97 protein-coding genes and 1 tRNA gene (2 of these 98 cut by a window edge) are annotated in these 115,343 nt (G+C 50.7%); 48 read left to right on the top strand and 50 right to left on the bottom strand.

The window, feature by feature from the left end; genetic code table 11:
• On the top strand, positions 1 to 64 hold the 3' end of the coding sequence (locus ACYVJM_RS19530; protein WP_461149902.1) for a hypothetical protein. Its footprint begins 374 nt before the window's first position; only the last 64 of its 438 coding nucleotides appear in the window; its start codon lies off the left edge, out of view; its stop codon occupies positions 62 to 64.
• Between the two features lie 96 nt (positions 65 to 160).
• On the opposite strand, the gene ACYVJM_RS19525 is transcribed toward ACYVJM_RS19530, so the two are convergent.
• The 3 genes from ACYVJM_RS19525 to ACYVJM_RS19515 all read right to left on the bottom strand — a co-directional run bounded on the left by ACYVJM_RS19525 (position 161) and on the right by ACYVJM_RS19515 (position 3,236).
• Positions 161 to 925: an SDR family oxidoreductase gene (locus ACYVJM_RS19525; protein WP_461149970.1), complete on the bottom strand. Its 765-nt coding sequence runs from the start codon at positions 923 to 925 to the stop codon at positions 161 to 163.
• A gap of 114 nt (positions 926 to 1,039) precedes the next feature.
• On the bottom strand, positions 1,040 to 1,963 hold the full coding sequence (locus ACYVJM_RS19520; RefSeq protein WP_461149901.1) for a helix-turn-helix domain-containing protein: 924 nt from the start codon (positions 1,961 to 1,963) through the stop codon (positions 1,040 to 1,042).
• Positions 1,964 to 2,096: 133 nt separating this feature from the next.
• Positions 2,097 to 3,236, bottom strand: a complete 1,140-nt coding sequence (locus ACYVJM_RS19515; RefSeq protein ID WP_461149900.1) for an acetamidase/formamidase family protein — start codon at positions 3,234 to 3,236, stop codon at positions 2,097 to 2,099.
• Positions 3,237 to 3,414: 178 nt separating this feature from the next.
• Between ACYVJM_RS19515 and ACYVJM_RS19510 the strand changes: the two genes are divergently transcribed.
• Complete coding sequence (locus ACYVJM_RS19510) at positions 3,415 to 4,833, top strand: MFS transporter (RefSeq protein ID WP_461149899.1); 1,419 nt, start codon at positions 3,415 to 3,417, stop codon at positions 4,831 to 4,833.
• Positions 4,834 to 4,938: 105 nt separating this feature from the next.
• On the opposite strand, the gene ACYVJM_RS19505 is transcribed toward ACYVJM_RS19510, so the two are convergent.
• A complete protein-coding gene (locus ACYVJM_RS19505; protein WP_461149898.1) occupies positions 4,939 to 5,340 on the bottom strand; it encodes a Dabb family protein in 402 nt (133 codons plus the stop codon).
• 262 nt (positions 5,341 to 5,602) lie between these two features.
• Between ACYVJM_RS19505 and ACYVJM_RS19500 the strand changes: the two genes are divergently transcribed.
• Both ACYVJM_RS19500 and ACYVJM_RS19495 read left to right on the top strand, forming a co-directional pair.
• Positions 5,603 to 6,376, top strand: coding sequence for a M48 family metallopeptidase (locus ACYVJM_RS19500; protein WP_461149897.1), 774 nt, complete (start codon positions 5,603 to 5,605; stop codon positions 6,374 to 6,376).
• 96 nt (positions 6,377 to 6,472) lie between these two features.
• Positions 6,473 to 8,548 carry a T9SS type A sorting domain-containing protein gene (locus tag ACYVJM_RS19495; protein ID WP_461149896.1) on the top strand — a complete coding sequence of 692 codons (2,076 nt, stop codon included), beginning with the start codon at positions 6,473 to 6,475 and terminating at the stop codon, positions 8,546 to 8,548.
• Positions 8,549 to 8,666: 118 nt separating this feature from the next.
• Here ACYVJM_RS19495 and clpB read toward each other — a convergent pair whose 3' ends face one another.
• The 3 genes from clpB to ACYVJM_RS19480 form a co-directional block, all read right to left on the bottom strand.
• Positions 8,667 to 11,291, bottom strand: a complete 2,625-nt coding sequence (gene clpB / locus ACYVJM_RS19490; RefSeq protein WP_461149895.1) for an ATP-dependent chaperone ClpB — start codon at positions 11,289 to 11,291, stop codon at positions 8,667 to 8,669.
• Between the two features lie 301 nt (positions 11,292 to 11,592).
• Positions 11,593 to 12,543: a TspO/MBR family protein gene (locus ACYVJM_RS19485; protein WP_461149894.1), complete on the bottom strand. Its 951-nt coding sequence runs from the start codon at positions 12,541 to 12,543 to the stop codon at positions 11,593 to 11,595.
• An 82-nt stretch (positions 12,544 to 12,625) separates the two neighbouring features.
• Positions 12,626 to 13,708, bottom strand: coding sequence for an SDR family NAD(P)-dependent oxidoreductase (locus tag ACYVJM_RS19480; protein ID WP_461149893.1), 1,083 nt, complete (start codon positions 13,706 to 13,708; stop codon positions 12,626 to 12,628).
• A gap of 158 nt (positions 13,709 to 13,866) precedes the next feature.
• Between ACYVJM_RS19480 and ACYVJM_RS19475 the strand changes: the two genes are divergently transcribed.
• The gene (locus ACYVJM_RS19475; protein WP_461149892.1) at positions 13,867 to 14,430 is read left to right on the top strand and encodes a DUF4136 domain-containing protein; all 564 of its coding nucleotides are present in this window, start codon (positions 13,867 to 13,869) and stop codon (positions 14,428 to 14,430) included.
• A gap of 60 nt (positions 14,431 to 14,490) precedes the next feature.
• Here ACYVJM_RS19475 and ACYVJM_RS19470 read toward each other — a convergent pair whose 3' ends face one another.
• From ACYVJM_RS19470 to pheS, 4 genes are all read right to left on the bottom strand, one after another.
• Positions 14,491 to 15,822 carry a DUF937 domain-containing protein gene (locus ACYVJM_RS19470; protein ID WP_461149891.1) on the bottom strand — a complete coding sequence of 444 codons (1,332 nt, stop codon included), beginning with the start codon at positions 15,820 to 15,822 and terminating at the stop codon, positions 14,491 to 14,493.
• 149 nt (positions 15,823 to 15,971) lie between these two features.
• Positions 15,972 to 16,160 (bottom strand): exodeoxyribonuclease VII small subunit, encoded by a 189-nt coding sequence (xseB, locus tag ACYVJM_RS19465; protein WP_097124217.1) that lies wholly within the window; start codon positions 16,158 to 16,160, stop codon positions 15,972 to 15,974.
• Positions 16,161 to 16,194: 34 nt separating this feature from the next.
• Positions 16,195 to 17,409, bottom strand: coding sequence for an exodeoxyribonuclease VII large subunit (locus ACYVJM_RS19460; protein ID WP_461149890.1), 1,215 nt, complete (start codon positions 17,407 to 17,409; stop codon positions 16,195 to 16,197).
• Positions 17,410 to 17,480: 71 nt separating this feature from the next.
• Complete coding sequence (gene pheS / locus ACYVJM_RS19455; RefSeq protein WP_461149889.1) at positions 17,481 to 18,521, bottom strand: phenylalanine--tRNA ligase subunit alpha; 1,041 nt, start codon at positions 18,519 to 18,521, stop codon at positions 17,481 to 17,483.
• Between the two features lie 354 nt (positions 18,522 to 18,875).
• Here pheS and ACYVJM_RS19450 point away from each other — a divergent pair, with 354 nt between their 5' ends.
• Together ACYVJM_RS19450 and ACYVJM_RS19445 are read left to right on the top strand one after the other, a co-directional pair.
• Positions 18,876 to 19,307, top strand: coding sequence for a LytR/AlgR family response regulator transcription factor (locus tag ACYVJM_RS19450; protein WP_461149888.1), 432 nt, complete (start codon positions 18,876 to 18,878; stop codon positions 19,305 to 19,307).
• A 251-nt stretch (positions 19,308 to 19,558) separates the two neighbouring features.
• A complete protein-coding gene (locus tag ACYVJM_RS19445; RefSeq protein ID WP_461149887.1) occupies positions 19,559 to 19,978 on the top strand; it encodes a LytR/AlgR family response regulator transcription factor in 420 nt (139 codons plus the stop codon).
• Positions 19,979 to 20,070: 92 nt separating this feature from the next.
• On the opposite strand, the gene ACYVJM_RS19440 is transcribed toward ACYVJM_RS19445, so the two are convergent.
• Complete coding sequence (locus ACYVJM_RS19440) at positions 20,071 to 20,745, bottom strand: outer membrane beta-barrel protein (protein ID WP_461149886.1); 675 nt, start codon at positions 20,743 to 20,745, stop codon at positions 20,071 to 20,073.
• A gap of 216 nt (positions 20,746 to 20,961) precedes the next feature.
• On the opposite strand from ACYVJM_RS19440, the gene radA reads away from it, so the two are divergent.
• Both radA and ACYVJM_RS19430 read left to right on the top strand, forming a co-directional pair.
• Positions 20,962 to 22,347 carry a DNA repair protein RadA gene (gene radA, locus ACYVJM_RS19435; protein WP_461149885.1) on the top strand — a complete coding sequence of 462 codons (1,386 nt, stop codon included), beginning with the start codon at positions 20,962 to 20,964 and terminating at the stop codon, positions 22,345 to 22,347.
• A 187-nt stretch (positions 22,348 to 22,534) separates the two neighbouring features.
• Positions 22,535 to 23,422 carry an alpha/beta fold hydrolase gene (locus tag ACYVJM_RS19430; RefSeq protein WP_461149884.1) on the top strand — a complete coding sequence of 296 codons (888 nt, stop codon included), beginning with the start codon at positions 22,535 to 22,537 and terminating at the stop codon, positions 23,420 to 23,422.
• Positions 23,423 to 23,551: 129 nt separating this feature from the next.
• Here ACYVJM_RS19430 and ACYVJM_RS19425 read toward each other — a convergent pair whose 3' ends face one another.
• The gene (locus ACYVJM_RS19425; protein WP_461149883.1) at positions 23,552 to 24,439 is read right to left on the bottom strand and encodes an AraC family transcriptional regulator; all 888 of its coding nucleotides are present in this window, start codon (positions 24,437 to 24,439) and stop codon (positions 23,552 to 23,554) included.
• Between the two features lie 135 nt (positions 24,440 to 24,574).
• Between ACYVJM_RS19425 and ACYVJM_RS19420 the strand changes: the two genes are divergently transcribed.
• The 3 genes from ACYVJM_RS19420 (at position 24,575) to ACYVJM_RS19410 (ending at position 30,484) form a co-directional block, all read left to right on the top strand.
• The gene (locus tag ACYVJM_RS19420; RefSeq protein WP_461149882.1) at positions 24,575 to 25,444 is read left to right on the top strand and encodes a sugar phosphate isomerase/epimerase family protein; all 870 of its coding nucleotides are present in this window, start codon (positions 24,575 to 24,577) and stop codon (positions 25,442 to 25,444) included.
• A 108-nt stretch (positions 25,445 to 25,552) separates the two neighbouring features.
• Positions 25,553 to 26,668: a Gfo/Idh/MocA family protein gene (locus tag ACYVJM_RS19415; RefSeq protein ID WP_461149881.1), complete on the top strand. Its 1,116-nt coding sequence runs from the start codon at positions 25,553 to 25,555 to the stop codon at positions 26,666 to 26,668.
• Positions 26,669 to 26,701: 33 nt separating this feature from the next.
• Positions 26,702 to 30,484 (top strand): PVC-type heme-binding CxxCH protein, encoded by a 3,783-nt coding sequence (locus ACYVJM_RS19410; RefSeq protein ID WP_461149880.1) that lies wholly within the window; start codon positions 26,702 to 26,704, stop codon positions 30,482 to 30,484.
• Between the two features lie 73 nt (positions 30,485 to 30,557).
• Here the strand turns inward: ACYVJM_RS19410 and ACYVJM_RS19405 are convergent, their stop codons facing one another.
• The 4 genes from ACYVJM_RS19405 to ACYVJM_RS19390 all read right to left on the bottom strand — a co-directional run bounded on the left by ACYVJM_RS19405 (position 30,558) and on the right by ACYVJM_RS19390 (position 33,286).
• Positions 30,558 to 31,469 carry a sensor histidine kinase gene (locus ACYVJM_RS19405; protein ID WP_461149879.1) on the bottom strand — a complete coding sequence of 304 codons (912 nt, stop codon included), beginning with the start codon at positions 31,467 to 31,469 and terminating at the stop codon, positions 30,558 to 30,560.
• Between the two features lie 162 nt (positions 31,470 to 31,631).
• Positions 31,632 to 32,099, bottom strand: coding sequence for a hypothetical protein (locus tag ACYVJM_RS19400; RefSeq protein WP_461149878.1), 468 nt, complete (start codon positions 32,097 to 32,099; stop codon positions 31,632 to 31,634).
• A 75-nt stretch (positions 32,100 to 32,174) separates the two neighbouring features.
• The gene (locus ACYVJM_RS19395; protein WP_461149877.1) at positions 32,175 to 32,705 is read right to left on the bottom strand and encodes an RNA methyltransferase; all 531 of its coding nucleotides are present in this window, start codon (positions 32,703 to 32,705) and stop codon (positions 32,175 to 32,177) included.
• 29 nt (positions 32,706 to 32,734) lie between these two features.
• Positions 32,735 to 33,286 (bottom strand): PH domain-containing protein, encoded by a 552-nt coding sequence (locus ACYVJM_RS19390; protein WP_461149876.1) that lies wholly within the window; start codon positions 33,284 to 33,286, stop codon positions 32,735 to 32,737.
• A gap of 106 nt (positions 33,287 to 33,392) precedes the next feature.
• On the opposite strand from ACYVJM_RS19390, the gene mutS reads away from it, so the two are divergent.
• Positions 33,393 to 36,038 (top strand): DNA mismatch repair protein MutS, encoded by a 2,646-nt coding sequence (mutS, locus tag ACYVJM_RS19385; protein ID WP_461149875.1) that lies wholly within the window; start codon positions 33,393 to 33,395, stop codon positions 36,036 to 36,038.
• A 27-nt stretch (positions 36,039 to 36,065) separates the two neighbouring features.
• Positions 36,066 to 36,569 carry a Rad52/Rad22 family DNA repair protein gene (locus ACYVJM_RS19380; protein ID WP_461149874.1) on the top strand — a complete coding sequence of 168 codons (504 nt, stop codon included), beginning with the start codon at positions 36,066 to 36,068 and terminating at the stop codon, positions 36,567 to 36,569.
• Positions 36,570 to 36,650: 81 nt separating this feature from the next.
• Here ACYVJM_RS19380 and ACYVJM_RS19375 read toward each other — a convergent pair whose 3' ends face one another.
• Complete coding sequence (locus ACYVJM_RS19375) at positions 36,651 to 38,855, bottom strand: M28 family peptidase (RefSeq protein WP_461149873.1); 2,205 nt, start codon at positions 38,853 to 38,855, stop codon at positions 36,651 to 36,653.
• Positions 38,856 to 38,986: 131 nt separating this feature from the next.
• Positions 38,987 to 39,706 carry a DUF4292 domain-containing protein gene (locus tag ACYVJM_RS19370; protein ID WP_097124237.1) on the bottom strand — a complete coding sequence of 240 codons (720 nt, stop codon included), beginning with the start codon at positions 39,704 to 39,706 and terminating at the stop codon, positions 38,987 to 38,989.
• 189 nt (positions 39,707 to 39,895) lie between these two features.
• Between ACYVJM_RS19370 and ACYVJM_RS19365 the strand changes: the two genes are divergently transcribed.
• From ACYVJM_RS19365 to ACYVJM_RS19355, 3 genes are all read left to right on the top strand, one after another.
• Positions 39,896 to 41,110 carry a nucleoside permease gene (locus ACYVJM_RS19365; protein ID WP_461149872.1) on the top strand — a complete coding sequence of 405 codons (1,215 nt, stop codon included), beginning with the start codon at positions 39,896 to 39,898 and terminating at the stop codon, positions 41,108 to 41,110.
• A gap of 108 nt (positions 41,111 to 41,218) precedes the next feature.
• Positions 41,219 to 41,983, top strand: a complete 765-nt coding sequence (locus ACYVJM_RS19360) for an exodeoxyribonuclease III (RefSeq protein ID WP_461149871.1) — start codon at positions 41,219 to 41,221, stop codon at positions 41,981 to 41,983.
• Positions 41,984 to 42,052: 69 nt separating this feature from the next.
• Positions 42,053 to 42,649, top strand: a complete 597-nt coding sequence (locus tag ACYVJM_RS19355) for a pseudouridine synthase (protein WP_461149870.1) — start codon at positions 42,053 to 42,055, stop codon at positions 42,647 to 42,649.
• A gap of 5 nt (positions 42,650 to 42,654) precedes the next feature.
• Here the strand turns inward: ACYVJM_RS19355 and radC are convergent, their stop codons facing one another.
• The 3 genes from radC to ACYVJM_RS19340 all read right to left on the bottom strand — a co-directional run bounded on the left by radC (position 42,655) and on the right by ACYVJM_RS19340 (position 44,272).
• Positions 42,655 to 43,350, bottom strand: a complete 696-nt coding sequence (gene radC, locus ACYVJM_RS19350; RefSeq protein WP_461149869.1) for a RadC family protein — start codon at positions 43,348 to 43,350, stop codon at positions 42,655 to 42,657.
• Between the two features lie 152 nt (positions 43,351 to 43,502).
• Entirely contained in the window at positions 43,503 to 43,769 is a 267-nt protein-coding gene (rpsT, locus tag ACYVJM_RS19345; RefSeq protein WP_461149868.1) for a 30S ribosomal protein S20, read from the bottom strand.
• Positions 43,770 to 43,873: 104 nt separating this feature from the next.
• Positions 43,874 to 44,272 (bottom strand): Dabb family protein, encoded by a 399-nt coding sequence (locus ACYVJM_RS19340; RefSeq protein WP_461149867.1) that lies wholly within the window; start codon positions 44,270 to 44,272, stop codon positions 43,874 to 43,876.
• 103 nt (positions 44,273 to 44,375) lie between these two features.
• Here ACYVJM_RS19340 and ACYVJM_RS19335 point away from each other — a divergent pair, with 103 nt between their 5' ends.
• On the top strand, positions 44,376 to 45,470 hold the full coding sequence (locus ACYVJM_RS19335) for a zinc dependent phospholipase C family protein (RefSeq protein WP_461149866.1): 1,095 nt from the start codon (positions 44,376 to 44,378) through the stop codon (positions 45,468 to 45,470).
• 199 nt (positions 45,471 to 45,669) lie between these two features.
• Here ACYVJM_RS19335 and ACYVJM_RS19330 read toward each other — a convergent pair whose 3' ends face one another.
• Complete coding sequence (locus ACYVJM_RS19330; RefSeq protein WP_461149865.1) at positions 45,670 to 46,539, bottom strand: sugar phosphate isomerase/epimerase family protein; 870 nt, start codon at positions 46,537 to 46,539, stop codon at positions 45,670 to 45,672.
• Positions 46,540 to 46,697: 158 nt separating this feature from the next.
• Between ACYVJM_RS19330 and ACYVJM_RS19325 the strand changes: the two genes are divergently transcribed.
• A complete protein-coding gene (locus ACYVJM_RS19325) occupies positions 46,698 to 47,894 on the top strand; it encodes a class I SAM-dependent rRNA methyltransferase (RefSeq protein ID WP_461149864.1) in 1,197 nt (398 codons plus the stop codon).
• A 217-nt stretch (positions 47,895 to 48,111) separates the two neighbouring features.
• Positions 48,112 to 49,863 carry a pyruvate dehydrogenase complex dihydrolipoamide acetyltransferase gene (locus ACYVJM_RS19320; protein ID WP_461149863.1) on the top strand — a complete coding sequence of 584 codons (1,752 nt, stop codon included), beginning with the start codon at positions 48,112 to 48,114 and terminating at the stop codon, positions 49,861 to 49,863.
• A gap of 78 nt (positions 49,864 to 49,941) precedes the next feature.
• Here the strand turns inward: ACYVJM_RS19320 and trxA are convergent, their stop codons facing one another.
• The gene (gene trxA, locus ACYVJM_RS19315) at positions 49,942 to 50,286 is read right to left on the bottom strand and encodes a thioredoxin (protein WP_012925146.1); all 345 of its coding nucleotides are present in this window, start codon (positions 50,284 to 50,286) and stop codon (positions 49,942 to 49,944) included.
• Positions 50,287 to 50,357: 71 nt separating this feature from the next.
• Positions 50,358 to 53,993 carry a DNA polymerase III subunit alpha gene (dnaE, locus tag ACYVJM_RS19310; protein WP_461149862.1) on the bottom strand — a complete coding sequence of 1,212 codons (3,636 nt, stop codon included), beginning with the start codon at positions 53,991 to 53,993 and terminating at the stop codon, positions 50,358 to 50,360.
• Positions 53,994 to 54,307: 314 nt separating this feature from the next.
• On the opposite strand from dnaE, the gene ACYVJM_RS19305 reads away from it, so the two are divergent.
• Positions 54,308 to 54,820 carry a pyridoxamine 5'-phosphate oxidase family protein gene (locus tag ACYVJM_RS19305; RefSeq protein ID WP_461149861.1) on the top strand — a complete coding sequence of 171 codons (513 nt, stop codon included), beginning with the start codon at positions 54,308 to 54,310 and terminating at the stop codon, positions 54,818 to 54,820.
• A gap of 196 nt (positions 54,821 to 55,016) precedes the next feature.
• Positions 55,017 to 55,820: an NIPSNAP family protein gene (locus tag ACYVJM_RS19300; protein WP_461149860.1), complete on the top strand. Its 804-nt coding sequence runs from the start codon at positions 55,017 to 55,019 to the stop codon at positions 55,818 to 55,820.
• Positions 55,821 to 55,913: 93 nt separating this feature from the next.
• Here the strand turns inward: ACYVJM_RS19300 and ACYVJM_RS19295 are convergent, their stop codons facing one another.
• Entirely contained in the window at positions 55,914 to 57,089 is a 1,176-nt protein-coding gene (locus ACYVJM_RS19295; RefSeq protein ID WP_461149859.1) for a glycoside hydrolase family 43 protein, read from the bottom strand.
• 418 nt (positions 57,090 to 57,507) lie between these two features.
• On the opposite strand from ACYVJM_RS19295, the gene ACYVJM_RS19290 reads away from it, so the two are divergent.
• Together ACYVJM_RS19290 and ACYVJM_RS19285 are read left to right on the top strand one after the other, a co-directional pair.
• Positions 57,508 to 57,990: a hypothetical protein gene (locus tag ACYVJM_RS19290; protein ID WP_461149858.1), complete on the top strand. Its 483-nt coding sequence runs from the start codon at positions 57,508 to 57,510 to the stop codon at positions 57,988 to 57,990.
• A 37-nt stretch (positions 57,991 to 58,027) separates the two neighbouring features.
• Positions 58,028 to 59,329 (top strand): serine hydrolase domain-containing protein, encoded by a 1,302-nt coding sequence (locus tag ACYVJM_RS19285; RefSeq protein WP_461149857.1) that lies wholly within the window; start codon positions 58,028 to 58,030, stop codon positions 59,327 to 59,329.
• A 117-nt stretch (positions 59,330 to 59,446) separates the two neighbouring features.
• Here ACYVJM_RS19285 and ACYVJM_RS19280 read toward each other — a convergent pair whose 3' ends face one another.
• Positions 59,447 to 59,962 carry an acyl-CoA thioesterase gene (locus tag ACYVJM_RS19280; RefSeq protein WP_461149856.1) on the bottom strand — a complete coding sequence of 172 codons (516 nt, stop codon included), beginning with the start codon at positions 59,960 to 59,962 and terminating at the stop codon, positions 59,447 to 59,449.
• Between the two features lie 207 nt (positions 59,963 to 60,169).
• Here ACYVJM_RS19280 and ACYVJM_RS19275 point away from each other — a divergent pair, with 207 nt between their 5' ends.
• Positions 60,170 to 61,030, top strand: a complete 861-nt coding sequence (locus ACYVJM_RS19275) for a sterol desaturase family protein (RefSeq protein WP_461149855.1) — start codon at positions 60,170 to 60,172, stop codon at positions 61,028 to 61,030.
• Here ACYVJM_RS19275 and ACYVJM_RS19270 read toward each other — a convergent pair whose 3' ends face one another.
• Complete coding sequence (locus ACYVJM_RS19270) at positions 61,031 to 61,495, bottom strand: hypothetical protein (protein WP_461149854.1); 465 nt, start codon at positions 61,493 to 61,495, stop codon at positions 61,031 to 61,033.
• A gap of 169 nt (positions 61,496 to 61,664) precedes the next feature.
• Between ACYVJM_RS19270 and ACYVJM_RS19265 the strand changes: the two genes are divergently transcribed.
• The 7 genes from ACYVJM_RS19265 (at position 61,665) to ACYVJM_RS19235 (ending at position 72,639) form a co-directional block, all read left to right on the top strand.
• The gene (locus ACYVJM_RS19265; RefSeq protein WP_461149853.1) at positions 61,665 to 62,657 is read left to right on the top strand and encodes a fasciclin domain-containing protein; all 993 of its coding nucleotides are present in this window, start codon (positions 61,665 to 61,667) and stop codon (positions 62,655 to 62,657) included.
• 257 nt (positions 62,658 to 62,914) lie between these two features.
• Positions 62,915 to 65,992, top strand: coding sequence for a DNA polymerase I (gene polA / locus ACYVJM_RS19260; protein WP_461149852.1), 3,078 nt, complete (start codon positions 62,915 to 62,917; stop codon positions 65,990 to 65,992).
• A 220-nt stretch (positions 65,993 to 66,212) separates the two neighbouring features.
• Positions 66,213 to 67,955: a serine hydrolase gene (locus tag ACYVJM_RS19255; protein WP_461149851.1), complete on the top strand. Its 1,743-nt coding sequence runs from the start codon at positions 66,213 to 66,215 to the stop codon at positions 67,953 to 67,955.
• 363 nt (positions 67,956 to 68,318) lie between these two features.
• A complete protein-coding gene (locus tag ACYVJM_RS19250) occupies positions 68,319 to 69,518 on the top strand; it encodes an MFS transporter (RefSeq protein WP_461149850.1) in 1,200 nt (399 codons plus the stop codon).
• A gap of 185 nt (positions 69,519 to 69,703) precedes the next feature.
• Complete coding sequence (locus ACYVJM_RS19245; RefSeq protein WP_461149849.1) at positions 69,704 to 70,669, top strand: SPFH domain-containing protein; 966 nt, start codon at positions 69,704 to 69,706, stop codon at positions 70,667 to 70,669.
• A gap of 76 nt (positions 70,670 to 70,745) precedes the next feature.
• Complete coding sequence (locus ACYVJM_RS19240; RefSeq protein WP_461149848.1) at positions 70,746 to 71,474, top strand: universal stress protein; 729 nt, start codon at positions 70,746 to 70,748, stop codon at positions 71,472 to 71,474.
• Between the two features lie 271 nt (positions 71,475 to 71,745).
• On the top strand, positions 71,746 to 72,639 hold the full coding sequence (locus ACYVJM_RS19235) for a hypothetical protein (RefSeq protein WP_461149847.1): 894 nt from the start codon (positions 71,746 to 71,748) through the stop codon (positions 72,637 to 72,639).
• A gap of 43 nt (positions 72,640 to 72,682) precedes the next feature.
• Here the strand turns inward: ACYVJM_RS19235 and ACYVJM_RS19230 are convergent, their stop codons facing one another.
• On the bottom strand, positions 72,683 to 73,306 hold the full coding sequence (locus tag ACYVJM_RS19230) for a pyridoxamine 5'-phosphate oxidase family protein (protein ID WP_461149846.1): 624 nt from the start codon (positions 73,304 to 73,306) through the stop codon (positions 72,683 to 72,685).
• Positions 73,307 to 73,392: 86 nt separating this feature from the next.
• On the opposite strand from ACYVJM_RS19230, the gene ACYVJM_RS19225 reads away from it, so the two are divergent.
• Entirely contained in the window at positions 73,393 to 74,967 is a 1,575-nt protein-coding gene (locus ACYVJM_RS19225; RefSeq protein ID WP_461149845.1) for an aminotransferase-like domain-containing protein, read from the top strand.
• On the opposite strand, the gene ACYVJM_RS19220 is transcribed toward ACYVJM_RS19225, so the two are convergent.
• From ACYVJM_RS19220 to ACYVJM_RS19210, 3 genes are all read right to left on the bottom strand, one after another.
• Entirely contained in the window at positions 74,895 to 75,650 is a 756-nt protein-coding gene (locus tag ACYVJM_RS19220; protein WP_461149844.1) for a hypothetical protein, read from the bottom strand. The two genes, ACYVJM_RS19225 and ACYVJM_RS19220, sit on opposite strands and share 73 nt — an antisense overlap.
• A gap of 77 nt (positions 75,651 to 75,727) precedes the next feature.
• Positions 75,728 to 75,991 carry an Ada metal-binding domain-containing protein gene (locus ACYVJM_RS19215; RefSeq protein WP_461149843.1) on the bottom strand — a complete coding sequence of 88 codons (264 nt, stop codon included), beginning with the start codon at positions 75,989 to 75,991 and terminating at the stop codon, positions 75,728 to 75,730.
• 32 nt (positions 75,992 to 76,023) lie between these two features.
• The gene (locus ACYVJM_RS19210) at positions 76,024 to 76,875 is read right to left on the bottom strand and encodes a methylated-DNA--[protein]-cysteine S-methyltransferase (RefSeq protein ID WP_461149842.1); all 852 of its coding nucleotides are present in this window, start codon (positions 76,873 to 76,875) and stop codon (positions 76,024 to 76,026) included.
• A gap of 205 nt (positions 76,876 to 77,080) precedes the next feature.
• On the opposite strand from ACYVJM_RS19210, the gene porU2 reads away from it, so the two are divergent.
• Complete coding sequence (porU2, locus tag ACYVJM_RS19205; protein WP_461149841.1) at positions 77,081 to 80,338, top strand: putative type IX secretion system sortase PorU2; 3,258 nt, start codon at positions 77,081 to 77,083, stop codon at positions 80,336 to 80,338.
• Here porU2 and ACYVJM_RS19200 read toward each other — a convergent pair.
• The gene (locus ACYVJM_RS19200; protein ID WP_461149840.1) at positions 80,335 to 81,036 is read right to left on the bottom strand and encodes a hypothetical protein; all 702 of its coding nucleotides are present in this window, start codon (positions 81,034 to 81,036) and stop codon (positions 80,335 to 80,337) included. The genes porU2 and ACYVJM_RS19200 overlap by 4 nt on opposite strands.
• 183 nt (positions 81,037 to 81,219) lie before the next feature.
• Here ACYVJM_RS19200 and ACYVJM_RS19195 point away from each other — a divergent pair, with 183 nt between their 5' ends.
• Positions 81,220 to 83,145 (top strand): asparagine synthase-related protein, encoded by a 1,926-nt coding sequence (locus ACYVJM_RS19195; protein WP_461149839.1) that lies wholly within the window; start codon positions 81,220 to 81,222, stop codon positions 83,143 to 83,145.
• A 6-nt stretch (positions 83,146 to 83,151) separates the two neighbouring features.
• On the opposite strand, the gene ACYVJM_RS19190 is transcribed toward ACYVJM_RS19195, so the two are convergent.
• The 5 genes from ACYVJM_RS19190 to ACYVJM_RS19170 all read right to left on the bottom strand — a co-directional run bounded on the left by ACYVJM_RS19190 (position 83,152) and on the right by ACYVJM_RS19170 (position 86,483).
• Positions 83,152 to 84,261, bottom strand: a complete 1,110-nt coding sequence (locus ACYVJM_RS19190; RefSeq protein ID WP_461149838.1) for a nucleotidyltransferase domain-containing protein — start codon at positions 84,259 to 84,261, stop codon at positions 83,152 to 83,154.
• An 88-nt stretch (positions 84,262 to 84,349) separates the two neighbouring features.
• Positions 84,350 to 84,805 (bottom strand): lasso peptide biosynthesis B2 protein, encoded by a 456-nt coding sequence (locus ACYVJM_RS19185; RefSeq protein ID WP_461149837.1) that lies wholly within the window; start codon positions 84,803 to 84,805, stop codon positions 84,350 to 84,352.
• Entirely contained in the window at positions 84,777 to 85,064 is a 288-nt protein-coding gene (locus ACYVJM_RS19180) for a PqqD family peptide modification chaperone (RefSeq protein ID WP_461149836.1), read from the bottom strand. The genes ACYVJM_RS19185 and ACYVJM_RS19180 overlap by 29 nt, the downstream gene beginning before the upstream one ends.
• A gap of 194 nt (positions 85,065 to 85,258) precedes the next feature.
• Complete coding sequence (locus tag ACYVJM_RS19175; protein WP_461149835.1) at positions 85,259 to 85,399, bottom strand: hypothetical protein; 141 nt, start codon at positions 85,397 to 85,399, stop codon at positions 85,259 to 85,261.
• Positions 85,400 to 85,439: 40 nt separating this feature from the next.
• Positions 85,440 to 86,483 (bottom strand): T9SS type A sorting domain-containing protein, encoded by a 1,044-nt coding sequence (locus tag ACYVJM_RS19170; protein WP_461149834.1) that lies wholly within the window; start codon positions 86,481 to 86,483, stop codon positions 85,440 to 85,442.
• 349 nt (positions 86,484 to 86,832) lie between these two features.
• Here ACYVJM_RS19170 and ACYVJM_RS19165 point away from each other — a divergent pair, with 349 nt between their 5' ends.
• The gene (locus ACYVJM_RS19165; protein ID WP_461149833.1) at positions 86,833 to 87,135 is read left to right on the top strand and encodes a hypothetical protein; all 303 of its coding nucleotides are present in this window, start codon (positions 86,833 to 86,835) and stop codon (positions 87,133 to 87,135) included.
• A 128-nt stretch (positions 87,136 to 87,263) separates the two neighbouring features.
• On the opposite strand, the gene ACYVJM_RS19160 is transcribed toward ACYVJM_RS19165, so the two are convergent.
• Both ACYVJM_RS19160 and ACYVJM_RS19155 read right to left on the bottom strand, forming a co-directional pair.
• Entirely contained in the window at positions 87,264 to 87,575 is a 312-nt protein-coding gene (locus ACYVJM_RS19160; protein ID WP_461149832.1) for a DUF3817 domain-containing protein, read from the bottom strand.
• 71 nt (positions 87,576 to 87,646) lie between these two features.
• Entirely contained in the window at positions 87,647 to 90,256 is a 2,610-nt protein-coding gene (locus ACYVJM_RS19155) for a M1 family aminopeptidase (RefSeq protein ID WP_461149831.1), read from the bottom strand.
• A gap of 51 nt (positions 90,257 to 90,307) precedes the next feature.
• Between ACYVJM_RS19155 and ACYVJM_RS19150 the strand changes: the two genes are divergently transcribed.
• The gene (locus tag ACYVJM_RS19150; protein WP_461149830.1) at positions 90,308 to 91,576 is read left to right on the top strand and encodes an asparagine synthetase B; all 1,269 of its coding nucleotides are present in this window, start codon (positions 90,308 to 90,310) and stop codon (positions 91,574 to 91,576) included.
• 36 nt (positions 91,577 to 91,612) lie between these two features.
• Here ACYVJM_RS19150 and ACYVJM_RS19145 read toward each other — a convergent pair whose 3' ends face one another.
• Together ACYVJM_RS19145 and ACYVJM_RS19140 are read right to left on the bottom strand one after the other, a co-directional pair.
• Positions 91,613 to 92,227: a 2,3-bisphosphoglycerate-dependent phosphoglycerate mutase gene (locus ACYVJM_RS19145; RefSeq protein ID WP_461149829.1), complete on the bottom strand. Its 615-nt coding sequence runs from the start codon at positions 92,225 to 92,227 to the stop codon at positions 91,613 to 91,615.
• A 108-nt stretch (positions 92,228 to 92,335) separates the two neighbouring features.
• Positions 92,336 to 92,698 carry a hypothetical protein gene (locus ACYVJM_RS19140; protein ID WP_461149828.1) on the bottom strand — a complete coding sequence of 121 codons (363 nt, stop codon included), beginning with the start codon at positions 92,696 to 92,698 and terminating at the stop codon, positions 92,336 to 92,338.
• 1,027 nt (positions 92,699 to 93,725) lie between these two features.
• On the opposite strand from ACYVJM_RS19140, the gene ACYVJM_RS19135 reads away from it, so the two are divergent.
• On the top strand, positions 93,726 to 94,268 hold the full coding sequence (locus ACYVJM_RS19135; protein WP_461149827.1) for a hypothetical protein: 543 nt from the start codon (positions 93,726 to 93,728) through the stop codon (positions 94,266 to 94,268).
• Positions 94,269 to 94,339: 71 nt separating this feature from the next.
• On the opposite strand, the gene ACYVJM_RS19130 is transcribed toward ACYVJM_RS19135, so the two are convergent.
• Positions 94,340 to 94,945: a hypothetical protein gene (locus ACYVJM_RS19130; RefSeq protein ID WP_461149826.1), complete on the bottom strand. Its 606-nt coding sequence runs from the start codon at positions 94,943 to 94,945 to the stop codon at positions 94,340 to 94,342.
• 277 nt (positions 94,946 to 95,222) lie between these two features.
• Between ACYVJM_RS19130 and ACYVJM_RS19125 the strand changes: the two genes are divergently transcribed.
• The gene (locus tag ACYVJM_RS19125; RefSeq protein WP_461149825.1) at positions 95,223 to 96,788 is read left to right on the top strand and encodes a sulfatase; all 1,566 of its coding nucleotides are present in this window, start codon (positions 95,223 to 95,225) and stop codon (positions 96,786 to 96,788) included.
• 39 nt (positions 96,789 to 96,827) lie between these two features.
• On the opposite strand, the gene ACYVJM_RS19120 is transcribed toward ACYVJM_RS19125, so the two are convergent.
• Together ACYVJM_RS19120 and ACYVJM_RS19115 are read right to left on the bottom strand one after the other, a co-directional pair.
• Complete coding sequence (locus ACYVJM_RS19120) at positions 96,828 to 97,007, bottom strand: hypothetical protein (RefSeq protein ID WP_461149824.1); 180 nt, start codon at positions 97,005 to 97,007, stop codon at positions 96,828 to 96,830.
• 240 nt (positions 97,008 to 97,247) lie between these two features.
• Positions 97,248 to 97,814 (bottom strand): N-acetylmuramidase family protein, encoded by a 567-nt coding sequence (locus ACYVJM_RS19115; protein ID WP_461149823.1) that lies wholly within the window; start codon positions 97,812 to 97,814, stop codon positions 97,248 to 97,250.
• Between the two features lie 264 nt (positions 97,815 to 98,078).
• On the opposite strand from ACYVJM_RS19115, the gene ACYVJM_RS19110 reads away from it, so the two are divergent.
• Positions 98,079 to 99,062: a ThuA domain-containing protein gene (locus ACYVJM_RS19110; protein ID WP_461149822.1), complete on the top strand. Its 984-nt coding sequence runs from the start codon at positions 98,079 to 98,081 to the stop codon at positions 99,060 to 99,062.
• 255 nt (positions 99,063 to 99,317) lie between these two features.
• Entirely contained in the window at positions 99,318 to 100,061 is a 744-nt protein-coding gene (locus ACYVJM_RS19105; RefSeq protein WP_461149821.1) for a M15 family metallopeptidase domain-containing protein, read from the top strand.
• A 23-nt stretch (positions 100,062 to 100,084) separates the two neighbouring features.
• Here the strand turns inward: ACYVJM_RS19105 and ACYVJM_RS19100 are convergent, their stop codons facing one another.
• The 5 genes from ACYVJM_RS19100 to rpoN all read right to left on the bottom strand — a co-directional run bounded on the left by ACYVJM_RS19100 (position 100,085) and on the right by rpoN (position 104,263).
• Positions 100,085 to 100,861, bottom strand: coding sequence for a glycoside hydrolase family 75 protein (locus tag ACYVJM_RS19100; protein WP_461149820.1), 777 nt, complete (start codon positions 100,859 to 100,861; stop codon positions 100,085 to 100,087).
• A 183-nt stretch (positions 100,862 to 101,044) separates the two neighbouring features.
• A tRNA-Arg gene (locus ACYVJM_RS19095) sits at positions 101,045 to 101,118 on the bottom strand.
• Between the two features lie 66 nt (positions 101,119 to 101,184).
• Entirely contained in the window at positions 101,185 to 101,982 is a 798-nt protein-coding gene (locus ACYVJM_RS19090; protein ID WP_461149819.1) for an enoyl-CoA hydratase/isomerase family protein, read from the bottom strand.
• A gap of 100 nt (positions 101,983 to 102,082) precedes the next feature.
• The gene (locus ACYVJM_RS19085) at positions 102,083 to 102,721 is read right to left on the bottom strand and encodes a hypothetical protein (protein WP_461149818.1); all 639 of its coding nucleotides are present in this window, start codon (positions 102,719 to 102,721) and stop codon (positions 102,083 to 102,085) included.
• Between the two features lie 90 nt (positions 102,722 to 102,811).
• Positions 102,812 to 104,263 carry an RNA polymerase factor sigma-54 gene (rpoN, locus tag ACYVJM_RS19080; RefSeq protein WP_461149817.1) on the bottom strand — a complete coding sequence of 484 codons (1,452 nt, stop codon included), beginning with the start codon at positions 104,261 to 104,263 and terminating at the stop codon, positions 102,812 to 102,814.
• A 152-nt stretch (positions 104,264 to 104,415) separates the two neighbouring features.
• On the opposite strand from rpoN, the gene ACYVJM_RS19075 reads away from it, so the two are divergent.
• The 7 genes from ACYVJM_RS19075 to ACYVJM_RS19045 all read left to right on the top strand — a co-directional run.
• On the top strand, positions 104,416 to 105,945 hold the full coding sequence (locus ACYVJM_RS19075) for a nicotinate phosphoribosyltransferase (RefSeq protein ID WP_461149816.1): 1,530 nt from the start codon (positions 104,416 to 104,418) through the stop codon (positions 105,943 to 105,945).
• Between the two features lie 89 nt (positions 105,946 to 106,034).
• Entirely contained in the window at positions 106,035 to 106,976 is a 942-nt protein-coding gene (locus ACYVJM_RS19070; protein ID WP_461149815.1) for a phosphatase domain-containing protein, read from the top strand.
• A gap of 306 nt (positions 106,977 to 107,282) precedes the next feature.
• Positions 107,283 to 107,663, top strand: a complete 381-nt coding sequence (locus ACYVJM_RS19065; RefSeq protein ID WP_461149814.1) for a T9SS type A sorting domain-containing protein — start codon at positions 107,283 to 107,285, stop codon at positions 107,661 to 107,663.
• Between the two features lie 333 nt (positions 107,664 to 107,996).
• Positions 107,997 to 110,486 (top strand): S9 family peptidase, encoded by a 2,490-nt coding sequence (locus ACYVJM_RS19060; protein WP_461149813.1) that lies wholly within the window; start codon positions 107,997 to 107,999, stop codon positions 110,484 to 110,486.
• A 218-nt stretch (positions 110,487 to 110,704) separates the two neighbouring features.
• Positions 110,705 to 113,905 (top strand): TonB-dependent receptor, encoded by a 3,201-nt coding sequence (locus ACYVJM_RS19055; protein ID WP_461149812.1) that lies wholly within the window; start codon positions 110,705 to 110,707, stop codon positions 113,903 to 113,905.
• A 97-nt stretch (positions 113,906 to 114,002) separates the two neighbouring features.
• Positions 114,003 to 114,866 (top strand): glycerophosphodiester phosphodiesterase, encoded by an 864-nt coding sequence (locus ACYVJM_RS19050; RefSeq protein WP_461149811.1) that lies wholly within the window; start codon positions 114,003 to 114,005, stop codon positions 114,864 to 114,866.
• A 130-nt stretch (positions 114,867 to 114,996) separates the two neighbouring features.
• Positions 114,997 to 115,343 carry the 5' portion of a 3-keto-disaccharide hydrolase gene (locus tag ACYVJM_RS19045; RefSeq protein WP_461149810.1) on the top strand. Its footprint extends 346 nt past the window's final position, so the window shows 347 of its 693 coding nt (coding positions 1-347); its start codon is at positions 114,997 to 114,999; the stop codon falls past the right edge of the window.

The following is a 115,343-nucleotide window of genomic DNA, read 5'->3' as shown; positions in this document are numbered from 1 at the left end:
CATGACGGCTTCCGGCAACGGGCAAACAATCCGAACCTATGTGGTGCAGGTAACGGCGAAGTGATCGCGGAACTGTTCTGACTCACTGTTATGTAGATTTGCCCCAACTCCTCGCTCGTACTTGCAAGCTGGCGTTGGGGCAAATCCGTTTTCTTATCTTCTATAAATTCATTCCACCCGAAACCTCAATACGCTGGGCATTTATCCAGCGGGCTTCATCCGTACAGAGAAAGGCCACCACACCGCCAATGTCATCAGGAAGGCCTACGCGGCCTAGCGCTGTAACGCCGGCAATGTGCTTGTTCAGGGCCGGATTGTCCCGAACGGTGCCCCCGCCAAAATCCGTCTCGATGGCTCCCGGTGCTACCGTGTTGACCGCAATACCCCGGCCCCCCAGTTCCTTCGCCAGATACATGGTGAGTGTTTCGATGCCCCCTTTCATCGTGGCATAGACAGCCGCACCAGGTGTTGTAAAGCGAGCCAGACCTGTAGAAATATTGATGATGCGCCCCCCGTCGTTGAGCCGCGGCAGTGACTTCTGCGTCAGGAAGAATACACCCTTCAGGTGAATGTTCATCAGATCGTCAAAATCCTCCTCCGTTGTTTCGACAATGGATGTGCGGCCTGCTGTTCCGGCATTGTTGATCAGGAAGTCGAAGTGGTCGGTGTCAAAAGTAGAAGCAAGTGTATGGGTCAATTGGCCCAGGAATGTATCGAAGGTCTTCACGTCGCCGGCATTCAGTTGAAGGGCAGCCGCTTTCTGTCCCATCTGTTCAATCTGGGCAACAACGGCCTTTGCTTCGTCCTGTTTGCTGTGATAGGTCAGGATGACATCGATTCCTTTTTTAGCCAGACTCAGGGCCATGTTCTTACCTAACCCCCGGCTTCCACCCGTAACCAGGGCAATTTTTGTGCGGGTTGACATTGCTATGTTTTCCATCAGTTGTTTATGTTTTTTGATGGAACAAAGGTCGGCTGGAAGGGGAGGAGTGTGTTTGCGAACATCAATCCGATCGTTGCAAAATTCAAATCAGGTGTCTTACGCCCGAAAGGCAACCGGCGAAAGAGACGTCTGCTTTCTAAAGAAATTTGAGAAGTGAGCCACCTCTTCGAACCCCAGGCTATAAGCTATCTCCGACACGTTCCAGTCGGTCTGTTTCAGCAAAATCTTGGCTTCCTGAACAATTCGGCTGCTGATGATGTCGGTAGTGGTTTTGCCCGTATTCTCCTTTAATACTTTGTTGAGGTGGTTCACATGGACGGCTAGCCGGTCGGCATAGTCCTTTGCCGTACGCAGACTTAGCTTTTGCTGTGGCGATTCAATGGGAAATTGCCGTTCCAGTAGTTCGATGAACAGGGAAGAAACGCGGGCCGAAGCCGTGTGCGTTGGATAGAGTGAGGTGGCTGGCTGGAGCTTTTGCCCGTAATGAATTAGTTCGAGAACATAGTTACGCAGCAAGTCGTATTTGTAGGCGTAATCGGATGCCATCTCCTTCTCCATCTTGCGGAATATATAGCCAATGTCGTCCGCATCCGTAAGCTGGAAAACGGGGTAGCCGCCCGGCTTGAAAATGGGCAGTTCATCGAGAACAACTCCGCTCTTACTTTGAATTAAAAACGCGTCGGTGAAGATGCAAAAGTGCCCGGTCGGGTTCGAATCCTGCGGCACATAATGGTAGGGGACTTTGGGTGTGGCAAACAGGAGCGCATTTTTCTCGATGTCGATCACCTTATCGGCATATTCTGCCCGATTTCGGCCGCTGATCAGGCTGATTTTGTAATACGCCCTCCGGTTGTAGGGCATAGCGGGATTTTTCTGAAGCCGTTTGGTTAGCTCCACCATGCTGAACACATTGAAGTGACCAATCTCCCGGTTGATTCCGTCGGGCAGAAGTTCCCGGACATCCTGGCCGATACCACTGGTAAGCTGCTGATAAAACTGGTCAACGGTTGTCGTGTTCATGGAGAGGGCGTTTGCGGAATTCAAATATAAGGGCTGAAAACTTTAGAAGAATAAACACAGAAACATACAGTACAGAGAACGTATTCTACCTTTCTATGTTCTTTATGTTTCTGTGTTTATTCACGTTGTTTGATTACGCCCAGAACGTAAATTTTTTCTTCGTGAAAATGGACTTTGGGATCATGGCATGTACCCCCAGCGTCTGATCAACCACCTGACTCACCTCAAAGTCGACGGCAGTGCTGGCAATGGACAGGGCTTCGTTGAACGTAAAACCCAGTTCATTCTGTATAAAGGCACAGGCTTCTGAAAGGGCATTTTTCATCGCTTTGTTCAGGTCCTTGTCTAGGCCAACGGCGATGAAGTGCGTGGGCGTTTCGGCGCGGGGCTGTTTCGAAGTTTTTCCTTTGTGAACGATAAATTTGACGGTCAGGTTGATGGCCGTCTCGATGGCCACGCCACTTACTTCGCCATTGCCTTGCGCTCCGTGTCCGTCGCCGGTGGTAAATAAGCCGCCGGGTACAGAAACAGGTAAGAACAGGGTTGTGCCCTTTGTTAGGTGTTTAATATCCAGATTGCCGCCAAAAAAATTAGGGGGTATCGAACTCTGGCGACCCATCTCGGCCGGTGGTGACAGCGCCATAACGCCCATAAAGGGCTTTAACGGAACCTCGACACCTTCTTTCAAAAGGGCTACTTTTCGTTTCGTGTCGTACCGATACACAAAGGTCTCTCGGGTTTTCACTTCATCGGGAATGCCGCCCCCACCGGGCCATACGCTGTTGACGCCAAAGGGAGCCGGAAAGGTTAAATCGAGAATACGGATTTCGAGCGTGTCGCCGGGCTGCGCTCCGTCGATGTAAACAGGTCCGGTCAACATATGCCCCCGAATACCCGATGGTTCGGGCTTCACGTTTTTCAGGATGGCGATCACCTCCTGTGCGTGCTGGTCGAGGGGGAGGTTATTTTTAGTGTAAAACTCTTCGGGGTTGGTCCGGCTTACCCCCGATGGGTTGACGGTTTGAATTTCGACCACATCGCCGTCTTTTACTTTATAAACTGGCGGCACATCGGCGCCAAAATAGCCCCAAACCATATTTTCGGGTAGAGACCTAACCACATGATCGGGCTTGATGGCGACAACCGTTTTTGCTGTTGGGGTTGTCGAGGGCGATAACGGGTCGAGCAATGTGGCGGTCAGGCCCCCTGTGGAAAGAAGAGCTAAACTGCTTTGGCTGCTCTTACGTAAAAAACTTCGTCGGGATGTTTTCATCAGTCGGTCCGCCGAAGCGGTTAGAGAATTATGATTAGCTTGAAGAATGAACGTAGTAAGATAAGAAATCGAAAACCATTTGCTTGCCGAATGGGCATTTTTACATTGAGTACCTTTGTTCTGTCCTGAACAACCGGCTTATTCTACCAGTTAGGTTTCCGAATTAACCCATTTCTCTGTGTCTGTACCACCCGTTTCTGCGACCACGTCATCGTTGCCCAACAAATGGATTATCCTGGGTACGGTCATGTTCGGCACGTTCATGTCTACCCTTGATAGCAGCATCGTGAATATTGCCCTGCCCACCATCCGTCGGGAGCTGAATGCGGGCGATAGTGTCGAATGGATTGTACTGTGCTATTTGCTCACCACAACCAGTACCCTGCTCATTATGGGGAAGCTGTCCGATTGGGTAGGACGTCGGCAGCTATACATTACCGGTTTTTGCGTATTTGTCTTCGGATCGTTGCTTTGCGGGCTGGCCTGGAATTTATGGTCGCTGGTGGGGTTTCGGGTGGTTCAGGGGCTGGGAGCATCCATGATTTATGCCATTGGACCGGCTATTATCAGCGATGCGTTCTCCTCGAAGGAGCGGGGTCAGGCCATGGGACTCATGGGTTCGGTCGTGGCTGCGGGCTCCAGCGCCGGCCCCGTTATTGGCGGTCTTTTACTGGGTAAGTTTGGCTGGGCGAGTATCTTTTTTGTAAACGTACCCATTGGTTTGCTCGCCATATGGCGAGCCTGGACTATTCTACCCGAAAGCCCTAAAGTGACCAATCAGCGTTTTGATCTGGTGGGAGCGGGGCTCTTTCTGGTGGGTGTAACGACGTTACTCACCGCTATTGAGTTTGGCCCGGAGCCTCGTTATGGCTGGGATAATCCACTCGTTATCGGGCTACTCTCCATTGGGGCTATGCTGCTGGTCGCGTTCCTTTTCTGGGAGATGCGGGTAAGCGACCCTATGCTGCGGCTAAGTCTGTTTCGGGTTCGGCCGTTCACGATGGCTATTCTGGCGGCTTTCTGCGGCTTTCTGGCGTCAGGCGGAAATCTGTTCGTTATTCCCTTCTTTCTCCAACAACTCCTCAAATTAACACCGGAACGGGCCGGGCTGGTGCTGTTGGCCGGGCCGCTGACGTTAAGTGTGGTTGCACCACTGGGCGGTTATTTGTCCAGTCGGGTCAGTACGCGCTGGTTGTCGAGCTTCGGATTGCTGATTACAGCCAGCGGCTATTTTGCTTTCTCCTTTCTGAATACGAGTTGGGATTGGCAGGATGTTGTCTGGCGGAGTGCATTGGTTAGCTTAGGGTTTGGCCTGTTTCAGTCGCCCAACAGCAGCAGCGCTCTTAATGCGGCTCCGCTGGATCAGCGCGGCATTGCCAGCAGCATGATTGCCTTTATGCGTAACCTGGGGTTTGTGGTCGGTATCGCCCTCGCAGCTGCCGTCTGGTACAGCACCCGGAACCGATATGCGCTGGCAAATGGTGTAACGCCCGAACAAACGAATGCCCAACTGCTGGGCATGCATTACGCTTATCTGGTCATGGCCGGACTGGTCCTTACCGGGGCAATCATCTCTTTCTCAAGGGGAAGAAATTAGTAGTATTAGGAGTGAGGAGTTAGGCGCCATCCGGCAGCAAAAACATGCCGGTCCGCCGGTGCGGTCATCCTCCTAACTTCTCGCTCCTAATATTATTACTGCCCCTTACCGCTTCGGTCCGATGGAATCGTAAATGACCACTTTCTCCCAGAGATGGGCATAATTGTTTCGGAAGTCGTCGTGGATAGGGTGCTTCTGATAGGCTTCTTCATCGGCGGCACTATCGAAAAAACACAGCCATGAATAGGTGTACTTGCGTTCGATAACATCGCGGGTTGTACCGGCGGGCGTACCAATGTGTACCATTTTGATTGTCGGGCATTTCGCCAATTTATTCAGCCCTTCCAGCAGCTTTGCCTTATCGGCTTCGTTGCCTGCGTTTTTCAGATAAAAGAAAACATGGTGAACGAACATCTCTTTCGGTGCGATTTCAACAGTTGGTAAGCTCGCAGTTAGTCCGGCGGCAACGGTATTTTTAACAAAGTTTCTTCTGGATTGCTCTTTCATGAGGTTGTTTGACGGTTGGTAGTTCAAGGAAGGGTTCCCTTCTGCCAGCAAAATTGTCAATGAAATTCCCATCCGGCAAATCCTGACCGAAATCTGCTTGTATGGTACTCGTTAAGCGGATAGGGTTTACCTATAAGCGTTCAGAAGTACCCTGTTCTTTGGCCCGTTTAGTTGTCTGATTAAACTTTTTAATCGAAAAAAAGTCAATAGAATGCATTCGCTGGCAGATGAACCTGCTGCGAATGGCTAAACCATTCAACGTATGAAATACATAACGAGTCTATTTTTGATGCTGACCCTGGCTTCGGGAGTAAGCCGGGCGCAGTCAGAGTCGAGCCCCAGCGTGATGCAGGCGCTCATGCAGGCCGCTACATCGGCTACTTTATCAGATGCCCAGGTCGTCGAACTGTCGCGGGAGTCGATCAAAGAGATGGATGCTAAAAATCCAGTCGCTGCCGCCAACGACCCCTATACCCTTCGGCTCAACAAAATTGTTAGTCGGCACAAAACTATAGGCGGACTACCACTTAATTATAAAGTGTATAAAGTGCCCGATGTGAATGCGTTTGCCACCGCCGATGGTAGCGTTCGGGTATTTAAAGGCCTCATGGATATCATGACCGATGAGGAGTTGTTAGCCATTATGGGACACGAAATTGGCCACGTGATCAACCACGACTCGCGCGATGCCATGAAAAGCTCTCTCAATCGGTCGGCCATCCGAAATCTCTTTGGATCAACATCGGGCGCAATAGGGAAATTGTCCCGTTCGCAACTGGGCGCTGCCGCCGATTACCTGCTGGGGGCGAAATTCAGTCGTAACCAGGAAACCGAAGCTGATGATTATAGCTACGACTTCCTGAAAAAGAATGGCTACAATGTTATGGCGCTGGCTACCTCGTTCGAGAAGCTCGCTAAACAGAGTGGTGGTGGGCAGGGCGGTAAAGTAGCCGCCATCGTCTCGACTCACCCCGACAGTGCGAGCCGGGCTCAACGTGTAAGGGATCGCGCAAAACGGGACGGGTTAGCGCGGTAGGAAAGGTCAATTGACGGACTGATAGCCGTCATGCAGGAAGTAGGGTGTGGGATTTATCTTGCCGTCTGATGGCCAATAAATCCCGCACCCTACTCTATGTATACATCTGTCTGTCGTTCACTGGCACTTGCTTTTAGTAGTGTTTTACTCGCTTCCGCAACGGCTCTTGCCCAGCCGGTATGGACCTTTAGACTGATCGTGGCCGTTGAAAAACAAACGGCAGCGTATTACGAGAAAACCTTATCGAAGCCAATAGGGGAGATTGTCAGGGAGCAGATAGCAACCGTCAACAAAAACTTCAACAGCTCGTCTGCGTTTAAGGGTATCTATGCCTTTCGGGCCGATTCAATCTATGTATTCAGTGGATCGGTGGGGGAGGTGGTTTTTAGATCACAGCCAGCGTATGATTACAGTATCGTTATTAATGGCTTTTCGGATAACCAGATTGGTGGAGGGTGGTATGGGGAATACCGGACCATCTACCACAGCTGGCCATGGAACTATTTCGACGGCCCGTTTGCCGGGACCGCTACTGACGGATTGACCCACGAGTTTGGACATGCACGGGGCGCTATTGACATATATGGGCTGCGGGTGGAGGGGAAAAATAATCCGGTCAATCTGGAAACGTTCGAGCCAGTGAACTCCATTATGAATTATCCCTATGGCAACATAACCTGGGACGAACACACGACGAATCTGTTGAACACTACGGGCGGACAGCCTGTAGAAGGCGAAAAATACATCACCGATGCCTTTCCGGATACAATGGGCATACAGGTGGTTGATGCACAGGGGCGACCCCTCAAGAATACGGTCCTGACGGTCTATCCCGTCAATTGGTTTTCCTATTCTGTTACAAACACGCCCATCCTGACAGCGAAAACGACGGATAACGGCAGGTTTCAGTTTTCATCAAACCCGTATCAGCCGGATACAAAAGACTACCCATGGCATATTCGCTACTGTAATTTCCTGGTTAAAGCTGTCCTCAATTCCGACACTGTTTATACGTGGATCCCGTTGTATGATGTACAGAACGCTTACTTCAAGAAGGGCAGCAAGGCCGCTTATAACGCTCAGGTTGTCTTTCCTGTTTCGCCAGCGGCCATAAAAATAGGCAGTCTCAGTGTCGGGACGGGCTTTTGTGCGGGGAGTGTACTGGTTGTACCTTTTGCCTCCAATGGGTCTTTTGAGAAAGACAATGTATTTACGCTTCAGTTGTCTGATGCAGCCGGGAGTTTTACGAACCCAACCACCCTCGGACGTGCCATCGGCGATACTGTATCGGCTGTTAGCGGGACCCTGCCGTTTGCCGCAGGCACCCGTTACCGGCTCAGAATCAGTAGTAGTAACCCGGTTGTTTTCAGTGGTGAAGTACCCGTAATTATCAAATCAGCTCCAGCGGCCCCGGAGGTGCAGTCGCTAACTGTCTGTCAGTATTCTGTTCCTCCTGCCTTGCAGGCTACCGGGTTCAACCTTCGTTGGTATACCGGTAGTCCGAACGGAGCCGGAACAACGGTGGCTCCAAGTGTCAATACTGAACGGGCTGGAAAAATAAACTACTTTGTTACTCAGACAGGTAATGGATGTGAAGGGCCCAGGGCAACGCTGGAAGTTGATGTTCGCCCGCTGGCAACAGCTACGATAACGGGTAGCCAGACGATTCTTCAGGGACAACCGGCCTCTCTGTTGGTCACTCTCTCCGGTGATGGTCCCTGGTCGTTTGCTTACCGGGATAGTACTGCGGCCGGGCCGGGTACCGTGCAGACGATTCAGACCAGCGTCTCCTCCTATACGCTATCGGTCAAACCAGTACAATCAACGGCCTATCACTTAACCCGCGTTAGCAATGGCTGTGGAGATGGTGTACTTGCCGGAAGTGCTGTTGTGGTGGCGGTTATACCGTTGCTGGCCATAGAGGAACCCCTGGAGGCTCTGGTCATTTATCCGGTTCCGACAGCGGCTACCCTGACGGTTCAGATACCGGGGCTCTCGCCGAAGAAGTCAGCAACGCTACGTCTAACTACCGAAACAGGGACACTAATGATGCAACGGGAAGCAACCAACGAATGCTTAACCATAAATATTGGTACATATCCTGCCGGTACGTATGTGCTGCATGTGTATGTTGGTAGTCGTGTAGTATCGAAACGGATTCTAAAGCTGTGAGGGGATAAGAGGTTATTTGGTGGCTAGTCCTCAAACCAGCCGCCATCAAACAACGCCAAAAACCAGAAAGCCCGGCCACTTCGCAGCGACCGGGCTTTCCTATCTATCTGTCAATTACTTACAATTCAATCTCAGCGTCCAGGTTGGTGAAGGCAATCTCGCCGTCGTGGTTCAACTCCATCAGCACAACGGAGTCTTTCTTAACCTCGCCCGAGAGGATACTCTTCGACAACTCGTTGAGGATTCGGCGCTGGAGAACCCGTTTCAGCGGGCGGGCACCAAACTGCGGGTCGAACCCTTCCTCGCCAAGTTTGTTGAGCGCTTCGTCGGTCGCATCGAGCTGGATGCCGTTCTCGGCCAGTCGCTGCTTGATCTGACGGAATTGAATGTCGACAATCTTGCGGATGTTGGCTTTGGTCAGCGGCTCGAACATCACAATTTCATCAATCCGGTTCAGGAACTCGGGGCGGATGGTTTGTTTCAGCAACTCCATCACCGCCGATTTGGCTTCTTCCAGCACCAGCGTGTGGTTCCAGCCTTCATCTTCAGCAAACTTCTCCTGAATCAGGTGGCTGCCGATGTTCGAGGTCATGATGATGATCGTGTTTTTGAAGTTAGCCACACGGCCTTTGTTGTCGGTCAGGCGGCCTTCGTCGAGCACTTGGAGCAGAATGTTCCAGACATCTGGGTGCGCTTTTTCAATCTCGTCGAGGAGCACCACCGAGTAGGGCTTCCGGCGAACGGCTTCGGTCAGCTGACCGCCTTCGTCATAACCTACATAGCCCGGAGGGGCACCAATCAGCCGACTGACGGCGTGGCGTTCCTGGTACTCCGACATATCGATACGGACCAGCGCGTTCTCATCGTTGAACAGGTATTCGGCCAGCGTCCGGGCTACTTCAGTCTTACCGACACCGGTTGTGCCGAGGAAGATAAACGAACCGATTGGCCGTTTGGGGTCCTGCATACCGGCCCGGCTCCGACGAACGGCATCGGCCACAACTTCAATGGCTTCTGCCTGTCCGGCTACGCGTTTGCCCAGTTCTTTTTCCAGATTGAGCAGTTTCTCGCGGTCGCTTTGGAGCATTTTTGATACGGGGATGCCGGTCCACTTGGCAACCACTTCAGCAATATCCTCGGCCGTCACTTCTTCCTGCATCATCCGGTCCGACGAATCGCTATCATGTCCTTCTTTCGAGAGCGAATTCAGCTTGTTCTCGATTTCGGGAATACGACCGTAGCGAATTTCGGCTACTTTGCCGTAGTCACCGGCGCGTTCGGCCTGTTCGGCTTCAAAGCGTAACTGATCGAGTTGCTCTTTCAGCGTCCGTCCTTCGTTGACCGATGCTTTCTCGGTTTCCCACCGGGCTTTCAGATCATTCCGTTGTTCACTCAGGTCCTCGATCTGCTTGTTGAGCACGGTTTCCTTTTCCTTGTCGTTTTCGCGACGGATAGCTTCCCGTTCAATCTCCAACTGCATGATCCGACGATTCAGCTCATCAAGTTCTTCGGGTACCGAATCCATTTCGAGACGGAGTTTGGCGGCTGCCTCGTCCATCAGGTCGATGGCTTTGTCGGGTAAAAAACGGTCGGTGATGTACCGGGTCGAGAGTTCAACGGCTGCAATGACGGCATCGTCTTTAATCCGAACACCGTGGTGGAGTTCGTATTTATCCTTGATCCCGCGAAGAATCGATATGGCATCGGCCATATCGGGTTCGTCAACGACAACGGCCTGGAAACGACGTTCAAGGGCTTTATCTTTCTCGATGTATTTCTGGTACTCCTTCAGCGTGGTGGCGCCAATGGTGTGCAGTTCGCCACGCGACAGGGCTGGTTTCAGCAGGTTGGCGGCATCCATAGCGCCTTCGCCACCGGCCCCTGCCCCAACGAGCGTGTGGATCTCGTCGATAAAGAGAATGATCTCGCCATCGGAATCTGTCACTTCTTTGATAACGGCTTTCAGACGTTCCTCGAACTCGCCTTTATACTTGGCACCCGCAATGAGCAGACCCATGTCGAGCGAGACGATGGTTTTGGATTTAAGGTTTTCCGGAACGTCGCCCGATACGATACGCTGAGCGAGTCCTTCTACAATGGCGGTTTTACCGACGCCCGGCTCACCGAGCAGGATCGGGTTATTTTTGGTACGGCGGCTCAGGATTTGCAGCACCCGGCGAATTTCTTCGTCGCGGCCAATTACGGGGTCGATCTTACCCGTCTGGGCGCGTTCATTCAGGTTAATGCTGTACCGCTCCAAAGATTGGTATTTTGCTTCTGCGTTCTGGTCTTTCACCGAATTTCCTTTTCTAAGTTCATTGATAGCCGCTTTCGTCTGTTTCTCATTGAAACCGGCATCTTTCAATAACGTTGCAATTTGGTCTTTACCACTCATTAGTCCCAGCAACATCAACTCGACGCTCACAAATTCGTCGCCGAATTCTTTAGTATAGCTGGTTGCTTTGGCAAAGGCAGCGGCTGTATCGTTGCTTAAATAGACACCATTCTGTTGTCCCCCCGACACTTTTGGATACGTGGTCAGAATAGCCTGTAAAGCTGCCGTCGTATTCTGTAAGTTAACGCCGGTCTTTTTAGCGATGAAACCGACAACGTTTTCATCTTCCGACAGAATCGCCTGGAGCAGGTGTCCTGTTTCAATGGCTTGCTGGCCGTTGCCGAGGGCAATCTCCGATGCCTTCTGCACGACCTCCTGTGCTTTTATGGTGTAATTCTTGAAGTCCATGAGGGTAGTTAGGTTGTTCGCTGTTGCGATTGGGTTATTGACTGTCTCACTAGCTAATAACAAATCACATACCGGGCTGGTTTTGCGGACAATTTGGCCGAAAAAAGGTTGATTCCAGCTTGTTCTGCGTCATTATGGCGTTTTTTTTAGCTTGACCAAAGACTAAAAGTGGTAATAATGGCGTAACGGTTCAATCGGCCGTTGCCCGTGTTCATCAGGGTAGTTCAAAAGACATCTCCGACACTTGGCTTTATGGAGTACACATGAAAAAGCCGCCCTGTTTTGCAGGACGGCTTCATAATTAATCGAGCCCTTCAGCTTCTATGGGCTTCATTCGCTCCCGGGCTATTTCTGCCTGATGAGGCTCCCAGGTTTCGACCTGCCCGCTTACTACTTCAGCTTCGGTGTCGTCAACAGCGTGGTGGTCATAGGCATGGAATTTACCTTTAGGAAGCCAGTACGCCAGTAGCCCAACGTAAGCAGCCGCCAGCATAGCCGCCGTCCAGCCAACAACAGGTTGCTTTTCCCACTGCCGTGTGGCAATACCGCCAAACCCGGCAACGAAAGGCACCATATACCAGGGGTCATTAAGCCGGTTGGCAATGAGGTAACCCGCCCCGGCGGTGGCACTCAGAATCCCTGCCGAAACAGGTTCATCGCGCTCTTCGTCGGGCTCCCAGGCGTTCAGCGTCAGGATGGTGTTCGGCGTACCAACAACTGTTGCTGCCGTTAGCCAGCCCGCATACAGACTAACCGGGATACGGAGGTATTTCTCTGGCCCCGACACCTCGGTTTTACCAATTTCCAGACTCTGATGCAGACCTATGGCGGCTGGCAAGTTGAACTTTGTAGTCAGATCGGAGATGATAATGCTTTGGGGGTCATTCTGAGAAAAGAATCGACCAAAAATGGCGTTGAGCGTCCAACTGGCAAGCCACCAGGGCAACGCCTTCTGGTAACGCGGGTTGTTTTCCTGTGAAGGCAGTGCCTGATGAACCATCAATGCCCCTAAGCCCGAATAGATTGTCGACCAGACCACCCCAAATGCCCAGCCAGCCGGTACGATCATGTTTTTCTCGAAGACCTCTTCGTATTCTACCGGTACATCGTATTCGTATTCTGATCCGCTTTGGTCGGCCTTGTGACGGGACTTGCTTTGTTGCCGCGACCGGCTGCTGGATGTGGTTGTGTAGATGATGCTGCCAACGGCGAACACGGCGGTGGCAATTCGCCAAAATGATGATTTTTTCATAAGATATCGAGTCTGAAATGAGGAGACCCAATAAGCTCGTATAGGCGCTTATTGGGTCAATTGATTCATGGGACCGGCTTACTTAGGCGGTTGCTTCTTCCAGCATTTCCTCTTCTTTCTGCGCGAATTTCTCCGCTTTGCCTTTCGTGGTCTGGTAGGCGTCTACGACGCTATGGGCCACTTTGTCGAACACCGACGACAGCGTGTTGGACAGGGCGTCGCCCGCCGATTTGGCTTTGTATTTATACCGTACCTTATCGTAAGGGCTGGCATTTTTGTAGCCAATGGTCAAAGCAATACCTGCAATGACAGCAAGCCCGATTCCAACGCCCCAGGCAAGTGAGATCATTGGTTCCTTTTCTTCAGGCTCCGGCTTCTGCGACATCTTATCGCGCATCAATGCCGCCAATGCCTCTTGTGGGGCTACATACGCCATCACTTCGTACGACTTGTTTTTCAGACCGCCCGGTACAATTTTCGGTTTACCCGCCATGAGGGCATCGTAACCTGCTTTCGCCACCATAACGGGGTCCTGCAGCTCGTCGGTTATTTTCGTGTTCTCGGCATTTGCCTTGTTAAAGAAATCAGTATCCGTAGCGTTTGGCAGCAGGGCCGTGATGCTTACGTTCGTGTCTTTCAACTCGTTTACCAACGACTGGGTGAAATTGTAAACGTACGCTTTCGTCCCGGCATAAACCGCCATCAATGGCGAAGGGGTAATGGAAAGGAGCGAAGCCAGATTCAGAATTTTACCCTCGTTACGAGTTAGCATGTCGTACAGGAACAGCTTGGTCATCTGCGTCAGCGACAGCACGTTGAGGTGTATCATCGACTTCTCCCGCTCCCAGTCCGTATCCGTTGCGAACAGGCCATAAAGACCCACTCCGGCATCGTTGACCAGCACATTAACGGTAATGCCTTTTGCTTTAACCTGGTTGTATACGTCCTGCGCGGCATCCTCCTGCGCAAGGTCTTTCGTTATGACGGTAACCTGGTCGGTACCGTAGTTGCTTTTGAAAACTTCGCCCAGCCGGTCGAGTTTTTCGTCGCTGCGGCCTACTAAAACCAAGTTATAGCCATCCTGTGCAAAGAGTTTAGCAAGTTCCTGACCAATGCCACTGGAGGCACCGGTAATCAGGGCAGTTTTTCCTGTTTCTGAATTCATGATCTAGTGTTGGTTAGTGAGTACACACTTCCCCTAAGGAACTGCAACCAGCGAAAGTTGTTTCGACCACTTCCTGTTTGTCTGCAAGCCACAGCCAAATTTTCCGGCACAAAACAGGTCTGGTTAACGTTCTATTTACACGTACAGATCACGATGTTATGAAAACGATACAAGGGTTTATTTTGCTGTTGATAATGGGCGTAACAGCCTGTTCGCCCTATCGCATTGTGCGAAACGAACGCGACAATGCTGCGCCCTGGACCACCTACCGAACCTTTGCGTTTGTGGATACGAGTCGGGTTGATCCTGCGCCGGGAACGATTGAGTTCCGCTCCACAATGGAGCAAGTCAAACGGGCTGTTACGACTGAGTTGACGAAGCGGGGGTACCGGCCTGTGGGTGACAATCGTGCCGCCGGGCAGCCGGATTTGCTGGTAAATATTGGCGGGGTGGTGAACGAAAAAACACAAACCCGCCCCACAACTATTTATGAAGCCCCCCGGTATATCGGCCAATACCGCTATCACTGGCAGAGTCAGGATGTGCCGGTGGGTACATACCGGGAAGGTACGCTTAGCATACACATTGTTGATGCGCGAAAAGAGAACCTTGTCTGGGATGCTGCGGTATCCAGTGTGCTCGGTAAAAAAGGCGTCACACCCGCTCAGATTGATGAAGCTGTCGGTAAGGTGTTTACGAAGTTTCCGGCAGAAAACTCCTAATAACAGGGCGGCCCACTCAGTAGGCCGCCCTGTTGTTTTTCGGTCGATTATAGAAGAGCATTATTTCACAACTACCCGCATGACAATTTTCCGCATGGATGGCTTGGGAACCCGCGATGTGTCATTCCGCATAACACCCGTTCCCCGCCCAATAGCATCAACGCGTTGAAAATTAATGCCCGATGTAACGAGCTGTTGCTTGATTAAATTGACGCGCTTGAAGGACAGCCCTTTGTTTGTTAAACCGCCCTGTGCATCATTCGCGTAACCAACTAATTGAATCTGTAGTTGAGGGTAGGTTTTTAACAGGGTCGATAACTCGTTGATAGACGCCTGCGACGTGGCTGTCATGGATAACGAACCTGGCTGAAAAGCAATACCCGGCAGCGCAAAAACCCGTCCCTTGGGTAAGGTTGGATTGGTAAGGTAAGGCGTCATTTCACTGGTTAAGCTCCCTGCTGTTGCGGATGCCGTAGCTGCAGGAGCTGCGACCGCCGTTGTCGCCGATTTTGGTGCTGATGCGGCTGTCTGCTCTTTAGGCACCGCCAGGGATCGGGTTACGGTATCGGCCTGAATCGTATCGCTGGTAACGGTACTGAGATCGGCAGTTTCGCCTTCTTTATCCGAGTACTTCTGGGTGTTCTGGTAGAGGTAATACCCCCCAAAAGCCAGTGCCAGGGCGATCAGTATGCCAACTCCCCATTTTGTCAGCTTTCCATTATCGCCATCCGAATCGTCTGCAACATCATAAGTTATGGCCGGACGGACAGGTGCTGTTGCAGCAACAGGCTTAGTGGGCGCTTCGGTTGGTGTGCGCCGGGCGGGTCCGGCTGCACCGGCAACTATTTGATGAAGCCCTACTTTATCGACCAGTTGAGGCATAAAGGACTCCGGTACGATATTAACAAACGACTCCCGCTCGGAAAAAAGGGTAGTTGCCAACCCATCGGCATCTAGTTTCTGTTCTTTTACCTGTTTGCCAAGAACCTGAAGAACAATGGTTGTTGTTAAACCCAGCAGCGAAATAGCCGACGAGTTACGAATGTTGGCATACCCTGAAATCATGCTGCCTATCGAACTCTTCATCGCAGGCAGTAGATGGCTGATCACATCGTTACCCTGCGTAATGAGCATGTTCGTGTGTGTGGGGTCACGGAGAACAGTTGACAGGTTATCAAGAGAAGCACCGTCGTAACGGCCTTTTTGAATATGGTTAAATAGCTGATTGACGCCAATTTCACTGGTTGTGCGTTTCATTAACCCCCCCACAATCGTATACACAAGGCCATCAACGGCTTTGCTTGTTTTTTCGATAGGCTCATCAATATAGACTGCTATACGAGACAGAACCTCCGAGTTTAAAACATTAGTCAGATTAGCAAATAAATTCATAGGACAACGACTCAATCAGGCAAAAAACAGTGCTTGTCAAGAAACACACAGCCAAAACAACACTAAGCACCTTGGGATTTTACCCTCGGGCTAAAATTAGGCAAGGTTTGGCAAAGGTTTCATATCAGGGGATTAATTAATTCCTTATCTCAACGCTTGGGTAACTTTTCTATAACGTCCTGATATTCCGTTTCAATGGCGCGCAGCCGTTCCTGACAAAATATAATCAATTCGCTTGCCAATCGAATTTTTCCGGGCAGCTCATCCAGCGGAACCTGCTCATTTTCAATTTCATCAACCAGCGTGGCCAGCTGATCATAGGCATCCTGATAAGTCATAGTTGGTCAAGGGTTGTCTGTCGATAGCAACGAATTACGAATCACTAACGACAACATTGATACTTCCGTCGTACATCTGTACCTGAAGTAATTCACTGGGTTGAATATCGGCGGTCTGGGTCAGTATTCGACCATTGCGAAGCAGGAGCGCATACCCACGACGCAGTACATTTGATGGGTCGAGGTGGCGCAGGGTAACCGCTTTCTCGGTAAGGTTCGTATGACAGGCTCTAAAGTAGGTCTGAGAAACAAACCGAAGCCGCTCCGTTTCCCGGTCAAGATCCTCACGGGCCGTTTGGAAGGCCTCGCGGGTAACAATGCCTAGCCGATCCCGCAGCAGCAGGCAGTTTTCTTCAAATTGCCGGTTATGTTCAACCAGGAAGACTGCCGCTTTCGTGGGTGTTTTTACACTTTGATGGCAAAGTAAGTCCGTAATGCTGACGTTGCGTTCGTGGCCAATGCCCGCCAGAACAGGAATTGGGAAACCAGCTACGGTATGCCCCATTAAAAACGTATCGAATGAGCCAAAATCCAACTGCGAGCCCCCGCCCCGTACAATAACAACGGCATCATACGGCAACTCGCTGGTTCTGATTCGCTCCAGCTGACTGCAAATGGCCCGTTCGGCTCCCTGCCCCTGTACCTGGGTCAGGTATTCATCGACGACAAAGTCATAACCGAAAGGATTCTGCGCCAGCTCATGACGAAAGTCGCGCAAGCCGTCTGAGTTGGGCGCTGTGATCAACGCCAGGCGTTGCATAACCGACGGACGGGGGAGGAGTTGGTTCGCGGTGATATACTGCCCGGCTTCGAGCCAGACCAACTCGGGGTGTTTTTGAACGAGCGTGTCGAGTACCTGCTGCCGTTCGCGTTCCAGATTGCCAAGGGTAAACGACGGGTCGATTTTAAGAATTTCGAGCCGTAACCCATATACTGGGCTGAAACTTACGGACACCAGCAGCAACAACTGAATGTTACGGGCAAAAGCCACCCCCGTTGCCCGCTCAAAATCGCCGATTGTGTGGTAGTTCTTTCGCCAGATACAGGCATCGAGCTTGGCCAGCGTATCCCGGCCAGACGTATTGCCGGTTGTATCCCGTTCAACCAGCGTCAGAAAACAGTACCCCCGGTCCGGGTAATTTTTAATATCGCTCGTTTCGGCCACTACCCACACGGATTTCTGCCCGAAGGCTTCGTCAATGACGGCTTCCAGAGTAAAGGCTAAATCGGAAAGGCGGATGGGAGACATAAATAAAGAGCGAAAGAGCGAAAGAGCGAAAGAGGATGAATTGATCGCTCTTTTGCTCTTTCGCCTTTACATTAAAGTCCTTCAAATTGACGCAGGAAACGCACATCGTTTTCGGTGTAAAGACGCAGGTCATTCACAACGTACTTCAACTGCGTGATGCGTTCGATGCCCATACCAAAAGCAAAGCCGGTGTATTCTTCGGGGTCGATACCGCAATTGGCAATAACCTGTGGGTCAACCATGCCCGAACCGGCAATTTCAACCCAGCCCGAATGTTTGCAGATGTTACAGCCTTTGCCGCCACAGATCTGACACGAAATGTCAATCTCGGCGCTTGGCTCTGTGAATGGGAAGTAAGAGGGCCGGAACCGGATCTGTGTACCCGGCTCAAACATCTCTTTCACGAAATGATACAGCGTATCCTTGAGGTCTTTGAATCCTACATTCCGGTCAATGTAAATACCTTCAACCTGGTGGAACATGCAGTGTGCCCGCGCCGAAATCGTTTCATTTCGGTACACGCGGCCTGGCATGATTGACCGGATCGGCGGCTTCTGCCGTTCCATCAACCGAATCTGTACATTCGATGTGTGGGTGCGAAGCAGCATATCTGACGGAGCGCCTTCGGTCATCTTCTCCACGAAGAATGTGTCCTGCATATCACGGGCCGGGTGATTGTCCGGGAAGTTCAGCGCACCGAAGTTATACCAGTCCGATTCGATTTCCGGGCCATCGGCAACGTTAAAGCCAATACGCTCAAAAATCTGAATGATCCGTTGCCGAACCAGGCTTAAGGGGTGCTGGGTACCCGTCAAGTTGGGGATGCTGGGCAGGGTAAGATCAGTAGGAGGGGCACTGCTGGTGGCTGTCCGCTGCTCTTCAACCAGTTGGTTGAACTGATCAAAGCGCTCCTGAGCAAAATTTTTCAGCCCGTTCAATTCCTGTCCAACCGCACGACGGTCAGCCTGAGGAACACTTTTGAGCCCCTCAAATAATTCTGTTATAACGCCTTTACGGCTGATAAATCGCATACGAAACTGTTCCAGTTGTTCCGGCGACTTGATATCGAATTGTTCAATCTCCTGGTGGATGTCTCTTACTTTATCCAGCATATACTATATGTTTCACTACTTATTAAGACAAAGGTACATAAAACTGTGGAGAGGATTCGAGGCTCTTATTGTTGGTTGGGGCTTTCGTTACTCAATTGGGCGGTGCGTACTTAAACAATATTGATGACTGGTTACTATATGTTTCATGATGCATTAGCCGAAAACTATTGATCTGTAATCAATTAAGCTAAAAACATACTCCTGTAAATGTATTTTCAGAACTAGGTCTGATTCTTGCACCTCTACTAAGTACAAGAGGGCGTTAAAATAGCTGTTTTTAGATACGAAAACAATTACTAATGTCCTGATTAACAGTTAGAAATCATCACTAAACAATCATCTCATAAAACGCTTATGAACGCATTCGCTAACGACTCTCTTTTTGATACTATGTCTAGGCCTTTCCACAAAAGTGTGGAAAAAATTGCCGACTCTACTTGTTTGCAAAAGCTTCTCATTCCGTTTTATGATCGCAAACGGACCGTTTCTGTAGATGAAATTGTCCGCCTGGAAGGTTGTGGTAATTACACCAACTTCTTTTTGAAAGACGGTACAAAAATGTTGGTATCCCGTACCCTAAAGGAATATGAAACACTCCTTGATGGACAGGCATTTGTTCGTGTGCATAAATCCTGCATTGTCAACCTCGTTTTTGTGCGCAAGTTTTTCATTAAAAAAGAAGGTGAACTCGAATTGACAGATGGTCAACAAGTGAAAATCTCACGCCGACGCGCACAGGTATTCATGGATCGTATTCGTGATTTCCAACCTGTAGCGGTTAGCTAATAATGGCTGCTTATTTTCCCAGTAAAAAGTAGGAAATATACAGTTCGCTCAACCACGTAGTTTTACGCATTGAGTTGGGTACATTCACCCGAAGAAAACAGGAGTGTAAGCTCTAATGGCCTGATTAGTAACTGGTTGGAAATTTTGCCAGCCCTTACTCATCAGGCCATCCCTTTTTGAAAAAGCGGGTATGCGGTAGTTTTGTTTCACCGGTCAGCAACTACGACTCTGAACATAAACTATTCTCTGCTATGGACTCCACAATTTTTTCTTCGACTCAGCCTCTTGCCGTTGTTCCTCAGTTTCCAACGTCTTACCAGCGGGGCTCGCAGCGTATTGCGCTGCCCTATCTAAACCGCACTATTTTCATCTCGGTTGATGACATACTATGTCTTCAGGGTGAGGGAAATTACACGTTTCTTCACACTCGGGATCGCAAACGATATCTGGTCTCCAAAACTCTTAAAGAGTTTGAAAAAACACTGGACAGCACGATTTTCCTGCGTATTCACAAATCATATATCGTTAACCTCGCCTACGTTCAGCGTAGTATCTTTAACCGCGAGCGCCAGGTTCGAATGGCCGACGGTCGTGAAGTAGCCATCTCACGTCGGCGGATGAAAGATATCTCACAACGCCTTGCCCAATACTGGCTGCGGTTGTTGAATTAGTTGAAACCAGTAGGGTACAAAACGGTAAGTGGCTGACACGAGAGCAATACTCCTGCATCAGCCACTTACCGTTTTGTACCCTACTGATTCTGTTAAAATAACTTATACGCCAGCGTAATCTGCCATGACTTCAGGCGCTGGCTGAATTTGCCCTGGCTATCTTCAATCTGGGCAATGTCCGAAAGATTGCCTTCATAGCGTACATCGATTCCAAGTGAACCCAGATCAAGTCCACCGCCCACCTGATAACCATAGTAAGCTTTGGACCAGGCATCGTTTAGGCTACCACTTGTATATTGAGTCAGTGCCTGCCCTAATTTCTGATTATCGTCAATTCGGAAAGAGACTACTGGCCCGGCCATTATCCGGATCGGCCCACCTTTAATGCCTAGCAGCAAGGGGACATCAAAACTCGTGGTCTTTACCGTAACGGTTTCTGTCTGCCCATTCCGAACAACCCCAAACTGGCCCGAACGCGTCGAGTAAAGCAGTTCAGGCTGAATAAACAGGTTTTTTCCAAAACGCGTGTAAATACCGAATGAGGTACCCGTTTTGCTGTCAAAACTATCGCTCAGGTTGTTTCGAAAGGTTTGTCCGTCGATATTCACTGTTGGCGCACCCGTTCCACTGGTTCCGGTTCTGATGAAATTCCCAAAGCTTAGTTTGGATAAATTCACACCCCCTTTGATACCAATCTGAAAGCCTCCCTGCGCAAATGACAGAGCCGGTAAGAAAACGAGTGAAGCGAAAAGCAGGATTTTTTTCATGTGTAGCTGTGTAAATAAGATACTGGTTGATAAACGAAAATTGGACTGGAACGGTACTTTACATCAACTTATTTCGATTGAACGGCGTTCTGTAAATGACCGGTGAAGCGTTCAAAATCCCTCGTTCCAGAGCTTTGATGCGGCATTGCTTTCGTAGTTTAACCGCTTCGGAAATAATTTTCCATTACCTACCCATAATTGCCTGCTACCTATAGAATGGCCAAATTAAAAACTACCTTTTTTTGTCAAAGTTGCGGTAACCAGTCTGCCAAATGGATGGGTCGTTGCCCGGCCTGTGGCGAATGGAATACCATTGTTGAAGAAGTTGTTCAGAAAGATGAACCCGAAAAAGGCGGCTGGCGAAGCCCATCGGCCGGACCGGGGGGACTGAAAATAGCCGCCAAACCCAAGGCTATTCATGCTATCAACTACGAAGAGCAACCCCGCGTGACAACCACCGACGGTGAGCTGAATCGGGTGTTGGGAGGTGGTATCGTGGCTGGCTCGCTCGTATTGATTGGAGGAGAACCGGGCATTGGTAAGTCGACCCTGCTGCTGCAAATTGCGTTGAGCCTGGCCGGATTGCGGGTATTGTATGTGTCGGGCGAGGAAAGCGAACAGCAGATAAAAATGCGGGCCGAACGTCTGGATGCCCCCACCAGCGATTGCCACGTGATGACTGAAACCTCAACGCAGAATATTTTCCGTGTAGTCGAACATTTTGAGCCGGAAGTGCTCATTATCGACTCCATTCAAACCATGCAGTCGGCGCTGGTGGAGTCGGGGGCGGGCAGTGTCTCGCAGGTGCGTGAATGCACGGCCGAGTTCATGAAATACGCTAAAGAGAGTGGCGTACCGGTGTTTATGATTGGCCACATCACCAAAGAAGGGTCGCTGGCCGGGCCGAAAGTGCTCGAACACATGGTCGATACAGTGCTGACCTTTGAAGGAGACCGCCACACCACCTATCGTATTCTCCGGACGACGAAAAACCGGTTTGGCAGTACCGATGAACTGGGGATTTACGAAATGCTCGGCTCCGGGCTCCGGCAGGTAACCAACCCATCCGAAATCCTGATTTCGCAGCGCGATGAAGCTCTGAGTGGCGTTACTATCGGGTCGATGCTGGAAGGAAACCGACCCCTCATGATTGAATCTCAAGCCTTAGTGAGCGTGGCCACCTACGGCACCCCCCAGCGAAGCAGCACCGGTTTCGACGCCAAACGGCTCAACATGCTGCTGGCTGTGCTGGAAAAGCGCGGAGGTTTCCGGCTGGGTCAGCAGGACGTATTCCTGAATATTGCGGGAGGACTTCGGGTAGAAGATCCGGCTATCGATTTGGCCGTTTGTGCTGCAATCGTGTCGAGTTACGAGGATATTGCCATTCCGCCCTCCGTAGCCTTTGCCGCCGAAATCGGCTTAGGGGGCGAGGTGCGGGCGGTGAGCCGGATCGAATCGCGTATTGCCGAAGCCGAAAAACTGGGTTTTAAGAAGATGTTCATCTCCAAATACAACCTGAAAGGACTCGATACGAAAAGTTATAAAATTGACATCCATCCCGTTTCCCGACTGGATGAAGTATTTCAGGGTGTGCTCATGTAACGAGTTATAAAATTGGTTGGTGGGCCAATCCGTTTCTAACCATTTGTCGTAGCTATAGTTGTAGATAGAGTACTCTCGCTTAGCGCCGTGCCACGGTTATCTTGTAAATTTTAGAGTAACCGTGGCACGGCGCTAAGCGAAGGTACGAAGACCATAAATCCAACAACTCGACAAATCTTTAAACGTTATGAGCTACATTAAAGCAGGAACCGATGCCTTTGGGAATGACATTAAACTCTTTTATCAGGATTTGGGTACCAGCACGGCCGGATCGACCGTCGTGCTGATTCACGGCTGGCCCTTGAGCCACGAAATGTGGGATTATCAACTGGCCGAGCTGCCCGCGCACGGCCTGCGTGTGGTTGCTTACGACCGCCGTGGTTTCGGGAAATCGAGCCAGCCCTGGGATGGGTATGATTATGATACTCTGGCCGATGATCTGAAAGCGGTGCTTGACGAACTGAATCTCCAGAACGTAACCCTGGTCGGTTTTTCGATGGGTGGGGGCGAAGTCGCCCGTTACATGAGCCGTCATGGGGGCGCTCGAGTAGCCAAAGTAGCTTTCGTTAGCGCAGTAACGCCTTATCTACTCAAAACGGAAGACAATCCGGACGGCGTTGATAAAGATGTTTTCGACGAGATCACTGAAAACATACAGAAAGACCGGGCGGCTTTTCTGCAAACATTTGGCAAGCAGTTCTATGGTGTAAACCTCATTAGCAAGCCTGTTAGTCAAGCACATCTGGACGGCGACTTTGCCCGTGCCTATGTAGCTTCTCATAAGGCGACGCTCGAATGCGCCAAGTCATTTGCCGAAACCGATTTCAGGGATGATCTGACCCAGATCCAGGTACCTGCGCTGGTCATTCATGGCGATTCTGACAAAACGGTACCTATAGAAGCCTCAGGTGAACGGACAGCCAATGCGTTGCCTAACGCGCAGTACATCGTCTACGACGGGGCTCCGCACGGTTTGTTCATTACCGAGAAAGATCGCCTAACGCAGGATTTGCTTTCGTTTATTCAGGAAGGTGTAGCCGTTCGGGAATCCGTTGGGACAACCACCCTGTATTAATTACCTCAATAAATCTGATTTTTGGCCTGGCAAGTCGTAGCTGTTTGTTCAGTAGCGACTGTGCTTTACAGGAAACCAAACGGCCCCCTTTCGCGAGAGAGGGGGCCGTTTGGTTGAGGAAGGCCAGTTTTACAGTCGCCGGTACGTTTTAACGTAGCCGGAGGGCGTCTGACCGGTAATGTCTTTAAACTGACGGTTAAAGTTCGATAAGGTTCTAAAGCCACTCTCAAAACTGATTTGAGTAATGTTGAGCTTCCCATTCATAAGCAGCTTACAGGCATGACCAATGCGAACCTCGGATACGAATTCCGAAAATGTCTTGTTGGCCCTGGCTTTAAAATACCGGCAAAAGGCCGGCGATGTCATACCCGCCAGATCAGCAACGGTATCCAGACTAAGATCGTCCGGAAAGTGCCCCAGTACATAGTCATGAACCAGTTGCATCCGGTCTGTTTCGGCGGGTTTGACCGTGTTCGTATAACCCGGACTGGTCAGGTAACGAAAGTCGGAGGCTAGTGTAAGATCGTTCAGAAGCGTTAGTAGACTGATAACGCGCTGAAATCCTACGGGTTGTTTTGATAAATTTTTCAAGGCTGTCGCGGTCTGTCCACGCGTCGGCCCCATCCATTCAAGCCCCTGCCGCGACTGATTCAACAACTGCCGCAAAGGAGCCATTTCCTGTTTTTCGAAGAACTCCGGACCCAGAAAATCCTCTGTGAAGTAAACGACGATACCCCGCGTAATCAGCTCGTCTGAAGCTGAAGCCGGTTGCCGATCAAAATACACCTGATCACTGCGCCAAAGGTGAGGTAAGTTCGGGCCCAGGAAAACCAGGTCGCCGGGACCAAAGGGTTTTATCGAATCGCCAATAAAGCGGGTTCCCGTACCTTTTTCTACCAGAAACAACTGGTAATGGGGGTGGAAGTGCCAGTTGGGGTCGAAATGAGGCTCCACCAATTCTTTTACGATGAATGAAGCCGCAACGGGTTCAAGGTCTTTGCGTAGAGGCTGTTTCACTCAATTGCTGATTTTTAACACAAATAACGTGTATTTTTTATAATACGTGTAAAAATAAAGTCGGTATTCGGCAAGAAAAGCCAAAATGCAAATTTAGCTACTATTTATATTTGTTTGATTTTTTATGGAACGAATATGAATAAGCTAGGAATGAATATGTTCGTCTGGACGATGTCTATGGACGAAGACCTATCCGATACATTTAATTTTCTGAAAGAGAGTGGCTTCGACTTTGTTGAATTGCCAATCAACGATATCAGTCTCGAAAAATGGCAGCGCATTGGTCAGCAACTGAGCGAGTTAGGCATGGGTGTACAAACGTGTACGATATGCGGCCCCGAACACAGTTTGATCAGCCCTGATCCAGCGGTGCGGCAGGCAAGCGTTGCCTATCTGAAGCAGGTCGTCGATTGTTCGCGGGCCGCCGGTTCGTCTATTCTGATGGGGCCGGTGTACGCGGGGTTCAAGGAGTTCACCGGTAAGCCTGCCACCGCCGAGGAGTGGAACTGGTCGGTTACGGGTATGCGCGAAGTGGCCGAGTACGCCCAAACCCAGGGTGTTACGCTGGCTATCGAGTATTTGAATCGCTTTGAAGTGTACCTGCTTACCTGCGCCGATGAAGTAGTACGCTATGTCGAAGCCATCAATCATCCCAATTGCCGGGTAGCCTTCGACACCTTTCATGCTAACATGGAGGAGAAAAACATAGGGACTGCCTTACGGAAATGTGCCCCTTATCTGGTTCACGTGCAGATTTCGGAGAATGACCGTTCCACACCGGGGCAGGGCCATATTAATTTTGAGGAAGTGTTTGCCGTCTTGCAGGAGGTTGGTTATGAAGGTCCGATTGCTATCGAAGCTTTCGGCCCAAATCCACCCGAACTGGCCTCGGCAACGCACATCTTCCGGCCTATGTTCGAGTCGCCGGAACAACTGGCGGTCGATGGTCTCGCGTTTATAAAAAGCCAGCTGGCACAGGTCGTTCCTGTTGGTAGTGACGAATAAACGAAACAAGCTGCCTGGCCCGTTTTAATACGTGCTGTAAACGGTTTCAGGCGACGATAAACTATACATCTTAAGCTTTACCGCCGACCCTACCGGTCGGTACAACTCATGAAACTAAACATCGCTATTGTTGGCCTCGGTTTCGGGGCAGAATTCATCCCCATCTACCAGCGGCATCCAAACACGAACATGTACGCGATTTGCCAGCGTAATGTCGAAAAGCTTAACGAAATAGGCGATGCCTATGGCATTGAAAAGCGGTATAGTAATTATGATGAATTGCTGGCCGACCCAAACGTCGATGCGGTACACATCAACTCACCAATTCCGAACCACGCTGAGCAGAGTCTGAAAGCCTTGCGCGCTGGTAAGCACGTGGCCTGTACCGTACCCATGGCAACGAGCGTTGAAGACTGTCTCGAAATCGTGAAAGCCTGTAAGGAGTCGGGTAAAAAGTATATGATGATGGAAACGGTGGTATATAGCCGCGAGTTTCTGTTCGTTAAAGAATTGTACGAAACGGGCGAACTGGGCAAGGTTCAGTTCCTGAAAGCCAGCCACCAGCAGGACATGGACGGATGGCCCGATTACTGGCCGGGTTTGCCGCCTATGCACTACGCAACCCACTGCGTAGGTCCCGTAGCCGGTTTACTCAAACTCGAAGCCGATTATGTGTCCTGCTTTGGTTCGGGAACGATTCGTGAGGAGTTGGCCAAGATTCATAACTCGCCGTTTGCGGTGGAATCGGCACATATTAAGTTCAAAGACAGTGATTTATCGGCCTATGTGTACCGGTCGCTGTTCGACGTAGCCCGGCAATACCGGGAGAGTTTTGAAGTGTATGGCGATAAAAAGTCGTTTGAGTGGCAGCTGATCGAGGACGAACAGCCTGTTCTTCATACCGCCAAAAAGCCAGAGCCGGAGATTCCTGAGAAAGTAACGGTACCCGATTATGCGCGGCTCTTACCAGCCGAAATTGCCGGGTTTACCACTAAAGGGGTGTACGATGCCGATGAGCAGCAACACCTGTCTTTTACGCAGGGGGGCGGCCACGGAGGCTCACACCCACACATGGTTCACGAGTTTGTTTCGGCCATTATTGAGGATCGTGAGCCCTTCCCGAACGCAGCCCAGTCGGCCAACTGGACAAGCGTTGGTATACTGGCGCATGAATCTGCTTTACAGGGTGGAAAGCTCATTAAGTTACCGGATTTTAACCTATAACGCCACCTGTCCGGGCGGCTATTGATATAGTCTATGAAAAAAATAATCACAGCAATTGGGGTAGTTGTGGCTCTCGCCCAATGTGCCCGACAATCGGCTCCCAACACGGCTGTCCGGCAGGAGTCGACGAAATCGAGCCAGTCGGCTCCCCGCCGAACAGAGATTCTGTTTCTGGGCGATAACGGCCACCACCGGCCCATCGAACGGGTGCCGGAAATTATGGCGGCACTGGGTGATAAAGGCATCAACATCACCTATACCGATAAGCTGGAAGATCTGAACGCCGATAATCTGAATAAGTATGACGGCCTGCTGATTTTTGCCAACTGGGATAGCATTGGAAAACCGCAGGAGAAAGCGCTGCTCGATTATGTATCGTCGGGCAAAGGGCTGATTCCGGTTCACTGTGCCTCTTATTGTTTCCGAAACTCATCTGAATACGTCGATAAAGTTGTGGGCGGTCAGTTCTGGCGGCATAAGATGGATACCATCCAGACGCGCTTTACCCAGCCGAACAACCCGATCGTAGCGGGTTTGCCATCGTTTAAAGCGTACGATGAAACGTATCTGCACAGCCACTTACAAGCCGACAATAACGTACTGGCCGTTCGGGACATTAAAGCGGCCCAGGCTACCGACAAGCCGGGGGTTAAAGAAGAACCGTATACCTGGACCCGGCAATACGGGAAAGGACGGGTGTTCTACACAGCCTATGGGCACGATGAGCGTACCTGGAGCCAGCCCGGATTTCAGCAGTTGCTGGAACGCGGTATCTTGTGGGCCGTAGGCGATAAGGTTAAAAAACTGCACGACGACCTGAAGCCACAGCCGTTTGCGTACCACGAAGCTAATCTGCCGAACTACGAAAAGCGCCCTGGGCCACAGTTGCAGCAGAAGCCGCTTTCGCCGGAAGAGTCGATGAAGCACATTCAGGTGCCGGTCGATTTCACCCTCGATCTGTTTGCCCACGAACCAAACGTGATGCACCCCATTGCGCTGACCTGGGACGAACGCGGACGGCTGTATGCGCTGATCACGAAAGACTATCCGAATGAGCGCAAACCCGAAGGTGGCTCGGATTACATCGTGATCTGTGAAGACACCGATAAAGATGGTAAAGCGGATAAGTTCACCAACTTCGCCGAAGGCTTGAGCATTCCAACCGGAATGACCTTTGGTAACGGTGGTCTATACGTATCTCAGGCACCACACATGCTGTTTTTGCAGGATACCAACGGCGATGATAAAGCCGATGTGAAGAAGATTGTCTTTACGGGTTTCGGTACTTATGACACTCACGCCGGACCAAGTAATCTGCACTATGGCTTTGATAACTGGATTTGGGGAAGCGTAGGTTACTCGGGCTTCAAAGGCAAAGTGGGTGCCGACAGTGTGAAGTTCTCACAGGGATTCTTCCGGTTTAAACCCGACGGCTCGCAGCTTGAATACGTAACCAGCACGTCGAATAACACCTGGGGCCTGGGCTTCACCGAAACGGGCGATATTTTCGGGTCGACGGCCAACAACTCGCACGGCTGGTACATGGCCATTCCGAATCGCTATTTCCACGGGGCTCCCCACATCCGGGAGAACGGCAGCCGCAGTACCGATACCCATAAGGACATGAAACCCATCACCGAAAAAGTACGTCAGGTAGACGTTTTCGGTGGGTTTACGGCAGCGGCCGGTCATAATTTCTACACGGCGCGGGCCTTCCCGAAAAAATACTGGAACAACATCGCGTTCGTTGCCGAGCCAACCGGCCATATTCTGCACCAGAACGTAATGCAGAAAAGCGGTACTAACTACGAAGATGCCGAAGGGTTTAACCTGATGGCTGGTGCCGACGAATGGTTTGCGCCCGTATTTGCCGAAGTAGGTCCCGATGGGGCCGTTTGGGTAGTTGACTGGTATAGCTTTATTATTCAGCACAACCCAACGCCTAAAGGGGCATCGAACGGGTCGGGTAACGCTTATGAAACGCCTTTGCGTGATTTTACCCACGGTCGGATCTACCGGGTTGGGTATAAAAACGCCCCGGCCTATACGCCACTGACTCTGAGCAAAAGCCGTCCGGAAGAATTAGTCGCTTCGTTGAAAAATACGAATATGTTCTGGCGGATGGCCGCGCAGCGTCTGTTGATCGAACGGAATAACAAAGATGTTGTGCCGCAGTTGATTGCCCTGGTGAACGATAAGTCGGTCGATGAAATTGGTATCAATCCAGCCGCCATTCATGCGCTTTGGACTTTGCACGGATTAGGTGCTCTGGACGGGTCGGATGCAACCGCAACCGCAGCTGTTAGCCAGGCTCTGAAACATCCGGTTGCCAGTGTACGGAAAACGGCTATTCAGGTGATGCCAGCTACTAGCCAGGCTGCCAGCGCGTTACTCGAAAACAACCTGCTGGACGACAAAGAGCCATTGGTTGTGTTAAATACCCTCCTGAAATTTACTGAAGTGCCGCAGAGTAAGACGGTACAACAGGCTATTCTGGCTCGTCTGGACAAAGCCAGCGAAACCAATGACCGCTGGTTGCCCGATGCGTTTGCCTGCGCCCTGACCGGCAATGACGGACAGTTGCTCAAAACGTACCTCAAGCAGGTGGCTGTAAACGCGCCTGCGCCAGCTAAACCGGCACATGACATGAGCACCCATGCCGACAAAGGACACGGTCCCAGTGCCCCAATGCCTAAAATGACATCCGCACCGAGTGGCAATCAGCCGGACCTGGTCGTAGCAGCCATCCGGACAACACCCGAATCGCCTTCGGTTCGGGAAGGCGCGCGGATTTTTGTTGATGTGACCAATGCCGGTGGGGTAGCTATTCCGGAAGGAACGCCCATTCCAATGGCCGTTCGTATCGAAGGGCCAAAAGGAGAGCAGGAAGGCGCTAAAATCAACTTCGTGAGTGTGACCCACAATACCGGTATCAAGCCCGGCGAAACCGTCACCATCAGCAAATCGAACAATGGTCCCTGGGTTGGTGATATGGGCGTACAGTTTGAGCGGGCGGGCGATTATACCATCTCGGTAATGCTCGATCGGGAAAACGCCATTGCCGAGAGCAATGAACAAAATAATAATGCTACACACACCCTGACCTACCGCGCTCCGCAAAGCCTGAGTGCTTACGCGCTGGAACGGGCTACGCGCAGCTATGCGTCGGTTGCGCCGGTCGATTCGGTAATTGCGTTACTGCGTCAGACCCAGAAGCTGGATGCAGCCCAAAGCGAAGCCATCGTGAAAGGTGTTTCGGAAGGCTGGAATATGAAACAGACAGCCCAGGTCCGGGATGCTGATAAATCATTCCTGGCCAGCCTGACCGGCAGCGTATCCGCCGATAACCGCACTCGTCTGGGACGGCTCTACGAAGCCTGGGGTCTGACGAAGAGCGAGCCTGTCGATCCAAACGTAGAAGTGATTCGAATGAAGACCGTACGGGAAGAGATGCGCTTCGACAAGAAAGAGTTTACCGTAACGGCAGGCAAGCAGGTGGAGATTGTGCTGGAGAATCCGGATGCCATGCAGCACAACCTGGTGATTGGTAAGCCGAAAAGCATGGAGATCATTGGCAGTGCCGCCGACAAGCTGATTACGGCAAAAGACGGGGCTGAGAAAAACTACGTGCCGTCCATTTCTCAGGTTATTGCCGCTACACCGCTGGTGAACCCCGATCAAACGTTCCGGCTCAAGTTTACCGCGCCGGCAACTCCCGGCGATTATCCGTTCGTTTGTACATTCCCCGGCCACTGGCGAATGATGAACGGCGTAATGAAAGTGACGAAAGCCAGCGTAGGGCTCAATGCTAAGTAAGGTTTAGCCTTATGTTTAAATGCGCAATGGCCCGCTACCAGATTGGTAGCGGGCCATTGCATTTTAAAAGGCTCTAGGCGGTATGCTTTGTCGTTACGGTGGAAACTGGAAACGGCAAAAGAGCTGAAGAGGGAATCTGTATGATAAACTCACTGCCTTTTTCTACCTCGCTTTTTACCCAGATTGTCCAGCTGTGGGAGTTTACAATTCGTTGTACATAGCTGAGTCCCAGTCCAAACCCCTTTACGCTAGGTTGATTGCGGTCATGGACGCGATAAAATGGTTGAAAAATCTGGGAAATTAAATTGGGCGGTATGCCCACCCCCCGGTCTTGAACCGTAATCGTCAGCCCATCGCTGGTTAGCTGGGTCTGGATCGTTATGACCGGCTCAGTCGAACTATACTTTATGGCGTTATCCAGCAGGTTATACAGCACATTAGTGAGGTGAATCCGGTCTGCCAGAATATAGGGCTCGCTATGAGGTAAATTGAGGGTCAGGTAGTCGCCATGACGTTCGGCCACTGAGTGAAGCAACTGGTGAAGCTGAATAGGTTCTGGATTAAGGATCAGCGTATTTCGGTCGGCCCGCGCCAGGGTAAGCATCGTTTCCACCTGATGTTGAAGCCGTTCAGTTTCTTCGAGAATAATCCGAATGTACTTGTCTGTGCGTTCCGGATGATTAAGGGCAATGGGTGAATTCAGAATGTCGGCAGCCATTCGGATTGCGGTTACCGGCGTCTGAAATTCGTGTACTATAGAGTGAAGCACTTCTGTTTCCATGGCTTGTTGCCGCTGACGAATCCCCCACCATAAACCATAGCCTATGAGCAGTTGCGCCATCAGTGCTATGCCAACCCATGTTAGAGAGTGCACTGACGGAGAGGCTCCGGGGAAAATCACGCCATTATCTAGCAGAATACCGGCCAGTATAATGAACAAAATAGCGAAAATCAAGAAGGGAACAACAGTGAAACGGTGGAACATAGCGCCGTTGTCAATTATAAAAGCCTGAATTCAAACAGCCGTAAAGTAGACGGTATCTGTTCCTAAATGTCACACGGTAACGTTTCTGAAGAACTATGCCCCATAAAAAAAGCCCGCTAACTGCGGGCTCTTTCGGTCAAACTTATATTGAGAAGCTTTATTTTACGAATTTTCCGTTGCTGCTTCTCCGGCCGGAGCTGGTGCGCTGGTGGCTGTAGATCGGGATGGACGGGCTGTTTTTGAAACAGGGAGCTTAGGGGCTGCAATCGGCTCGTTTGATGCGGTAGCAGGTGTAGTCGTTGCTGAGTCAACCGCTTCGGCTACTGTCGCTAAGCTAGCTGCTTTCTTGGCTGTGCGTTTGGCATTCTTCTCTGCTTTCTCCGCATTCTTCTTCGCCTTAGCAGCCTCTTTTTTTACTTTTTTGTCGACGGCTTTAACAGGCTTAGTCGCTTTTTTCTCCGCTTTCTGCATGAGTTTGGTCAGCTTCTTCGCTAGTTTCTCCGCCGATTTCTCGATGGATTTCTTTACCTTTTTACCAGCCGTACCTGCTTCAGCCAATTTGGTTTCTATCGAACTGACTATGTCTGCAGCCAGCGTTTTCTGCTTCGTTTTTGTGGTCTTATCTGCCATGGGAATTTTGAGTAAAAAATCTACAAAGGAATACGAAATTTCTGTGACAATCTAAAGCCCAATGTTAAATTTTTGTTATGTCTTCTGGAGAAAATCCCAACAAATAATACCAGCCGTTACGGCAATGTTGAGTGAATGCTTCGTCCCGAATTGAGGGATTTCAAGGACTAGATCAGCCGACTGAACAACCTCGTCACTGACACCCGTAACTTCATTACCCAACACAAATGCATAGGGTTTGTTTGGCTCGGGGCTGAAATCTGTCAGCGAAGTGCTGCCATCAGCCTGTTCGACCGCTGCAACCAGCCAGCCATCTGCCTGCAATTGCCTGACCAGCGCTGTTACATCCGTTACATGCTCCCAGGCAACGGATTCGGTAGCTCCCAGTGCCGTTTTCGTAATGTCGCGGTGGGGGGGCTGGCCCGTAATGCCACATAAATACAGTTTTTCTGCCCGAAATGCATCCGCCGTTCGGAACACCGATCCAACATTATTCAGGCTTCTGATGTCGTCTAGGATCAGGCAATATGGAAATTTGTCGGCCTCTTTAAAGTCGGCAACCGACAGGCGGTTAAGTTCGTCGAGGGAGAGTTTACGAGGGGGCATTATATGATTCGTTGGCTAATAAAATAGTTTTACGATTGGCTGCTATTCTGTTGGTTTTGCAACAACTGCTTAATGTCGTGCAGGGTATCTCGTATGTCAACCAGAATATCATGATCTGTAGTTGCAGATTGGTGATTCAGTTTGGCGGGCATCAGCTTTTGCCTCAGTTCAATGATGTGCGTCCGAAAAGCCTGCGCATCAATAATACCGATCAGTTCCATGTCGTTTGCCTGATTCTGGCTCTGCCCGGCCGTTTCGAACTTCAGGATGCAAAGATCAAAATGACGTAATATAGGACCGGCCACAAAGGTAACGTCCTGGATGTTTTCCAGCGGAATCGTTTTTTCAACCTGAACGAGAATCCCCTTTTTGAAGCGCAGTGAGCGGTCGGATAGTTCACACTCCAGATTTTTGAAATAATGATCACTCCACCACTGGCCAACGCCCAGAAGCCAGAAGGGGAGGAACAGAATGCCAATGACGGATACGAGCAAAAAGAAGGAAACATACCACAACAGATACGTTCGGATAATGGGGTTGAAACTTGCTTTTAGCGGGAGTGCCTGTTCGTCCGGGCTCATGATAAGCTGGTCTTTTGTTTGAGATTAGGGCCTGTAATAAGGCGAAAAACGGCCATTTTCTCGGTAAATTTTACTATTTTTGTTTACGACAATCCAACGAAAATCAGTGAAATCAACCACCGCAGCAAAGCCTCAGGTTAAGAAAAACGAAACGCCCCTCAACCGCCAATACAACCAGATTAAAGCCAAATACCCCGGTGCGTTGCTCCTCTTTCGTGTCGGTGATTTCTACGAAACCTTCGGTGAAGATGCCGTCCGGGCCAGCAAGATTCTGGGCATCACGCTTACCAAACGCAACAACGGTGGCGCCAATGAGGAGCTTGCCGGTTTTCCCCATCACTCGCTCGATACCCACCTGCCTAAACTCGTTCGGGCGGGCGAACGCGTGGCCATCTGCGACCAGTTGGAAGACCCTTCGGTAGCTAAAGGAATCGTGCGCAGGGGCGTTACGGAACTGGTGACGCCCGGTGTTTCATTCAACGATAACGTACTCGATACCCGGCGGAATAATTACCTGGCCGCTGTGCATTTCGGGAAGGCAGATGATACCTTCGGGATATCGTTTCTGGATATTTCGACGGGCGAGTTCCTGGCATCTCAGGGTAATTCGGCCTACGTCGATAAACTGTTACAGAGTTTCAATCCATCGGAAGTACTCTATTGCAAACGTAACCGGCAGGAGTTTGGCAGTTTGTTCGGCGATAAGTTTCATACCTACACCCTCGAAGACTGGGCGTTTACCTACGACTTCGGGTATAACTTTCTGAAACAGCATTTTCAGACCACCTCCCTCAAAGGATTTGGTATCGAAGGACTACCCGATGGCATCATTGCGGCCGGTGTCATTCTACATTACCTCAACGAAACCGAGCATAAAGACCTTCAGCATATCACGCGCGTTACCCGGCTCGAAGAAGACCGGTACGTGTGGCTCGACCGGTTCACCATCCGCAACCTCGAACTAACGGCTGCTCAGCAGGAGGGAGGAGTGCCGCTGATCCAGATTCTCGACCAGACGGTAACGCCGATGGGTGCGCGGCTTCTTCGGAAGTGGCTCAGCTTGCCTCTCAAAGAAAAAGCCCTGATCGATGAGCGGCTAAACATGGTTGAGTTGCTGGTTGACGACATTGATCTGGCCGATGCGCTGGTGAATCACCTGCGGCAGATTGGTGATCTGGAACGACTGGTGTCTAAAGTAGCCGTTCGGCGTATCAGCCCCCGGGAGTTGCTGCAATTGAAACGGTCGCTTCAGCACGTGCTGCCGATAAAAGAGTTGCTGATTACGGCCCTTAGCCAGAATGAGTCGGCGTCACTGAAGAAGTATGCCGACCAGCTCAATCCGGTAGCTTTCCTGCTCGACCGCATTGAGACGGAGCTCCGCGAAGATCCGCCGACGCTGTCCAATCAGGGCGGTATGATTAAGCCGGGTATCAACGCCGAGCTGGACGAACTGACGGCCATTGCGTATTCGGGAAAAGATTACCTGTTGCAGCTTCAGGAACGCGAAGTGCAGCGTACGGGCATTACGTCGCTCAAAATAGCGTATAACAAAGTGTTTGGCTATTATCTGGAAGTAACGCATGCACACAAAAACCGGGTGCCGGAAGACTGGATTCGGAAGCAGACGCTGGTGAATGCGGAGCGCTATATAACGCCCGAACTGAAGGAATACGAAGACAAGATCCTGAACGCCGAGGAACAGATTTTTCAGATCGAAGCCCGGATGTTCAATGAGCTGGTCATTGCCGCCGGCGAGTACGTTGGGGCTATTCAGCAGAATGCCCGCGTATTGTCGGTGCTCGACGTGCTGGCTTCGTTTGGTCGGGTGGCGGTCAAAAACAAATACGTTCGGCCTCAGATCAACGAAAGCAAAGTACTAAGCATCAAAGACGGGCGACATGCCGTCATTGAGCAGCAACTGCCCCCCGGCGAACCCTACATTCCCAACGATGTTTATCTGGACGATGAAACGCAGCAGATCATTATCATTACCGGGCCAAACATGGCGGGTAAGTCAGCGTTGCTGCGGCAAACGGCCCTGATTGTCCTGATGGCGCAGTCGGGGAGTTTCGTTCCGGCATCATCGGCCGAAATTGGTATTGTCGACAAGATATTTACCCGCGTTGGCGCCAGCGATAACCTGTCGCGGGGCGAAAGCACGTTCATGGTCGAGATGACCGAAACGGCCAGCATTCTCAATAACCTGAGCGAGCGAAGCCTGATTTTGATGGACGAAATTGGGCGGGGAACAAGTACGTACGATGGTGTTTCGATTGCCTGGTCCATTACCGAATACCTGCATAACAAAACAGACTGCCGCCCCAAAACGCTGTTTGCGACACACTACCACGAACTCAACGATCTGGCAACGGATAACCCACGCATCAAGAATTACAATGTGTCGGTGAAAGAGCTTGGCAATAAAGTCATCTTCCTGCGCAAGCTGAAAGAGGGTGGTTCGGAGCATAGTTTCGGGATTCACGTGGCGCAAATGGCGGGGATGCCCGCCCAGATCGTGAGCCGGGCCAACGAGATTCTCAAGCAACTGGAGTCGTCGCACAACCGCGAAACGAACAAAGAGAAAATTCGGGAGGCTGTACCTCAGGAACGGGAGCTGGCCCTCCGCATCATCGAATCCGGCGACCCCAAATCCGAAGCGATCAAAGAGAAACTACGATCCATCGACGTAAACCGGCTAACGCCCATTGAGGCCTTGTTAAAGCTGAATGAGTTGCTGAAAATGGCGGAGTGAATTCATGTAAACAACAACTAACAACTAATGGAACTGAACGTATTAACTGCCCCCCTCACGATTCACGAGATCGAGTGGCGGGTACAAAGCCAGACCAAAGACGGCCAGAAGATCGTCGTCGTGCCGTATATCACCAATCGGTGTGTTATGCAGCGGTTCGATGAGCAATTCGGCTGGGCGGGCTGGCAAAATGAGATCAAGGAAATTGAAGGCGGTTTCCTCTGTACGATCACCGCCGTTTTACCCGGTGGCGAAATCGTTCGTAAAACCGATGGTGCCAGTCGTACCAGCGTTGAACCTGTAAAAGGTGGTATCAGCGATGCCATGAAACGGTGTGCCGTGCAGTTCGGTCTGGGCCGCGCCCTCTACGACTTCCCGAAAGTACTGATCGAAACAACGGACAAGTATATCCCCAACTGGGCCACCCCCCTGTTGGATAAAATGGTCGAGAAGATCAACGCCGGTGGCACCGTGCGCGACGTGGTGGTTCTAAAACCCGAACACGCAAAACCAACAGCAAAAGCAGCTTAGATTGATTAGGATATAGGATGTATGATGTGTAGAAACGACATGGCACTACATATTATACATCCTATATCATACATCCTACATCTATTTTCCGCTTCCCATTGCTGCTGGGCCGGCCATGCCTTGCGATAAGACAAGCAGTTTATCGCTTAGAGTTTGAATGGCGTTTTTGTAACGCGCTTCCAGGTCCGGTAAATTCGCCGTCGATTTCAATGACGCTTCGTACAGGAGGCCGGGCAGCATCCACGAAGCATAGCCGCTGTTGGGGTCCGATGATGCGTAAAGCGATTTATACCAACCGCCAAACGCATTGCCTTTTGGGTCGATGAACGACCGTTCCAGCAGGCGTAATTCTTTGTTTAACTCCACCAGCTTATCCGTGCGGCCGTTTTTTAGATAACTCTGCCGGGCCAGTTCGCAGGCATCGGCATTCTTTTTTAAATCAGCCACTACGTTGAGTAAGGGGCTGATTGAATACGTTGGTGCATAGGCTTGAATGGCCCGTTCTGCGGCTTTCAGGTGAACGGCCAGATCGGTTGGGTAACGAGCCAGATCGTAGGGCACTAAATCGGCATTGGCCAGCCGCATGGTCATGGTGCCAACAACCTGTTCCATCATTGGTCCCATTTTGTACGTTGGATCAGCAAATTTGTCGTAGAAGTACAGATCGTCGTACTGCGAATGGTAGAGTGTTGGGCCTTCCATACCCGCACTGAGCGATGGTATACCAATATGCATGTAGGGAGCTATATGGTCGGAACCACCACCCAGGTTGCCAATAGTTGGCTCGCCTGCCATTACTGCCGGCGCTGAGGAACCCGTTACGCGCGTTGGATTACCAACCGCCGATTTGCCCATCCAGTGCTGGTAAACCGTTTTGTTCGAATCAGGGTACTGCACCGCCTGCGTAGCTTCAATAATGAGTTTCTTCATGGAAGGCGACGCACTTGCCCCAAACGTCCGGCCCGATACAGCTGCGTCGTAGTTCATGTAGGCAACGGCCTTCTGCGACAGTTCGTCCCGGAATTGTTCGCTCCACTCGGCTGAGCCAATTACGCCCGGCTCTTCGGCATCCCAATGGCAAACTTTAATGGTTCGACGCGGGCGCTGACCGGCTTTCGCCAGTTTGCCCATCGTTTCGGTCATACTCAGCAACATGGCTGTGCCCGAGTTTGGGTCGGTGGCGCCATACGACCAGGCGTCGTAATGGCAACCGGCAATGATCCATTCGTCAGGAAACTCGGCACCCGTCAGCGTGCCCACCACCTGATAAATGCGCTGGATGGTTTTTTCCTGCTTTACCATCAGCCGTACTTTCAGAGCGGGGCCGCCTTCCAGCCGATAGGTGTATGGCAGGCCACCCTGCCAACCTGACGGTACAGATCGCATACCCGTCATGCGTTTTAAGATTTCGGTGGCCGAACCGTAGGGCAGGGGTGTTACCGGGATTTTGTGCAGACCAACGGCATTCTGGTCGAGTCGTTTGGGCGTGTTCTTCGCGTCCATCGGTAAGGCCGCTTCGCCGGGCGTAAGCGGATCGCCGGTATAGGGCGTTGTGAGCAGCGAGCCGCGCTGAATAACGCTCTCACTATAATAGGGGCCTTCGGGAAAGGTCAGCCCGCGCATGTAGCCGCTGTCGGCGGGGTCGGTAAAGATAATAACACCAACGGCACCGTCTGCCTGGGCAAACTGCGCTTTATAGCCCCGGAAGTTTCCGCCATAGCGAGCCAGTACAATTTTACCTTTTACCGAAATACCCATCGCTTTCAGTTGCTCGAAATCTTCTTTTCTGCCGTAGTTGGCATACACCACTTCGGCGGTTACGTCGCCCGAACCCGACCAGGCATTGTAGCCGGGCGTCAGTCGTGGATCGCTGCTGTATTTGTCTTCCTTGAACAGAAATTCCCGGATGTTCAGCGGCTGGCGTATTGGTTCAACGACTTCCACGGCAATCTCGCCGGGGCCTTTGGGTAACAGTACATCATGCGGGTATATGTCTACCTGCCAACCCGCCTTGCGCATGGTTTCGGCAATGTAATCCCGTACTTGCTCATTCTCTTTTGAACCCGTCAGGTGCGGTACGCTGCTAAGCTTTTCGAGGTGGGCTTTGAAGGCCGCTGTTGATTGTTTCGCTTTAAACTCACTTTCAAGCTTAACCTGGGCGGCTTGCCTGGCGGGAATAAACCCGCTAAGGGTGGGTGCTGGGCTCGACTGAGCCTGGGCAGTTGCTACACCACATGCCAGAATAAGCATTCGGTAAGCGGTTTTAACAAGGAGAGTGTGCTGCATACGAATCAGATTGTCTAATTTTCAAATATCGGAATTGACTTTGGTATAAAGCACAAAAAGCCAGTGAATAGTTGGCTCATAAAAAAAGAGCCGTAGACGTTACGGCTCTTTTGATAGAAAATTAGTGTCGATTACTTAGGCATGGCAAAAATAGTCGAATCAATTTTAGGGTTGAAGACGATATTTGACACCGTCATGGTAATGGCACCGGGCATGGCCGGACTGTTGAGCTCAATGGTTGATGGCAGGGTTAATCCCTCAATCGTTTTGAAGTTGCCGTATTGTGATTTGATTTCACCACTTTGCCCCTGTACACTGATGGTGGCTTTGCTGCCTGCCAATTGATACGTTGCTGCATCGACAAAGTAATTGACAACGCCTTCGGGGCGCGTTACTTTCAGGTTGAATACATCCTTGTCATTCAGCTTTTCCTTGCCTACCAGTTCAACCGGGTATTTGTTGATCTTAGCGGTAGCCAGTTCAGTACCAATGATGTAGGTATTGGCTTTCTGTATTTTTACCTGATCGTCGGGAAGGGCCTGTGCACTGGAGCTACCCGCCATAGGGTTAATGGCCCAGCCTTTATCGCCATCAACCACCTGCGTCATTTGCTGACCCATGACGGAGATATCGTTGCGGGATGACTGGCCGATAACAGTTGATACTTTGCCCTTCATGTCCATGCCCATAACGCTCATGCTCTGCTCGAACTGAACCGTTTTTACCGCGGCTATTTTGTCGGCACCGCCTACAGCCGCAATGTTTTTATTAATTACTTCATCGGCTGTCTGCGCAAAGGATAAAGCCGGAATGGCCACAAGAGCCACAAGGGTAATGAGTTGCTTTTTCATGCAAAAGATTAGTCAGATAGTTCGTAAAGTTACTGAACCTGCTTTGTATAACGTACGGCAAGTAGCAGTATGGATAAAAAGATTAAAATTCATTTTTGCTCAGTCGGCAAGTTTCGGGGCTAATCGGCTTGCAGGGCTGACGGGTGTTACTTACCTTCATTGACTTAAACTTTAACTACCTATTCTACGATGCTGTCAACGACCCGCGTCAAGCTTTCCGTTATGATGTTTCTCCAGTTTTTTGTCTGGGGAGCCTGGTACGGTCAGATGAGTAAATACCTTCTTACACAACTTCATTCAACGGGCGATCAGGTTGGGAATGCCTATGCGGCTTTTTCACTGGCCATGATCATCGCTCCCTTTTTCGTCGGTATGATTGCCGACCGTTATTTTGCCGCTCAAAAAGTGCTGGGCGTCTTGAACCTGCTGGGTGCAGTCGTTCTGTATTTTATTACGCAGAATACCAACCCCGATAATTTCTTCTACCTCATTCTGGCGTACTGCCTGACATTTGCGCCAACATTGGCCCTTACGGCATCTATTGCGATGCAGCAGATGAGTGTCCCCGAAAAAGAGTTTCCGGGTATTCGGGTGCTGGGTACGGTGGCCTGGATTATTGTGACCAACATCGTAGGCTATTACGGTTTCGGCGATAAGGTGACCATCTTCCAACTCTCCATGTATTCGGCAGTTGTGCTGGGTATTTTTGCGTTCTTCCTGCCCAACACGCCCCCTAAAGCCACAACATCGACGTCGTTTTCCCAGATTCTGGGACTGGACGCCTTCAAACTGTTTAAAGACCGGTCCTTTGCTATTTTCTTCCTGTCGTCGGTACTGATTTGTATTCCCCTTTCCTTCTATTACGCCATGGCCAACCCGTCGCTGACCGATGGCGGTATGCAGAACGTGGAGAATAAAATGTCGCTGGGACAGGCATCGGAAGTGATTTTTATGCTCCTGATTCCCCTGGCTTATACGCGGCTTGGCGTTAAGAAAATGCTCATTGTGGGCCTGGTAGCCTGGATTGTCCGGTTTATCTGCTTCGGCTATGGCGACGGCGGTTCCGGTGAGTGGATGCTGTATCTGGCCATTGTGCTGCACGGGGTTTGCTACGATTTCTTCTTTGTAACGGGCCAGATTTATACCGACAACAAAGCGGGTGAGAAAATCAAATCATCGGCGCAGGGACTTATTTCTCTCGCTACCTATGGCATTGGTATGGGCATTGGTTCCAAACTGTCGGGTATCGTACTTGACATGTACACCCGCCCCGATGGCACCAAAGACTGGCTGGCAGTCTGGCTCGTTCCGGCCGCTATTGCCGCTGCGGTATTGATCATCTTTGTACTGTTGTTCTCTGACAAAAAGAAAGCTGTTCCCAACGAGGGTGAACTGGTATCGTAATTAAAAAAAACACAAAGTCGCAAGGCTAAGCGCAAAGAACGCAAGGGACGCAAAGTTTCACCCTTGCGTTCTTTGCGTTTACCTTTGCGACTTTGCGGTTAGACAACTATGCAGCTCATTTCTTACAACATAAATGGTATCCGGGCGGCTATCCGCAATGGATTGATCGACTGGCTAGCCCAACATCAGTTTGATATTCTTTGCTTTCAGGAAGTGAAAGCGACGACCGATGTGGTCGATCTATCCGTGTTCGAGCAATTAGGGTATCAGTATCACTGGCACGCGGCCGAAAAGAAAGGCTATTCGGGCGTAGCCACGTTCTCGAAAATAGCTCCCACCAATGTGGTGCTGGGTTGCGGATTGCCCGTTTATGACTGCGAAGGCCGCATCCTTCGGACCGACTTTGGCGATCTGACGCTGCTGAACTGCTATTTTCCATCGGGAACAACTGGCGAAGTTCGGCAGGGTGTGAAGATGGAGTTTCTGCGGGATTTCTATCAGTTTGTCCAGGAACTTCGAAAAGAACGGACAAGCGTTATTGTCGTGGGCGATTACAACATCGCGCATAATGCCATCGACATTCACGACCCTGTCCGAAATAAAAACACGACTGGTTTTCTACCCGAAGAACGGGCGTGGATGGATGACTGGTTTGGCAGCGGCATGATCGATGGCTTTCGCTACAAACATCCCACCGATGTAGCCTACAGTTGGTGGAGTTACCGCGCCGGTGCCCGCACCAACAACAAAGGCTGGCGTATTGACTACGCGTCCCTGACCGATAACCTCCGCGACCAGATCATTGATTGCACCATGCTACCCGACGCGGTTCATGCGGATCACTGTCCGGTGTATCTGAACCTGGATTTATAGGATTAACCTGATTGTCTTGACTTAAGAAGACCGCTTTAACTAGAAAATCAGCTAAATCAATTTAATCACATGAATCCTGGTTCTGATTATTTTCTCATCTACAAACCCTACCTCATGCTCTCTCAATTCAGCAAGGAGGGCGATAAGCCGACGCTGGCTGATCTTGATTTCGATTTTCCGAGTGACGTTTACCCCGTTGGGCGTCTCGATGCGGATAGCGAGGGATTATTGCTGTTGACTAATGATAAACAGCTTAATCACCGGTTGTTAAACCCAAAATTCCGGCATAACCGAACGTATTATGTGCAGGTAGACGGGGCGTTAACGAATGAGGCCTGCCAGCAATTGTCAGAAGGCGTCACAATTTCGGTCGATGGGAAAGCATATACTACGTTGCCCGGAAAGGCCGTCTATATTGAAGAGCCCGGTTTGCCGGAGCGGAATCCGCCTATTCGGTTTCGAGCCAGCATTCCGACATCCTGGCTGTCAATTTCACTGCATGAAGGTAAAAATCGGCAGGTGCGGAAAATGACTGCAGCCGTGGGATTTCCAACGCTGCGGCTGGTGCGCTGGGCAATCGAAAGCCTAACGGCCGAAGGAATGATGCCCGGCGATGTCCGTTTGCTTAGTCGGGCTGACGTAATACGGGGCCTGCGCCTCTCCTGATCGATTTATAAAATTCCTTCATCAGCGAAGCTATAATAGGCTTTGTCCGTAAAAATTAGGTGATCGAGTACGGGAATGTCCAGCAGACGTCCGGCTTCTTTCAGCTTGCGGGTTAAATCTTTATCCGCCTGAGAAGGTGTCAGGTTCCCCGATGGATGGTTATGAAACAGAATCATCGACGAGGCCAGATGCTCAATAGCCTGTTTGAAAATTAGCTTCGGGTCGGCAACAGTACCTGAAACACCGCCGGTACTAATTTGAACGGGGCGTAGAATTTCATTGGCGCGGTTCATCAGCAGAATCCAGAATTCTTCGTGAGGTTTGTCGATCAGGTGCGGAATCATCTCGTTATAGGCGTCTCGGGAGCAGGTAACGCGTGCCCGCTGTGGCCGGTCCTGTTCCTTCCGGCGACGTCCCAGTTCGAGAGCTGCGATAATGGTGATAGCCCGCGCTTCGCCAATTCCTCTGAACTTGGATAAATCTTTAATACTAAGCTTAGCCAGATCGTTGAGGTTATTATTAACGCTCTTTAGGATGATTTTGGCTACGTCCACGGCTGTCAGATCAACCGTACCAGAGTTGAGCAAAATGGCAATCAATTCGGCTTCAGACAGGGCGGCTTTACCCTTCAGCATGAGTTTTTCCCGCGGACGGTCTTCTTCGGCCCAGCTCTGTATGGTACCGGAGTTTTGATAAGGCATGAGTATAAGTCAATTACGGTGCTACTTTAGTTGACAAAGTGCACAAAAAAACCTTACCTACAAACAGGTAAGGTTTCGAATGACTAGTATCTGCCGGAATAGTTACCCGTTATTGGTTTAACAACGAATAACTCTATAACGACTGACTATAACTAAGCTTGAGCCGCTTTCAGACCGTTCACCAAACGAGCCAGTTTCGACTTGTTATTAGACGCTTTGTTCTTGTGAATGATATTACGCTTGGCGAGTTTGTCTAAAGCAGAAGAAACGGCTTTATACAGTTCAACGGCCATTGCGTGATCAGTTGTGGTACGGAGTTTTTTCACCATGTTCCGGGTCGTAACGTGCTGGTAGCGGTTCAAAAGGCGCTTCTTGGCACTCGACCGGATTGCTTTTTTTGATGACTTGTGATTTGCCATTGGTATATAAAATGAGATCGTTGTCGCGATATGAGGGCGCAAAAATAAGAATTTCGGTTGGAACAATCAATAGTTCCAACCGAAATTCTTTGATTTACCTGGTCTTACTGACGGATATCGGCGTTGACAGTCAACGTTTTTTCCCAGACAACCTCATTTTCTTTAACGAACTGTTTGTATGCCTCGCTGTTCTCAAACGTTTTTATATCGGCCTCCGATTGAAACGTAAGATAATGTACAACATCATACTCAGAAACGGCCTGATTTGGCAAAATTGTCTTGCCGGACGTATAACCGACGATCTGTGGAATTTCATGCTTTAGGGACGCAAAACCATTCATATGCTGCTCAACTGCTGCACTTTCGACCCCTTTTTTGAATTTTACACACACAATTTGCTGTTTTTGAGCTTTTCTGGCAGGTGAGTAAGCACCATAGATTGTTAAAGCAAAAGCACAGAGTAACACAACGATTAGGGTATATCCCTTTGATTTGGCATTCATGATATTCGAAGATTTGTTATTTTGACCAAATTTTGTTTTGAATTACATGGCGCATTAAGTGAATAGTTAAATATTTTACTTGTAAAGTACCATGTTTGAGCAAATGTACAAACGTTTTATTTGGTTACTAATTTCTGTCACTTTTTTTTTCGCTAACCGGGTTTGTGTCAGCCATGACATAGTGGAGAAAGCAGCTAATCAACTGCCGGTGAGTAGTGTTATTAGTCAGAAACAGGCCTGTTCAGAGAGCCTTATCTGGCAGTATCCAACTAAACGGTATCCACTGTGGGGCTTCTTTGCGCATCAGCAGATTAATCGGCTGGCGGTATTTACGCTGCCCGTTGATATGATGGCGTTTTTTAAGAAACACATCAACTTTTTAGCTGACAATGCAGTCAACCCCGACAAGCGCCGGTATGCGGTTGTGGGCGAGGCACCCCGGCATTTTATTGATCTCGATGCTTATCCAGATACGACAGCTGCCACCTTGCCACGGTATTACAGAGACGCTACGGATCGGTATGGTGAAGACTCGCTGGCGTTGCATGGATTGGTCCCCTGGCAAATACAACTCACAAAGTATCAGCTAACAGAAGCCTTCAAGCAGCGGGATGCAAGGCGAATTCTGCGCGTAGCCGCCGATTTGGGACATTACATTGCCGATGCTAATGTGCCCTTGCACACAACCCGCAATTACAATGGTCAACTGACTAATCAACAGGGTATTCATGGGTTTTGGGAATCGAGGCTTCCGGAGCTGTTCAGTACGAACTATGATTTCCTGACGGGCCAGGCGGAGTATCTTTACTCTCCGCAGAAAGCAGCCTGGCGGGCGGTATTCAATGCCAATGCTGCCTTAGACTCCGTATTGCATATTGAACGGCAGTTGACGGAGCAGGTAGGGGAGGCCCGTAAATATGGGTTTGAAGAACGAAACGGAATTACGGCTAAGGTCTATTCGTCGGATTTTTCGCGGCAGTACCACGAACGCTTACGAGGGCAGGTGGAGCGCCAGATGCGGGCGTCTGTAAAGATGGTCGGCGATTTCTGGTACACCTGCTGGGTCGATGCTGGTCAGCCGGATTTACGGGGTTTAGCAAAATACCAGCTTACCGATCAGGAACAGAAGGAGGAAGCACAAGAAAAGAATGGGTGGCTGAAGCGGCTGTTTAAAGTGAGGGAGGAATCCGAACCGTGATTTTAACAAGAGTTTAAAGATTAGACGAGTTAAGCAATTGACTAAAAAAAGAAAGGGGTAAACAGGATTGTACAATTGACCGAAACAGGAGGGAGTAACAGGATTGTACATTTAGCTAAAATAGAAAGGATTAAACAAGATGACTGCTATTTACTAGCAGTCATCTTGTTTAATCCTTTAAATCTGGTTAAAATCCCGGTTACACCGCTAGCTTTTTCATATAATCGGCGTCGTTCTTTAAACTCACCATCGGCGACTCGGCGTATTCTTCCTGTTCGACAAGGAAGTACTTGATGCCGCTGTCCATGGCAATACGAAGCGTTTTCTTGAAGTCTACGTTGCCTTTGCCCAGATCGTTTTGTACCGGCTTGCCGCCCTGTACCGTATAATCTTTAACGTGACACAACTCGTAGCGTTTACCGTATTTCTTGAGGTGGTCGGCCGTATTTACGCCTGCTACGTCAATCCAGCACAAATCCAGTTCGAACATTACGTTTTTAGGGTCGGTGTTGGCCAGCAGGAATTCCTGCGGAAGTTTGCCATCGAGGGGGCGGAATGAGTAATCGTGGTTGTGGTAACCGAATTTAAGTCCGGCCTTGCTCACTTCTTCTCCGGCCTTGTTGAACATATCCGCAATTTTCTTCCAGTCATCCCAGGTCTTTTGGGGTCCAATGTAAGGGCATAGAAGATAAGTTAAGCCGGCACCATGAGCCATGTCAATACTTTTCTTCAGGCCATCGGGCTTCTCCATATCACCCCGGAAGTTGAAGTGGGTGCTGACCATTTTTACACCCAGACCGTCGAGGAAGGATTTCATTTCTTTCGGCTCCATACCCCACAGGAATCCCTGTGCTCCGCTGAAGCTCTCAAATTGTTTGTAGCCCATTTTGGCTAACTCGGTCATGACACCCTTGGGATCTTTGGGCATCACATCGCGGGCGCTGTATAATTGAACGCCGAATGGGCTAATCAATTTAGCGGGTGCGTTGGCCAGAAGGTTCGTTTGGCTGAGGGTTAAGGCTCCGGCCGTTAACAGGCCAGACTGTTTTAGAAAACTGCGTCGTTGCATGTTTGGTAAAAGTTTGCAGGTTTAAAACGTAAAGATGGGCCGCTTCTACGCAAAATGGCCTAAAAATTTTAGACTGCTTAACTCTTTCCCGGTTTAATCAGGCCTTTAGGGAATGACAAAAAACAACAACGTATCTTTGCGATCTTTCTTAAAGATGAATGACGTTCTCAAAATTATATCTGCAGGCCGGACGCGATGAGGCCCTCCGGCGATTTCACCCCTGGGTGTTTTCACGAGCTATCAGCCGCTACGAGGGCAACCTGAACGACGGCGATGTGGTCGAGGTATTCGACAGCAAAAAGAACTACCTCGCCACCGGCCATTACCATGATGGCAGTATTGCGGTACGTATTTTCTCGTTCAACGCCACAGCAGGCGGACCCGTTACCCCCGACTTACCCTACTGGACCAAAAAGTTAGCCCATATCCGGTCTATTCGAAAAGTGATTGTAACGGGTGAAACAAATTGCTATCGGCTTGTTCACGGCGAGGGTGATGGCTGTACGGGTCTGATTCTGGACATGTACAACGGTGTCATCGTTCTACAGGCACATTCCATCGGGATGCACCGGGAGCGGGAAATCATTACCGATGCCCTGAAAGCGGTTTTTGGTGATGAACTCAAGGCTGTATATGACAAAAGTGCCGAAACGCTGCCCGATGAATACGGTGCTACCGTAACGAATGGATACTTGTATGGCCGTACACCCGTACCGCATCCGGTGCTGGAAAACGGTAATACGTTTATGATCGACTGGATTACCGGTCAGAAAACCGGCTTTTTCCTCGATCAGCGCGATAACCGGGCACTACTGGCGCAGTATGCCAAAGGGAAAAAGATATTGAACGCTTTTTGCTATTCGGGCGGGTTTTCAGTGTATGGACTCAAAGCGGGAGCTACACTGGTGCATTCGGTCGATGTGTCTCAAAAAGCAATCAACCTAACGGATCAGAACATAACTGCCAACTTTGGCGAAGGTGATGATCGGCACCAGGCTTTTGCCGAGGATGTGATGCATTACCTGAAAAATCACGATCAGCAATACGATGTCGTGGTGCTTGATCCACCGGCTTTTGCCAAAAGCCAGTCGGCGCGGCACCGGGCGGTGCAGGGTTACAAACGTTTGAATGCCGAAGGCTTCAAGCGGGTAGCCAAGGGCGGCCTGTTGTTTACATTCTCCTGCTCGCAGGTAGTAGATCGTGAATTGTTCTACAATACAATTGTGGCAGCGGCCATTGAGGCCGGTCGGCAGGTGCGGGTGCTGCATCACCTGAGCCAACCCGCCGATCACCCCGTTAGTTTATTTCACCCGGAGGGCGGTTATCTAAAAGGATTGGTCCTGTGGGTAGAGTAATTAACGGCTTATAAATAGTAGTAACTAGAGCGATAAGCCGGATGGTATTTAACGAAATACCCCTGTCAGTCGTTTATCTATAACAGCAATAAAGGTTATACTTTACTTGCTGTTATAGATATTGACTGGTTTCCGCTAATTTTGGGCCTCAACCGGCTCGCCACGCTGGCGACCCAGCAAGTCCTTTCGTATAACCCGATTACATACATAGCTTCTTATGGCTGAATTAATCCGAATGCCCAAAATGAGCGACACAATGACCGAAGGCGTCATTGCAGAGTGGCACAAAAAAGTGGGCGATAAAGTAAAGTCCGGCGACGTACTGGCCGAAGTTGAAACTGACAAAGCAACCATGGACCTCGAAGCATACGACGAGGGTACATTGCTGTACATCGGTGTTGAAAAAGGAGCGTCGGTGCCGGTAGATGGCGTTCTGGCCGTTATCGGAGCAGATGGTGAAGATTACAAAGCCGTACTCAACGGATCGAGCGGAGGAAGTCAGGAAGCAGCCCCGGCGGCTCCCAAGCAAGAACCAGCGCCAGCACCTGCCAACAGCGCAAGTAATGAAGCGACCTCCAAGTTACCCGATCAGAAGGCCGTATCGGCGGCTCCTGCCGAGAACGTCAATGCGTCGATTATCCGGATGCCCAAAATGAGCGATACCATGACGGAAGGAACCATCGTGGCGTGGCACAAAAAAGAAGGCGATACCGTGAAATCGGGCGATGTACTGGCTGAAGTCGAAACCGACAAAGCGACCATGGACCTCGAAGCCTACGAGGAAGGTACGTTGCTTTATATTGGTGTCAAAGAAGGTTCGTCGGTGGCGGTTGATGAAGTCATTGCTGTAGTCGGGGAGAAAGGGGCCAATTTCAAAGTACTGCTTGATGGTGGTACTGGTGCGCCCGCAGCGGGTCAGCAGGCGGCTACCGGCGAAGGTGGCAGCGCAACGGCTCAACAGAATCCTCAGGCTGATTTACCTGCCAATGCCGATACGGATTTGTCGTATGCCGGTGGGGAAGGTGATGCCGCCGAGTCGAATGGCCGCGTGAAAGCTTCTCCTCTGGCTAAGCGCATTGCCGAAGAAAAAGGCATCAATCTGGCACAGGTACAGGGCAGCGGCCCCGAAGGTCGTATTGTGAAAAGCGATGTGGAGTCGTTTGTTCCCGGTAAAGCAGCTCCGGCGGCTCAACCAGCGGCACCGGCACAACAACCCGTGGCTCAACCAGCGGCATCGGCTCCTGCTGCAACGCCAGCACCGGCACCAGCTCCCGCGCCAACCCCTGCCGGGGATTATGAGGATGTTCCGGTTACTCAGATGCGCAAAACCATTGCCCGTCGTCTGAGCGAGAGTCTGTTTACCGCTCCGCACTTCTATCTGACCATGGAAATCAACATGGACAAGGCAATGGATCTGCGCGGTACGGTGAATGGCCTTAGCCCGGTTAAAGTATCGTTCAATGATTTCGTGATCAAGGCAGCTGCCCTGGCACTGAAACAGCATCCTAACGTCAACTCGTCGTGGTTGGGTGATAAAATCCGGAAGTACAAGTACGTGAACATCGGTGTCGCCGTAGCGGTCGATGAAGGCTTGCTGGTACCCGTTGTCCGGAATGCCGATCAGAAAACCCTGTCGACTATTTCGGGCGAAGTGAAGGATCTGGCCGGAAAAGCCAAGGACAAGAAACTACAACCGAAAGACTGGGAAGGCAGCACGTTCTCGATTTCCAACCTCGGTATGTTTGGCATCGAAGAATTTACAGCGATCATCAACCCACCCGATTCGTGCATTCTGGCCGTTGGTGCTATCAAGCAGACAGTGAAGTTTGAAGGCGAGGTGGCTAAACCAACAAATGTAATGAAGGTAACCCTGTCCTGCGATCACCGCGTCGTGGATGGCGCAACAGGGTCGGCCTTCCTGCAAACGTTCAAGCAACTGCTCGAAGATCCAATGCGGATGTTGGTATAAAAAGAGGGTAAGTACACTGGCAACAAAAAAGGCTTTCCGATTAATCGGAAAGCCTTTTTTTGTTGAAAACCTAAAACCTTAAATCGTTGCGGGTTCCATAGCGCCCTGAAGTTTTTGCTCCAGTACGTTTTTGGGAACGGCGCCGATTACTTTATCAACTAACTGACCGTTTTTGAAGATCATCAGCGTCGGGATGCTGCGGATACCAAATTTAGCGGGCACCTGGGAGTTTTGATCAACGTCCATTTTCGCTACTACGGCTTTCCCTTCGTATTCACCGGCAAGTTGCTCTACAACTGGCCCGATCATTTTACAGGGACCGCACCATTCGGCCCAGAAATCTACTAAAACAGGTTTGTCAGAATTTATAAGATCGTTGAAGTTCGCGTCGGTTGCTTCTACGGCATGTGTTCCTGCTGCCATGACTGAAAGAGTTTATTTGTTGAACTTGTTTCATGAGCATAAACCGTTTTCACGCCGTTTAGTTCCGAGTTTTACGCCACCTTGCACGTCACACCGTCTATAGCTTCCAGCGACCGAAGCAATGAATTAGCGGGTGACACTTTCAACGATCTTGCCTGTAAGCTGACTTCGATGCGCTCGCTATGATCGACCACATTGAGCGACAGCGTACAACTGCCGGGGTGGGCATTTACTAACTCGTTGATTCTGGCTACGAGTTGAGCGTTCAAGGCGTCCAGAGCTAACGATACGCGTAGCTCTTTGCAGAATTTTTCGCGCATGTCGTTCAGCAAACGAATGCTGGTGGGCTTGAATTCCAGTTGTTCCGAACCCCATTTGTTCTGCGTCTTTCCCGTAATGTGGAGGAAGCGCCCTACCTCAATGTATTGCACCAGCCGAACATAGTCATCACCGAAAAGGGCCATTTCCAGTGAGGAGTTATAATCCTCAAACTTGAAGATACAGAACGGATTGCCGCTCTTGGTTACCCGCATTTGTACCGCCGATACAATACCCCCCACCTTAATTTCAGGTTGTTTGGTTTCGAAAATATTGGCCAGCGTACAGTTACAGAATCCCTCCATTTCGAGTTTAAACTCATCCAGTGGATGACCGGTGATGTAAAAGCCGACAACATCCTTCTCGAATTTCAACTTTTCTATCTGGTTCCATTCGGTTACGATAGGCGCTTTGGGACGGGAAAGCATCGGCTCACCATTCATCATCGCACCAAACAGCGACTGTTGGGCAGCTGCTTTCTCGGCGTGGTAGTTGTTGGCGTAGCGGATAATCTTGTCCAGAAATGGGGATGTGTCGCCCTCGGCCATCTCGAAATACTGCGCCCGATGGTACTCGTCGATGCTGTCGAATGCACCGGCATAGGCCAATGATTCCCAGGTTTTCTTGTTCACCGTGCGCAGGTTGACCCGAATGGCAAAATCGAATATGTCTTTGAATGGGCCACCCGCTTTTCGTTCCTCAATGATGGCTTCAACGGCCGCGTCGCCCGCGCCTTTGATACCCCCCAGGCCGAAACGAATCTCTCCTTTTTTGTTAACGCCAAAAAAGCGTTCGGATTCGTTTACATCCGGCCCCAGAACCGGAATGTTGATGTTCTTACATTCTTCCATGAAGAATGTAATCTTATCGATCGTGCCCAGGCAGCTCGTTAAAACGGCCGCCATGTACTCTGAACGATAGTGGGCTTTGAGGTAAGCCGTCTGGTACGCTACGAAGGCATAACAGGTTGAGTGCGATTTGTTAAAGGCGTAAGAGGCAAAGGCTTCCCAGTCGGTCCAGACTTTTTCGCATACTTTCAGCGGCAGATTATTGGAAGCGCAGCCATCCATAAACTTGCCTTTCATCTTATCCAGCGTGGCTTTGTCTTTCTTCCCCATCGCCTTCCGCAGTACGTCGGCGTCGCCTTTGGTGAAGTTGCCCAGCTTTTGCGACAGCAGCATTAACTGCTCCTGATACACGGTAATACCGTAGGTATCAGCCAAATACTCTTCCATTTCTGGCATGTCGTACTTGACTTCTTCACGGCCGTGTTTGCGGTTAATGTAGTTCGGGATGTACGCAATCGGACCCGGACGATAAAGGGCGTTCATGGCAATGAGGTCACCGAAACGGTCAGGTTTCAGGTCTTTCATGTGCTTTTTCATGCCGTCGGATTCAAACTGGAATACGGCATTGGTTTCGCCCCGCTGGAAGAGTTTGTAGGTTTCCTCATCGTCCAGCGGAATATCATCAATGTCGGTTTCTACCCCATTAATAAAGAATCCACCGTGATTTTGCCGGATAAGCCGCAAACATTCCTTGATGATGGTGAGGTTGCGCAACCCCAGAAAGTCCATCTTGATTACCCCTGCATCCTCAATAACCTTACCCTCATATTGGGTGATGATCAGGTTCGTATCTTTTGAGGTAGATACAGGAACAATGTCTGATAGGTCGCTGGGGGCGATGATGATACCGGCGGCATGAAGTCCCGTATTGCGTACCGTGCCTTCGAGTTTACGCGCCTGTTTGAGAACTGCCGATACCTTTTCGTAATCCACGATCCGCATGGCGGCTGCTGCACTCTTGTCGCCCGCTTCCAGCGCCCGCATCCGCTTCACGTTATCCAGTTCTTCGGGCTGAATCACGTTCGACAGGCCACCCGGCCCATCGAGCGGGTCCTCAAAAATACGTTTGAGGGTCATGTTGTAAGTCGGCTTGTCGGGCACGAGCTTCACTACGGCGTTGGCATCCTGCAAGGGTAAGTCCATGACCCGCGCTACGTCTTTGATGGACGATTTGGAGGCCATGGTACCGTAGGTCACGATCTGTGCCACCTGCGCTTTACCGTATTTCTGAACAACGTAGTCGATTACTTTCTGACGGCCTTCATCGTCGAAGTCCGTATCAATATCGGGCATTGACTTACGGTCGGGGTTCAGAAAACGCTCGAACAGCAGGTCGTACTTGATGGGGTCGATATTGGTGATGCCTGTGCAGTAAGCCACCGCACTACCGGCGGCCGAGCCACGTCCCGGCCCGATCATAACGCCCAGATCGCGCCCGGCTTTAATGAAGTCGGCCACGATGAGGAAGTACCCGGCAAATCCCATTGTCCGGATCGTGAACAGCTCAAAATCAAGACGTTCCTGAATGTGCGGCAGAATGTCGACGTATCGTTCTTTAGCCCCTTCATAAGTCAGGTGGCGCAGGTATTCCCACTGGTTCAGAACGTCGTCGGTATGCTGCTGGAACTCCTTCGGAATCGGGAAGTTGGGCAGCATGATGTCCCGCTTCAGCTTCAGTGTTTCAACCTTGCCCACGATCTCGTTGGTATTGTCGATGGCTTCGGGCAGGTCTTTAAACAGCGTCGTCATCTCCTGCGTGTTCTTGAAATAGAACTGGTCGCTGAAGAAGGCGAAGCGGGTATTTTTGGGCATCACATCGTCGTCGCTGAAATCTTTCATCGACGGGGTGCTTTGCTTTTCGTTGGTGTTTACGCACAGCAGAATGTCGTGGGCAACCCAGTCGTCCTGATCGACATAGTGCGAATCGTTGGAGGCAATGATCTTCACGTTGTACTTCCGGGCGAACTTGATCAAGACCTCGTTGGCTTTGATCTGGTCGGGAATTTCATGGCGTTGCAGTTCAACGTAATAATCCTCGCCGAAGCGGTCGAGCCACCATTTGAACTCGATCTCACCGGCTTCCTCGCCTTTTTTGAGAATGGTTTTGGGAACCGATGCGCCAATGCAGCAGGTGGAGGCAATGAGTCCCTCTTTATACTGGTCAATCAGTTCTTTTGTAACGCGGGGATATTTGCCATATAATCCCTCCATATAACCCAGCGAGCAGAGTTTCGCCAGGTTTTTGTAACCCTGTGCGTTCTTCGCCAGCAGCAACTGGTGGTAACGAACGTCCTTTTGCTCTTTGGTGAACTGCTTTTTGTGGTGGTCTTCAACGACATAGAATTCACAGCCAACAATAGGTTTGATGCCCTGCTTGCTGGCTTCGGCTACAAATTCAAATACCCCGAACATATTGCCGTGATCGGTGATGGCAACGGCCGGCATATTATCGGCTTTAGCCTTCTTAATCAGCTTCTTAATATCGGCCTGGCCATCGAGCAGCGAGTATTGAGTATGGCAGTGAAGATGTGAAAATTGCATATTGTCTGAACCTGGATTTTTATGATTTCACTGATTTACAGGATTTCATTCTCTGTAAAAATAGAACAAACTAGCCGGGAACGGGCAACGGGGAGGAGGGAATTTTAAAAGATTAAGGTAAAAGGCTGACTGTGAAATGACTGTCAAAAAGGGTAGACCAGCTCTTTAACAGCTTGTAAATTGTGCAGGTTTACTTCCCGACATTGATGCTTTTTTCAAAAGGCCATTCACTCAACTTTCCTGAATATTCTAAAATTATATAAACCCTATAGTGTAACATATGATTGTGCCTGAATAACAAACCTGATAATCTTATGCAAGCTCAACGCACCTTGAATCCAATCGAACTGGACAAGCTCAAAGACAAAATCAAGGATATTCGCATTGCCATGCTCACCACCCAGGAGTCGGACGGCGATTTTCACACCCGACCCATGGCAACGCACGAGATAGATCCCGACGGCACCATGTGGTTCTTTACGTACGAGAACTCAAATAAGGTCAAGGAAATTCGCCAGAACGAGCGCATTGCGCTGGGTTTTGCGGACCCCGACTCCGAGGTGTATGTATCCACTTCCGGCTATGCCGAAATAGTGAAAGATAAAGCCAAGATCGACCAGTTGTGGAGCGATTTTCTGAAAACTTGGTTTCCAAATGGGAAAGATGATCCGGAGGTTACGCTGCTTAAAGTGACAACCCATGCCGGTGAATACTGGGATCGGCCGGGGGGGAAAATGGTGAAACTGTTCGAGATGGCGAAAGGCGCTATCACCGGCGATACGGATAAAACGGGCCGCAACGAGAAGTTCGGCGATGAGCCCCAATAAGGGTAAGTAAACAACCCAACGAACAGTGCTGGCAGATGTGACCTCAGGTCGTTCTGCCAGCACTGTTTGGTTTAGGAAGAATACGATTTGCCGAAAAATGTTGTTGGCTGCGGTATGGTAGAACGAACGATTTGCCTCCTTTGACGAATGATTAAAAGTTAATTTCTACCGGATACATACCGAAAAAGCATTGTTTATGAAAAGACGTCAGTTCGTGAAAGCCTCTCTTCTTACTACTTCCGTGGCGGGTGTTTTATCGCCAATTAACCAGGCGACTGCCGCTACAGATATTCAGCAGAACGCTTCCCCGGAGTTTTATGAACTGAGAACATACACGTTAAAAAATGGTCGGCAACTTAAGCTAGTCCAGAATTACTTTCAACAAGCCGCTATTCCTGCCTACAATCGACTGGGAAGCAAGAATGTGGGTGTTTTTACCGAATACCTTTCTCAGGGATTTACCAAACTGTTTGTGCTGATCCCCTTTACGTCTTTAGACGCCTACCTGAAGATCTCTGATCAATTAGCCAACGATAGCGCCTACCAGCAAGCCGGTGCCGAATACCTGAACGCCGAGGCCACTGCGCCCGCTTACGAGCGCATTGAGAGTTCGCTGTTGAAAGCCTTTTCGAACATGCCCCGGCTGGAATTACCCGAAAAGAAAACGCGTATTTTTGAGTTGCGTCGGTATGAAAGTCCTAATGAAACAGCCGGGAAAAAGAAGATAGAGATGTTCAATCAGGCGGGTGAGATCGCCATTTTCAAGCGAGTAGGGCTTACTCCGGTGTTTTTTGGAGAAACGCTCATCGGGCCAATGCGTCCCAACCTCACGTATATGCTGACGTTCGATGATATGAATGAACATGACCAGAACTGGAAAACCTTCGGCGGTGACCCCGAGTGGAAGAAAATCAGCTCCATGCCTGAGTATGCCGATGCCAAGATCATATCGAATATTCACCGGACTTTTCTCATTCCTACTGCTTTTTCGCAGATTTAATCGGCTCCGGTTTGCAGGACGGGCGAGGGTTTTTAAACGCCATCTCTTGAAGAAATGGCGTTTGAAAACCCTCGCCCGTCCTATTCTAATAGACTACCTACCGCTAGACTGCCCACCCGACGTTGCTACAGCCGAAGGGAGCTTTTGCGGTGTAGTGGTGGGGCCTGAAATCGTAATGATTCCGTTTTTAACCTGCATGCGGTCAATACAAACAACCCGTTCGTCGCCGGTTTTGGCAGTTCTGGCGTGATAGACGCAGAACATTTCTTTCCCGTCCGGTGAGTACGTTACGCTGTTGTGACCCGTACCGGTTACCGAGCCGCCCTTGTCGGTATTTTTCTGCAGAACCGGATTGTTAGCCGCTTTTCTGAACGGACCCAAAGGCGAGTTCGCTGTAGCGTATCCGATGGCATAGTTCTGTCCACCGAAATGATTGGCCGAATACATGATATAATACAGGTTGTCCTTTTTGAAGGTAACCGAGCCCTCCGTCCACCGGCGGTTGACTTCGCGGGCGGTTACGGATCGGCTCTCCCATTCGGCCTGTTTGTCGCTCAGACGAACGGGTGGTCGTAGTACCAGAACCGGTTGGCCGACGATGCCGGAAAAGTCAGGTTTGATTTCAACACCGTATACCCAGCTTTCCTCGATCTCGTTATACCAGCCGTTCTTTTTGGCAAGATCGGCTACTTCACTCTTAACCGGATGTTTGTAGCAGCAACGCGAGAAATACAAGTAGGCTTTTCCGTTAGTATCAAAAAACACGTTCGCATCGATAACAGGATAGCCCGGATCAAAAACTGGTTTGTTGGTCAGGTCAACGAACGGGCCCGTAGGTTTGTCGGACACGGCTACACCAATCCGGAAGTTTTCCAGTTCTTTGGTTGGGTTTACTTTCCATTGAGCGCTGTAAAACAGGTAGAACTTTCCCTTTACTTCATACACTTCCGGTGCCCAGTAGGCACCGCCCCAATTGGCTTTTGGGTCGCTCCAGCCGTTTTTGTTGTCGTGAAAATAAACCTGCCCTTCTGACTTCCAGGTCACCATGTCTTTAGACGAGTAAGCCGAAAACCCTTTATCTGCTCCTCCTCCGGTGCCGTACATATAATACATTCCCTTCGTATGTAAAATGTATGGGTCGCCAAACTGTATTGGCAGGGGGTTAGAAAAAGTGGTCTTGGCCTTACCCTCGCGTTGTGTGGTTTGTGCCGTAGCATGATGCAAAAAGAGGGTAGTAACTACGAAAAATAGGAGCAGTGATTTTTTCATGTTCATGATTGATTGCCTGTGCGCAGACCTTCGGCAAGCGGCTTCCAGCAGGAAACAAACTTATATATATTTATCTTCATACACGCTGTCGATGGACGCTTCTTATAAAAGTCGATACCCGCCTGGCTGTTACCATAGTATCGGTAAAATAAAAACGAAAAATAAAGAGCAATCTGTTTCAGACTACACAATAAACACCTGCAGACAGCGTTTTTAGTCTGTTACGTTTCGTCAAAAGCCCCGGTAATCTATTTGCCGGGGCTTTTTTGCTGCATCGTCTTTGGACCGGCCGGTTGACTGGTGTTAACTAAACCTGTTACATTTGGCTTCTTGAGCTACTATATATACGCTCGAAACACGGCATGGCGTTTGATAGATAACGCTTGAACACAACCCATAACACAACTTATACAAACTCATGGCTACTTCTTATGCCGTTCGATCTTTTCGAAATAGTATTCTTGCTTTAGCCTTTTTGGGCTTACTTACCACAGCCTGTAAAAAGTCAGGAGGGGTCGATGACGTTGACCCCCGCGATCAATACATCGGTACGTATGAGGGAGGTTACCAGAGCGTCATTCGGTTTGGTGGTGCCGAACTGAAACCTGAAACAGGTACAACGACCGTAACCGTTACCAAGAGTTCGAATGCCAAAGAAATTTACATCGATATAAAGGGCAATCGCCCTTATCAGGTAACCGCAGAACTAAACGGGGCCAGCTTTAATGTAATTGACCGAACACAGGATCAAATATACGTTCAGGGCACAACCTTCACTGGCAATTATAGCGCTACAGGGGTATTCGATAAAAATCAGTTTGCCATGTCTACCACAACGGAAACGCTTCAGGGGGGAACCGTGATCAGCCGGGCTGAATCGATAATGGGTGTAAAAAAATAACTACATTCGCCCTGATTCCTAACAACTTCCGGTTTGTATGAAACTAGTTAATTTGACCGGCCTGATGGCCGGTCTTTTTGTTACTGCCACCGTGCAGATATCTATTGCGCAGACAGGTTTGTCGGGGCCTGTTCTCAAAGAAGCCGCAGCTGAAACAGTTGGCATGAGTACTATCCGGCTTCAGCGCATGGATGCGGTAATCAACGATTACATTGCCAAAGGTCGACAGGCGGGTGTTGGGGTGCTGGTTTCCCGAAATGGCCGAATTGTTTACCATAAAGCCTACGGCTTCGACAACATTCAGACGAAGGCGCCACTAAAACGGGATGCCATTTTTCGGATTGCCTCACAAACGAAAGCCATTACCAGCATTGGACTGATGATGCTGTTTGAAGAAGGGAAATTTCTACTCGACGACCCTATCTCGAAGTACATTCCGGCCTTCAAAAACCTAAAAGTGCTGGATAAATTCAACGAGAAAGATTCGTCGTTTACTACCGTTCCGGCAAAACGCGAAATCACGATCCGTCAGCTACTGACGCATACATCAGGCATTAGCTACCCCGGTATTGGCACAAAAGAAGCGGTTGCGATGTATGCCAAGAATAAAATACCCAGTGGCATTGGCACGCCTACCGGCACACTAGCTGACGCCATGACCCGGCTGGGAGCTTTACCGCTGCTGCATCAGCCCGGCGAAAAATGGACGTATGGTCTTAGTGTCGATGTGGTTGGTTACCTGATCGAAGTGCTGTCGGGTCAATCGCTCGACCAGTTTCTCCGCGCCCGCTTGTTTGACCCGCTGGGCATGAACGACACGTTTTTTTATCTGCCAGCGGCCAAGCAAAATCGCCTGACGATGGTCTTTACCGAGGATTCGGTAAAATCTGTAAAGCCATTGCCTTCGCTAAATGGTCTATCGGGCGATTACCCAAAGCAGCCGGGAACCTACTATTCGGGGGGAGCCGGTTTATCGTCAACGATGTATGATTACGCTATTTTCCTGCAAATGATGCTGAATGGGGGTGAATATGGCGGTAAGCGTTTTCTCAGCCCAACAACGGTTCGGCTCATTACGACCAATCAGATCGGAGATCTCAATCAGGGACTCAACAAATTTGGGCTGGGCTTCTCGATAACGTCGGAAAAAAGTGCAGCCCGGCTACCAGTTTCCGAAGGCACCTACGACTGGGGAGGCTTCTTTGGAACAACGTACTGGGTCGATCCTAAAGAAGGCATTATCGCGCAGATTTACACCCAGAAAGTGCCCAACAGCTACGGTGATCTGACGGATAAATTTAAGGTACTTGTGTATCAGGCTATAACGCAGATGAAGTAATCATAACCGGGATTTTAGCCAGATTTAAAGGATTAGACAAGATTGTTGACAGACAATTCAATGGTTTGGCTCTTCAGTAATCTTGTTTAATTCTTCCAATCTTCTTAAAATCTCGGTTCAGACTTGCAAAAACTCCCTCAGCTCTGTAGCATCGTGGGCGTTCATGCGTCCGGCCAGGACAAGGCGTAGCTGTCGCCGGCGCAGGGCACTCGCGTACCGATCCTTTTCGTCGTCGGTTTCGGGGATAACGGCGGGCACTTCAATGGGTCTGCCACTTTGGTCAACGGCTACAAATGTATAATAGGCGCTGTTTGTGCTGACCCGTATACCGGCGGGGATATCTTCAGCCCATACTTCAATAAACACTTCCATCGAGGAACTGAACGCGCGGGTTACCTGAGCTTTCATGGTAACGATATTACCTAGGCGGATGGGCTCAGAAAACGAGACATTATCGACTGAGGCCGTCACAACTATGCGGTTTGAGTGTTTCTGAGCGGCAATGGCTGCGGCAATGTCCATGAAATGAAGCAGTCGCCCACCCATCAGGTTATTGAGGGTATTGGTATCATTGGGAAGCACCATTTCGGTCATCACCGTTATGGAGTCGCGGGCGTGTTTGGGTTGAGGCATTCGTTGGGTGTAGTCTTGTCAATGAGTTGTGTTTCCGTAATGGCAAGCTTATCTACGGCCGGTTACGATTCACAAACCAACGACCGAAAAGGCAGACTGGCAAACAAAGCACTAAGTTTGGTGATTTTTTGACGCATACACCCGCTGCTAAATCGTATTATTTCGTTGTAGATTTGTATAATATCGACAAATAATTAGACACTGATTATGGAGGGGTTAGTTGGTTATTTCGAACATATTCCATCGGCGCATCGGGCGCTGATCCTGGTTGGGGGGATTGCTGTCTTCTGGATCATTGAAAGTGCCTTGCCTTTGTTTCGATTCCCTTATCGGAAAGTGCAGCACGCGGGCATCAACCTGTTCTTTACGGTAACTACCATTGTTGTCAACTTTGTGCTGGCTTTTGTTCTGCTCAAAACCAGCGATTGGGCGGTTAGTAATCAGGTCGGGCTGTTGCAATGGGTTCATTGGCCGCTTTGGGCCGAAGTTATCGTCGGGTTACTGGTTCTGGATCTGGTGGGAGCCTGGCTGGCGCACTGGACCGAACATAAAGTTGCCGCTCTGTGGCGTTTCCATCTCATTCATCATACAGACACTTACGTCGATACCACTACGGCCAACCGCCATCACCCCGGCGAGAGTGTCATTCGGTTTGCCTTTACCACCCTGGCAGTGCTCATTACAGGAGCACCTATGTGGCTGGTTTTCTTATATCAGGCTTTGTCTGTCGTTCTTTCGCAGTTTAACCATGCCAACATCGAGTTGCCCCGCTGGGCCGATCGGTTGTTGGGGCTGGTGATCGTAACGCCCAACATGCACCATGTTCACCATCATTATGTGTTGCCGGTTACGAATACGAACTACGGCAACATTTTCCCCTACTGGGACCGGCTCTTCGGTACCTATCACGAAATGCCGGGCAAAGCCATTCACTACGGAATCGATACGCATACCGAACCGCATGAACATTCCCACATCGGCAATCTGCTGAAAATACCTTTCCAGAAATACCGTCCGCCAGTAGGGGAGAAGTTGACCGAAACCCAAAAAACGCTGTCAGATGTTTGATTACGGGCAAGTGGTTTTTACCAGTACGTACCGGTAGCCACTTTTGGGCTCTTTTAATACCCATTTCCCGGCTTTCTCCACGCGTTCTCCTTCGTACCAGGAAATGGTGTCGCCGTTCATGGTTAAGTCGAGCGGGTAGATTTGCGTGGTGCCTTCGCCCGAACGCTGCCAATCGGCCCGGATTGTCTTGCCGCTGACCGATCCCTGAAAACTACCCCGTGCCCTGTCTTTTTCAAACGGCTTGTTGTCCAGGTAGCCCGTGGCCAGAATGTCGTTGATAACCAATTGTAGTCTGGTGGTATCGCGGCTCATGACCTGTTGATAACAAAGCGTGTCGGGGGCAGTAGTGGTCGCTTGCTGCTCGTCGGGCCGAGTTTGAGCTGATTCGTTGGCCGATTTGTCTGAAGGGCGGCTTTGACAGCTTGCCAGAAGAAGCAGGGTACTGAGAGTCAGATAGGTAGTCATGATGGAGAATAATTATTTTTAGATTAACCCATCGGCTATTCAATAGTTTTAGCGGTAACTTTTTAAGCGAAAGGAACGATCAGTAAATATTGATGAACATTAGCATCATATTGTTGTTGTTTGCACAGCGGACAACCCGTTCCACTCAAATCCCCATCTTTAATCACTCATGTTAGCTAATCATAATCCGTTCGCAGGACGGAAATCATCGTTGCTTGTAGCCTTGCTGGTCTGGTTGACAGTTTCTTTTTCAGCATGTAATGAAGTAGATAATAACACGCCCACTTTCCCAACCATTGGCGAGATTGTCAATACAGGCAGTCGGTTTACCTTGTTGAAAGCGGCCCTGGTTCGGGCTGGGCTGGACGGAGTGATGGCTCAGCCGGGCACTTACACGGTATTCGCCCCTACGGACGATGCATTCAAGGCATTTGGCTATGTGGATGCTGCCGCGATTAACGCAGCTCCCGTCGAGTTACTGAAAACGGTATTGCAGTACCACGTTCTCGGCGCTCGGGTTGCCGCAGCGGATATACCGACGGCTATTAATACTGCCCAGCCAACGCTGTCGGGTTTGCCCGTGTACATATCGAAAGTTGCATCGGGCACCGGTACCGCAACGGCCGTATCAATCAACGGGGCCCGCGTACTACAGGCCGACGGACAGGCTAGTAATGGCGTTGTTCACGCGATTGACCGGGTGCTGTTGCCACCTGTATTTGGCAATGTAGCCGCTACGATTCAGGGCATTCCAACGCTTCTGCCAACCGCTTCGTTCAAGCTCCTGACGGCGGCCGTGACGAAAGCAGGTATTGGGGGAGCACTGACGGGGCCAGGCCCGCTAACTGTATTTGCACCGACCGATGCAGCGTTTAAAGCGGTGGGTATCGACTCTGCCGTTATTGCCAATACATCGTCAACGGCCTTAACCGGCATCCTTACGTATCACGTACTGAACAGCCGTACGTACAGCCCGCTCATTACGAACGGTGCCAGCCTGTCTACGCTCCAGGGAGGAACGATCACGGCAGGTGTCAGCACAACGGGTGTTACCGTTTCGGGTAAAGGAAATGCGGGTGTTGCTTCGAATGTTACTGGCCCGGACATTACGGCTACGAATGGTGTCGTGCACATCATCGACCGTGTGTTACTGCCTCAATAAGGTAATCCATTAATAACACCAACGGCAAGAGGTGCGCTGGTGGCGAAGGAGACAATGACTGTCTCTTTGCCACCAGCGCACCTTTTTTAATAAAAACCGCCTGGTAAGCTATCGGTTCAACAGGAATCAAAACCCTTGGTGAACTGTTCTGTTTACGTAAAGCTTTATGCATACTTCTTCATAATTTGTCAGGGTCGATGCGCGTGATTGTCCGCAATACTGTCGACCTTTGGACTATTGACAGCTACTAGTATCGAATGGCCAAACCAACAAAAAAACTGTTTTTATTAGACGCGCTGGCGCTTATTTACCGCGCTCATTTTGCCTTTAGTAAATCGCCCCGTATCTCATCGAGGGGTATCAATACATCGGCCGTGTTCGGGTTCATGAACGCCATGATTGAGGTGTTGACGAAAGAAAAACCCACCCACATTGGCGTAGCCTTCGACTCTGCGAAAAAGACATTCCGGCATGAGTCATTTCCGATGTATAAGGCCAACCGGCAGTCGCAGCCCGAAGATATCAGCGTAGCTATGCCCTATATCAAGCAGATTGTGGAGGCCATGCACATTCCCATGCTGATTTTAGATGGCTACGAGGCCGACGACATCATTGGGACCATCGCCAAAAAAGCGGCTCTGGCCGATTTTGAAGTGTACATGATGACGCCCGATAAAGATTACGGGCAGTTGGTGGAAGAACACATTCATATTTACAAGCCCGCGTTTATGGGTAAACCCGCTGAAAAGCTGGGCGTAACGGAAGTGCTCGAACGCTGGCAGATTGAGCGGATCGAGCAGGTAACGGATATGCTTGGTTTGATGGGCGATTCGGTCGATAACATTCCGGGTATTCCGGGTATCGGCGAGAAAACGGCGCAGAAACTCATCGCCGACTTCGGGTCGGTTGAAAACCTCATTGCCCGTGCCGATGAACTGAAAGGGAAACTCAAGGAAAACGTTGTCAATTTTGCCCAGCAGGGCCTGATGTCAAAAGAACTGGCCACCATTCATCTGGATGTGCCAGTGCCGTTTGATGAAGAGCACCTGCGCCACACCGAATACGATAAGCCCCGGTTAGCCGCCTTGCTGGACGAACTCGAGTTCCGCCAGATGAAGACCCGGTTGCTGGGGGGCAATTACGACGAAAAACCGTTGCCAACTGCGTTTCAGACAGGTGGGGCAGGTCAGATGAACCTGTTCGACTCGCCCGGCGGAGATGCTCCGGCTTTTTTGCCCTTTCCGAATATGGGAGCGTCCAATCCCTCGGGGGCGAATGACCTGCCATTCGATTTTGGCGCCGAGTCGACACCCGCAGCGGCACCTGCCGAGAAGCCCAAAGGTAAGCGCACCGCCGTTAAAGTGCCGGTGGCGTCGGGCTCAGAAGCGACCCCGACGGGCGTGACCGATACGGTTACCACAGATGATAAGCCGGGTACAGAGGTGAGCGAAACAAACGGAACGCCTGCTTACCTGGACGTTTATCCTGATTACGAAATCGATGAAAATCAGCCCGAACGACGCAAGACCATTCTGTCGGTCAAGCACGATTATCGGCTGGTCGATACGCCCGAACTGCGAGCCAGTCTGGTGCATTACTTAAGTCAGCAGGAGAGTTTGTGCTTCGACTCTGAAACGACCGCCATCGACCCCGTTGAGGCCGATTTGGTTGGGTTGTCCTTCGCGTATCGTGCGGGCGAAGCCTTCTACGTGCCCGTTCCCGCCGACCGGGCCGAAGCGCAGGCGATTGTCGATCAGTTCAAACCTGTTTTCGAGAATCCGGCCATTGAGAAGATCGGACAGAACCTGAAGTACGACCTGCTGATGCTGAAAAAGTACGGCGTGGAAGTACAGGGAAAGCTGTTCGATACCATGATTGCCCATTACCTGATTGAGCCCGAAATGCGCCACAACATGGACATGATGGCTATGACCTATCTGAATTACAGCCCCGTCGAGATTGAAGCGTTGATTGGCAAGAAAGGAAAGGGCCAGTTGACCATGCGCGATGTGGATATTCAGAAAGTGGTGGACTATGCGGGCGAGGATGCCGACATTACCCTGCAACTGAAACACGCTTTTGCCCCCCGGCTCGAAAAAGATAACCTGCATAAACTCTTCGATCAGGTCGAAATGCCGCTTGTTCAGGTGCTCACGGATCTGGAGTTGGAAGGCATTAAAATAGATACCAACGCACTGGCTGAACTCTCAGCCACGCTGGAGGTCGATATGCGGCAGGTGCAGCAGGAGATTTTCGAAATTGCCGGTGAGTCGTTCAACATTGGCTCGCCGAAGCAGTTGGGTGAAGTGCTGTTCGATAAACTCAAGCTTGATAAGAACGCTAAAAAGACCAAAACCGGGCAGTACGCCACGGGCGAGGAAATCCTGTCAAAGCTCGAAGCCGAGCACGAAATAGCCCGTAAAATTCTTGATTACCGCGAGTTGATCAAACTCAAGAACACCTATGTCGATGCGCTGCCGCTGCTGATCAGCAAGCGCACCGGACGGATTCATACGTCGTTCAATCAGGCGGTAGCGGCCACCGGACGATTGTCGTCCACAAACCCGAACCTGCAAAACATCCCGATTCGGACCCCACGCGGACAGGAGATTCGTAAAGCGTTTGTGCCGCGCGGGCCGGAATTCGTGATCATGTCGGCCGACTATTCGCAAATCGAACTGCGGATCATGGCGGCTTTCAGTGGTGATCAGACGATGCTCGAAGCCTTCAATAACGGCGTCGACATTCACACCCAAACGGCCAGCAAAGTATTCCACGTGGGACTCGACGAAGTGACCAGCGACATGCGCCGGAAGGCTAAAACCATCAACTTCGGTATCATTTATGGTATCTCATCATTCGGCCTGGCGCAGCGGCTTAAGATTCCACGCAAGGAAGCAGGACAGATCATCGAAGAGTATTTCGCGGGTTTCCCGGCGGTGAAAGATTACATCGATCAGTGCATCGAAAAGGCCAGAGGATTTGGCTATGCCGAAACCATTCTGGGTCGTCGCCGATACCTGCGCGACATCAATTCCCGCAACCAGACCGACCGGATGTTTGCCGAGCGCAACGCCGTAAACGCCCCCATTCAGGGTAGTGCCGCCGACATGCTCAAGATTGCTATGATCCAGATTCACGAGTTCATGCAGGCCGAGCGGTTGAAGTCTAAAATGATCCTGACCGTACACGACGAACTCGTCTTCGACGCCCACCGCGACGAAATCGACCTGCTCCGTGTGCGTGTCGATGAGATCATGAAAAACGCCATCCCGATGGGCGTGAAGATGGAAACCGGTATCGGTACGGGTGCGAACTGGCTGCTGGCGCACTAAGGATTTTGGTGCGCGCTGGCTGGCGGGGGCATTCGTCCGTGCCTTTACATACAGGCGAGCATTTGCCCGCTAATCATCTAGTAACCCCATCCTGAAAATTAGTCAGGATGGGGTTTTTATTGCCATTTATCCGGGCTATCAACCGACAACTCATTTTTCATGAAGCTGAGGAACAGAAAATAGTAATCTTGATGAACGATCAACTTTCCCATCTCCTCTTATGAAAAATGTAAGTGTACTTCACCGGATCAGCCTGTCGGCGGTCGTTTTGCTGCTCATGGCAGGGGCTGCTTTTGCCCAAACCAAGTCTGCTAAAATTGATGCCCTTGTTCAGCAGTATGTCGCCAACCGACAGTTCAATGGTGCCGTACTGGTGGCCGATAAAGGACAGGTTATTTTCAAGAAAGGCTATGGTATGGCCAACATGGAATGGAACATCCCGAACGCGCCCGACACCAAATTCCGGTTGGGCTCCATCACCAAGCAGTTTACGGCCATGCTCATCATGCAGTTGGTCGAGAAAGGGAAGCTGAAGCCAACCGGTAAAATCACGGATTACCTGCCCGATTACCCCAAAGCTACCGGCGACAAGATCACGATTCATCATCTGCTCACGCATACCTCGGGCATACCGAACTACACAAGTTTTCCGAAGTTTTTCGAAACCCTGAGTCGGGAGCCGGTTACGCCGGAAGGCTTCACAAAGCAGTTTGCCGATAAACCACTCGATTTCGAACCGGGCACCAAATTCTCCTACAGCAATTCGGGCTATTTCCTCCTCGGTGTTATCATCGAAAAGGTAACCGGGAAGCCATATGCCGAAGTGCTGAACGAAAGCATCCTTGTTCCGGCGCAGATGGCGAATACCGGCTACGATTTGTTTGGCCCGATTATACCCAAACGGGCAACGGGCTATGAAAAGAAAGGCAACACCTATGTAAACTCGCCTTATCTCGACATGTCGATTCCGTATGCGGCCGGGTCGATGTATTCGACTGTCGAGGATTTATACCGTTGGGACCAGATTCTGTATACGGACAAACTCCTGTCGGCGAGCGGAAAAGCGAGCCTGTATACCCCGTTTTTAGATGGGTATGCCTACGGCTGGGGTGTTGGTAAAGTGAAAATTGGGCAGGTAAAAGATAGCCTGCTGCTGATTGAGCACTCCGGAGGCATCAACGGCTTCAACACCATCATCAGTCGATTGCCCAAAGACAAACAATTGGTCGTTTTGCTGAACAATACGGGCGGGGCACCGCTCGGCGATATTCGCAAAAACATCCTGCGTATCCTGTACGACCAGCCGGTGGAAGCACCCAAAAAGCCCATTACTGACCTGCTCCGCCAATCTGTACTAAGTGATCCGCTGGATAAAACGAAACAAAAGTTTAGTGCCTGGAAGGCCGATAAAGCCTATGCCGTGAGCGAAAACGAGATCAACGCGCTGGGTTATGAATTGATGCGGGAAGGCAAGGAGAAGGAAGCCCTGAGGGTGTTCGACCTGAACGCCGATGCGTTTCCGGAATCGTATAATGTTTATGACAGTCGCGGAGAACTCTACATGAAAATGGCTAATAAAGCAGCCGCCATCCAGGATTATAAGCGGTCGGTGGCCCTCAACCCGCGCAACACCAATGGATTTTTGATGTTGAAAGAGTTGGGCGAGTCTGTTGAAGTGCCTAAGCAGGAAGGCGTTGTGGTTGATAAAGCTACCCTGGAATCTTACGTCGGCAATTACCAGTTAGCACCTAGTTTCTCCATTGTTATCACGCGTGAAGGCGACAAGCTTTACGGTCAGGCTACCGGACAAAACCGTTTTGAACTCTTTCCTGAATCGAAAACTAAATTTTACCTGAAAGTCGTTGATGCACAAGTTACCTTCTCCAGCAATGATAAAGGCGAAGTAGAGCAGCTGACACTTCACCAGAATGGGCAGAATATGCCGGGTAAGCGTCTGCGTTAGGTGTTTGATAAATTGAATATTTCTAAGGTAATAGCGGGCAACATTCAATGAGAATGTTGCCCGCTATTATTTTTAGTTGGTCATTGTGAGTGAAGTGCTTCTGAGCAAACGTGTGAATCCTCGTTTTTAGTTAAGATAATTTAAACGTTTAAACAGGGTACCGGGCCAGTGAGTCTATCTCTGTGCCTTTGATGCAGACGGTAATTGTACCGACTGGCTAATAAATTAGAACATTTGTAGAATAGGGAACATTTTTGCACTTTTTTTATTTGCGTGATAAAGTAAGGTACTCTAGCGAGTGCCTTACGGTGAGCTTTCTCTGTTGAAAGAACTCACAGGCTGTCAGTAAATAGTACGCTGCAAATGAAGAAAAGTCTGTTACCACTTGCCATTGGGGGCTTCGGTATAGGTATGACCGAGTTCGTCATCATGGGTATTCTGCCCGATGTGGCCAGTTCCCTCCAAATTTCCATTCCCGTTGCCGGTCACCTGATTTCGTCCTATGCATTGGGTGTTGTGCTGGGTGCCCCGCTGCTGGTGGGCATTGCCGGGAATTACCCCCCTAAGAAGATCCTGCTGGGCCTGATGGCTCTGTTTACGTTTTGTAATGCCCTGTCATCCTTTGCGCCAAACTATGAAATCATGATGATTACCCGTCTGTTGTCGGGTTTGCCGCATGGTGCGTTCTTTGGCGTTGGGGCCGTAGTAGCCAGCCGGTTGGCGGGTAAAGGAAAAGAGGCACAGGCTATTTCAATGATGTTTGCCGGGCTTACCGTGGCCAACATCATCGGCGTACCGTTGGGTACCTATATTGGCCACACCATGAGCTGGCGCATAACGTTTATTATTATCGCTGCCGTGGGTCTGGCGACCATGTTCTGCATTCAGAAATTGCTGCCGGTGATGCCCGTAGTAGGGGAGTCCAGTCTGCGCAAAGACCTGAAACTGTTCACAAGAGTGGAGCCCTGGCTGATTCTGGGCATTACGGCCATCGGCACGGGCGGTTTGTTTGCGTGGTTCAGCTACATCGCCCCCCTGCTGACCGAAGTTGCTCATTTTGGCAGCAGCCAGATCACCTGGATACTCATTCTGGCGGGTCTGGGCATGGCAACCGGCAACCTGATTTCCGGCCGCACCGCCGATTTGATCTCACCCAGCAAAGCAACGGCCTTGTTTTTGCTGCTGATGACCTGTAGCCTGATCGGCGTGTATTTCGTGGCTCAGTATCAAATACCGTTGCTGATCATGACCTTCATTACCGGAGCCATTGCGTTTTCGTTGGGTGCGCCCATCCAGATCCTGATGATTCGGGCCGCCAATGGTTCAGAAATGCTGGCTTCGTCGGTTAGTCAGGCCGGGTTTAACATGGGCAACGCACTGGGTGCTTACCTGGGTGGCTTGCCCATTGCTGCTGGTCTGGGCTATGCTTCGCCCGAGTGGGTGGGCGCTGCGCTGGCATTTGCCGGGTTTATCCTGGCGATGGTTGTTTATTTCCGGCAGAAAGAAAAAGGCGTCGAAGAAACCGAAGACGTATCCAGCTACGAACTGGTGGCCGGTCATTAGTGGGGTTTTGTACTGGTTGATTTATGGAGTAGGTAAAATGACCTTACTTTACCATTTCACTTACTCCACGAGCCAACCACTACAAAACCCCACCACCTTACCACTTTAACAAATTATTGCCGACTTCATAAACGGATTCCGTACTTTACACGGAATCCGTTTTTTGTTTCTAACCAATTGACCTCATGAATCTTTTACTGATCGTTTTTATTCTGGCACTGGTCGTTATTTACCTTTCTGTTGTCATAGTGCAACAGGGGACTGTTGCCGTCATCACTGTATTTGGCAAGTATGCCCGTGTTCTCCGGCCGGGGCTTAACTTTAAGATTCCGTTTATTGAAGTCATCTACCGCCGTATCTCAATTCAGAACCGCTCCGTCGAGCTGGCGTTCCAGGCCATCACCGCCGATCAGGCCAATGTCAATTTCAAAGCCATGCTGGTGTATTCGGTACTGAATCAGGAAGAAGAAACCGTTAAAAATGTGGCCTTCAAGTTCATCGACGAAGCCTCCTTTATGCAGGCCCTGATTCGAACCATCGAAGGCTCTATCCGGAGTTTTGTGGCCACCAAACGACAGTCCGAAATTCTGGCCCTGCGGTCAGAAATCATCGAACACGTCAAATCACAACTCGATACACTGCTCGAAAGCTGGGGGTATCACCTCACCGATTTACAGCTCAACGACATTGCCTTCGATGAGGTCATTATGCGGTCGATGGCGCAGGTAGTGGCGTCGTCAAACCTGAAAGCCGCTGCCGAAAATGAAGGCCAAGCCTTACTGATCACTAAAACCAAAGCAGCTGAAGCCGAAGGAAATGCCATTCAGATTTCGGCTGAGGCCGAGAAAAAAGCCTCGCAGTTGCGCGGGCAGGGGGTGGCTTTGTTCCGGGAGGAAGTGGCCAAAGGGATGGCTGAATCGGCGAAAGTAATGACCGAAGCCAAGCTGGATGCTTCGCTGATTCTGTTCTCCATCTGGACGGAGGCCATCAAGCACTTCGCCGAAAATGGACGGGGCAACGTTATTTTTCTGGATGGCTCAACCGATGGAATGGAGAAAACAATGAAACAGTTACTGGCTGTTCAAACCATGAACAGTGGTATCGAATCGAGCGGAATCATTACACCACCACCAATATCGGGTAGACAGTAAGCTGATAAAATTCGGAAAATATTGGGAACGTTACGCCTTTCATTTGTTGATTCTAACAAAACTGATTCACGCACAAATGACAAACCTGCTTTTTCCTACCGATTTTTCGAATCATACATCAGCTGCCCTGGACTGGGTTCGCCTGTTTGCCCGCAAAACGGGGGCTACCGTCACGCTGCTGCATATGTACCAGCCCATGTTGCCCGATACTACGCTGCCTACTGTTGGCGATCCGGGTTTGGGCGTCATGGCATCCATGGAAATTGAGGACATCAGCCGGAAGCGGCTTGAAGAACTGGCAACCCAGCTTCAGGCCGAGGGTTTATCCGTAACGGTTGAATGGCGTATTGGTGCAGTCGACGATGGCATACTCGACGTGGCCCGCGAGCACTCTGCCGATTTGATTATCATGGGGCGCAGCGACCTGAGCACCTTCTTCGACCGCCTGGCGGGTAGTGCCGTGACGGATGTTGCCGATGAGGCCGTTTGTCCGGTGCTGATCGTGCCCACCACGCCTGAGGGTCAGTCCATTCGCCCGGCACAGGTGCATACCATCGCTTATGCGATGCAGGCTCAAACAACGCAGTCTATCGTGGCGGCCCAGACCGATTCGCTGGTCGATGCGTTCCACGCGAAGCTGGAAGTGCTGACGGAAGACAAGCTAGAACACACGCACGCCGACTTGATCGTAATGCAGCTATCGCCTAAGGCCGGTTTCCTGGATAATCTGTTTCACCCGAACCACACAACGGCGCTGATTAAGAAATCCGATGTGCCCGTGCTGGTGTACCACGAGAAAAAGTAGCCCCGGATTTTATAGCCGGGAAAGCTAATTTCATGATTATCAAAACTGAACCCGACGCCTATGTGTCGGGTTCAGTTTTGATAATCGTTGCTGATACGTTAGTCTGGAGAGGAACGGACTTTGTCAACCACCGGAAAAGAATATGGCGGTAACACGGTGATACTACCGTTTTATAAATTCAGTATGCATTAGTATTCTTTTTTTATAAAAAAATATAATTTTGTCAATACGTTCATGCTTGCCTCGGCAATCGAATTTAATCATAATGCCTATGATCCCCTCTCGTCTATACACAGGATTTATTAGTCTGCTGCTGGTCGTTGAGTTGGTTGGTTGCAAGGATAACTCAACAGTAGTAACACCCGATACGGATCGGTTACGCATGAAGACCATTACCCGGCAAATAACCAGCAGTGCCAGTGTAAGTTCCGTTAGCGCCTTTTCTTATGACGGACAGGGCCGATTGAGTTCCATTATGGCTTATCAGCTGCCTGACAGCCTGGTCGCACCCGTTGAAAAAACGCTTTATCAGTACGATACTCAAAATCGCCTGGTACAGGTGCAGCACGCGGTGGTTCGGCGTGGATCGAACTCAGAGACGTATACCCTGACGTATAATGCCGCGGGTCAGTTGACGCAAATGGCCAACTCGCCGTCTACCTTCACCATAACTCCTCAATACAACTCCGCTAATCAGGTATCAGGATACAGCCGGGGAATCGGTGTTGGAGGGCTTCGGTCCAGCGGAGGTGGCTCGTTTACCTTCACCGGAAATAACCTGACGGGCGCCACGGAGGACTTTAAAGTGTTCCGTTCCGGGGAGTCACCGTCGGCCCCTCCGGTCTACAGCCGACTCACAAGCATGACGTATACATACGATGATAAACTAAATCCGTTTTATGGCGTATTCATCATTCCTGCGCCGGGCGTGTTTCTTCCGTTTGCCAGTTCACCCGGAGCGTTAAGTCCGTTCTACATGTTGTACGGTGGCCTTGATAATACACTTAATCTAAGCCAGAATAACGTACTGTCTGCCGTGGACGGCAACGCAACAACCACCCGGTATAGTTATACATACAACGCAGCTAACCTGCCAACCAGCCGAACGACGACGACAAATAGCACCGTAACTGAAGTCCTGCGCTTTGACTATGAGTCGTATTGAGTAAGTAGTCATAAATGTTCGGCGGCTGTCAGGTCAACGAGTTTCATACCAGATAAGCCGGTAACGGGATATGTTTATCGCCTTCTTTGGGTATAGGTGTCAGCCGAACTGTTTGCAGTGGAATGACCCCTGCCCAGGTAGGTAAGTGCTCATCTTCGGGGTCGTCGCCGGGGCCGCCGGTTCGTACTTTGGCCGAGGCTTCGGCCAGCGAGAAAGCCAGCACGGTTGTTTTCCGCATTTCGCTGTCTGTTGTCGGACGCAGGTCATCCCAGCGGTTGGGTATAAGGTGATCGGTAATCAGGGCCAGCGCTTCCATTCGTTCGCCATCATCGGTTACTTTTTCGGCCGAGGCAAATATGACGACCGAGCGATAATTGACGGAGTGGTGAAACGCCGACTTTGCCAGCACCAGTCCATCGGCCAGCATCACCGAGATACAGACCGGATTCCCCTGTTCGATAGACCGGATAAAATGGCTGCCCACCGACCCGTGAATGTAGAGTTTATCGCCCTTTCGGGCAAAAGCGGTTGGAATAGCCATTGGCTGCCCGTCCATAACATAACTAACTGTACAGAAGAGGGCTTCATCCAGAATTGGGTGGATGGTTTCGGCGTCGTAATGGGCACGTTTGGCTAAACGACTGGGAGTAGTGCGGTTGGTTTGCATTGAGTCACTTGCTTTTGATGCACCAAATGTCTTGTTTTATCGGTCTATGCAAATCGTCCGGTTTGGATAAATCAGCTAGTCCGGTTATGGTTCCCTTCAAATCATTGATTCAACTCGACAAGGCGTCGTCAACGCCCGTTTTTGTTCAGCTCAGCAACCAGCTTGGCCACCTGATCCGGCAGGGAACACTTGCTCCGGGGCAACGGCTTCCCGGCACCCGCCAGCTTGCTGAGCTGTTGCAGTTAAATCGACAAACCATCGTGGCGGCCTACGAGGAAGGGCTGGCGCAGGGTTGGCTCGAAAGTCGGTTGGGTAGTGGAACCTACGTGGCCGCTCATTTCCCGGATATAAAGCCGCAGAGCTTGGCGATAACACCCAATGAGTCGTCTATAATGACCAGCGAGGTCTCCGGGAGCCGGCTCGTTAATGAGCAACCGGGCTACGCCTTTGAGCCCGTGGATTTCCTGGTTCGGCCGGTACTGACCAATCAGGCCGGGTTGCGCCTGGATGATGGATTTCCGGATATTCGACTGGCTCCGATGGAGGAACTGAGTCGGGCCTATCGGTCGTATTTTCGGTGGGGTAACCCGCAGCAGCATTTTGGGTATAGCGACACCAAAGGACATCCGTTACTCCGGGAGCAGCTGTCGATTTACCTGAATGAAACCCGTGGGCTGCAAACCCGACCGGAAAACGTGCTGATTACCCGGGGGAGTATTATGGGGCTTCATCTGTCAAGTCAGGTTCTTTTACGGCCGGGCGACGTCGTAGCGGTGGGCGAAACAACCTGGTCGGGGGCGACCATGAACTTTAGAAAAGCGGGAGCTACGGTGCTGACCATACCCGTCGACCAGTATGGGTTGGATGTGGATGCGCTGGAAACAAGCTGCCAGACGCAGCGAATCCGAATGGTATTCGTAACGCCCCACCACCATTACCCCACCACCGTAACCCTCCGCGCCGACCGCCGTATCAGACTGTTGCAACTGGCTGAACAGCGTGGTTTTGCTATCCTGGAAGACGACTACGACTATGATTTTCACTACCTCAGTCGTCCCATCCTTCCCCTCGCCAGCGCCGACCGGCGGGGTATGGTCGTTTATGTTGGGTCGCTAACGAAATCCGTGGCACCCGCGTTTCGGGTGGGATACGTGGTGGCGCCTGCAGCCCTGATCGATGAACTGGCGCGGCACCGGCGCATCATCGACCGGCAGGGCGACCCCATGCTCGAATTTGCCATCGGGCAGCTGTTCAAAACGGGGGATATGAAACGCCATTTTCGCAAGACGCTGCGGGCCTACCACGCCCGGCGCGATTACTTCTGCGACCTGCTGGCAAATGCCTTGCCGGGTGTTGTTCAATTCAACAAGCCTGATGGCGGACTGGCGGTCTGGGCCTCTTTCGATCCGGCTATTGATATGGAGTTGCTGGCTCAACAGGCGGAACATAATGGGCTGTATCTGTCAAATGGGTTGTTTCATAACCCACCCGGGCAGCGACTGAACAGCACCCGACTGGGCTTTGCATCGAGTTCGGAAGCAGAGTTGGGACGGAGCGTAGGGGTGCTGAAGAAGGCCGTACAACAGGCTTATCTGGCTAGCCCGCCCAGTAAGGCAGAAACGACCCAGAAACCGAGTAACAGCAGCAGCGAACGTAAATAGACCCGACCCCGTTCACGCCGGGTCATTAGTTTCCAGGGCTTGATAACCTTATCGAAAGCGCGGCTCAACAGCACGAAGCTGCCAAGGAAAATTCCACCTCCCAAAAGGCCAGCCAGGAACGCCAGCGCTCCGTTACCGGCGCAAGCCAGACTACAGGCCAGTGCAACCGCGTAAGAACTTAGCAGAATGCCCAGCAGGAACAGTAGGACAAACCCAATCCGCTTTCCGGTCTGATCTTTAACAGGTTGTTCCTGTACCGGAACGGGTGCTTCATAAAAGGCCGGATTAGTGGCTTTCAGGTTCGGCGATGGCACGAGGGTATCCGGTCGAACCGCTATTTGCCGATTGCCCCAGGCTGGTTGGCTAAACGTTGGCTGTTGTGTGTTGGTGGCCCAAAATCCGCCTAGCGAGATGAACAGGAGATAGTTGATGATAAACGCTCCGAAAAGCCACCGTCTGCCGACCCAGTAAGGTTTATTGGTGATGCGCACCGATTGTGTTTGCACGAATAAAGCCCCCGCTAAAAGGCCTGAAATCAGCAACAGTAAATAGCCTGCGGGCCAACTCTCCAGCAGATTCATACCCAGTAGCAGTCCATTGGCTGCGTTGCTTGTTTCGCATAGAATAAGTAATGCAATGGCTATTCGGCTGTGTTGGCTGGCCCAGCGGGAGAGGTGTTTCATAAGTCTTTGGTGGGATAAGACGGATAGTCATCCGTTCATCCTGCCAAGTTTACCTAAAAAAATGAAAGTAGCAACTACTATTGATTTACCTCTTTCCAAATCTTGTATTCGCCTGGCATACAACGGGCGCAGGGTCGATACCCGTTGGCTATCGCTTCTGTTTCATCGCTGAAAAAGACCCGGCTTTCGACCTTCATTCGTTTGCCGGCCCGGCAGCTAAGATACCCGTAAATTTTGCCGGGGCGGTTTCCACCCAGCGTTACTTCGCTGTGCTTAATTAAGATGAACAGTGCCCTGCGTCGGGCAAACGGAGTTTCTCCCAGGTTGGTGTGGCGAATCATACGGCATCATGGAAAATCATTTTGACCAGCTTCTACCTATCCACTCGGGCGGCTTCCCAGCCCAGCATGGCTTGTTTGCGCTCAACACCCCAGCGATACCCGCCAAACAGCCCTGTCTTTTTAATGACCCGGTGGCAGGGAATCAGGTACCCAACGGGGTTTGACCCAATGGCGGTACCAACGGCCCGGGAGGCTGTGGGCTGGCCGATGGCACTGGCGATCTGGTCGTAACTCGCCAGATGACCTTCGGGTATCTTTAACAGCGCTTCCCATACTTTGAGCTGAAAAGCAGAGCCGCGCATCAGTACCGACAGGCCGGGTTTAGTGCCAGTTTGTTCGACTGCCGAGGGACTAAAAATCTGATCGGCCAGCGGTCGCAGGGCGATGGCATCATGCTGAAATGAGGCCTCGGGCCAGGCGGAAGTCAGAATGGTTTCGGCAACATCCCCCTCATTCAGAAAGTGCAGCAGGGCAATTTTACCGTTTATAGCCCCTAATAAATAGTGCCCGAACGGACTGGTGAAAATGCCGTAAGTGAGTTCTAAGCCCGAACCCGCTTGTTTGAATTGCCCCGGTGTGATGCCTTCGATGTTGACAAATAGATCGTGCAGCCGACCGGTACCGGACAAGCCCGCATCGTAAGCAGCATCGGCCAGGGGGGCACCGTTTCGCAGTCTGGATTTGGCATGTTCGAGGGTCAGGTACTGGCTGAATTTTTTGGGACTTACCCCTGCCCACTCCGTAAAAAGTCGCTGAAAGTGAAACTCGCTCAGGTTAACCTTAGCAGCCAGTTCGCCCAATGACGGCTGTTCCCGGTAATGGGTGGTCAGGTGCTCAATGGCGCGGGCAATTTGCTGGTAGGTATATGTGCTGTCCGTTGTCATAGTCTTTGCCGTTCTGGTTTGAATGCTAATGCTTCGATGTAGTTACCGATACAAAGGTCGCTCGAAAAGCAGGCTTGATAAACCCGATTCTTGCGGAGTTTTAGGGACCAGGCCTACTATCGGTTAATCCCGGGATTCGGTATCTTTGGTGAAAATTGACAATTCGCTGCCCGATCGGTTACCATCGGCAGATCTGCATCTAGGTATGAAAAAAGGGTTACTGCTCAGCTTGTTTCTGGTCAATACATTCGTTCTGTACGCGCAAAGTCGGTTCGGGAACGAATGGATACGGTCGGGTCAGAAATACCTCAAGCTCACCGTGAATCAGGCAGGCATGTACCGGGTCGGGTATGATGATATCAAGGCGGCTGATGCGTCTTTTCTGCAAACCAACCCTACCAGCTGGCAACTATTTTTCAGGGGGCAAGAGGTTGCCATTCGGGTGGTGGGGCAACAGGACGGCGCTTTCGATGCCCAGGATTATGTTGAGTTCTATGGTATCGGAAACGATGGCGCGTCGGATTCACTGGTCTACCGTCCGCAACAGCGACTGCATCCTTACCAGACGCTATTCTCCGACAAAACGGCTTTCTTTCTGATCAGTAACCCGACGCTGACCGGCAAACGAATGCCCGAACTTAAGCTGTCGGTGCAGGGGTTGACACCCGAGCCATTTCATGTAGAGGAAACCGTTCAGGCTTTCACGAGCGAGTATACGTTCAATAATTTAAAAGGCCTGGAACCGTTCCTGCAACAAAGCTATTTTGAGCCGGGTGAGGGCTGGTCCGGACGCCAGCTAACCGCCGATTCCGTTGGGTTAGTTCAACTGAAACTGCCGGGCCGAACGTCGGCAAATTGGCCCGTTACACTGGAAGGAATGGTCAACGGGCGAGATAATTCGTACCACCAGCTCCAGCTTCAGCTCGACGCCACCACCAATGCCCCGCTGGCTGTAGCGCCTTTTGGTGGCTTTTCAAGCCAAATATTCCGGGCTACGGTTACACCGGCAACGATTCAGAATGAGCAGCTTACCCTGCGCTTTCGAATCGAAAAAAATGGCTTTACCAACAACTATTCGATCACCTACGTCAAAGTAATGTATCCGCAGGCATTGGATATGTTCGGGCAGAATAGTAAAGAGTTTCGCATTCCCGCCAACACCCGTCCGGCCACTCTGCTGGCTATTAAAAACGTGCCTGCCGCATCGCTGGCATACGATATTACCGACAGAACCAACGTTCGGCTACTGGCTATCCAACCCACCGTCGACCAGGCGCAGCTTGTGGTAAACGAGACTACACAGGGCCGGGCCGTGTTCGTTACCAGCAAGATCAACAAACCGCTTGCCATCCAGTCGGTCCGCTTTCAGACGGAGGTGCCTAAAACGACCGACTACGTTATTGTTACGCACGCATCGCTCCGGCAATCGGCTGCTGCGTATGCCGGTTACCGGTCGTCGGCAGCAGGTGGAAGTTATAAGCCGTTTATTGTTGAAGCCGACTCCCTCTACGACCAGTTTAATTACGGCGAGAAAAGTCCGCTGGCACTTCGGCGTTTTGCCGATTATCTGGTAGCTAATACAGCCGTTAAAAACCTGCTGCTTCTGGGCCGGGCAAACAGCTATCCGTATGCCATTAAAACGGCTACTGATGACCTGGTTCCCACAATGGGCTATCCCGGTTCCGATATCTTACTGTCGGCCGGACTGGCTGGTTTTCCGCCCAACACCCCGGCCATTCCGACCGGACGCATCAACGCGACCTCCAACGATCAGGTGCTTGCCTACCTAGACAAAGTGAAGCAGATGGAGGGAGCGGGCTACAACGGTCTTTGGCGAAAACACATCGTCCACATCAGCGGGGGGAAATCGGCGGGTGAAGTTTCCAGCTTGCGGGAAGCCCTTAATGGCGTCGGCCGTATTTATACCAACGGCCTTCTGGGTGGGCAGGTGACGACCTTTAGTAAAAATAGCACCGCCGAAGTTGAGCAGATTAATATTGCCCCGCTGGTCAACGACGGCATTGGTCTGGTTACGTTTTTCGGCCACGCCGGCCCCACCATTACCGACATGAATTTTGGGTTTGCCTCTCCGCCCGAAAACGGGTTCCGCAATCAATATTATCCGTTCATGATTTTCAATGGTTGCGGGGTAGGTGAAATTTTTTCCAGCTTCAAAACCCTGTCGACAGATTGGCTTTTGGCTCCGCAAAAGGGTGCGGGCCTGGTGCTGGCGCACTCGTATTACAGCTATGAACTACCCACAACGCGGTTTCTAACCCGGCTTTACACCAGCTTATATGCCGATGCCAGCACACTGGGTTTGCCTTTCGGTAAGGTACAGCAGCAGGTTAACCTGGCCCTTGAAAAAGAAGGTGTGGATGGATACGACATTTCCGTGATTCTGCAGATGCTCTTGCAGGGCGATCCCGCTTTGAGTCTGTACCCCCTGCCAAATCCTGACTTTTCCGTCGAGGCAAAGGGTATGTACATTCAGGGGAAGGTAGCGGGTAGCTCGCTTCAGAACAGCGACTCGCTGCGGGTCGTCGTGCCCATAGCGAACCTTGGTAAGTTTGTAGCCGGCCAGTCGGTTGCGGTAGCATTGACAAAAACGGGCAACGGCAGTGCCAAAACTACGGTCCTGTTTCCGGCTTTTCGGTACCGCGACACGCTGGTGTACACGTTCGCCAAAGACGACAGGCTACAGAAACTGGAGGTAACGATCGATCCCGAAAATCAGCTTGTTGAGCTGAGTAAATCAAACAACAAAGCCAGTCTGGACATCGACTGGGCGCAGGCGAAGACGGGAACCAGTTATCCTCCCAACCGGTTTCCTGACCGGGTTGGCCCGGAAATCAACGTGTTTCTGGATGGGAAAGTCAGGGAAAACAAGGCCATCGTTGGCGTAAATACACGACTGGAAGTGTATATTCTCGACGAGAACCCGCTTTCGACAAACGACACAAGCGCCGTTGAAGTCTATCTGAAAAGCTGCGCCAGTTGTTCACTTAAAAAACTGCCATCCGCTCAGTTCACGGTATCATCGGTTTCGGCCAATCAGCTTCGAGTGGCTGCCAATGTAGCGCTTCAGGCGGGGGGGAGCTATCAGCTTATTGTTTTTGGAAAAGATGCCGCCGGGAATCGTACGCAGCCGCCCTATGTACTCGATATCAGCGTCGTGGCCAACGATGAGCCGGTTATGGTTGTGGCCTACCCAAATCCGGCGACGACCTACGTGAAGTTCGACTTTACCCTGAACCTGACGGAACTGCCTACCGAATCGCGGCTGCTTATCTATAACCAGTCGGGTGTGTTGGTGCACGATGAGGCCGTTTCGGTAACGACCGGCAAAAAGACCTGGTTGTGGCAGGGAACCGCAGCGGGCGTTTACCCGTATTCGTTCCGGCTAACGTACAAGGATGGTCGCACCGAAATCCATACCGGCAAGGTGGTCTGGCAACGTTAAGGCAGCCGATTGCTGGAAAGCAACGTCCATTTCTGGCGGCTTCCCGATGTGATAATCCCTTTGCCGATACAGTCGGGAGTGGCCTGACAGTAGGCGAGGGCGGTATTTTCGCGGTATACCAGGCCCACGTTTGGGGCATATATCCGAATGTATTTGTTCAGGCCAATCAGCGTCGAGTCGTTCGAGCCCACCACAGAAATGACGTTGTCGAACGATCGTTTGTTCAGCGTAATGGATTGACCACTGTTCTGATACCGGAGTAGGGTATCGGGGCGGGCGTTGTAGGTATTTACATTCCAGCTGGTAGCCGCCGAAATCGGAAACGTCAGACTCACCGTCGGAACATTGTTTTCCTGACTGACGACTTCCGAAAGCGTTTTGTAAACGGTTCGGATGGCGTTTACCTGCCAGTTGGACTGGTCCGAATTTCTGGCCGATTCTTCGACTTGATAGACCAGTTGCCCATTGCGGCTAAATGAACTGCCAATTTTCTGCTGAATCTGAAACACCCGCGTTGTGGCCGGGCTCGTGAGCGAATACGTTTCCTGCGTAACCTGGTAAATCCAGTAGTCGCCCGTTTGCAGCGGGAAATAGACCGAATCGTCGGGGCGAAGGTCCGTTGCTGGCTGACACCCCGCCAGTAGAGTAAGTAATGTCAGGAAAACAAGGGCAGTAGATCGTCGGCTATTTTTCAGCATGTTAAAACGGCGGAGAAGGCATATGGCAGGCTGAATTATCGGAAAACCAGCTCGGCCAGATGCGATTGCGAATGTACAAAAGATACGTGTGAAAAGGCCTCTTGTTCATAAATTGGGTAGTTTTGGCGACTACAGACAATGTAACCACTGTGTTTATTCAGGCGTATGGGCGGAATTGCGGGAATGATTCGATTTGATGGGCAAAACGTAACCGATACGGACCGAAGCCGCATAACTGAGTTGCTCAGACACCGGGGCCGCGTGGAAAGTCGGTTGGTTAAGGGGGGATTCCTGCTGGCTTTCGGCGGCCTGATGGATGCCACCGATTCGACCTGCATCCTGGCCGATACAGATGCACACCCCGACTCATTCTGCTCCGCCTGTCTGGAATCGTATAGTTATTCCGGTTCCCGTTCATTCAACGATCAAACGGCCGATTTCGCCTTGGCTCTGTGGGACCAGGCCCGGGAAACACTCGTCTGTGCCCGCGATATCATGGGGGTAAAACCGTTGTATTACGTGCACCAGTCCGGTCGTTTCGTGGCGTTTGCATCAGAAATAAAAGCGCTGCTGGCGCTAAAGGAACTACCGATCCGACCTAACGAGCACAAATTTCGGGAGTACCTGACCTGGTCAACTGACTACGTACCTTATAGCACCGAAACTTTCTACGAGGGCGTTTTCAGCATCTTGCCGGGTCATTATGCAGAACTGAACGCGCAGGGTGTCGATGTTCGCCCTTATTGGCAGATTGACTTAAGCGGGTATGCGGGTTTATCGAGCCCCGACGACTATTCTACTTTATTTGAATCCACTTTTACCGAGGCCGTTAGCCGCCGGATGGCCGGCAAAAAGCTCGTTGGCGCGCATTTGAGTGGAGGCCTCGACTCGTCGTCGGTGAGTTGCGTGGCGCAGGCCTTGTTGCGGCAACAGCAGCGCCCGACCCTGCATACCTTCAACATTGACACGCAACAACCCGCTGCCGATGAGCAGGCATTTGTACAGGCAGTCGTTGACAAGTGGCATCCTCATCACCACACGGTTCATCCCGTACCCGATGTGCTGGAGTCTGTGCAGAAAATCAGCCAGCTATTCGACCGGCCGGAGCATTTTATCATCCCGTCAAGCTTTCACCTGAGTGTGTCGCTGGCTACGCAACAGGTTGGCTGCGATAGCCTGCTGACCGGGCACGACGGCGATAGCGTTGCAACAATGGGTTTCGATTTTCTGGATCAACTGGTGGATGCCACCGATTGGGTGAATTTGGAAACGGCCTGTCGTCAGGTTACGGGTTTGTCGGGCCGTAACCTGACTCAGGTTGATGAAAATTGGACGAGCTTGTCCGGGCAGGAAAAATTTGAGCGATACGCGCTGACGGTCATTGGAGGCAACCTGAAAAGACAGTTTCGGGAGCAGTCGATTCCCGGATTTCTAACCACGTTTCGGGCGCAGAAGGCCGCGCTGGGGCTGTCGTCATCAGCCTTTGTTAGTTACTTGTCGAAGCGACTGCTAAGCCGGCTAAAAGCATCGGTGCCCCTGTCGAGCCCACTAAGTGATGCATTCAATGAGCGGGTGCCGGTTCGGGCGCAGCAAACGGCGAGTGGGCTGACGTCCGTGCCGGTAGCGGGCCAGCAGATGCCCCTCAACCAGATTGTCAACACGACCAACATTGTTTGTAATGAGCAGATGAACCACATTGGCGAATACTACGGACACAGCTATTCGTTTCCTTTCTTCGACAAAAACGTCCTTGAGTTATGCCTGGCAACTCCGCTTTCGGTTCATTTCGATCAGGGCCGGGGGAGGGGGCTCATTCGGAATGGCTTAGCAACTGTGATGCCATCGACCGTTGCTAACCGACTCACCAAAGCCAATTTTGTGGAGTACAGTACGCTCTCAGCGCAACAACTTTATCAGAATACGCACATGCTCTTCTCGTCGCCTAACCATGCCATCTGGGCGGTGGTCTCTTCGGAGAAGTTTGCCCGGCTTGTGAAAACAGTCTTCGACCCGCAGCTGCCGGTGAGCCGGAAAACCCGTTTCAACTGGATGCTCTGTCGGGTTATTTACCTTGCTCTCTGGCTGGATACCTTGCCAAAAACGTGCTGAAGCCGACTAGCGACGCGTGGGCAGAAAACGCGTTAGGGACTGACTTGCACGGATAAGCAAAGTTATTGGACCCAATTCTTTAGGGAGGTAAACAAACCGGTTTCCAACCTTGAAAACGCTGTACCTGAAAAGGCGGCTGCTTAAGAATGTACGGCAAACGGTGAGCTTTTTTCCAATCTGTGCCTGAGCGTTCAGAAGCAGGATCGCCTGTTTAATAATCAACTTGCTGTACTTGCTGGATTCGTCAGTTTCCCAGTTTGCAGCGTACCGATTGGCTAACGAGCGAAGCCGGGAAGAATTTACCAGCGGCTCAACGGCCTTCGGAAGGGGTAACTCCCAGATGTAAACGCACCAGTACAGGCCCGCCAGAAAAACCTCCTCAATGCCGTATCGACGCAGTTCCTGAAGTAGCCAGGGCCAGTTAATGTCCCGGTCATGAAGGGAGAAGTATAAATCGTTTACGTAGTAAAGTTGCTGCCAGACATTGTTGATGCCATGATGAACGACCAGAAGGATAATCTCCCGCTCGGCAGAAACCTCAGGTTGTGCACGAATATAATCCAAGTCGAAGCGGGCATAATGCCGGTTAAAACACAGGATTTGCCAGTGCAGGTCAATGTCGAAATGGCTGTTGTTGAAGAACGGCTTGAACAAACTGACTTCGTATAAATCGTTCAGGATCAGTTTTTCACCCTGCTGCCAGTGAAGCTGTTGCTGGTTGTTCAATTGGTAGTCATTGGCCTGTAGCAGCCGAATGGCTTTAAACGCATCATCCCGGCGAACCAGTATATCGATATCGCCAGAAATGCGAAGACTACTGTCCGGGTAGCCATGTTCGGCCAGATACACGCCCTTGAGGGGCCGATGATCGATGTCGTTTTCTGCCAGAAGGGCCGCTAACTGGTGGTAGTGGTGCAGTTTCAGCAGATTATCCGTGGCGGCTGTTCGGCAGTCTTGTTGAAGCGTATGGATAAATGACTCCGGAACGGCCGGGATTTGGTAAAGCGAACGGTATAAAAAAGGCGTGAGCCGATGCCGAGCGGCCAGGGTATACACGCGATTCCAATTGACGGCATGCTGATCTAGAAAGTCAGTCAGCCGTCGCTGCTTTTCCACTGACAGAGAAACGGAGCAAGCCATCAACAACAACCTAACTTCGGGCGAAAAACTAACCATCGTGCAGAAACGGAAGGGCTGTTGCCCCTTAATTCCAGTTTAAAATAGGCTTGAATACCTGATTAGGCTGTTCGCCCAAAACAGTTTTGTCCTTGTAGACGATCCAGGCATGGGCAGCAAACACTTGATTTCCTGTCTTTTGAACACCAATGTAGATACGGATAGCCGGATGGTTATGGAGCAGCCATTTGGCGCTAAGCGCCTGAACAAGGCAGGTGAACCCCAGCGGCAACCGGCTGCTGAGAACTTGAATAGCCCAGATTACCCGGCGAAGTTTTTCCTCCAAATGTGTTGTAGGGGCCGAACGTGCTTCCACCGCCTTATCCTCACTTTGAGCCCTTAGGAACGTGCGGAACGGTAGAACCAGCAGCAAGCATTTATACGCGAACAGTACTGCAAAAACCTGTACTAAAAGCCAACGTTCCGACCAGCTTAACTCCCTGAGCTTCGCCAGACTAGACTTTTGTCTCGATGAGCTTTTCACGCGATAGGGTAGCTAGAAACAACATTAACTCTTCCTGACAAACAGCCGGTTCTACGTCAAATTCGGCCAGGAGCTCATCCTGAATAGTTTGAACCAGCATCGTCTTTTTCTCCTGCAAGAGGGCCCAGATAAACCCGCCAACCTCATTCAGTTCGTAATAATTACCTGCTTTGTAATCGAGGAGAATAGTTTCATTCCCAATAACCGATGACGATTGATTGGGAACCAGTTCGATGCGTGTGTTAAGCGTAATGGCCATGAACAAAGGTAAAAATAGACTGGAAGGTACTAAAAAGAGCTTGATTCACCAACGTAGTATGCATGAACCGGATCGCTGATCTTACGACGGGCGTATAATAAAACTAGCTGCAATAAACACAAAAACCTGCTTTGCTCCTGGTGAGCAAAGCAGGTTTTTGTGTTTATTGGACGCGGCCACCTGAAGGTTTGGGATCAACCGAACGAACCAAAACCATCGACGCTCGAGCCGGTTTTTAAGGTTAATTTTTTGACGTTACCCAGCGGTTTTAATTTCGGTGCGTGGTACGCTTTTTTACGTAGTGGAGTCGATATATCTTTTTTGGTCGATTTCATTGGTCCAGGTAATTAACGAGTTGAATAGTTTAAACGAGGGTTATTCGACAACTACACGATGCGTACGTGTCTGAGCGCGTTCTTTAACGGTAATGATATAGATACCGGTTGTAAGTTTACGGGATGCCTTAAGCATAAGAAGACCCTCATCGGTGCCTGTCTTCTGAATCGGGATTAACCGACCGTCCGAGCTATATAAGGCCACATCGGCTGTTTGGGGCTCATCCAGACGTAACACAAACTTGTTATCGGTAACGGGGTTTGGGAATATGCCGTATGAATCGCTGCGCAATACCACCGACTCAGTCCGAAGTAAAGAACTTGTACCATCCAGGTCGGTCTGCTTCAGGCGGTAGTAGCTGGTGCCAAAATAGGGATTTTCATCGATAAGGCTATACGTATTGCCCTGGGTGCCTTCCTTTGCTTTCAAGCGCCCAACGGTCTCGAATTGAATCAGGTCTTTGCTGCGTTCAACAACAAAGAAATCGTTATCACGCTCCAGCGATGTAGCCCAGTTGAGCTGCACTGCTTTACCATTAACAGCCTTTGCCGTAAACGATGTCAAACTTACCGGCAATAGACCGCATGCAGTACCTGCATAGAACTCATACAATTGCCGTGTTTGGGTAGTCTGTGTATTTATATTGGTATACGTTACCTTAACACTCGTTATCTGAATCGTGGATGAAACTTCAAAGAAGCTAAAGCCGTAACCAGTCTTTGTTGCGATTGTAACGTTAGGCGCTGTAATCAGCGTTGGCCCGTTATATACTGCAATCGTTACACCGGCAAGATCATTGGCCTTCAAATACAGCAACGTATTTGCCGGAATTGTCTCGTTCAATTCCGTTGTAATGGCGACCGTGACAGACTGCCCGGTGGTAAGGGTGGATGTTATAGTGGCCGGAGTATTAATGTCACCGTCAATGATGTTGTTGGCATTGCTCAATTGATTTGCGCCATCGCCGGTCGTATTAACGGCTGTACTGGCCGAGGTATAGTATTTTGTAGGGCACTGCGCAAAGCTACTTTGATGTAACAGAAAGGCCAGGCAGGGAATTAAGCCACGTAAAAATTTCTTCATGTGTTTAATGGGTTAGTATATAAAATAAATCGGTAATAAAAATGGGATTGAAATAACTATAATCGTAAATACGATTCCTAAATTACTGATTATAGGTTCATCTTGGTGGTAAATGTAAACAAGGTATGTATATGTTGGAATTGTCAATAAATATGAATTCTTTTTTTTGTTACTGAATGGTGTAAAATGGGGTAATATTTAGTGAATGGTAGTGGATTGCGTGAATTAGATTGAATTAGCGAAGTAGTGTTTCCGAAAATCGGCTAACAGAACGCTGCTTCAACCTTAAATTCTAAACCATTTACCGGGTCGAGCGTTTAGAAGGTAGTACTCAACATAAATAGAGCGCATGGATAAGTTGCAGAAGTTTGAGCTGATGAATAAAATCGTTCGTGAACTCGAAGATTTACAGAATAGTCAAACGGCCTTGATCGCTAAGATTGGCAAGATTGAAGTTGATAACATGAATGGTCTGAACGATGTTTATCTGGAGCAGAATCTGGGAACCATGCATGAAAAAATCGCTGAAAATGTGGATTCGATCACCGAGATTTTCGCCCACTTTGAAACGCAGCGCGATGAATATGCCGAGAAAAATGGTGCTGATATCGCAGCCGCTGAGGCAGCCGCAGCCCTGGAAGCGCTGAAGTAATCCGTTGAAGATAATAGGCTGACATAGAAAGAGCCGGACGATCGATCGTCCGGCTCTTTCTATGTCAGCCGTGACGTGGTGTCGGATCTAGGGACCCGACACCACCAAATTAGTTGCCAAACATAGCACTAGTCCGGGTTTGCTGCTAAGTGCCGGAAGAACGTATGATCGGCGTAGAAGGTGCCGCCGGGCAGGATGGAGGCCACCAATGCCATGCCCAGTTTACTCATCGACCAGCCATACTCGATCTTGGACTGAATCACGATCAGTACGTACAGAATAAAGAGCAGCCCGTGAATCGGGCCGAGTATCTGTACCGCTTCCGGAAACCCACCCAGCCGTTTCAGCGGAACCGCAATGAATAAAAGGAGTAAATAGGAAACTCCTTCGGCCAGGCCAATCACACGTAGTCGGGTTTTAAGTGAATTGAAAAAAGGCATGTCAGATAAGTTTAATTCAGGTAAAAAACAGATGTAACACCGACAATAACGGTGGGAGCAATGGCAAAGCTTTAGTATAGCAGCTTACTGGCCCGAAACGGACCATCGGCGGCCTGTAACAGCTTAGCCCGCAATCGGGCATTATAACTCGGTCGGTCGGCCAGAAACTTACGAACCAGTTGGGCCGTCTCGGGTGTCTGGTAGTTGGATAATGCCGACCGAAGCCACGACTCAGGAAAGAAAATGTCGCCGGTGCGCTGGATTTCTTCCAGCAGCTCCAGGCTTTTGGGGAGATACTTGGCTGAGGTTTCGGCCCGTAACGGATGGTGCAGGTACCCCAGCGCCGAGGTTACCCACGCTTCGTGCTCCCGGTTGTTTGCAGACGCCAGCGAGGCAAAAAAAGCGTCGCGCTCGGCTACATTCGGAGCGAGGGCAGGCATCATAAATTCCAGACGATTCCGGCGGTCCGGGTTTTTGATCCGGGTCAGTTGCCGGGTCAGAATACCGTCGACCGGATAATCCCGAACGGCCAGCGCGAGGGCCAGTGAGGTATAATCATCTTCGGTAAGGGTAACGCCCGCCGGAGCTTTCTGCTCATTCCAGATGCTGTAAAGCCGGTTACGGGCTTCTGGGCTGAGGGCAATACTTTGATAAAGCCTGAACAGGAGTTTCTTTTTGCCGGGCGCTTTCTCAGTCTCCATAGCCCGCCAGGCGTCCTGCTCTACCGAAGCCGCCAAAGTTGCCCGCTGATCGGGCCGGGTCAATGTCCAGATAATATCCGACAACTGACTCGTCAACAACCGCAGATTCAGTTCTTCTGGCTCGTTGCTGAGTAGCGTCTGGTAGGTGGCGGCCAGTTGCGCCGGGCTTATAGCCTCTCCCGCCAGCATGTTCTCGTAGAGATTAATGTAAGCTGCGGCCCGCGTTACCGGGTTTTTGAGCCTGGCCAACTGCGAAATCATGGCTTTGTCGACCGGAAATAGCCCGTATCCCTGTCCCGACGAGTTGAAAACCACATACAGGGGTACTGCTTTTCCAACGGCTGCCGCTAGGTTAACATCCGATTTAGTCATGTCGACGGGGAGTTCCTCAACATGGTCGGCGTAAACCAGCGCGATCGTAAATCGTTGCGGCCACAAGCGGTTTGTGCCGTCTTCGCCCTGTTGCGAGAGAGTCAGGCGACGGATGGTACCGTTTTGCTGATCGAGCTGGTAGGTGAATTTTGGGCGTCCCGTTTCGGTCACCCAAACGCGGTTCCAGGCTTGCAGATCGGCGGGGGTGTGGGTATCCAGAATGGCAATCAGGTCTCGCCAGCTGGCATTGGCGGAGGAGTATTTTTTCAGGTATTCCCGCAGGCCATCGCGCAGGGCGTCTTTTCCCATTAGCTGCTCCAGTTGCCGCATCATGATGGGTGCTTTATGGTAGATAATGCCCCCGTACAGCGACCCGGCTTCCTGCAAATTAGTCAGTGGCTGGCCGATTGGATTGGCCCCTTCCGTACGGTCTACGCCGTAAGCCGCCGGGTAGTGATCGACCACGAATTGAAGGTCGTAGTTGGCGTCGGGCGTGGAGACTTCCATGATTTTATCGGCAATAAAGTTGGCGAAAACTTCTTTCAGCCACACATCGTCGAACCAGCGCATGGTCACGAGGTCGCCAAACCACATGTGCGCCGTCTCGTGGGCAATCACATGGGCGCGGGAGAGACGCTGGTCGCGGGTGGCGCCATTATCCAGAAACAAGGCCGAAGAGCGGTAATCAATGGCCCCTACATGCTCCATGCCGCCATACTGGAAATCGGGCACGGCCACGAAGTCAAACTTCTGAAACGGATACCTGATCTGAGTAAAGTCCTCCAGAAACGTCAGGGCATCGGCATGGAGTGAAAACAGCAGGTCTGTACTAAGCCGGAGTTTGGTGGAGTCCGTTTCGCGGTGGAGCAGCGTCATCGGGCGGCCCTTTATGGTACGCGTAACGGGCGTGAACTTTCCGGCCACAAAGGAAAACAAATACGTGGGGATGAGGTTCGACGTTCGGAAACGAACGGTCTTGCGATCACCCGCCGTGGTTAAATGCTCCACAGGCGAATTGGTCATGGCCTCCCAACCGGCCGGAACGGTCAGCGACACCTGAAAGGTAGCCTTTAAATCGGGCTGGTCGAAGCAGGGAAAAACCGTTCGGGTGCGGTCTGGGACGAGCAAAGTATACAGGTAGTCATCGTTCCGGTTTAGAGACAGGTTTCCGGCCGTAAATGCAATGGAAATTACATTGTTTTTAGGCTTCAGCAGAGCAGTAGAAATTAACAGATGTTCGCTCTCAAAGACAACCGGTACCTGCCTGCCGTTGACCGAAACTGTCTGCAAATGAGTCCGTTCTTCTTTGAAGTCGAGCGGGAGCTGACGAGCCGACGCGTCTTTGGGCCAGCGGGCGGCAGACCAGTCGAACGTAATTGTCTCAGTAGATAAAATTGACTGGTTTTTTTGCCCCGGAATATCGAACTTTAATGCATACGCCAGTTGACTGATTGCCTGCTTTCTGGCCCTGGCCAGGGTTTGCGATACGCCCGGTTCCAGCATAGCAGCATGAGTGGATAAAGCCTGGCTGTTCATTGACAGGACAAGTACGAATGAAGTAACCAGCGTGGTGCCGTAACGAGTAATTTTTGGGAAGTTCCAGACCATAGGTCGGTTTGGGAATGGGTTTGCAACAGTGGGTCAAAAATAACGCTCTCTATGAAACAGCGCCTATGTTTTCTGTTATTACTGGCAATTAGTAGCTGGGCTTTACCGGGTCGGGCCAATTCGATCCTGATTCCGATGGACAATCAGCAGGCCAATCACCTAAAGGCGTACGGCATTGCTTACAAAGCGTTGAAAGATGATCTGGATGTGGATTGGCTGCTCAACTACCGGGGCGGCAGCTTTATGCTCAAGCAGGTTCCATCCATTGAAGCGGAATGCCGTATCCGGGGCGTTTCGGTAGAAGTTATTTCCGATGCCAAAGCCGCTTCCATCCGGCAGCAACTTTCCGATCCCGATGTGAACATGAATGTGGTGACGCTTCAGAAAGCAGCCAAAATCATCGTGTATTCACCTATCAAGGTAAGTCCCGCCGAGTTCGAAAATACCGATGCGGTCCTGTTGGTGCTCACCTATGCCGAAATTCCTTACGAAGTCGTTTACGATGAGGAAGTGCTGAAGGGCGATCTACCCAAATATGACTGGCTCCACCTGCACCATGAAGATTTTACGGGGCAGTATGGCCGTAACATGCACCGGCAGTCCATGACCGATATTAAGGTGCAGGAAGACATAGCGCGCAAATACGGCTTCGCAAAAGTATCGCAGATGAAACTCGCGGTGGCCAAAGGGATCAAAGCGTTTTGTGCGGGTGGCGGCTACCTATTTGCCATGTGCTCGGCCGCAGAAACCCTCGATATTGCCCTGGCTGCCGATGGTGTGGATATTGTAGGGAGCAGCTACGACGGCGACGACGTAGACCCCAATGCACAGTCGAAACTTGATTTCAGCAAAACTTTCGCATTTGGCAACTTTACCCTCGAAGGGGATAATGGCTACCGGGGCTTCTCTACGTTTTCGGATATTAACTCGGCCGGGGGACGCGGCTTCGATCAGGCGAGTGGCTTTTTCGAGCTGTTCAATTTTTCGGCCAAGTGGGATGTGATTCCGGCCATGCTAACCCAGAACCATGAATCCATCATCAAAGAATTTTTCGGACAAACGACTGCGTTTCGGAAAGGGGCCGTCAAGCCCAGCTCACTGGTGATGGGAGAGGGGAAAACCTCTGACCGGTACATCTATGGTGAGTCGGGAAAAGGACAGTGGACCTTCTACGGAGGGCACGATCCCGAAGGGCTGCGTGGTGGTGGGGGATTCAGAAACCCCACCGATCTGAATCTGCATCCGCATTCGCCGGGCTACCGGCTGATCCTGAACAACGTTCTGTTTCCATCTGCCCGCAAGAAGAAGCGGAAGACGTAGTTAGGTGGCAGGCGTCTTACCGGTAGCCGCTACGGCCTATGCGGGTAACAGGTGAAATAGACCCGTTGCCGGGTCATAGTCGTACTGGCGCGGAATGCCGGTTGCCAGTTCGACTTTCTCAATGTTTTCGGGGCTGATGTGTTCCAGATCCATCAGCAAAGCCCGAAGGCTATTCCCGTGTGCAACTACCAGTACCGGCTCGCCGGCCTGCAAGTGAGGCAGAATGGATTGGTTAAAATAGGGCATTACCCTGGCGCGGGTATCGGCAAGGCTCTCCCCATGGGGCGGTTTATCGGCATAACCACGTCGCCAGCGGAAGACCTGGTTTGCCCCGAAGCGTTCCTCGGCTTCGTGTTTATTCATGCCCTGCAAATCGCCGTACATACGCTCATTGAGGGCTGCATTTCGTTCAATGAATAAATCCGGCTGACCAATCTGATCCAGAATAATGGCCATAGTGTCAATAGCCCGTTGCAGAACCGACGTAAAGCCAATAGTAAAGTTGGGCGGTTGTTTTACCTTTAACAATTCACCGGCCTCGCGGGCTTCGTGTCGGCCAAGGTTGGTTAAAGGCGTATCGGTTGCTCCGGTAAAACGGTTTTCGGCATTCCATTGTGACTGGCCATGCCGGACTATAACGAAAAGAGACATAAACAGGTTATGTGAGCAGTAGCGCTTATTACCCGTAAATCACTGAAAATGTTCAAAAGGAGGAAGTGGGTACTGCGCCGGATTTATGCTGGGCGCAGACCGGACAACCTAGGGCAGGTTGATAACTTCCGCAACAACATTCGTTTCAACGAGTACTTCTTTCGCGTAGGACCGATGCCCCCGGGGCGACATCAGAAAAAGCTTGCCTCCTTTCACGGCAGCTAATTGACTCAGTAACTTCAACTTGGATAGAAGGTGTTTTGCTTCTGCGGCATCCGATTTAAGAATCACCTCGAAGTAAGATTCCTGATCGAATTGTTTTCCCGTAACATCGGGAATAAATTGTTCGCTGTCCTGCTGACGGCCATAAGTGATTGGGGTTTGATACCCTTCGGCATTGGCTCTAATATCATTATAGCCGTGTTTTTGTACCCAATCAACTACTTTCAGGATATGCGCTTGTTTGCTCATGAATAAGGTAATTTAATGATCAAAAAGATGGCTGTAGGTCGTTGATTCAGTCAACTGGCCAACAGTACTATTATTTAGGTGAAGTAATAAGAAGTCAACAAACAGAAACAGTCGGCCCATTGACTATTTCCGGAATAACTCCAGTAAAAAAAACGCTAAAATGCAGACAGATAGTCTACTGGCAAAAGGTAAGTCTGCCAGTATTAGAGCTACCAAACTGGCAGTAAAGGAGATTTATTTACAAAAAGCCAACAGGCTTTGCCGCTTATTTATACAAACGAAGCGCAAGTTACGAAAGTATCCTGATACAGACGGTCAATCTGCTTAAAACGGTACTCAGGAAATAATGATAGTAAGACTTGTTTCATGGCTCTATTAATTCGATTAATCGTATGATGAATTAGCTTTTGTTTATAAAATCGCCAATTAGTAAATTTAATACATGTGATGATTTTGATGTGAGTATTTTTGTAATATTCTTTCACCGTAAGATCTACTATGAAATCATCATCAACAGAATCAAAACCACTGGTTGATAACGACAACCAATCAGGTGGGGTCGGCCATAAAGCCACCTGGTTTACCTTTAGTCGAGGGTGTCCTTACTGCGGTGGATTATATGCTCTGGAACGTATACCGCGTTCCTTTGTCTTTAAATACATACTTTTCTTCATCCCAACGCGCGCTTTCTACTGTTACGACTGTCATCATCCCTTTGTTCGGATTGGCTAAGAACTGACATGTTTTCGTATTAAGTATTTATACTTAAAGGATATTAATTAATTTAATCCACGATTTAAGGGTATTTTAGTCAATAAAAGAATAAAAAAGTTACATTCTTAGCGACAATAACTAGCCATTACCTAAAATAAAGATAAATGAAGAAGGCGGGCGATCGGAAATGAGCCCGGAGTCTGCACTCTTATTTTCTACAATTAAAGCTTATAGTATGTTGTGCAGATAGCTCCTTAAAAAAGGAAATGCGTTGGTCTATATGCCGCTACGGGATAAATGCGAAATTTGCCGGATGAAAAACGCATTTAGCTTACTACTGATCGCCAGCCTGCTTGTGGCCTGTGGACGGTCCGAAAAGAAAGATGACACCGCCACCCAATCGTCAACGACTCAACCGGCGGCTGATACCGCAAAAACAACCACATCCAAGCCTGAAAATTGCCGGTCGGTGGTGGAGACTGATAAGCTGGGTAAATCCGATGTATTTCAGGAGTCGGCTAAGCCAATCACCGTAACGCTTACACTCGCCCAGGACAGCAGTGCTACTCAAACCACTGATGGCTGTTATTTCAACAACACGATCACGGTACTGGCTGCCAAAAAATCGGGCAGCCAGGTTTTTAAACGGACACTGCTTAAGGATGACCTTCTGTATTTTATAAAAAGCGATGATGTAGTTGAGCGATCGGTCCTGCAGCAGGTTGTCTACAAACCCACCTTCAACGCCCAGCGATACATTACACTTATGATGCAACTGATTGAGCCGGTCAGCAAAAAAAAGACCGACTATACCGTAACGATGAACTACTTCGGCGAAATAATAAAGGTCAGGTAATTGATTTGGGTGTGTCGGGTTAATCGTTATCTCTTCGAGATAAGGCGCTTGACCCGACACACCCAAATCAATTACTTTCGAAAGGTTGTAACGGCTTCTTCGTAAATACGTACACCGGGAATATCCCGAACGCCATTGGCAATGTCGGCTTTGATGGCTCCCTCGTCGATAATCCAATAGCCATTGGGTACCTGATTTGGGTCGACAATGGTATACGTCCATTTCATCTGCACGCCTTTGGGCTTGGCTACCAGGGCCACATCGGGCATTAACCAGGTCGTCTCGCCGGAATGGGAGATGGGCGTTTGGCTGGCAGCCTGGGCCTGTTGATGTTCACGCACCCGTAATACTTCCCGATTATAGTGCTCAACGGCATCCTTCAGGGGTTGCATAGCGGCCAGAATCGGGGCTGTCATCTCCTTTTCTATCTCCATCCAGTCGTGTTTTTGCTTGTCGAGTTGGCGGGTAATTTTGAGCCGTTCAGCCGCAACGAGCTTAATTAACTCATGTCCCTGTGCCACGTGCTTGATGAGGGTTTCCTGTTGCTCGGGAGTGCCGCACACGGCCGGCTGCCGCCGAAGGAAGGCGACATAGTCCGACAATGAGGATTGAAGCAATTCGCGCCCGTTCGAATCGGTAAGGGATAGGTCGGTGTTGGGTTTGGTTTCGGTATCCATACCCCTAAAAGCATTTAGGTGGTATAAATGTTGTCTAAATCATGTTTGACCCATCATCGCGCACAATTGAGTACGTGCATCGCTTCAATGGGGTACCATGCCTGAAATTGGTTAATCCGTGGGGAGTTGCTTGATAAGCACATAAAATCCGGGCGAAGAACGAATGGACTGCTCAGGCGTCCAAGGAGTTAAGTCTTTATCAAAGTAACGATTGATTATCGAATGCTTTTCCCGGTATCAGCCGGTAGGGCCAGCAACTCCAATAAGTAATAAGATAATGAATGAACGTAATCCGGGCCGTGTAAAACACTGGCTGGCTGTTGGATTGGTTTTTATTTTGTTCCGTAGTGTTGCCGCGCCAAAGCCGCTCCCTAACATCATCATTTTTCTCGTCGACGACATGGGTTGGCAGGATACGTCCGTACCCTTCTGGAAGCAGCTTACGGAGCTGAACCGGCGGTATCACACCCCTAATATGGAGCGGCTGGCCAAAGAAGGAATGAAATTTACCAATGCCTATGCCACGCCCTTGTGTACACCCACGCGGGTTAGTTTAATGACCGGGCTCAATGCGGCCCACCACCGCGTAACCAACTGGACGTCGCCCAACATGAACACTAGTACCGATTATCCGGACACCCTGCTCAATCAGGTAGCCTGGAATATCAACGGGCTTAGTCCGGTGGCGGGCGTGGAACGAACCATTCAGGCAACGCCCCTGCCTGCGCTGCTCAGCCAGCAGCACTATTATACGATTAACGCCGGAAAAGCGCATTTCGGGCCTGCCGGAACCCCCGGTGCCGACCCTAAAAACCTTGGGTTTCTGGTCAACATCGCCGGGAGTGAAATCGGGCATCCTGCCAGTTACTTAGGACAGGAAAATTACGATCATCCCCTGAATGGAAAACCGAACCGAAATGCGGTGCCCGGTCTGGAAGCCTATCATGGCAAGGACGTATTCCTGACCGATGCGCTTACCCGCGAAGCCCTGAATGCACTCGACGTGCCGGTGCAGAAGAAACAGCCTTTTTTTTTACAGTTGAGCCACTATGCGGTACACACGCCCATTATGGCCGACAAACGTTTCGTTGACAAGTACCTGAAAGCAGGTCTGGATAGCACCGAAGCCCGGTATGCATCGTTGGTAGAAGGAATGGATAAGAGCCTGGGCGATGTGCTGGATTACCTCGACGCACGAAAACTGACCCGTAATACGGTCATCATCTTTATGTCGGACAATGGGGGATTGAGCATGAGCCCGCAGCGGGGAGGAAAGGCGCACACGCATAATTTGCCGTTACGGGTAGGCAAAGGGTCGGTGTACGAAGGCGGCATTCGGGAGCCGATGTTGGTGCGCTGGCCCAGTGTTGTCAAAGCCGGTAGTATAGCTGAACAACCCGTTATTATTGACGATTTCTTCCCGACAATCCTGGCCATTGCCGGCATTCACCCCACCGCAAATCAGCAGCCAGCCGATGGTCGCTCGTTTCTGCCTTTGTTGAAAAATCCGGCATTAATGGACTCGTCCCGGGTGCTGGTCTGGCACCATCCCAACCGTTGGGTTGCCGACGAGGCCCCCCTTGTATCGTGGGCGAGTGCCCTCCGGCAGGGCGACTGGAAGCTGGTCTACGATCACCGAACCAGTGCGCTTGAGTTGTATAATCTACGAAATGATATTGGTGAGCAGAAAAATCTGGCCCGCCAATATCCGAAGCTGCTGAAGCGTCTGGCAGCTTTGCTCACTAGTCGGTTAAAACAGTGGGACGCGCAGATGCCTACGTTCAAAAAGACCAGTCAGCCCGTACCCTGGCCGGAGGATGCGCTGGCACAGTCCAAACCGTAATTAATTCCGGTAAAAAGCAGTGCCAGCGTCCCGATTCATCTAGTACCCGTACCTCCTCATCTTTTTTGCCTGGCCGGGTGGCATACCTTTTCCGTTTTTGTACCAGCCTTTGTGGAGACCGTTGTCATGGCGTGGCGCTGGATTATACAGAATGGTCTGGCGGGTGCAGGCGGTGGTAAAGACCGCGATGAATCCCATAAAAATCAGTAGTTGCTTCATCCGTAGGTAGTGATTTTTAGCTAACCTGAGCAGACGGGCTACGAACTGAGCCGTGGTCAACATCAGGTCATGGCTTAAACGTGCTGCGATTCAGCGGTAGTACGGGCAAATTATCACACGGGCCGAATGCGTTCGTACGGGCGTGGCGTACCATCCTGCTGGCTGCCTGAAATCGAAAGAGCCATAGGTAAGTTGCCGAAAGGGGTGAGCTTGGTGTGGTAAACGTAGGTGGAGAAAGACTTAGATGCTAAACTTTTTGTAGGCGTTGCCGAGCTTGCTATCGTAGTTCATTAACTTAAAATCCTTGCCATTGTATATTCGCGCAAATCGTGCCCACTGGTGATTCCTTAATTCATCATCCAGCCCCCAGTTGGTAATGAGGTTGCAGAACAGGTTCAACTGCTCCGCTTCTGATTTGGACATGCGGGTAATAAACTCGGCTAACGATTTGCAGCCGCAGTCGGGCCAGTTGGAGCCAAGGATTTGAAATAAACCAAACGAGGTTGCCATTCGCGCGGCCTGGAGGTTCAACACTTTGGCTTCGTCATACAATTGCCAGCTATGCAACGCACTGGTTGGATAACCGGCTCGTAGCTTTTTAAAGCTAATCAGGGGATGAGATGCATCGAACTGGCCCTGCGTAAAGCGGTGAAACAAGTGCGGCTCAAAACGAATGACAACGCGTCCGGTAGACAGAAAACCCTGGCCACCGGACTCGACTTCGGTTACAGCCCTAATCACAGCAACTTCGGTGTTCAGGCTTTTGGCCGCCTGCTGGTAATCAGTGAGAGTTAGATTTGTTGGCATGGCCGGAAGAAAGTTTAGCTCAACTAAAGTAAGTCGTTGATGATCAAAGTTTTGCTTCTGCTTTAGTTATCGGTCGTCGATCTTTCATTCTGACTCTGGACTACTCGCCGTTACGATAGTCGATGAAGATAATCTGCTGCGGGGACGATAGCAGTCAAGTAGATTCGACGGGTTAGTTGTTTTAAACTTTGCTGTCTGTTCGTACGCATACGCTCGTAATTCCTGCAACTAATCGTTACCTATTGTCGTCAAACAAAATCTTCCATGAAACCAATATATGTTCTGATACTGCTGTTTCTGGCTTTTGCCAGTGAAAACGCATTCGCTCAATCAACTAAGAAAGGAAATTCGAAAGTCATCCGGACATTGATCGTGGATGGGCAGAATAACCACGACCAATGGCCAAAAATTACCTTCATGATGAAGCGTTACCTGGAAGAAACGGGTAAGTTTTCGGTCGATGTACAGCGGTCATACTATACCTGGAACGGGGGTAAGCTGGTCGATCAATACAAGATTCCAGGCGTCAGAAATACCGTTGATCTGCCAAAGTCGAAGGCCGACTCCAGCTTTCACCCCGACTTCTCCAAGTACGATCTGGTAGTTTGTAATTTCGGATGGAATGCAGCCCCCTGGTCTGACGAAACACAAGCCGATTTTGAGAAATTCATAAAAAATGGGGGAGGGCTGGTCGTTGTTCATGCCGCCGACAACTCGTTTCCTATGTGGCCTGCTTATAACAAGATGATCGGTTTAGGCGGTTGGGGCGACCGTACCGAAAAAGACGGTCCCTTTGTGTATTACGATAAAGAGGGGAAACTCATCCGGGACCCACAGCCGGGCCGGGCCGGGTCGCACGGGGCACAGAATGAATTTCTGATTACGGTTCGGGATACCAAACACCCCATTACCAAAGGTATGCCGCTCACCTGGATGCATACAAAAGACGAGATGTACGACCGCCTGCGTGGACCGGCCGAGAATATGACTGTATTGGCAACGGCCTTCTCGTCGAAGGAAAACCGGGGTACGGACCGCAACGAACCCATGTTGATGACCATCAACTACGGAAAAGGACGCATTTTTCATACCCCCCTGGGTCATGTCGATTACTCGGTCGAATGTGTGGGCTTCATCACCTGTCTGCAACGGGGGGCTCAGTGGGCGGCCACGGGTAAAGTTGATATTCCGATTCCGGCCGATTTTCCGACCGAAAGTGCCACCAGCAAACGTAGTTTTGTTGAATAGCGATTGGTCTGTAGCGGGTTAGCCAATCGGCGACTCGTGACCCGTTTGGGGTAAAGAAGCAGGAAACAGGGTGTAAACCGGCCGATGATTCGGAGCCGTTTACACCCTGTTTTTTTGTTTAATCGTCTCCGCTCTTCCAGTTAAGTAAAAGGGTGATTTTCCCATTTTATCCAGTCTAGACGACCGGTTAATTTGTCCTTAGGCGCTGGTGATCACTTTTGTTGACCATCCATGTTCTCTCGCCACATTACGACCATGAAATCGCCCTTAATCCCCATCGATATTATTTCGATTTACACGAATAAATTAGGAGACCGTCTTCCACTACCTATGCGGATGGCCAAATGCACGCCCGATACGCACAGAGCTATTTTTAACATAGCTACAGAACTGGCTCAGAAAGGCGGGAAACTCATATTAAGCGACCTGTTTCGTAGCTACGACATGCAATCGCAGTCGCACAATGATTTCATCTCCGGAAAGAAAAAAGCGTTTAGTCCCCCGCCGGGTGGCAGTTTCCACGAGGCCGGGCGCGGCTTCGACCTGGATCTGGGTGCGCTTAAAATACCATTGGCTGATTTCTGGAAAATTGCGGCCGGGCATGGCGTAGTGCCCATTATCAAGCAACCCAAAGCCAGCCTTTCCGAAGCCTGGCATTTCGATTGCCGGGGTAGCCACCAGCTCGTGTATGATTATTACGAAAGCGGCAAGGCCGATAATTTTAAGCCCTACAAAGCTGCGGCTGCCAGTGCCATTCTGTCCATCGGCATACAGGTCGACGATTTCGATGATCAACGGCAGGCGGCTATTCAATCCTGCCTGATTCGACTGGGTAAAGTGATCGGAAATATTGACGGACATATTGGAAAAAAATCCCGTCAGGCGCTGGTTGAATTAGGTATACCCGTCGATATGGGCAATATACCGGAGATACTCCTGCAAGTAGAGGATCTGGTACAGCAGAAATTTCCGACCGAATTCAGAATGCCGTTTATATGAGCGACGCAGCATTGTACAGGCTTTCAGGAGTTGCCCGCATCAAGAAATTGATCGAAAAGTAGTTTTCCCTTCTCGGCTATTTTCTGATTAGCGTTGGCGGGAGTCAGGCCAGCAATGGCTGAGTTCGGAAAGAGAAAGTACAGGACATTACCTCCAATACCAACGTTGCGGAGTTTGGTACACTCGCCCTGGGCATTGCGGGACAGGCAAACCGGGTGACCAATTTTCTCGTGCAACGCAATGGAGCCTTCCCCCAATTTGCACTTCGGACCTTTGTCGGCAATAAGGGCAAAGACGAGTTTATCGTTAAAAACCACGGCGGCCAGGTCGCCCGTTTTGACGCCCAATTCCGTATCGAATCCACCCAGCGGAATAACGATGAACGGCACTTTATCGGAGTCGACACTGGGGTGGCCACTAACGTTAAAGCGGAAAGACGTTTGGGGCAGGTCGGTAAGGCCGGGCGTTTTTTTGGAAAGGGGCGACCCATCGGCATCAAGACCCATTTTGGCATCGAAGAAGACCACCCCGTTCGGAAATTTCAGGAGGGCCGTGTTTCGGTTCTGATCACTTTTACAGCCAAATTTTTGTTTTGCACCATCACACAGATCTTTCGTATCGCACTCCCGAAACCGATCCCTAAATTTTTGTCCGGCCGCAATGGCCATATTCCAGGGTACTCGCTTCAGCAGTTGTGCCGATGCAGCAGGCGGTACAAATTGGCTCTGAGCCACCGGCACCTTGTAGCGGCTCACCAGGACAGGGGATAATAAGACGATAAGTAAGGATAGCTGTTTCATAATTGGCAGAAGATCGGTCGAATTGTTAAGATAGGATCGTTTTTGCCATGACGCAACAACACCGGAGAAGGGGGTACCTCAGAATAAACTTACCTTTTGAGGATTAATAGAAAAGTAATCGGGAGTGAAAAAACAAAAGCCCGCTGGTTTAGCGGGCTTTTAGCTAATTGAGAAGGTAATCAGTGCACTCGTAGGGATTCGAACCCCAAACCTCCTGATCCGTAGTCAGGTGCTCTATCCAATTGAGCTACGAATGCATTGCTATGAAGCATTTCCCGTTGATTGGGAGTGCAAAAGTAGGGAGAAAAAGTACGTTTGTCAATCTATTTGCCCAAAAAATTTGCTTTACGCTTCATTAGGAAAGCCCCGATGCCCTCAGCTGCATCCGCCGAACGACCTAACTCATCCTGATTGTCAGCTTCTTGTTCGAGCTGATGAGTCAGGTCAGAATAGAGCGATTCATTCAAAACTTTTTTCATCGCCCCAATGGCACGGGTAGGCGCTGCGGCATAATAACCCACAAGGGCATCAATTGCCGCGTCTAAGTCCGACGCAGGTACCGAGCGACTGACGAGACCTATCAGGGCTGCTTCCGGTCCGTAAACGCGTCGGCCGGTACTGCATAGGTCGAACGCCCGCTGGGGGCCGATGAGTCGGGGCAGAAAGAATGTCGAGCCCGCATCGGGCATAAGGCCGATGTTGACGAAAATCTGGCTGAAGTACGCATCGTCGGTGCAGACAACTACATCGCAGGCCAACGCCAGCGAACAACCCGCCCCGGCAGCTACCCCATTAATGCGTCCGATCACCGGCTTTGGCAGGTTACGGATGGCCTGAATCATGGGGTGATAAGTCGAGCGGAGAGAGTCGCCCAGAGTGAGCTGCCCATTTGAGGAAGCCGCCTGCATGACACCCTCTTTGAGGTCGGCACCGGATGAAAAGGCCTTGTCGCCCGCGCCCGTCAGGACAACCACGCGAATTTCGCTATCGGCACCGGCGGCTTCGATGGCTGCTGTGATCTCGCGGATCAGGCCGGGGCTGAGGGCATTGTATACCTGCGGACGGTTGAGGGTTATCCGACAAACAGCACCGTTAACAGCATAAAGCAGATTCTCGTACATAGGTCAGGGGATGAACACGAAGGCTCCAGGCGCACAGGCTGAATGTAGGGTCGTGCGATTTCTTCCCGGGCTCTTTGAGTTGCGGTAAGTTACAAAAAAGCTAGATGAGCCAAAATACCGTGAGCAGGCTGACGGTTAGTCCAAGGGCCAGGCCGGCCAGAATCTGGGCGGGCGTATGGGCGTTGAGCCGGAGCCGGGCGCTGGCAACAAAACCCGTGAGCATGACCAGCAGCAGCATCGGGAAAAACAGGTCTGTGATGCTGAATCTGATCATAAAACTGGCCACAACGCCAACAACGCCCGCAATACCTACGCAGTGAGCGCTGATTTGCCAGGAGAGGCTAATGAGACCAACCAGCAGAATAGAAACGGCTATGCTGGCAATGAGGGTACCGATTTCGGGGGCCAGACTGGATAAGCCCTGCATCTGGTAGGTGAACAAATAGGCCGTTATGGTATAAACCAGAGCTGTCAGGAAGTAAGGTAGGCGCCGGTCGGACAGGGTGGTCATTTTTAGGCTTTTAACGTACCCTGCCCGGAACAGGTAATAGATCAGCAGGGAAGGTGTCATGAATGTACCCACAAAAATCAGGACTAGTAAGCTGAGCCGGAGGGAGATCGAAAAGGCATCCAGCCCCAGTACGGCAGGTACCCGAAATAGCAGCAATGCAAACAACAGCGTCGGCATCAACAAAGGATGAAAAACAGCCGACAGGAAATGAGCAAAACGTATACTCAATGGATAATAAATAATGTAAAATGAATAATCGTGTAAAAATACACTGTAGGTCTATTGCATTTTACATTGTTCCGTATCCATTATTCATTTTTATAGTTGTTTCCTCAGGCGGGCCACGGGAATGTTCAGCTGCTCACGGTATTTGGCTACCGTTCGCCGGGCAATATTATAGCCCCGGTCGTTCAGGATCTTCTCCAGCTTATCGTCCGATAGCGGATGAAGCTTGGGTTCGGCGTCGATCAAATCTCTCAGAATATTCTTCACTTCCCGGCTGCTGACATCTTCGCCTGTATCGGTCGAGATCCCTTCCGAGAAGAAATATTTGAGCGGGTAGATACCAAATTCTGTTTGAACGGCCTTGCTGTTCGCCACCCTTGACACCGTCGATACATCCATATCAATGAGCGTAGCAATGTCTTTGAGGATCATGGGTCGCAACCGCGACTCATCGCCGGTCAGGAAGAAATCATACTGGTAGCGGACAATGGCGTTCATGGTGCGGAGCAGGGTTTGCTGCCGTTGCTTAATGGCATCGATGAACCACTTGGCCGCATCCAGCTTCTGCTTGACGAACGAGACGGTTTCTTTCAGGTTCTTGTTCTGCTTTTTGTTGCTCTTGTCATAGGTGTCGAGCATATCGGCAAAGGAACGGCTGATGCGCAGCTCCGGCGCATTTTTGGAGTTCAGGGAGAGTTCCAGTTTGCCATTGTTATTGGTAAGCAGAAAATCAGGAATGAGGTACTGGATATTGCCGCTTTCCCCCTCCATAGAACCCGGCTTCGGGTTCAGCCGGATGATAATATCGATCACTTTTTTCAGCGATTCGTCGCTGATGTTGAGCCGACGCTGAATCTTATCGTAATGTTTCTTTGAAAATTCGTCGAAGAACTCGTCGATAATCCGGATCGCCAGCACAATATAAGGGTCCGACTGGTCCTTGCGCCGGAGTTGGAGCAACAGACATTCTGGCAGCGAGCGGGCGCCAATACCGGCCGGATCGAACGACTGGATTTTGTGCAGCACGGCCTCCACTTCTTCGGCATCGGTAAATACATTCTGGGAGAACGCCAGGTCGTTAACAATGGCCTGAATGGATCGACGGATGTAGCCATCGGCTTCTATGCTACCAATCAGTTGATAGCCAATGGTGCGCTGCTCTTCCGATAGGCTCAGGTAGCCAAATTGCTGAAGCAGAGAGTCCAGAAGGCTGGAGCTCGTAGCCAGGGGCATATCCCGATCTTCTTCCCCGTAGTTGCCGTCGCCCTGCATTTTATACCCAGCATAATCTTCGTCCTGTATGTAGCCGTCAATATCGAGGTCATTATCCCGATCCTTGAAATCGTCAGTCTCGTCGTAGGAGTCGTCTTCATCTTTCTGCTCATATTCATCATCCATACCCTCTTCCAGAGCCGGATTGATTTCCAATTCTTCTTCAATTCGTGTATCTAATTCAGCGGTGGGTATCTGTAACAGTTTGATGAACTGAATCTGCTGCGGAGATAGCTTTTGCTGAAGCGATTGGGAAAGACTTAACTTCTGCATAGGTCGTACGGGCGTCTGTAGATTAGTGGGTTACGCTGAGTAGCAAGACATTGGTAAAAGTGCCCCTTACAATTATCAGGCCAATTTAACTAAAAAATGTTTTTCATCAGATGAATTTTCTGTAAAGTATCAACTTGCTACCTTCGCATTTGATGACAAACAAGCTTTATGATACTTCGCTAAGCCTGCTGACAGACCTTTACCAGGTCACCATGGCTTATGGTTACTGGAAAACTAAAACATCGGAAAAAGAGGCAGTGTTCAATCTTTATTTCCGAAAAAATCCATTTAGCGGGGGCTTCACCATAGCCTGCGGGCTGGCAAATGTGCTGGGCTACATCGAAAATTTTGGTTTCTCTAAAAAAGACCTGCGGTACCTCCGTACCCTCACGGGCAACGATGGAAAGCCCATGTTTGAGCCCGAATTCATGGATTACCTGGCCGATCTAAAGCTCACCTGCGATGTTGAGGCCATACCCGAAGGAACGGTCGTTTTTCCGAATGAACCGCTCATTCGCGTTCGTGGGCCGATATTGCAGTGCCAGTTGCTGGAGACACCCCTGCTGAATCTCGTTAATTTTGAATCGCTGATCGCTACCAAAGCGGCCCGGCTTCGGTTAGTCGTGGAGAAAGACACGCTGCTGGAGTTTGGCCTGCGTCGGGCCCAGGGAATCGATGGCGGCATGACGGCCAGTCGGGCTGCGTACATCGGTGGCTGCGATGCTACCTCTAATGTACTGGCTGGCAAGCTGTATGATATTCCCGTTGGCGGTACGCACGCGCACAGTTGGGTAATGTCGTTTGCCGACGAACAACAGGCGTTTGACGCCTATGCCGAGGTTCTGCCGAATAACGTGACACTGCTTGTGGATACCTATGATAGTTTGCAGGGGGTGAAACACGCCATTGAAACCGGGCGGAAACTCATGCAGCGCGGGTACAAGCTGGCCGCCATCCGGCTGGATTCGGGCGATTTGGCCTACCTGAGTATCGAAGCCCGGAAACTGCTGGATGCCGCCGGTTTTGAGGAGACGGGCATCGTCGCCAGCAACGACCTCGACGAAACGATCATCAGCAGTCTGCGGCAGCAGGGCGCAAAAATTAACATCTGGGGCGTTGGCACCAAGCTCGTTACGGCATATGACCAGCCCGCGCTGGGGGGCGTATACAAGTTAGCCGCCCTGCGTCAGGAGCCCGACAGCCAGTTGGGTGGCGATGGGGCAGAAGAAGCCAAAGAGACAAATACGCCCAAGACCAACGGCTGGGAATACAAGATGAAGCTTTCGGAGCAAGCCATAAAAACTTCGACACCCGGCATTCAGCAGGTGCGCCGGTTTCGGGATGAGCGGGGCTTTGTGGCCGATATGATTTATGATACCGAAGGGATAGATGGATCGGCCAGCCAGTCGACTACGATGATCGATCCGCTTGATTTTACCAAACGCCGACGTTTTGAGGCCGCTCAGCCGTACGAAGATCTGCTGGTGCCGGTCGTTAAGGCAGGTAAACGAGTGTACGAAAGTCCGGATATTCATACAGTGCGCGAACGGGTACAGACCCAGTTGGCCAACCTGCATCCGGGCGTCAAACGGTTCGTCAATCCGCACACATACCCCGTGGGGCTGGAGAAAGGCTTACACGAACTGAAGACGAAACTGATCCTGAAGCTTCGCGAAGGCTAGTCACGTACCCGCGGGTCGGGAAAATGTACCGCCGGGCTAAACCAAACGCGGCTCGCCCCGGAGGTACGTTTACGCCACTCCTGTATTTTATGAAGAAAGTTCTGATTCTAACCGGCCTGAGTGGCAGCGGAAAAACAACCTTTGCCCGGCAGTTCTGCACCGAAAACCCGAACTGGCTGCGTGTTAATCGGGATGATTTCCGGCGAAGTCTTCTGTCGATTCCACTTCGCGAATATTATGAAACCTGGCCGGAGCGGGAGAAAGACCGGGTCGAAATGGTTGTTAATGAATTGCAGAAAGCCGCTATTCTGGAAGGATTGACGCGCGGCTGGCACATACTCATCGACAACACAAGCCTTAAGCTGAGCTACATCAACGAATTTCGGCAACTGCTGATGCGCCAGTTCGACAAGGTACAGATACAGTACACGCTACTGCAGGTGCCGCTGGAAGAATGTATCCGTCGCGACCGCGATCGACCCGATTCAGTGGGGGAGGAGGTGATCCGTCGTCAGGCTGAACAACTGACATCACTGCGAAGAAACTTTAAATTCCAAACCGAAATCCTGACCCGGCCAACCGCTTTTCAGCGAAAGCAGGACGAAACATTGCCTCGATGCATTCTCGTCGATATTGACGGTACCGTGGCCGACAGAGGAGACCGTTCGCCCTTTGCCTGGCATCGGGTGGGCTTTGACACCCCAAAATGGCCCGTTATCCGACTGGTGCAAGCCATGCGGGCGTCGGGTTACGAGGTCATATTTTTCTCGGGTCGTGATGCCGTTTGTCGCTCGGAAACAACCGTCTGGCTGAATCAGCATTTTGGTTGGCAGGAAACGGACTATCGGTTGTTCATGCGCCCGGAGCGCGATAACCGTAAAGATTCTATCGTGAAACAGGAGCTATTCGACCAGCATATAGCCGGCCGGTATTACGTAGAACTCGTCGTCGATGACCGGCAGCAAGTGGTCGATATGTGGCGACGATCCCTCGGCCTGACCTGCATACAGGTGGACTACGGGAGTTTTTAGTGCAGCACGATTATGTAGGTCCTTTCAATAAAATAGGGGCCACCAGACGCGGAGTTGGGCCGCTAAACCCGATGAATCTCCCGTCTGTCTCTATGAACCGCCCTATTTCATCGATGAGGGGTTAATTTGGCTATAATTAGCCTGAAAAACAGATTGTTAGCGTAAATAGTATGTTCTGCCGACGTTCTTCGGCTATCTGTCGATTTCGTTTTTTTATTCTTCTGGGCGGATGTTGCTTTGTCTCAGAAGTCGGGAGCAATAGTGCACCCGGACGCAAAACGAAGTCACCTATAAATACTACATATTATGAAAACGTTAGCCACTTCCCTGTTAATTGCCGCATCGCTTACTATCTCGGCAACCGGTTTTGCTCAGGATACCCATTCGGTTACGACACCCCAGAAAACTCCAATGACCATTCAACCCACCCAAAGTGGGAAGATTGATGTGGTCATTGGAAAAACAGATGGCCACCTGTCAATTGACGTAGTGGACCAGCAGGGACGTACTTTGTCTCATAAAGCTGTTTACAAGCAGGATTCTAATTCGCGCATCCGCTTTGATTTGAGTGAGTTGCCTGATGGCGTTTATCAACTGATTGTGACTGAAGGAACAAGCCGTCAGACGAACGCCATTGTCCTCAACACGCAAACGTCTGATACTTATCGGACCATTACCCTGAGCTAAGGCATTCGCTTGTCTGACTTCTTAAAACTCCTGTTCGATAAGCGAACAGGAGTTTTTTTAGGGCCTATAATCCAGGTTGTGAGACCGCCTTGTCGGTATGCCATTTTACAGGCGGCTGATCCTTAGCGTAACTACTTAATTAACGAGTGGCCCAGGTTAAAGCATAATTGGTTTTAACGGCGTTTCGCAAAAGAATGCAGTAAAATAGTGAGGTTGTACCAAAGACATAGTTCGTAAAACACAGAAAAGAAGAGATAGATTAAATTTTGACTTATACATTTTAATTTCGTCGTATCTTCATCTTTCGTTACAGTTGAAACAACCTCTCCCTTTATGCTTCACAACTTAACTACCCGCAAAAACCGGTGGTTTTTGGTTATCCCCTGGCTCGCTGTTTCGCTCGCCGGACAGGCTCAGGATGTATCGGGCTATCAAACACCGCCCAAAGCGCTGGCCGATCTGGTCACGGCTCCGCTGACACCCACTGTCAGCATGTCGGCGAAAGGTGATATGATGCTAATCCTCGAACAGGCAGCAGCGCCCGGCATCGACGAATTGGCCCAGCCGGAGCTTAAACTGGCCGGGCTTCGACTGAATCCGGCCAACAACGGGCCCAGCCGGGCCCGCTACATCACGGGTCTCAAGCTCAAAAAACTGACGGATAAAGACGAAAAGGCAATCGCCGGTTTACCCGCCGAACCCCTGATCAGCTTTGTACAATGGTCGCCGGATGGAACAAAGGTAGCGTTTGCCAACTCGACCGACAGCCGGATTGATTTGTACATAGCCGATGTGGCCAGTTTATCGGCCAAAAAAGTTGGCTCGCTGGCACTCAATGCAACCCTGGGGTCGCCTTATTACTGGGTGTCGGACAGCAAAAGCCTGATCGTTAAAACAGTTCCCGCCGGGCGTGGCCCAACCATCGAAGTGAGCCGGGTTCCGTCCGGACCGACCACGCAGGAAAACGTGAAAGGATCGCGCGGGCAGGCACCCACGTATCAGGACTTACTCAAAAGTCCCTCCGACGAAAAGCAGTTTGCCTTTTACACAACGTCGCAGGTAGTGCGTCTGGCGCTGGATGGAACGGCCACCAACATTGGTCAGCCAGGCATTATCCGCACGGCAGAGCCATCGCCCGATGGACAGTATGTGCTGGTCGAAACGGTGCACACGCCGTTTTCGTATCTGGTGCCCGTCGGCCGGTTTCCGCTGAAGACCGAGATTTATGCCATGGCCGGTTCGCTCGTAAAAACGCTGAATGACGGCCCATTGCAGGAGGCTGTTCCCTACAGCCGCGATGGCGCCCCCACCGGCCCACGTGACTTCAACTGGCGGGCCGATACTCCGGCTTCGGTCTATTATACCGTTGCAATGGACAATGGCGACCCAAAAGTGAAAGCCGACATCCGGGACAAGGTGTACATGATCGAAGCGCCTTTTTCGGCTCAGCCGAAAGAAATTTACGCGGCTCAGTTCCGTTTCGAAAACTTCGACTGGGGCAATGAGTCGACGGCGCTGGCTAGCGAAAGCTGGTGGCAGAACCGTAAAACCATCACCAAAATCGTTAACCCGACCAACTGGCAAACGTCCGTACTGTTCGATCGTTCGTACGAAGATCGATACACCAACCCCGGTCAGCCCGATACGAAGCACAACCAGTACGGCCGCGACGTGCTGAATCTGCTCCCGAGTGGCGAAGTCCTGATGCTGAACGCCGTGGGTTCATCGCCCCAGGGCGACCGGCCTTTTGTGAGTCTGCTGAATCTGAAGACGAAGCAGACCCGTGAACTCTGGCGGTCGGCGGCTCCATACTTTGAACGGCCCATTGCCGTCCTGGACGCAGCCAAACAAGTGATCCTGACCACCCGCGAAACGCCCGACGAGAACCCGAACTACTTCGTCCGGAATCTGAAAGCCAGAATCGCTCCAATTCAGGTAACCTACTTCCCGCATCCCTACCCGCAACTGAAAGGGATTCAGAAGCAGCAACTTCGCTATAAGCGGGCCGATGGCGTTGAGTTGACCGCCACGCTGTATTTGCCCGTTGGCTACAAAAAGGAACAGGGGCCGCTGCCTACCTTCCTGTGGGCGTATCCGGCCGAGTTTAAAAGTAAAGAAGCGGCCAGCCAGATCGCCGGTTCGCCGTACCAGTTTAACCGGATCAGCTACTGGGGCGGGGCCGCTTTCGTGACAATGGGCTATGCCATTCTGGACAATGCCAGCATCCCCATTGTGGGCGAAGGCGACAAAGAACCGAACGATACCTACGTTGAGCAACTGGTGTCGAGCGCCAAAGCGGCCATTGATGAGGGTGTTCGGCTGGGCGTGGTCGATTCGAGTCGGGTAGGAGTGGGCGGCCACTCGTACGGGGCTTTTATGACGGCCAACCTGCTCACCAACAGTAAGCTTTTTAAAGCCGGTATTGCCCGGAGTGGGGCCTATAACCGTACGCTGACGCCTTTCGGCTTTCAGAACGAGCAGCGCAGCTACTGGCAGGCACCGGACGTCTATAATAAAATGTCGCCGTTCATGAATGCCGACAAGATGAAGACGCCCCTGCTGCTGGTTCACGGCGAGGCCGACAACAACACCGGTACCTTCCCGATTCAGTCCGAGCGGTACTACAATGCCTTGAAAGGCTTCGGCGCTACGACCCGGCTGGTGTTCCTGCCCTATGAAAGCCACGGCTACACGGCCAAAGAGTCATTGCTGCACATGCTATGGGAGATGAACGGCTGGATGGATAAGTACGTCAAGAATCCGGCTCCCGCATCCCAGGCCAACAAAGCCGGTAAAATGGGCGGGGGGAATAACGAGAAATAGAAAGCTTATACTTCCTGTAAATACATTGATAAAAAAAGCCGGGCTAACAACCCGGCTTTTTTAGCTGCTTAAAAATCCATTTAGTTAGTTAAATAATAATTTTTGATGTTTTGATCCAATTTTATAGCAAACATGATAATTTGGTAATGTTAAACTAACATTCAGGAAATATAGCCGTAGTCTCTTTGCAGTTCGAAAAATTCTCTCTCATCTGTTGCATGAAAAAACATCTTCTTTCTCTTCTCTTATTGCTCCTTTTGGCTGGGTTTAACAGCAGGGAAGCAAGGGCACAAACAACGCAGGCCTCCATTTCAGGAGTCATCTCCGATACGCAAAAACAGGGACTTCCGGGCGCTACGGTTCGGGTGCGTAACGAATCGACGGGCTTTACAACCGGCACCGTTACCAATGTCCAGGGCGAATATCAGTTTAAAGAGTTACCATTGGGCGGCCCATATACCATTTGGGCTACGGCGGTGGGACTGGGTGAGCAACGCCGAACCGGCTACATGGTAAACCAGGGCGATGCAATCCGGATTAGTCTGACCATGCAGGAGGCCGGTCAGGATCTGGAGGTAGTGCAAGTCGTTGCATCGGGTCTGAAAAACAAGACCGACAACCTGGGGGCGGCTACCGCTATTACGGCTAAAACGCTGACAACCATGCCTGTCAACGGCCGTAACTTTACCTCACTGGTGAATCTGTCGCCCTTAAGTGGTAACAATGGCAACTTGTCGGGGCAGATTGGCTCATCGACAAACTTTACCATCGACGGGATGACGGCTAAAAACCCCACATCGGCCGGTGCAACGACCAGCCGCAGCGGGGCACCTTATTCGATCTCCATTGAAGCCGTTCGGGAGTTTAAGGTAATCACCAACCAGTATGATGTGGTGTACGGACGCGCCGGGGGTGGTATTGTTAGTGCCGTAACCAAATCGGGAACCAATAAACTGGCGGGCAGCGTCTTTAACTACACCCGGGCCAACTGGCTGTCGAGTAAATACGACATTCGCGGTAACCTCCGCAATAACAAGTTCTCGACCAATCAGTTTGGCTTTTCGCTCGGTGGCCCGATCATCAAAGACAAACTGCACTACTTTGTGGTTTGGGATCACCAGCAGGATTCACGTCCGCTGATTATCGCCGATGTACAGACCCCGCTCGATGAGAGCCGCTTTAACGTGACCCGCGCTACCCTCGACCGCTTTGTGGATATTGCCCGCAGCAAGTATGGCGTGGCCAGCACACCTCAGTATGGCACGTTCGACAAAAGACGGGGCTCCGATGCCGCGTTTGCCCGTATCGACTGGCAGATCAACCAGAACAATCTGCTCACCATTCGGAACAATTACACCAACGATCGTAACAAACTGGGCTTGCAGGATAATACGGCTGTCAATATCTACGAATCGTACGGCAACGACTTTAACATCGACAATAGCCTGCTGGCTACCCTGCGCACGACAATTACGCCCAAGATCACCAACGAGCTGAAACTTCAGCATCTCTATACGTACCAGAAAAGTGCCCCCGGCGATCAGTTACCCGGAGCAAACATTCCGCGGAACATTGTCGAAAACGTTGTCTCGACGGTCAACGGGGGAACTCTGTCGACCAATATTCAGATGGGCGGGCATCGTTTCGCGCAGGAAGGATTTACCAATAATGTAGTGCAGCTGGTCGATAACCTGTATTACAATACCGATCGGATACAGTATACTTTTGGGCTGGACCTGATGTACACCCACGCCCGTTCACTCTACGGCAGTGAGGTCAACGGTCGTTTTCATTACAACATTGACGGCACAACGTCGGCCCTGGACAAGTTCAACGCGCTGCAGCCGTACCGTTATTACCGGGAGGTGCCGCTGGTAGCTGACCCTAGCGTTGTTGGCAAAACCCTCAACGCCGGTATTTATGGTCAGTTAAGCACGAAACTGGCACCGGGTCTCGACATGACCGCCGGCCTGCGCTTCGATTACGCGCATTACCCCAAAGCTCCGCTGAACCAACTGGTACTGGATGAACTGAAACTTCGGACGGACAATGTGATCAAATCGTTCATCGTACAGCCCCGACTGCAACTCAACTGGGACGTCAATGAGCGACACACGGATTTCGTTCGGTTTGGGGGCGGTGTGTTTGCCTCGGATATCAACAACTACATGATTATCAATAACCTGACCTTCGATGGGAAGCATTTTGCTACGGTCGACGTTCGGGGAGCCAACGTACCCACGCCCGATTTTGCAGCTTACCGGCAAAATTACGCCAGTATTCCAACGCTGGCCGCGTTCCAGGTGCCAACTATTAACATGACCGGGCCGGATGCCAAAGTGCCGCTTCTCTACAAAGTCAACCTGTCTTATTCGCACTTCCTGACCGAGAAACTGCGCGTTGGTATCGCGGGCTATATGTCGTTAGGCCGTAACAACTACATGTATGTCGATCGGAACATGGTAGCCGACCCATTCTTCCGGCTGGCTAATGAAGATAACCGGGGTGTGTATGTGCCATTGGCTTCCATGCCGACCAGCGGTGTGGGCGACTGGCAGTTGGGGCGTATCAGCCAGAAACTGGGTCGGGTACTGGAACTGAACAGCCAGGGACGCGTAAACCAGTTTGCGGTTGTGGCCGATGCTACCTGGCAGTATTTCCGTGATGGCGAGATAACGGCCAGTTACACCTGGAACGATACCCGCGACAATACGTCCTACAATGGTAACGTAGCCAATACCGCCACGCTGTCTGTACCGGTAAAAGATGATCCGCGTAACCTGAGCAGAATGACCTATTCGGATAACCATTTCCGGAGCAAGGTCGTCTTTTACGGTACGCTGCCGTCATTTTTCGGGATTACACTCGGCGTTCGCTACTCGGGTATCGGTGGTACGCGCTACTCACTGCTGTCGGGGGCTAACACCAATGCCGATTTTGTTGCCACAAACGATCTGGCTTTCGTCTTCGACCGCAACAGTGAAGGGGTTCCGGCCAATGTACGCACGGGGCTGCAAACGTTGCTGGATAGTCCAACGGCCAGCCAGAGTCTGAAAGATTATGTAAATGCCTATTCGGGTCGGGTTGCCGAACGGAACGGGGGCATCAACGGCTTCTATGGCGTGTTCGATATTCGGGCGCTCAAGCGGTTCCGGTTCAATAAGAACCATGCTATTGAGCTTTCGGCCGATATTTTCAACTTCGCTAACTTCCTGAAACGGGACTGGGGTGTCAACAAATCGTTAGGTACGCAGGCACTGTATGCGCTGGGTGTTCCGGCTACCGGTACTTCGGCGGCCCTTCCCGGCTTTAGCCAGGCCAGTCAGCGGTTCAACTACCGGGTCAACAATTCCGGCGTGGTAACCCCATCAGGTGATCCGTTCCAGGTTCAGATCGGCTTACGGTATAGCTTTCAATAAACCACCTTTAAACAGTTTTACCCGTAAAGACGCCTGCGATGCGCTTTATGGACACCCTGTGCGTCTTTACGGTTAAATTTTCTTTTCTGATCATACAATGAAGAATATCGTTTTAGCCGCCCTTATGGTAGGGGCGCATACCCTTGCTGCTCAGCCAAAATTCAATACGGAAGGCCACCGGGGTGCCCGCGGCCTCATGCCGGAAAACACCGTTCGGGCCATGAAAAAGGCAATGGATCTTGGGGTTCAGACGCTGGAAATGGACGTCGTAATCTCGAAAGACAAACAGGTGGTGGTATCGCATGATAACTACATGTCGGCGGATATCAGCCTGAAACCCGACGGAAGCCCCGTAACGGCCGACGAGCAAAAGAAGATCAACCTGTACCAGTTGACCTACGCCGAGATCAAAAAGTTTGATGTTGGCAGCAAGCCGCATCCTCAGTTTCCGCAACAGCAGAAATTCCCGGCTTATAAACCCCTGTTGTCCGAATTGATCGACTCGGTCGAAACGTATGCTAAAGCGAAGGGGTTAGCGATGCCGATGTACAATATCGAGATTAAATCATCGGCGGCTACGGATGGCGTATATCACCCCGAGCCAACGGAATTTGTCAACCTGGTGATGGATGTCCTGCAAAAAAAGAAGCTGGGGAAGCGGCTCATCATTCAATCGTTCGATGTTCGGCCTTTGCAGCTGATCCATAAGCAGTATCCGGCTATTTCGCTCTCGTACCTGACCATGAATCCGAAACCGCTGGATGAAAATCTGGCCGTACTGGGCTTTAAACCCCATACATACAGCCCTTACTACAAAACAGTAACCGCCGAAACCGTGAAAGCCTGCCATGATCAGGGTATGGCCATTATCCCCTGGACAGTCAATACCAAAGCCGAAATTGAATCAATGAAACAACTCGGCGTCGACGGCATCATCTCTGACTACCCGAATCTGTTTTGACCTGTAGTGTCGACCGTCCCGGTCGGCTGAGAATGGCTTAACTCACAACTCGGCCGACTGTCCCAGTCGGCACTACACAATGGTAGGAAGTAGCGTCATTATTCTTTATTTCCCGACATTACTTTGTATCATGACACGCACAATCGCTAAAAACGGGCTGATTGCCCTTTGTTTTATTCTGCTGACCACGTCCGGGGCGTTGGCTCAATCGTCGCCGGCTGCCTCCGCTGGCTGGCGCAAACTCTTTAACGGCATGGATCTGACGGGCTGGAAACATGTAGGGAAAGGGCGTATGTCGGTCGAAAACGGAATGATTCGCGGGCATGGCGGAATGGGGCTGTTGTACTGGACGAAAGAGAAATTCAGCAACTGTACCATTCGGCTGGTGTATAAAATGCAGAAGGCCAACAGCAACTCGGGGGTGTACATCCGAATACCGCTTGAGCCGCGTGAGGAGTGGATGCCGGTTCATTACGG

It is taken from the genome of Spirosoma pulveris (assembly GCF_054781875.1).
Note: the sequence above shows the minus strand (reverse complement) of the source record. Positions and strands in the feature narration are given on the sequence as shown.

Excerpts from the sequence above, each read along its gene's own strand:
- ACYVJM_RS19335 (WP_461149866.1), top strand. The coding sequence starts at position 44,376 with ATGTACAAACGTTTTATTTGGTTACTAATTTCTGTCACTTTTTTTTTC.
- ACYVJM_RS19060 (WP_461149813.1), top strand. The coding sequence starts at position 107,997 with ATGCTTCACAACTTAACTACCCGCAAAAACCGGTGGTTTTTGGTTATC.
- ACYVJM_RS19305 (WP_461149861.1), top strand. The coding sequence starts at position 54,308 with ATGCAAGCTCAACGCACCTTGAATCCAATCGAACTGGACAAGCTCAAA.
- ACYVJM_RS19235 (WP_461149847.1), top strand. The coding sequence starts at position 71,746 with ATGATCCCCTCTCGTCTATACACAGGATTTATTAGTCTGCTGCTGGTC.
- ACYVJM_RS19355 (WP_461149870.1), top strand. The coding sequence starts at position 42,053 with ATGAATCCTGGTTCTGATTATTTTCTCATCTACAAACCCTACCTCATG.
- ACYVJM_RS19285 (WP_461149857.1), top strand. The coding sequence starts at position 58,028 with ATGAAACTAGTTAATTTGACCGGCCTGATGGCCGGTCTTTTTGTTACT.
- ACYVJM_RS19320 (WP_461149863.1), top strand. The coding sequence starts at position 48,112 with ATGGCTGAATTAATCCGAATGCCCAAAATGAGCGACACAATGACCGAA.
- radA (WP_461149885.1), top strand. The coding sequence starts at position 20,962 with ATGGCCAAATTAAAAACTACCTTTTTTTGTCAAAGTTGCGGTAACCAG.
- ACYVJM_RS19300 (WP_461149860.1), top strand. The coding sequence starts at position 55,017 with ATGAAAAGACGTCAGTTCGTGAAAGCCTCTCTTCTTACTACTTCCGTG.
- ACYVJM_RS19410 (WP_461149880.1), top strand. The coding sequence starts at position 26,702 with ATGAAAAAAATAATCACAGCAATTGGGGTAGTTGTGGCTCTCGCCCAA.
- ACYVJM_RS19330 (WP_461149865.1), bottom strand. The coding sequence starts at position 46,539 with ATGCAACGACGCAGTTTTCTAAAACAGTCTGGCCTGTTAACGGCCGGA.
- ACYVJM_RS19290 (WP_461149858.1), top strand. The coding sequence starts at position 57,508 with ATGGCTACTTCTTATGCCGTTCGATCTTTTCGAAATAGTATTCTTGCT.
- ACYVJM_RS19445 (WP_461149887.1), top strand. The coding sequence starts at position 19,559 with ATGGACTCCACAATTTTTTCTTCGACTCAGCCTCTTGCCGTTGTTCCT.
- ACYVJM_RS19195 (WP_461149839.1), top strand. The coding sequence starts at position 81,220 with ATGATTCGATTTGATGGGCAAAACGTAACCGATACGGACCGAAGCCGC.
- ACYVJM_RS19415 (WP_461149881.1), top strand. The coding sequence starts at position 25,553 with ATGAAACTAAACATCGCTATTGTTGGCCTCGGTTTCGGGGCAGAATTC.
- ACYVJM_RS19280 (WP_461149856.1), bottom strand. The coding sequence starts at position 59,962 with ATGCCTCAACCCAAACACGCCCGCGACTCCATAACGGTGATGACCGAA.
- ACYVJM_RS19120 (WP_461149824.1), bottom strand. The coding sequence starts at position 97,007 with ATGAAGCAACTACTGATTTTTATGGGATTCATCGCGGTCTTTACCACC.
- ACYVJM_RS19075 (WP_461149816.1), top strand. The coding sequence starts at position 104,416 with ATGACAAACAAGCTTTATGATACTTCGCTAAGCCTGCTGACAGACCTT.
- ACYVJM_RS19440 (WP_461149886.1), bottom strand. The coding sequence starts at position 20,745 with ATGAAAAAAATCCTGCTTTTCGCTTCACTCGTTTTCTTACCGGCTCTG.
- pheS (WP_461149889.1), bottom strand. The coding sequence starts at position 18,521 with ATGCTGGATAAAGTAAGAGACATCCACCAGGAGATTGAACAATTCGAT.
- ACYVJM_RS19050 (WP_461149811.1), top strand. The coding sequence starts at position 114,003 with ATGAAGAATATCGTTTTAGCCGCCCTTATGGTAGGGGCGCATACCCTT.
- ACYVJM_RS19105 (WP_461149821.1), top strand. The coding sequence starts at position 99,318 with ATGAAATCGCCCTTAATCCCCATCGATATTATTTCGATTTACACGAAT.
- ACYVJM_RS19505 (WP_461149898.1), bottom strand. The coding sequence starts at position 5,340 with ATGAAAGAGCAATCCAGAAGAAACTTTGTTAAAAATACCGTTGCCGCC.
- ACYVJM_RS19395 (WP_461149877.1), bottom strand. The coding sequence starts at position 32,705 with ATGCCCCCTCGTAAACTCTCCCTCGACGAACTTAACCGCCTGTCGGTT.
- ACYVJM_RS19525 (WP_461149970.1), bottom strand. The coding sequence starts at position 925 with ATGTCAACCCGCACAAAAATTGCCCTGGTTACGGGTGGAAGCCGGGGG.
- ACYVJM_RS19220 (WP_461149844.1), bottom strand. The coding sequence starts at position 75,650 with ATGAAACACCTCTCCCGCTGGGCCAGCCAACACAGCCGAATAGCCATT.
- trxA (WP_012925146.1), bottom strand. The coding sequence starts at position 50,286 with ATGGCAGCAGGAACACATGCCGTAGAAGCAACCGACGCGAACTTCAAC.
- radC (WP_461149869.1), bottom strand. The coding sequence starts at position 43,350 with ATGCCTTATCAAAACTCCGGTACCATACAGAGCTGGGCCGAAGAAGAC.
- ACYVJM_RS19175 (WP_461149835.1), bottom strand. The coding sequence starts at position 85,399 with ATGAAATCGACCAAAAAAGATATATCGACTCCACTACGTAAAAAAGCG.
- ACYVJM_RS19125 (WP_461149825.1), top strand. The coding sequence starts at position 95,223 with ATGAATGAACGTAATCCGGGCCGTGTAAAACACTGGCTGGCTGTTGGA.
- ACYVJM_RS19375 (WP_461149873.1), bottom strand. The coding sequence starts at position 38,855 with ATGCAGCACACTCTCCTTGTTAAAACCGCTTACCGAATGCTTATTCTG.
- ACYVJM_RS19485 (WP_461149894.1), bottom strand. The coding sequence starts at position 12,543 with ATGAAAAAATCATCATTTTGGCGAATTGCCACCGCCGTGTTCGCCGTT.
- ACYVJM_RS19155 (WP_461149831.1), bottom strand. The coding sequence starts at position 90,256 with ATGGTCTGGAACTTCCCAAAAATTACTCGTTACGGCACCACGCTGGTT.
- ACYVJM_RS19255 (WP_461149851.1), top strand. The coding sequence starts at position 66,213 with ATGAAAAATGTAAGTGTACTTCACCGGATCAGCCTGTCGGCGGTCGTT.
- rpoN (WP_461149817.1), bottom strand. The coding sequence starts at position 104,263 with ATGCAGAAGTTAAGTCTTTCCCAATCGCTTCAGCAAAAGCTATCTCCG.
- ACYVJM_RS19420 (WP_461149882.1), top strand. The coding sequence starts at position 24,575 with ATGAATAAGCTAGGAATGAATATGTTCGTCTGGACGATGTCTATGGAC.
- ACYVJM_RS19460 (WP_461149890.1), bottom strand. The coding sequence starts at position 17,409 with ATGTCTCCCATCCGCCTTTCCGATTTAGCCTTTACTCTGGAAGCCGTC.
- ACYVJM_RS19475 (WP_461149892.1), top strand. The coding sequence starts at position 13,867 with ATGAAAACGATACAAGGGTTTATTTTGCTGTTGATAATGGGCGTAACA.
- ACYVJM_RS19170 (WP_461149834.1), bottom strand. The coding sequence starts at position 86,483 with ATGAAGAAATTTTTACGTGGCTTAATTCCCTGCCTGGCCTTTCTGTTA.
- ACYVJM_RS19360 (WP_461149871.1), top strand. The coding sequence starts at position 41,219 with ATGCAGCTCATTTCTTACAACATAAATGGTATCCGGGCGGCTATCCGC.
- dnaE (WP_461149862.1), bottom strand. The coding sequence starts at position 53,993 with ATGCAATTTTCACATCTTCACTGCCATACTCAATACTCGCTGCTCGAT.
- ACYVJM_RS19275 (WP_461149855.1), top strand. The coding sequence starts at position 60,170 with ATGGAGGGGTTAGTTGGTTATTTCGAACATATTCCATCGGCGCATCGG.
- ACYVJM_RS19225 (WP_461149845.1), top strand. The coding sequence starts at position 73,393 with ATGGTTCCCTTCAAATCATTGATTCAACTCGACAAGGCGTCGTCAACG.
- ACYVJM_RS19055 (WP_461149812.1), top strand. The coding sequence starts at position 110,705 with ATGAAAAAACATCTTCTTTCTCTTCTCTTATTGCTCCTTTTGGCTGGG.
- ACYVJM_RS19500 (WP_461149897.1), top strand. The coding sequence starts at position 5,603 with ATGAAATACATAACGAGTCTATTTTTGATGCTGACCCTGGCTTCGGGA.
- ACYVJM_RS19210 (WP_461149842.1), bottom strand. The coding sequence starts at position 76,875 with ATGACAACGGACAGCACATATACCTACCAGCAAATTGCCCGCGCCATT.
- ACYVJM_RS19245 (WP_461149849.1), top strand. The coding sequence starts at position 69,704 with ATGAATCTTTTACTGATCGTTTTTATTCTGGCACTGGTCGTTATTTAC.
- ACYVJM_RS19160 (WP_461149832.1), bottom strand. The coding sequence starts at position 87,575 with ATGCCTTTTTTCAATTCACTTAAAACCCGACTACGTGTGATTGGCCTG.
- ACYVJM_RS19250 (WP_461149850.1), top strand. The coding sequence starts at position 68,319 with ATGAAGAAAAGTCTGTTACCACTTGCCATTGGGGGCTTCGGTATAGGT.
- rpsT (WP_461149868.1), bottom strand. The coding sequence starts at position 43,769 with ATGGCAAATCACAAGTCATCAAAAAAAGCAATCCGGTCGAGTGCCAAG.
- ACYVJM_RS19230 (WP_461149846.1), bottom strand. The coding sequence starts at position 73,306 with ATGCAAACCAACCGCACTACTCCCAGTCGTTTAGCCAAACGTGCCCAT.
- ACYVJM_RS19215 (WP_461149843.1), bottom strand. The coding sequence starts at position 75,991 with ATGATTCGCCACACCAACCTGGGAGAAACTCCGTTTGCCCGACGCAGG.
- ACYVJM_RS19450 (WP_461149888.1), top strand. The coding sequence starts at position 18,876 with ATGAACGCATTCGCTAACGACTCTCTTTTTGATACTATGTCTAGGCCT.
- ACYVJM_RS19325 (WP_461149864.1), top strand. The coding sequence starts at position 46,698 with ATGACGTTCTCAAAATTATATCTGCAGGCCGGACGCGATGAGGCCCTC.
- ACYVJM_RS19130 (WP_461149826.1), bottom strand. The coding sequence starts at position 94,945 with ATGGATACCGAAACCAAACCCAACACCGACCTATCCCTTACCGATTCG.
- ACYVJM_RS19480 (WP_461149893.1), bottom strand. The coding sequence starts at position 13,708 with ATGAATTCAGAAACAGGAAAAACTGCCCTGATTACCGGTGCCTCCAGT.
- porU2 (WP_461149841.1), top strand. The coding sequence starts at position 77,081 with ATGAAAAAAGGGTTACTGCTCAGCTTGTTTCTGGTCAATACATTCGTT.
- clpB (WP_461149895.1), bottom strand. The coding sequence starts at position 11,291 with ATGGACTTCAAGAATTACACCATAAAAGCACAGGAGGTCGTGCAGAAG.
- ACYVJM_RS19430 (WP_461149884.1), top strand. The coding sequence starts at position 22,535 with ATGAGCTACATTAAAGCAGGAACCGATGCCTTTGGGAATGACATTAAA.
- ACYVJM_RS19515 (WP_461149900.1), bottom strand. The coding sequence starts at position 3,236 with ATGAAAACATCCCGACGAAGTTTTTTACGTAAGAGCAGCCAAAGCAGT.
- ACYVJM_RS19390 (WP_461149876.1), bottom strand. The coding sequence starts at position 33,286 with ATGAGCCCGGACGAACAGGCACTCCCGCTAAAAGCAAGTTTCAACCCC.
- ACYVJM_RS19200 (WP_461149840.1), bottom strand. The coding sequence starts at position 81,036 with ATGCTGAAAAATAGCCGACGATCTACTGCCCTTGTTTTCCTGACATTA.
- ACYVJM_RS19400 (WP_461149878.1), bottom strand. The coding sequence starts at position 32,099 with ATGGCAGATAAGACCACAAAAACGAAGCAGAAAACGCTGGCTGCAGAC.
- ACYVJM_RS19380 (WP_461149874.1), top strand. The coding sequence starts at position 36,066 with ATGGAACTGAACGTATTAACTGCCCCCCTCACGATTCACGAGATCGAG.
- ACYVJM_RS19370 (WP_097124237.1), bottom strand. The coding sequence starts at position 39,706 with ATGAAAAAGCAACTCATTACCCTTGTGGCTCTTGTGGCCATTCCGGCT.
- ACYVJM_RS19495 (WP_461149896.1), top strand. The coding sequence starts at position 6,473 with ATGTATACATCTGTCTGTCGTTCACTGGCACTTGCTTTTAGTAGTGTT.
- ACYVJM_RS19520 (WP_461149901.1), bottom strand. The coding sequence starts at position 1,963 with ATGAACACGACAACCGTTGACCAGTTTTATCAGCAGCTTACCAGTGGT.
- ACYVJM_RS19115 (WP_461149823.1), bottom strand. The coding sequence starts at position 97,814 with ATGCCAACAAATCTAACTCTCACTGATTACCAGCAGGCGGCCAAAAGC.
- ACYVJM_RS19340 (WP_461149867.1), bottom strand. The coding sequence starts at position 44,272 with ATGAATGCCAAATCAAAGGGATATACCCTAATCGTTGTGTTACTCTGT.
- ACYVJM_RS19180 (WP_461149836.1), bottom strand. The coding sequence starts at position 85,064 with ATGGCCATTACGCTTAACACACGCATCGAACTGGTTCCCAATCAATCG.
- ACYVJM_RS19100 (WP_461149820.1), bottom strand. The coding sequence starts at position 100,861 with ATGAAACAGCTATCCTTACTTATCGTCTTATTATCCCCTGTCCTGGTG.
- ACYVJM_RS19405 (WP_461149879.1), bottom strand. The coding sequence starts at position 31,469 with ATGTTCCACCGTTTCACTGTTGTTCCCTTCTTGATTTTCGCTATTTTG.
- ACYVJM_RS19140 (WP_461149828.1), bottom strand. The coding sequence starts at position 92,698 with ATGAGCAAACAAGCGCATATCCTGAAAGTAGTTGATTGGGTACAAAAA.
- ACYVJM_RS19165 (WP_461149833.1), top strand. The coding sequence starts at position 86,833 with ATGGATAAGTTGCAGAAGTTTGAGCTGATGAATAAAATCGTTCGTGAA.
- ACYVJM_RS19295 (WP_461149859.1), bottom strand. The coding sequence starts at position 57,089 with ATGAAAAAATCACTGCTCCTATTTTTCGTAGTTACTACCCTCTTTTTG.
- xseB (WP_097124217.1), bottom strand. The coding sequence starts at position 16,160 with ATGACTTATCAGGATGCCTATGATCAGCTGGCCACGCTGGTTGATGAA.
- ACYVJM_RS19240 (WP_461149848.1), top strand. The coding sequence starts at position 70,746 with ATGACAAACCTGCTTTTTCCTACCGATTTTTCGAATCATACATCAGCT.
- ACYVJM_RS19145 (WP_461149829.1), bottom strand. The coding sequence starts at position 92,227 with ATGTCTCTTTTCGTTATAGTCCGGCATGGCCAGTCACAATGGAATGCC.
- ACYVJM_RS19365 (WP_461149872.1), top strand. The coding sequence starts at position 39,896 with ATGCTGTCAACGACCCGCGTCAAGCTTTCCGTTATGATGTTTCTCCAG.
- ACYVJM_RS19265 (WP_461149853.1), top strand. The coding sequence starts at position 61,665 with ATGTTAGCTAATCATAATCCGTTCGCAGGACGGAAATCATCGTTGCTT.
- ACYVJM_RS19110 (WP_461149822.1), top strand. The coding sequence starts at position 98,079 with ATGAAACCAATATATGTTCTGATACTGCTGTTTCTGGCTTTTGCCAGT.
- ACYVJM_RS19090 (WP_461149819.1), bottom strand. The coding sequence starts at position 101,982 with ATGTACGAGAATCTGCTTTATGCTGTTAACGGTGCTGTTTGTCGGATA.
- ACYVJM_RS19270 (WP_461149854.1), bottom strand. The coding sequence starts at position 61,495 with ATGACTACCTATCTGACTCTCAGTACCCTGCTTCTTCTGGCAAGCTGT.
- ACYVJM_RS19150 (WP_461149830.1), top strand. The coding sequence starts at position 90,308 with ATGAAACAGCGCCTATGTTTTCTGTTATTACTGGCAATTAGTAGCTGG.
- polA (WP_461149852.1), top strand. The coding sequence starts at position 62,915 with ATGGCCAAACCAACAAAAAAACTGTTTTTATTAGACGCGCTGGCGCTT.
- ACYVJM_RS19070 (WP_461149815.1), top strand. The coding sequence starts at position 106,035 with ATGAAGAAAGTTCTGATTCTAACCGGCCTGAGTGGCAGCGGAAAAACA.
- ACYVJM_RS19135 (WP_461149827.1), top strand. The coding sequence starts at position 93,726 with ATGAAAAACGCATTTAGCTTACTACTGATCGCCAGCCTGCTTGTGGCC.
- ACYVJM_RS19470 (WP_461149891.1), bottom strand. The coding sequence starts at position 15,822 with ATGAATTTATTTGCTAATCTGACTAATGTTTTAAACTCGGAGGTTCTG.
- ACYVJM_RS19065 (WP_461149814.1), top strand. The coding sequence starts at position 107,283 with ATGAAAACGTTAGCCACTTCCCTGTTAATTGCCGCATCGCTTACTATC.